The sequence below is a fragment of the Micromonospora sp. NPDC050795 genome (genome assembly GCF_044456785.1).
In the GTDB taxonomy this organism is placed as follows: Bacteria; Actinomycetota; Actinomycetes; order Mycobacteriales; family Micromonosporaceae; genus Micromonospora.
This window is the reverse complement of sequence record NZ_JBITGE010000002.1, coordinates 212,091-301,436: the sequence shown is the minus strand read 5'-3', so window position 1 is coordinate 301,436 and position 89,346 is coordinate 212,091. Positions and strand designations below refer to the sequence as shown.

The window sequence follows — 89,346 nt, the reverse complement described above, 5'->3', positions numbered from 1 at the left end:
ACCGCCGCGATCTGGCACAACCGGACCACCGGCCAGCCCGTGACGAGATCCCTGATCGCCTACGACCACTGAACCAACTTCGGACTTACTCGTCTAGAGGCCTTCCGCCAACCCGCGGCGATCTTGCGCTTTCGGTGGTTCGTATGCGTGGCATGCCCCAGTTGTCGGGACAGTAAGTGCAAGATCGCGGAGGCTGGGGCGCGACACTCAGTCGATGGGGACGTCGACCGCGGCGGCGGCGCGGGCGTGGCGGGCGCTGACCACTGTCATCGCCCATCCGGCCGCGGCGAAGCCGGCGGCCGCGGCGGTGGCGATGATCGCCAGCCGCCAGGCCGACTCGGTCAGGGCGGTGCCACCCAGGTGCCCGACCAGCGCGCCGTAGGTGGCCCAGCCCAGCGCGGCGACGGCCTCGTAGATGACGAACAGGCGGTACGGGTAGCGGCTGCGCCCGGCCGAGAAGCAGGCCGCCATCCGCCCGCCGGGCACGAACCGGCAGAGCAGGATGACCAGCGGCCCAGGTTGTCGCAGCCCCTGGGTGACTCGGCTGGCCACCCGGCGGGCGCGGCTCAGCTCGGCGTGCCGGGCTGGCCGCCGATCCGGTGCGCTGCGCCCCAGCAGGTAGCAGGCCAGGTCGCCCGCGAATACGCCGAGCGCGCCGACGGCGATGGTGACCGGCAGGCTGAGCCCGCCGTAGACGGTGAGCGCACCACTGGTGATCATGACGATCTGGGTGGGGATCACCGGTACGAAGGCGTCCGCGATCAGCAGCGCGAGCAGCACCAGGTACGCCCACGTCGGCGACGCGACGTCAGTCAGAAGTTCGGGCACGCCTGCCACCTCGCCGAATGCGGCCGATTGGGTGTCTTGAGCCTGACGTCGTGTCCGGCGTCACGGTGGACGGCCCCGGCCCGTCGTGACCGTCGACACGACTGAGCCACCCAGCTACAACGAGGCCGATCGGTGCCGGGTGACGGTTTCGGAGGCTGTCCCACCCGTTCGAGGCGGGCGGCAGAACGCCGTTCGTCGGCGTACCGTTGTCGGCGCGGCCACGCCCGTCGGGTCCCCCGTTCCTGACGATTCGGCCGCCAGGGCCGCCGGCGGGTCCCGCGCCGGCGGCCCACCCCTCCGCCGCGAAATCCGGGTGCATCCCCGATGGTCGCGCGGGTACGGTCGCCACATGCGCAGCGCGGTAGTGATGACCACGACGCCGGGAATCCCCGGCGCGCTGCTCTGACGTAACCACAGTCGACCAGGCCCCGGGGCGATCCGCCCCGAGGGCAGCGCGCCGAACGGAGCTCAGGTCGCCTCCGGGTCGTACCCGATCCAGGAGCCCGACATGATCGACCACCGTAGGCTCGGCCGTGAGCTGGACCTCTTCGTCTCCGACCCGCTGGCCGGCGCCGGCCTGCCGATCTGGCTGCCCGCCGGTGCCGCCGCCCGGCATGCCGTCGAGGAGTACGTCCGGGAGTTGGAGCGCCGCTCCGGCCACCAGCACGTCTACTCGCCGCCGCTGGGCAAGCGGGAACTCTTCGAACTCTCCGGCCATCTCGGCTACTTCGCCGACGACATGTTCCCGCCGATGCGGCTCAGCGCCGACGACGAGTTCGTGCTCCGGCCGGCGCTCTGCCCGCACCACGCGCTGGTCTTCCGGGCGCGGGGTCGTTCCTACCGGGAGTTGCCGTTGCGGATCGCGGAGCTGGGCGGGATGTACCGCTCGGAGCGCTCCGGTGTGCTCGGCGGGCTGTCCCGGGTACGGGCCATCTCGCTCAACGACGCGCACACCTTCTGCGCCCCTGAGCAGGTCGGCGCGGAGGTCGTCGAGATCCTCGGGCTGATCCGTGCCGCGCACGCCGCGCTCGGCGTCCGGCCGGCCGGGTTCCGGCTGTCGCTGCGCGGGCCGGGCGGGTAGTACGTCGGCGACGACGCCCAGTGGACCCGCGCCGAGGCGTTGCTTCGGGAGGCGCTGGCCGGGATGGAGTACGTCGAGGCACCCGGAGAGGCTGCCTTCTACGGTCCGAAGATCGACATCCAGATCGTCGACGCCGCCGGCCGGGAGTCGACCATCTCCACCGTCCAACTGGACTTCGACAAGCCGGAACGGTTCGACCTGTCGTACACCGACTCGGACGGCAGCCGGCGTCGCCCGGTGATGGTGCACCGCAGCCTGGTCGGCAGCATGGAGCGGCTGTTCGCGTACCTCATCGAGGTGCACGAGGGGGCCTTTCCCGCCTGGTACGCGCCCGTCCAGTTGGTGCTGCTGCCCGTCGACGACGGCCAGGCCGACGCGGCGGCCGACCTGGCCCGACGGGCTCGCGACGCCGGCCTGCGGGTCGAGGTCGACGCCGCCGGCTCGCTGGGCGCCCGGGTACGGGACGCGGCCCGCCGCCGCGTCCCGTACCTCGGAGTGCTGGGGGCCCGGGAGGTGGCCGACGGGCACCTCGCGCTGCGCCTGCGCGGCGGCCGGGCCCTGGCTCCGATGCCCGCCGACGCGGCTCTCGCCCTGATCGGCGGGCAGGTCGACGCCCGCGCGACCGACCTGCTGCCGTCGGACTGACACGCCCACCGATCGTCTCGCGCGCACGGCCGCCCGACCTCAGACCGATGCCGGTTGGGCGGCCGGTTCCTCGTCGACCACAGCGCCGGTGAACTGGGAGCGGTAGAGCCGGTGGTACGCGCCCTGGGCGGCGAGCAACTGCTCGTGGGTGCCCTGCTCGACGATCCGGCCGTCCTCCATCATCAGGATCAGGTCGGCGTCGCGGATGGTGGACAGCCGGTGCGCGATGACGAAGCTGGTCCGGTCCGAGCGCAGCGCGGCCATCGCCCGTTGCAGCAGCACCTCGGTACGGGTGTCCACCGAGCTGGTGGCCTCGTCGAGGATCAGCAGCGACGGCTCGGCGAGGAACGCCCGCGCGATGGTGATGAGCTGCTTCTCGCCGGCGCTGACGTTGCTGCCCTCCTCGTCGATGACGGTGTCGTAACCGTCGGGCAGGCTGCGCACGAACCGGTCCACGAAGGTGGCCCGGGCGGCGGCGAGGATCTCCTCCTCGGTGGCGTCCGGCCGCCCGTAGGCGATGTTGTCCCGGATGGTGCCGCCGAACAGCCAGGTGTCCTGGAGCACCATGCCGATCCGGCCGCGCAGGTCGTCACGGCGCATCGTGGTGATGTCCACCCCGTCGAGCGTGATCCGGCCCGCGTCCAGCTCGTAGAACCGCATCACCAGGTTGACCAGGGTGGTCTTGCCGGCGCCGGTCGGGCCGACGATGGCCACCGTGTGTCCGGGCTCGGCGACCAGCGAAAGGTCGTCGATCAGCGGCTTGTCCGGCTCGTAGCGGAACGAGACGTGCTCGAACTCGACCCGACCGTGCGGGTCGGTGACCCGGGCCGGCGCGACCGGGTCGGGGGTCTGCTCGTCCGCGTCGAGCACCGCGAAGACCCGCTCGGCCGACGCCACCCCGGACTGGAGCAGGTTGGCCATCGAGGCGAGCTGGGTGAGCGGCTGGGTGAACTGGCGGGAGTACTGGATGAACGCCTGCACGTCGCCGAGGCTCATCGTGCCGGAGGCGACCCGCAGCCCACCGACCACGGCGATCGCCACGTAGCTCAGGTTTCCGATGAACATCATCGACGGCATGATGATCCCGGAGATGAACTGCGCCCCGAAGCTGGCCCGGAACAACTCCTCGTTCTTCGCGTGGAACGCGGCCTCGACCTCCCGCTGCCGGCCGAAGACCTTCACCAGCTCATGGCCGGTGTACGCCTCCTCGATCTGGCCGTTCAACTCGCCGGTGTGCGTCCACTGGGCGATGAACTGCTTCTGCGAGCGCTTGGCGATGCGTTGGGTCACCAGCACCGACAACGGCACCGCGACCAGGGCCACCAGGGCCAGCACCGGCGAGATCCAGAACATCACGGCCAGCACGCCGACGACGGTCAGCAGCGAGGTGAGCAGCTGGCTGAGGGTCTGCTGGAGGCTGGTGGAGATGTTGTCGATGTCGTTGGTGACCCGGCTGAGCAGCTCACCGCGCGGCTGCCTGTCGAAGTAGGGCAGCGGCAGCCGGTTGAGCTTCTCTTCCACCTCGGCGCGCAGCCGCAGCACCGTGCGTTGGACCACCCCGTTGAGCAGCCAACCCTGCCACCAGGACAGCAGACTCGCCGCCAGGTAGAGCCCGAGCGCCAGCAGCAGCACCCGACTCAGTGCGTGGAAGTCGATGCCCACCCCGGGCACCACGTCCATCCTGGCCAGCATGTCGGCGAAGCTGTTGTTGCCACTGGCCCGGGCCGCCGCGACGGCCTGGTCGGCGGTGGTGCCGGCCGGCAGTTGCCGGCCGATCACCCCAGTGAAGATCAGGTCGGTGGCGTGGCCGAGGATCTTCGGTCCGGCTACGCTGAACCCGACGCTCACCACGGCCAACGTGATGATCGCGGCCAGGTGCAGTCGGTGCGAGCGCAGCCGGCCGAGCAACCGCCGGGCCGACGGGCCGAAGTTCATCGACTTCTCGGCGGGCATCCCGGCGCTCATCCATCCCGGCCCGCCGCCCGGACGGCCGGGTGGCAGCCGCTTCGGCGTCGGCGCGCCACCGCCGGTCCCCGGCGCGGTCTCATCCGGCGTCCGTCCGTCGCCGGCCGGCTTCTGACTGGGTACGGCCGCGGTGCGCGGCTCGTCGCGCTCGCTCATGCCGCCACCTCCGTCGTCTGCTGCGAGGCCACGATCTCGGCGTACGTCGGGCAGGTGTCCAACAACTCCGCATGTCGTCCCACTCCGACGACCCCTCCGTTCTCCAGGACGATGATCTGATCGGCGTCGATGATCGTGGAGACCCGCTGGGCGACGATCACCACCGCCGCCTGCGCGGTGACCGGCCGCAGGGCCGCTCGCAGCCGCGCGTCGGTGCCCAGGTCGAGCGCGGAGAACGAGTCGTCGAAGAGGTAGATCTCCGGTTGCCGGACCAGGGCGCGGGCGATGGCCAGGCGCTGCCGCTGCCCACCGGAGACGGTGGTGCCGCCCTGCGCGATCGGGGCGTCCAACCCGCCGGGCATCTGGGCCACGAAGTCCCGGGCCTGGGCGATCTCCAGCGCCGACCACAGCTCCTCGTCCGTGGCGTCCGGGTTGCCGTAGCGCAGGTTGCTGGCGACGGTTCCCGTGAACAGGTACGGCCGCTGCGGCACCAGGCCGATGCGTCGCCACAGCTCGTCCGGCGCCAACTCCCGCACGTCCACCCCGTCGACCAGCACCGCGCCGTCGGTGACGTCGACCAGGCGGGGGATCAGGGACAGCAGCGTCGTCTTGCCCGCGCCGGTGCTGCCGATGATCGCCGTGGTGGTGCCCGGGGTCGCCCGGAAGGAGATGTCGCGCAGCACCGGCTCCACCGCGCCCGGGTACTGGAAGCGCACCCCGCGCAGCTCCAACTCGGCTCGGCTGGGCAGCTCGGTGACCGGCACGGTGGCCGGTACCACCGAGGAGTCGGTGTCCAGCACCTCGACGATCCGCTCGGCGCAGACCGCTGCCCTCGGCACCATCATCAGCATGAAGGTGGCCATCATGACCGCCATCAGGATCTGCATCAGGTACTGGAGGAACGCGGTGAGCGCGCCGATCTGGATCGCGCCGGCGTCCACCCGCTGTGCGCCGAACCAGAGCACGGCCACGCTGGAGACGTTCAGCACCAGCATGACCACCGGGAAGATCAACGCCAGCAACCGGCCGGTACGCAGCGCGGTCGCGGTCAGGTCGGCGTTGGCGACGGCGAAGCGGTCCGTCTCGTACGGCTCCCGGACGAACGCACGGACCACCCGGATGCCGGTGATCTGCTCCCGCAGCACCCGGTTGACAGTGTCGATGCGGGTCTGCATCAGCCGGAAGCCCGGCACCATCCGACGGATGATCGCGCCGAGGGCGATGGCCAGCACCGGGACGCTGACCAGCATCAGCCAGGAGAGCCCCACGTCCTCACGCAACGCCATGAACACGCCGCCGACGCTCATGATCGGTGCGGCGACGAGCATCGTGCAGCTCATCAGCACGAGCATCTGCACCTGCTGCACGTCGTTGGTGTTGCGAGTGATCAGCGACGGTGCTCCGAACCGGGCCACCTCGCGGGCGGAGAAACGGTTGACGTGCCCGAACAGTTCGGCGCGTACGTCACGGCCGAAGCCCATCGCGACCCGGGCACCCAGGTAGACAGCCGCGATGGAGCAGACGATCTGGATCAGGCTGACCAGCAGCATCCAGCCACCGGTGCGCACGATGTAGTCGGTGTCGCCCCGGGCCACACCCTGGTCGATGATGTCCGCGTTGAGGCTGGGCAGGTAGAGCGAGGCCATGGTGCCCACGAACTGGAGCAGCACGACCGCCAGCAACGGTCTCTGATAGGTGCGCAGTTGGCCGCGCAGAAGTCGGATCAGCACGCCGGGTCCTTCGTTTCGGTAGGGCGTCCGGTCATCCGCGGGTCGTCTCCGCTGCCGATGACCTCAAGCAGGAACTCCCGGATCACCTGGGCCTTCGCCGGGTCGGCGTCGACCGAGGTGAGGGGCCGTCCGGAGTGCATGAGCGCGTCGAGCGCGGCCACCCGTTCCCGCCCGGCGGGGGTGATGGCGAGTCGGATGCTGCGTCGGTCGTTGTCGTCGCGCTGCCGCTCGACCAGACCGTCGCGCTCAAGCGTGTCGACGATGCCGGTCAGGGTCGCCGGGCGGACGAACCCCTTCTCGGCGACCGCCCGGTGCGGCAACTCGCCGTGTCGGGCGAGCGTCATCAGGGTGATCATGCCGGCCTGGGTGAGGCCGTGCTCCTCGGCGAGGTAGCGGTTCCACCGCTGCCCGACCAGGTGCCCGGCCACCACCAGCAGCCGGCCGAGCGGCACGTCCTGGAGGGTCACGAGTTCCACGACAAGCAGGTTAGCCCCCTGATAGTCAGGGGCCAAACGAAATTGCCGCAGCGGTGGCCACGAACACGATCTGTAGGACGGTGCGCTGTGCGAGCGGGGTAACTGGGCGGCCAGCGAGAGTCAGTTCGCGGCGGGCGGCCGAGACGTTGGCCGGGTACAGGGCGAGCATGAGCAGGCCGAGCCCGGCCGCCGCGACCCGGGCGGTCGCCGGCACCAGGAGGCCGACCGCGCCGACCAGTTCCAGCACGCCGGTCACGGTGACCAGCAGGTCCGGCCGGGGCAGTCGGGGCGGGACCATCGCGATCAGGTCGGCGCGGCGCTGGCCGGCGAAGTGCGCGACGGCGGTGAGCGTGAACATCACGGCCAGCCCGACGCGCAGCGCGGGATGCCAGCCGTCCAGTGCGGAGATGCCGACCAGGCCGGCGATTCGGGCCAGCGCGGTGCCGACGATCAAGGCGATCAGGGGTGCCATCGGAAACCTCCTCCGTGAAACTTGCCAGTGACAAGATTGCGCGCCAGGCGCTCATCTTGTCAATGGCAAGATAGGATTGGCGCATGACCGACAGCCGCGCCTACCACCACGGGGATCTGCGCCGCGCCCTGCTCGCTGCGGCGCTGGAGGCCGTCGGAGAGGTCGGCGCAGCCGCGCTGAGCCTGCGCGACCTGGCCCGGCGGGCCGGTGTCTCGCACGCCGCGCCCGCACACCACTTCGGCGACAAGGCGGGCCTGCTCACCGCGCTCGCCGCGCAGGGCTTCGACCTGCTGGCCCAGACGTTGACCGAGGCGGATGACGACCTGTTGGAGGCCGGCGTCGCGTACGTCGACTTCGCTGTCACGCACCGGGCGTACTTCGAGGTGATGTTCCGCCCGGAGCTCTACCGGGCCGACGACGCCGAGCTGATCGCGGCTCGGGGCCGGGCCGGCGCCGCGCTCCGCTCCGGGGTGGCGGCGCTGCCCAGCGGCGGCGCGCCCGCCGACACCGACCGGGACTCGCTCGCGGCCTGGTCGATCGCGCACGGCTTCGCCACCCTCTGGCTGGCCGGCGCGCTGCCCGACCGCGTGGGCGACAACCCCAGCGAGGCAGCCCGCGCCGTGCTGCGCCGCCCCTCAACCTGACGCCGAGGCCCACCCGCCCACCCCGCCCAACCCCGCCCACCCCCGCCTCACCCTCCCTTGCCGTTGATCATGAAGTTATTGCCACGACACGCCGATGTGGAGGGCAATAACTTCATGATCAACAAGGGTGGACAGTGGGGTGGGTTACCAGCTGGTGGGGAGGGGCATTCCTTCGGTGAAGCCGGCGGCGCTCTGCACGCCGACGATCGCCCGCTCGTGGAACTGGGTCAGGTCCCGTGCGCCGGCGTAGGTGAAGGCGCTGCGTACCCCCGCGATGATCTCGTCGATCAGGTCCTCGACACCGGGGCGGGTCGGGTCCAGGTGCATCCGGGCCGAGGAGATGCCCTCCTCGAACACCGCCTTGCGGGCCCGGTCGTACGGGCTGTCGTCGGCAGTTCGGGCGCTGACCGCCCGAGCCGAGGCCATTCCGAAGCTCTCCTTGTACCGCCGGCCGTCCGCGTCGGTGTAGAGGTCACCGGGGGACTCGTAGGTGCCGGCGAACCAGGAGCCGATCATCACGTTCGACGCGCCGGCGGCGAGCGCGAGCGCCACGTCCCGGGGGTGCCGCACCCCGCCGTCGGCCCACACGTGCCGGCCCAGTTGGCGGGCGGCGGCGGCGCAGTCGAGCACGGCGGAGAACTGCGGTCGACCCACGCCGGTCATCATCCGGGTGGTGCACATCGCCCCCGGGCCGACGCCGACCTTGATGATGTCCGCCCCGGCCTCCACCAGGTCGCGTACGCCCTCGGCGGTGACCACGTTGCCCGCCGCCACCGGCACCCCCGGGTCCAGCTTCCGGACCGCCTGAAGTGCGGAGATCATCCGTGCCTGATGGCCGTGCGCGGTGTCCACTACCAACGTGTCCACCCCCGCCTCGAGCAGCGCCGCCGCCTTGCCGGTCACGTCCCCGTTGATCCCGACGGCCGCCGCGATCCGCAGCCGGCCCCGGTCGTCCACGGCCGGTGTGTAGAGGGTGGCGCGCAACGCGCCCTGTCGGGTCAGCACCCCGACCAGCCGACCCTCGGCGTCCACCACCGGGGCGAGTCGGCGACGGCCCGCCGAGAGCAGATCGAAACCGGTACGAGGATCCGCGTCCGCCGGAACGGTGTGCAGCTCGGTGGACATCACGTGACGCAGTTGCGCGAAGCGGTCCACGCCAGTGGTGTCCGCCTCGGTGACCACACCCATCGGCCGGCCGTCGTCGTCGACGACGATCACCGCACCGTGCGAGCGCTTGGGCAGCAGGTGGATGGCATCGCCCACGGTCTCGGTCGGGCCCAGCGTGATGGGGGTGTCGTAGACCAGGTGGCGCTGCTTGACCCAGGCGACGACGTTGGCCACCACCTCGATCGGAATGTCCTGCGGGATCACCGTGATGGCGCCCCGCCGGGCGACCGTCTCGGCCATCCGCCGTCCGGCCACCGCTGTCATGTTCGACACCACCAACGGAATCGTGGTGCCGGTGCCGTCGCCGGTGGAGAGGTCGACGTCGAGTCGGGAGCCCAGGTCGGAGCGGGCCGGCGCCATGAAGACGTCGGTATAGGTCAGGTCGTGCGCGGGAGCCGCGCCGTGAAGGAACCGCACCCGACAATCATTCCCGCTCGCGGCCAGTTCCACCGCCGGTGGTCGCGGAAAACACTCGCATCGTCGTCAGTCCCGATCGCGGTGGCGCGGCGGTGCTCGCCGCAGGAGGGGCCACGGCGAGTCCGGGTATGAACCGGTCAGCCCAGCAGGAGTGCCACGGCGAGCCCGGCCATCACGACGGCGATGACCGCGTCCAGCACCCGCCAGGCGGCGGCGCGGGCGAGCAGCGGCGCGAGGCGCTGCGCGCCGACGCCGAGCGCGGTGAACCAGACCACACTGGCCAGAACGGCGCCGGCGCCGAAGACCCACCGGTGCGCGTGTTGCTGGGCCACGCTGCCGAGGAGCAGCACGGTGTCCAGGTAGACGTGCGGGTTCAGGTAGGTGAAGGCGGCACAGGCGAGCAGGGTCGCCCCCAACGTGGCCGGCGGCCGCTCGGTGGGCAGCAGGGCGCCGGGACGCAGGGCGCGGCGGGCGGCGAGCCCCGCGTAGCAGAGCAGGAAGGCGGCTCCGCCCCAGCGGATCGCCGTCAGCAGGCCCGGTCGGCCGGTCACCAGCGAACCGACCCCGGCCACCCCCGCCATGATCAGCAGCGCGTCCGAAGCGGCGCAGGTCAGCACCACGGGTACGACGTGCTCGCGTCGCAGGCCCTGACGCAGGACGAAGGCGTTCTGAGCGCCGATGGCGACGATGAGCGCGATGGAGACCGAGAAGCCGGCGACGGCGGAGGTGAGCACGGAGTCGACGCTAGGACCGTCGACGGCCACCAGTCCAACTAAAGATTCTCACGCAACTTAAGCTCAGCTGATGGACGGTCTCGACTCGGCGCAGCTTCGGACACTCGCGGCCGTGGTGGCGGAGGGCAGCTTCGACGCAGCGGCCAGGCTGCTGCACGTCACGCCGTCGGCGGTGAGCCAACGGATCAAGGCGCTGGAGGAGACCGTCGGCCAGGTGCTGGTCCGCCGTGCCCGTCCGTGCGTGGCAACTGACGCCGGCCGCCCGCTGCTGCGCCTGGCCGGCCAGCTCGCGCTGCTCGAACGGGAGGCCCTCGCAGATGCCCGCGGCCCGCTGGCCGGCGGTGGCCGGATCCGGGTCGCCGTGGTGGTCAACGCGGACTCCCTGGCCACCTGGTTCCCCGCCGCGCTGGCCCGGTTGCCGCAGCGCGCCGGGCTCTCGTTCGACCTGCGGCAGGACGATCAGGACCACACCGCCGAGCTGCTGCGCGACGGTTCGGTGACGGCGGCGGTCACCGCCCAGCGGGAAGCCGTGCAGGGCTGCCGGGTGCTGCGACTCGGGGCCGTGCGCTACCGCGCGTTGGCCACAGCGGAATTCGCGGCGTCGCACTTCCCCGGAGGATTCACCGCCGCCGCGCTGGCGAGCACCCCGTTGTTGGTCTTCGACCGGAAGGACCGGGTCCAACATCGCTTCATCCGGGCGGTGGTCGGTCGACCGCTCGACCCGCCGGTGAACTACGTACCGTCGGTGCCGGCCTTCAGCGAGGCGATCCGGCTCGGGTTGGGTTGGGGTCTGGTGCCGGAACAGATCGCCCAGGCCGACCTGACCGCGGGTCGCTGTGTCGACCTCGCGCCGGGCCGACACCTCGACGTTCCGCTGTACTGGCAGCACTGGCGGCTGGAGTCGGACGTGCTGAACGCCCTGACCGCCGCCGTCCGCGAGGTCGCTGCCGAAACCCTGCGCTGATCGTCCGCCGGACGGCTCAGGCGATGGTGCAGATGGGAGCACCGGCGGTGATCACGGCACCGACCTCGGCGCTGAGGCCGCTGACCGTACCCGCCTTGTGCGCGTGCAGCGGCTGCTCCATCTTCATCGCCTCCAGCACCACGACCAGGTCACCCTCGGCCACCGTGTCGCCGTCCGTCACCGCGATCTTGACGATGGTGCCCTGCATCGGCGAGGTGAGCGAGTCGCCGCCGACCGGGGCACCGGCCTTGGCACCGCCACCGCGCCGGGTCGGTTTGCGAGCGGCGGGTGCCGCGGTGGTCGTACTCCCGCCGAAGCCGGCGGGGAGGCTGACCTCGATGCGCTTGCCGCCCACCTCGACCACGACGGTGTCGCGCTCGGCCGGCGCCTCGGCGGTGCCGGCGGCGGCGGTGAACGGCGGCACCGTGTTGTGGAACTCGGTCTCGATCCACCGGGTGTGCACGGTGAAGGGCTCGGCGGTGAACGCCTCGTCCCGCACGACGAGCCGGTGGAACGGCAGCGCGGTGGCCATCCCGTCGAGGACCATCTCGTCCAGCGCGCGGCGGGCGCGCTCCAGCGCCTCGGTCCGCGTCTCACCGACGATGATCACCTTGGCGAGCAGTGAGTCGAAGTTGCCGCCGATTACGTCGCCGGCCGAGATGCCGGTGTCGACCCGCACACCGGGCCCGCTGGGCAGGCGCAGCGCGGTGACCGTGCCGGGGGCGGGCAGGAAGTTGCGGCCCGGGTCCTCGCCGTTGATCCGGAACTCGATCGCGTGCCCGCGCGGCGTCGGGTCCTCCGTGATCCGCAGCTTCTCGCCGTCGGCGATCCGGAACTGTTCGCGGACCAGGTCGATGCCGGCGGTCTCCTCGGTGACCGGGTGCTCGACCTGGAGTCGGGTGTTGACCTCCAGGAAGGAGATGGTGCCGTCCACGCCGACCAGGTATTCCACGGTGCCGGCGCCGTGGTAGCCGGCTTCGCGGCAGATCGCCTTGGCGCTCTCGTGGATCTGCGCGCGCTGGGCGTCGGTGAGGAACGGCGCGGGCGCCTCCTCGACGAGCTTCTGGTGACGCCGCTGCAACGAGCAGTCCCGGGTGCCCACCACGATCACGTTGCCGTGCTGGTCGGCGAGGACCTGCGCCTCGACGTGCCGGGGTTGGTCGAGGTACCGCTCGACGAAGCACTCGCCCCGACCGAACGCCGCGACCGCCTCCCGGGTGGCCGACTCGAACAGCTGCGGGATCTCCTCCATCGTGCGGGCGACCTTGAGGCCGCGCCCGCCACCACCGAAGGCGGCCTTGATGGCGACCGGCAGGCCGTGGTCGACGGCGAAGGCCATCACCTCGTCCGGGCTGGCCACCGGGTCCGGGGTGCCGGGGACCAGCGGTGCGCCGGCCCGCTGGGCGATGTGCCGGGCGGTGACCTTGTCGCCCAGGTCACGGATCGCCTGCGGGGTGGGGCCGATCCAGGTCAGCCCGGCGTCCGTGACGGCCTGGGCGAAGTCGGCGTTCTCACTGAGGAAGCCATAACCCGGGTGTACGGCGTCGGCGCCGGCCCGAGCGGCGACGTCGAGCAGCTTGTCGATGCGCAGGTAGGTCTCGGTCGCGCTGTCCCCGCCCAGCGCGTACGCCTCGTCCGCGAGGGTGGCGTGCAGGGCGTCGCGGTCGGAGTCCGCGTACACGGCAACGCTGCCCAGGCCGGCGTCGCGGCACGCGCGGATCACCCGGACGGCGATCTCGCCGCGGTTGGCGATGAGTACCTTGCGCACCTTCGTGGCTCCTCCCGGGCAGGTTACTGACGGGGAGTGTATCGGCCGCCCACGGCGACCCTAACGATCGCTCAGTGTGGGATGGCGCACTGCACCCGCCACGGTTTAGTCAAACTTGGCTATTACGCTTATCGGGTGTCTTCGACTCGGATGATGATTCTCGGTCTGGTGCGGTGGATGCAGCCCGTGCACGGCTATGACGTGCGCCGTGAGCTGCTGAGCTGGAGCGCCGACAAGTGGGCGAACGTGCAACCCGGATCGATCTATCACGCCCTGCGCAAGCTCACCGAGGAAGGGCTGCTCCGCGCCGTCGCGACCGAGCAGGTGGGCGCCCGTCCGGCGCGGACCACGTACGAGGTGACGGTCAAGGGGGAGGACGAGTTCGAGACGCTGCTGCGCAACTCGTGGTGGACCATCAGTGAGCCCGTCGACCCGTTCGTGGCCGCCTTCTCCTTCCTGCCTGCCATGCCGCGCGCCGAGGCGGCCGCCGCCCTGCGCAACCGGGCCAACCTGCTGCGCGCCGGCGTCGAGTCCATGCGCGCCTCGCTGGAGTCGGACTGGGTCCGCAACCGCAAGCCGGTGCACGTGGCCTGGATGTTCGAGCTGTGGTCGGCGCGCGCGGAGGCAGAGATGACCTGGTGCGAGCGGATCGCGGAGCGGATCGATTCCGGAGTGTCGTACCTGCCTGCTGAGCTGGACGAAGCGCAGGGTTGGACGGGGTGGAGGGACGGCCTGGAGTCGCTCGACCCCGACGCGAAATAATCAACGTTGACTAAAAAAGTTATATCGCGTTAGCCTACTGACGGCACAGCGGGGGATTGCGCCGTCCGGCGTCGACCCACTCGACGGCCGGCCCGACCGGCCCGAACGAGCAGGAGCAGAGATGATCGAGACCAGGGGGCTGCGGAAGTCGTTCCGCTCCCGCGCGGGTCGAGAGACGAAGACGGTGGACGCCGTGCGGGGCGTCGACCTTGACGTTGCCCAGGGTGAGATCTTCGGCTTCCTCGGCCCGAACGGCGCCGGCAAGACCACCACGCTGCGGATGCTCGCCACGCTGATCGAGCCGGACGGCGGCGAGGCCACCATCGCGGGCGCCGACCTGCGCAAGGACCCGGCCGAGGTGCGCCGCCGCATCGGGTACGTCCCGCAGGGCGGCAGCACCTGGGACGAGTCCACCGCCCGCGAAGAGCTGGTGCTGCACGCCCGGATGTACGGCATCAGCAAGGCCGATGCGCAGCGGCGCGCCGCCCGCGCCCTGGACGCCTTCCAGCTCACCGAGTACGCCGACCGCAAGTGCAAGACCTACTCCGGCGGCCAGCGTCGCCGGGTGGAGATCGCCCTCGGCATCATCCACGAGCCGAAGATCGTCTTCCTGGACGAGCCGACCACCGGCCTCGACCCGCAGAGCCGCGCACATATGTGGGACGAGATCCGCCGGCTCCGCGCCGACGGCATGACCGTCTTCATCACCACCCACTACCTGGACGAGGCCGACGCGCTCTGCGACCGGATCGCGATCATGGACAACGGCGAGGTGGTGGCCGAGGGCACCCCCGCCGAGCTCAAGCGGGAGATCTCAGGCGACGTGGTGCTGGTCGGTCTCGACCTGGCCGCCACCCCGCAGGCAGCCCAGACGCTCGACGGCGAGCCGTACGTCAACAAGCTGGAGACGGTCGACGAGGGCGGCCTGCGCCTCTACGTCGACGAGGGCGCCACCGCCATCCCGCAGGTGCTGCGCCGACTCGACCACGCCGGGCTGGAGCTGCGCTCGATCGAGCTGCACCGACCCAGCCTGGACGACGTCTTCCTCACCAAGACCGGCCGCTCGCTGCGCGAGTCCTGACCCCCGGAGACGACTCTCATGAAATTCGCCCGTGACACGTGGCTGATCTTCCAGCGCCAGATCCAACTCCTGCTACGCAACCCGGTCTGGGTCTTCGTCGGCGTGTTCCAGCCGGTCATGTACCTGCTGCTCTTCGCCCCGCTGCTCAAGCCCGCACTGAACGCGCCCACCCAGGCGGCCGCCTACAAGATCTTCGTACCGGGTCTGCTGGTGCTCCTGGCCATCTTCGGTGGCCTGTTCCAGGGCTTCGGCCTGATCGCCGAGCTGCGGGCCGGCGTCATCGAACGTTCCCGGGTCACCCCGATCAGCCGGCTCGCCCTGCTGCTCGGTCGCTCGCTGCGCGACGTGGTCTCGCTCCTGGTGCAGGCCGTCATCATCACGCTCCTGGCGCTCATCTTCGACCTTCGGGTGTTCCTCGGGGACCTGCTGCTGGCGTACCTGATGCTCGCCCTGATCGCCCTCATGACCTCGGCCGTCTCCTACGGCGTCGCCCTCAAGGTCAAGAGTGAGGACGCACTCGCCCCGCTGATGAACACCGTGGCGCAGCCGGTGCTGCTGCTCTCCGGCATCCTGCTGCCGCTGACCTTCGCGCCCGGCTGGTTGCAGGGCATCGCCAACTGGAACCCGTTCTCCTGGGCGGTCGACGGCACCCGGGCGCTGTTCGCCGGTGACCTGGGCAGCGACAAGGTTTGGCAGGGCCTCAGCATCACCGCTGTCCTCGCCGCGCTGGGCGTCTACTGGGCTGCCCGCCAGTTCGCCCGCAGCGTCCGCTGACGCTGATTGTTGACATTGGGGTGTCCCCTGGATGGGGACACCCCAATAGGCGTATTCGGCGGTTGTCGCGGGTCAGCGGACCCGGGCGAGGGTCAGGCCGTCCGCGATCGCCAGCATCACCGGGTCCACCCGTACGTCCGCGAGGACCTCGTCGTTGAACGCGGCGATGGCCCGGTCATTGGCATCCTGCGGGGCGATCACCCGCCCGCCACGCAGGACGTTGTCGACGGCGATCACCCCACCCGGCCGCATCCGGGGCACCAACTCGGCCCAGTAGATCGGGTAGCCAGTCTTGTCCGCGTCGATGAACGCGAAGTCCAGGTGCCGTTCGTGCGGCAACTCCCGTAGCCCTTCCGCGGCCGGGCCGATGCGCAGGTCGATCAGATCCTGCACGCCGGCCCGCGCCCAGTAGCGCCGGGCAATGCCGGTGAACTCCTCGGAGATGTCGAAGCAGGTCAGTTGCCCACCCTCGGGCAACCCGCGGGCGATCGCCAGAGACGAGAGCCCGGTGAACGTGCCGACCTCGACGGCCTGGCGCACGCCGAGCAGCCGGGTGAGGAACGTCAGGAACGCGGCCTGCTCCGGGGCCACCTGCATGGTGGCGTGCTCGGGCAGCACCGACCGGGTCTCCTCGGCCAGGTCACGGATGATCTCGTCCGGCGGGGAGCCGTGTGCGACCAGATAGGCGTGCAGCTCGTTGGTGAGCGGGATCGACTTGATGGTCATGACCGGACGTTACCGAGCGGCTCGACCATTTGGCCGCCCGGCGCGACAGTCGTCCACAGGTCGGTGATCCGCAGATCCAGTTCGGCGAGGAGCCGGCGCAGCAGCGGCATCGACAGTCCGACCACCGTCCCCGGGTCACCCTCGATCCGTTCCACGAACGGCCCACCCAGCCCGTCGATCGTGAACGCGCCGGCCACCGCCAGCGGCTCACCGGTGGCCACGTACGCGGCGATCTCGTCGTCACTGATGTCAGCGAAGTGGACCGTCGTCGACGCGACCGCCTCCGCGCGCCGGCCCGCAGTAACGTCGACCAGGCAGTGCCCGCTGTGGAGAACGCCGGTGCGTCCCCGCATCCGCAGCCACCGCCGGGTAGCGTCCGCGGCATCCGCCGGCTTGCCGAGGATTTCCCCGTCGAAGGCGAGCACCGAGTCGCAGCCGATCACCAACGTCCGCTGATCGGTGGCCGAATTGAGCCGGGTCAACACCGCCTGTGCCTTCAGGCGAGCCAACTCCAGGCACAACTCCTCGGCCCGCTCGGTCACCACCAGGGACTCGTCCACCCCACTGACCAGCACCTCCGGCTCGACGCCGGCAGCCTGGAGCAACTTACGACGGGCAGGGCTCGCCGATGCGAGCACGAGGCGGAGCGGCGAAGTCTCAGACACCACCCCGACGTTACCGCCCAACACCCAACCAAGGCCGACACCCCGCCGCCGCGTGGCCCGCGCCCTTGATCCACTCGACCTACAGGAAAACGCGCTATCCCGTCCCCCCGGACACCGCGACTTCCTGCAACCCGAGTGGATCACCGCTTCGCCGATCGTTCAGCGACTGATTCTGGGTGGCGGATCATCACCACGTCGACGCCGCCGCGCTATCACGGCCCACCCGACCCCGGCAGCCACGAGCACCCCGAGAGTGGCCAGCCCACGCGCGGTCGCGCTGTCGCTCTCCCCACCCGGCTGAGCGCCAGCCGTCGTGGTCGGGCCAGCACCGGCCGGCGCGCTCACCGATTCAAACCCAAGCGGCGGTACGTCTGCCGTCAGCGCCGCCACAAGATCGATCACTCCATAGCCGTACTCGTCGTCACGCCCAGGAGGGCCCTTGTCGACGGCGGTAGCCGTGAGCCGGTGCGCCACCTCTCGGGCCGGCAGGTACGGGTACTTGGATCTGATCAACGCAGCCGCGCCCGCAACGATCGCCGTCGCGTCAGAGGTGCCGGTGCCTTTGCGGTACTTGCCGTCGATGCTCGTGCTGTAGATGTCGACGGCGGGCGCAACCACGTCAATCTCCGGCCCAGTGACCGAGACGGCGGCTCGCTTACCGTCTCGATCGATTCCACCCACCGCGATGACCCCATCCTCTGACGCTGGATAACCAACCGCAGAATCCTGCGGGCGGTTGCCACTGGATGCCACCACGATCACACCCGCCGCGAGTGCTGCTTTTATTGATCGCCGCAGTGGGATGCCCGCGCCTCCCACCGAGGAAACGCTGATGACATCAGCTCCATTGAGGACCGCATAATCGATCCCGGCGGCCAAGTCTCCGGCTTGTCCTTCGCCGTCGACAGGGGTATCTCGAATGGGAAGTATTCGCGCGTCTGGAGCTATTCCCAGGGCTCCTGAGTTTTCTCCTCGCCCATGTGCAGCGATTAAGCCAGCCATCCCGGTGCCATGGCTGTTCTGATCGGATTGCCCGCTGCCATCTCCGCCGGCGATGATGTCAGTACCTCTTAGAAGGTTCCTTCGGAGGTCGGGATGCGGTTGCACTCCAGTATCTGGAACTGCGACAGTTACCCCTGCTCCTCGGGCGATGCGTTGCGCGTCGGAAGCATTAAGGTAGCTAAGATGCCATTGGTCCGATCTAATTCTGTTAACTTCGCCGCCGGTGGTCGCCGGCCCCTGAGCGGCCCGGGGGGTTCTCGGGCTCCCACCGCCGGGCTCGCCACTCGCGAATTGAGCGCCTGTTCCCGCCGAAGCATGCAACGCGGACAGTGTTGCCGAAAATATAGCCGACAGTATCCGCAGGGCTCGACGGTGGCGATTCATTAGCGGTTGAAGCCGATTGCAGGGCCAGGGTCAGGCGGGTTCTGCTCCTCTGGTGGGCGAACGACAGGGTTTACCCCTTGATCGACCTCCCAGGGATGGTCGGGATCCCAGGCTCGCCGATCTGCGTTCTGTCCCCTTTGGGCCTGGTGATTAGGTGGATAGATAGCGCCCAGGCCCGAAGCCGTAGCGCCGCCCCCCTGTCCGAGGGCTCCACCCATCGGCGGAAGTTGGTGCCGGCCAGGTAAACCCCGGCCTGCGGCTGGCCGGGAACCAGCTCCACCGGTAGGCGCGGTTCCAGCCCCCCCACCACCAATTACGCCGCCAATTGGGTTAACCTTTCGTGTTGGACTGGATGAGGATACGGGATGACCTAGCCCAAGGCCAGGTGCTCCGCCGATAATTCCAGTCGGTGGCATTGGCCGCGTCGGCTGTTGCGAGGATGGGACGTTGTTGCTATTTCCGCGAACCTGCAAATTGTCGACTGCTGGCTTGCCTGCAGAAGGCGGAGTTGGGGTCTGCGGTATCGGGCCAGGTGGGAGCGGTGTCGGCGTTCCCATGCCGGGGGACGGGATCGAAGGTCCACTTCCGGGAATTCCAGGTGTCGAAGGGGGTGGCGCAGTTGTGGGGCTGGTGCCGCCAAGTATCGGTCCTACCACGGGGGCGATCGAGGCAGGTTGCGAACCACTCGCCGGGCTAGGTAGAGGTGAAGACGGGACTGCGCCGACAGTCATGGGCAGAGGCAGGACTGGCGGAATTGTTGGCGCGGACTCATAGGCGTCCGAGTTTGACGGGTCTCGCCTCGATCGTGGAGGTGCCGCAGGTGGTTTTTGGAGGGTTGCCTGAGCTTGTTGGAGTTCGCCGCTCAGGTTGAACATCATGGATCGGGCCTGCACGTTCAGCCGTTCCAGCTCCCCATCAGCAACTGGCGGCTGGGTTGCCCGGTTGCCCATCACCGCTTTCGGGTCGGCGACCATCGACTCGTACGCCTGCTTCTGCTGGAGCTTGGTCGCGTACTCCTCGTAGATCTTGTGGAGTGCGGCGCGGGTGGTGCCGATGGCCTGGGTTGCGGCGGAGAGCGCTGTGTAGTTCGCGGCGGCGGCGTCGTGGGTGCGCTGCACCTTGTCGATGAGGTCGTCGAGTTCGGCGAGGTACGTGCGGGAGGCGGCGCTGGTTTCGGGGGGCCATGCCTCGGCGAGTCCGCGTCGGTACTGCTGGAGGCGGCCGAGGTGGGTTTGCGCCAGGTCGCAGACCTTGCGCCAGCCGGCGACCTGCTTCCAGTGGTTGGCGGTGTCGTGGTCCTGGAGGCAGGCCCACATGCTGTTGACGTCCATGAGGTGCCAGTCGGTGAGGCCGGAGGTGCGGCCGGTGCCCCGTTCGATCACGGCAGGACCACCGGCCCTTCGGCGTCGGGGCTGGTCGGGTCGGTGAGGGTTGGCGTCGGACCGCCGGGGAGGATGCTGGCCGGGTTGGCGAGGGCTCGTTGCACGTCGACCACTCGGGCGGCGGTGAAGGCGTCGCTGTCGGCGTAGTGGGTGGCGACCTGATCGGCGGCGGCGGCCAGGTGGCCGGTGGCGCCTCGGACGGCGTACACCATGTCGGCGGTGGCCTGCTGCGTCTCGTGGTGGGCGTGCAGGAAGGTGACCAGCTCGATGAAGGCGTCACACGGGTTGGGCAGCTTCGCGGACATGTCTTCGGCGATGTACGACAGGTGCGGCGCGTAGTTGCTCTCGACCTCGGCGGCGAGCCGGTCGGCGAACTCTCTGAGCTGGCTGATGTCGGCTTCGATGCCGCCGTAACCGCGTAGCCAGGGTGCTGGCCGGTCCTCTTCGGGGATCATGGATCCTCCCTACCCGTAACGGCACCGTTTCCCTGAGTGAGGTTAACGGCTCAACGCCACCGTGACAGCCCCCGTACGGCAGGTCTCGGAGTCAGCGGGGCAGGCCGGCGGAGCGCCACCCGCGGGAGCTGCCGGGTCGACCGCTGCGCGCCCAGGCGGACGTCGGCGCCGGGACGGGGGCGGCGGCCGGACGGGTTCGGACGATGATCGCCCCCACCAGAGCGGCCAACTCCTCGGCGGTGGGCACGCCGCGGACGACCCGGAACAGCGGCTCTTCGGCAGACATGCCGCCAGGGTACGCGGCGCGAAGTTACGCGAAGCGCACAGTGGCGTGCCGGCGGTGTGAGCGTCAGCGGGTCCGGGTACCGTCTCACCGATGTCGAACGCGCTTCCCCAACTCGTCGCTGACCGATACCGGCTCCTGTCGCCGCTCGGCCAGGGCGGCATGGGCAGGGTGTGGAAGGCGCGCGACGAGGTGCTGCACCGGGACGTCGCCATCAAGGAGTTGGTGCCGCCGCCTGGTCTCACCGACGAGGAACGCCGCGAGATGCGGGAGCGCTCGTTGCGGGAGGCGCGGGCCATCGCCCGGCTCAACCACGCCAATGTCGTCCGCATCTTCGACGTGCTGCGCACCGACGGCGATCCGTGGATCGTGATGGAGTACGTGGCGTCGAAGTCGTTGCAGGACACTCTCGCCGAGGACGGCCCCGTCTCGGTGGCCCGCACGGTGGAGATCGGTCTGGGCGTGCTGGGTGCGCTCAGCGCCGCGCACAAGGCGGGTGTCATGCACCGCGACGTGAAGCCCGGCAACGTGTTGCTCGGCGACGACGGTCGGGTGGTGCTGACCGATTTCGGTCTCGCCACCATCCCCGGTGACCCCAACGTGACCCGCACCGGCATGGTGCTCGGCTCGCCCGCGTACATCTCGCCGGAGCGGGCCCGGGACGGCACCGCCGGGCCGGAGGCCGACCTGTGGTCGCTGGGCGCGACGCTCTACGCGGCGGTCGAGGGCAAGTCGCCGTATGCCCGGCCGTCGGCGATCGGCACCCTGGCCGCGTTGGCCACCGAGCCGATTCCGCCGCCGAAGAACGCCGGTCCGCTCAAGGCCGTCCTCAACGGGCTGCTGCGTAAGGACCCGAACGAGCGGATCACCGCCGAGGTGGCGGAGCGGTTGCTGCGCCGCGCCGGGGGCAAGCGGTCGCGCGGCATCTCCCTGCTCGATGGCGTACGCCGGCCTGGGCCGAACGGTCCGCGCGAGCCGCGCCTGCCGGTGGTGCCGGCCCCGCGACCGGCCGAGAGTGTCGACCGCCCGGTGTCACCGCCGCCGGCCGCCGCCGCGACCACCTCCGCTGCCACCTCTGCCGCGGCGGCGACCCCCGCCGCCGATGCCACGCCGACGGCTGTCGTCTCCTCCGGTGCGACCGCCGACCCGACCGCGCTGGTGCCGTCCGAGTCGGCGGCGGCCCCGGCCGAGCCGACCGCCACGGTCGACCGACCGTCCGACGCCGACCAGTCCGACGCCGAGCCGACCGCGAAGGTCACGGCCGCGCCCGACACGAGCGGCGACGGTACGACGAACGTCGACGACGAGCCGACGGTTGTCGACGGTCCGCCGGTGGCTCCGGAGCAGCGCAAGCCGACCACCCCGACGGCGCTCATGCCGCCGGTGGGTCCGGCAGGCCGCGCGGCGGTGCCGCTCTCGGATGGCACGAAGCCGAACAACACCCGACGTAACCTGCTGATCGGGGCCGTGGTCGCCCTGCTGCTGATCGGTCTCGTGGTGGTCGTGCCGATGCTGACGAAGGACGACGACAAGACCCCGCAGGTCGGCCCGACCGGTGCCGCCCCGACCTCGGGGGCCGCGCCGACCTCCGCTGCGGCGCCTCCGCCGCCCACCAGCGGTGCGCCGAGCCCGTCCGCCTCTGCCACTCCCTCGGTCGACCCAAACGCGCTGCCGGCGGGCTGGAAGCTGCACGAGGGGCCGACCTTCTCCATCCCGCTCCCACCCGGCTGGAGCGGCCGTCAGACCAGCTCGGACACGGCCGTCTTCAACCAGTCCGGCGGGCCCGGCAAGATGCTGGTCCAGTGGACCCCCAGCCCGCTGAAGGACGCGGTCGCCGACTGGAAGGAAAAGGAACCGTACCGTCGGAATCTGGTCAGCAACTACCAGTTGGTGGGCAGCATCAAGGCCTGCGACTGGTATCGGACCTGCGCCGACTGGGAGTGGTTGGAGACCCGGAACAACACCCGCATCCACGTGCGCAACCGGGGCTTCGTGACCGCCAGCAACCGGGGCTACGCCATCCGGTGGGAGATCGCGGAGAAGGACTGGCAGGCCAACCTCGCCAACTTCGACCAGATCGTCAAGGGCTTCAAGCCCGACCGGGTCAACTGACCCGCGTCCACACTTGCACGAATCTCTCTCGCATGTTCTTGCGTCGTTCGGGGTATCTGATCTCCAACGACGGAGGGAGGTGCGACATGAGTTACCGATACAGGAACGCCCGGCCCCGGCTGGCACTGTGGATGCTCGTCGCACTCGGTGATGTGGCACTGCTGCTGATCAGCGTTGGGCTTCCGGTACTCGTCGCGCTGTTCGGCGTCGTCGCCATCGCCGTTGGTGCGGTGGGCGTCCGGCGGCTCAGCCGGCGGGACGCGGTCGTCCGCGAGGACGCTGCGGTGATGGTGCCGGCGATGAGCCGACGGCGGGCCTGAACCGTAACCGGTGGTGTGGCGGCAGCCGGACCGATTGTCGACCATGATGGTGATCGTCGATCCCGCTGCCGCCAACGGCCCGGTCAGGTGTTGTTGGCCAATGCGATCAGGCGGCTCCGGTCGCCGTTCCAGTAGTTGCGGTCCACGTTGCCGCTGATTCCGGAGACCGCGCCGGTGCTGGTGTACTGCCAGAAGCTCCACACCGAAGCCCCGGCCGGCAGGGCGCCGGGCGTGCTCGACCAGCGGGCCAGCCAGAGCGGGTGGTTCGCCCACGGGCCGGTCCAGCTGCCGGTGCACTGGTTCCACCAGCTGGTGGTGGTGTAGATGACCGCGTACCGGCCGGTGCGGGAGCGGTAGGTGTTCAGGAAGTCCTGCACCCAGTTGCGCATCCCGGTCGTGCTGAGCCCGTAGCAGTAGCCGCCGCTGTACGGGTTGGCCTCGATGTCCAGCGCGGCTGGGAGGGTCCGGCTGTCCGCGGACCAGGCGCCGCCGTTGGAGGCCAGGTAGTTGGCCTGGGTGGAGCCGGCGGAGATGTTCGGGCGGGCGAAGTGGTACGCCCCGCGGATCACCCCGGCGTTGTACGAGTTGACGTAGTTGGCGTTGAAGTTCGGGTCCTTGTAGCTGGTGCCCTCGGTCGCTTTGATGAAGGCGAACTCGACGCCGGCGTTGCGGACGCTGGTCCAGTTGATGCTGCCCTGGTAGCGGGACACGTCGACACCGGGTGTGGTGGCGGCGGCCGCCGGTCCGGCGGTCGCGACCAGGGCCGCCGCCGCGGTGGCGAGGACGGTGAGGCCGGCCGCGAGCGCGCGGCGCAGCGATGACGAGGTACGGGCCATGAGTGCCTCCAAGGACGTCGCTCTATCGACATCCATCTTTGGAGGTAAGTGCCCTAGATCGCAAGTGCGGCTGAACAAAAGCTTCATTGGCGGGGCGCGCAGGACCGCTGGACGAGGCGGAACGGATCAGCGCAGTGCGGCCGGGTCGAGCTGCCAGCGGAACGGCTCGACCACGGTCAGCGTCTCGCCGGGCTTGGCCACCTGGTCCTCGACGTAGTGCTCACCGTCGAGCCGGAACAGCCGGAGCGAGTGGCCGTCCCCGTCCTGCTCGACAAGCAGATACCAGGGGATTCTCGCGATGGCGTAGAGCTGCATCTTGAGCAGACGGTCAGCGGCCGCGTTGCCCGGCGAGACGACCTCCCCGACGAGAGACACCCGGTCGGAGTCGAGGCAAGTGCCGTCGTCGTCGGCATCGGTGACGACGAGATCCGGGATCACGACCCGGTCGACGCCGAGCCGGACGTTGATCGCGTCATAGACCAGGAAACCGCGAGGCTCTGCTGCTGCCTCGATGCTGTTCGCCAGCCGACGCGACACCCGCTGGTGCCGTCGGCTCGGGGCAGGGCTCACCAACAGGCTCCCGTCGAGCAGTTCGATCCGGTCAGGCGTCTCGCCCAGGGCGAAGTAGTCGGCTTCGGTCCACAGACCGACGTGCGGCTCCAGGGGGGCAGTGCTCACCGACGGTCACCTCCCGCTTCGCTCGCCACCCGATCAGTCTCACAGGATACGAGCCGGTGCCTCGGGAACGACACGGAACGCCGCCGGTAGGCTCGCGCCCCATGATGTCGATCGACGGACTGGGCGAGAAGTGGGACACGCTGTTCGGGGCGCAGCCGGACCCGCCCGCGCTGCTGGTGCTGATCACCGGGGCCGTCGCGCTGGTGGTGGTCTCCACCCGGCTGCCGTGGCGGATCGCCCGTAACGCCGTCACCATCGCGCACGAGGGCGGGCATGCCCTGGTCGCCCTGCTGACCGGCCGCAAGCTGCGCGGCATCCGACTGCACTCGGACACGTCCGGGTTGACGCTCTCCGCTGGCCGCCCCACCGGGCCGGGCATGATCCTCACCCTGCTCGCCGGGTACGTCGCACCGCCGCTGGTCGGGCTGGCCGGGGCCTGGCTGCTCGGTGGTAACCGGATCACCCTGCTGCTCTGGGTGGCCGTGGCGCTGCTGCTGGCCATGCTCGTCATGATCCGTAACGCCTTCGGTGTGGTGTCGCTGCTGGTCACCGGCGCACTGGTGTTCGCCGTCTCCTGGTACGCGACGCCGCAGGTTCAGGCCGCGTTCGCGTACGCCGGGGTGTGGTTCCTGCTGCTCGGTGGGGTGCGCCCGGTGGTCGAGCTGCAACGGCTGCGCTCGCGGGGCCGGATGCCCGCGTCCGACGCCGACCAGCTCGCCGGGCTCACCCCGTTCCCGCCGCTCTTCTGGGTGGGCGTCTTCGCCCTGGTCAACGTGGCGGCGCTGATCGCCGGAGCGCTCCTGCTCGCCGGTCCGTTCCTTCCCACGTCGCCCTAGCCGCCTCGCTCCGGTCGATCCGGGCAGAATGAGGCAATGCGATACCTGATCATCGGCGCGGGTGCGGTCGGCGGGACCATCGGCGTACGGCTGGCCCAGGCTGACCGGGACGTGACGGTCGTGGCCCGCGGTGCGCACCTGGAGGCGATCCGAGCGCGGGGCCTCACCCTGCGGCAGCCCGACGGTGAGGTCACCGCCCAGCTCGCGGCGGTGGACCGGCCCACCGACCAGCCGCTGCCGGCGGACACCGTGCTGATCCTCACCGTCAAGTCACAGGACACCGCCGACGCGTTGGCCGCCTGGGTGGACGCTTCGGTGGTCGGCGGTGGCACGGCGGGAGAACGTCTGCCGCTGGTGACCGCGCAGAACGGGGTGGCCAACGAGCGGGCAGCGCTGCGCCTCTTCGCCGACGTGCACCCGGTCTGCGTCTGGCTGCCGGCCACCCACCTGGACCCGGGTGTGGTGGTCGCCAACGGGTACCCGCATCCCGGGATGCTCCACATCGGGCGGTACCCCGGAGGCGCCGACGACACCGACCGGGCTGTCGCCGCCGACCTGTCCGCCGCCGGCTTCGTCGCACCGGTCCGCACCGACGTGCTGCGCTGGAAGTACGGCAAGCTGCTCAGCAACCTCGGTAACGGCCTGCAGGCGCTGCTGGGTCGGGACATCCCGAACGCGCTGGTCGAGCGGGTACGCGCCGAGGGCGTCGCCGCGCTCGCCGCCGCCGGCATCGCGCACACCTCCCCGGAGGAGGAGAAGGCCGAACGCGGCGACCTGGTCGGGCAGCGCCCGGTCGACGGCGAAGCCCGCTCCGGCGGCTCCACCTGGCAGAGCCTGGCCCGGGGCACCGGCTCGACCGAGGTCGACCACCTCAACGGTGAGATCGCGCTGCTCGGCCGGTTGCACGGGGTGCCGACGCCGGTCAACGCCGCGGTGCAGCGGGCCGTACGCCGGGCGGTCCGGGAGCGGATCGGGGCCGGCGCGTTCCCGCTCGACGAGCTGGAGAAGTCGATCGCCTGACCGGGCAACCAACGGCCCTTGCCGGTGCGTGTTCCCAGCGACCGACACGGGGAGGTAGCGGGTGCCGGACGTCGACGGGTTCGACGAGTTCTACCGGGGGAGTCGGCAACGACTCCTCGGGTTCGTCTACGCCCTCACCGGCGACCGGGGTGAGGCGCAGGACGCCGTGCAGGAGGCGTACGTCCGGGCGTGGCAGCGCTGGTCCACCATCAGCGGGTACGACGACCCGGAGGCGTGGGTGCGGGTGGTGGCCAGCCGGATCGCCGTCAGCCGGTGGCGCAGCCTGCGTAGCCGCGCCCGCGCCTACCTGCGACACGGTGCGATCGAGACCGTTCCCGGGCCGGGCACCGACACCGTCGCGGTGGTCGCCGCCCTGCGTCGACTGCCCGAGGAGCAACGCGTCGCCATCGCCCTGTACTACCTGGTGGGCATGCCGGTCGCCGAGGTGGCGCGGGAGACCGCGGCCCCGGTGGGCACCGTCAAGGCCCGTCTCTCCCGGGGGCGTACCGCGCTCGCCGGCCTGCTCGCCGTCTCTGACCTGGAGGAGGCTACCGATGCGTGACGACCTGACTTTCGTCGAACAGATCCAACGGGACCTGCAGGACGTGCGGTGGCTCGGCCCGGAGGAGATCCGCTTCCGGGCCCGCCGCCGCGGCCAGCGCAGGATCGTGGTGGCCACCGTCGTGCTGGCTCTCGCCGGGGTCTCCGCAGTGGCGGTCGCCGCCCCGAGGAAGTCTGCGCCGCCGGTCTCGCCGGCCGCCGCGCCCTCCGCCTCGCCGACCCGGCACGAGATCAGCACCGACGCCCTGTTGCAGCCGGCCGACCTGCCGCAGCAGGTCGACGTGCAGCTCAGCCAGTCGGGCCTGGGCGAGCCGGTCCTGCTGGACCACATGCTCGCCGCCTGCCGGACGGGTCAGGGGCGATCGAATGGCTGGCTGCATTCGATCCTGTCCCGTTCGCAGACCCTGGTGCCGAAGCGCGCTGCGGCAATCCTCACCCAGTCCGATGGTCTGGTCACGCAGGATCTCTACCGGCTGCCTCCGGACGCGGCCATCCAGCTTCTGGCCACCATGGACGACCTGGTCGCACCGTGTGCCGAATGGACCAGCGTCGGCGAATACAAGGTGCAGGGCGCAACAGGCACCGCGTCGGCGACGCACCGCTGGGCGGTGATCCAGCGGGACTTCGCCGGTGACGGGGCTGCGCTGCTGCGGCACACCGGTTCGCAGCCCGTCGACCAGAAGACGGGCAAGCCCATCGCCGCGCCACCTCGGCCGACCACCACCGCCGTGGTCCGGGTGGGCGACCTGATCACCGTGCTCACTCTGAGGGAGACGGGCATGGAGGTGGACCTGCCCCGATTGGCGGGGGTCGCCGCCCGCCGGATGTGCGTCGCCGCCAACCCAGCCTGCTGACCACTGTCGATCCGCGCAACCTCGGGGTTGTTGCCCGCCGCCCGGAGGCAGCACGTCCCCTGACGTTGCGCGGATCGACCAGCCTCAGAGCGGGATGTTGCCGTGCTTCTTGGGCGGCAGGGTTTCCCGCTTGGTGCGCAGGACGCGCAGCGCCCGGACGATCTGGGTGCGTGTCTCGTGCGGAGCGATCACCGAATCGATGTACCCACGCTCGGCGGCCACGTACGGGTTGGCCAGGGTGTCCTCGTACTCGGCGATCTTCTCGGCCCGGACGGCCGCCGGGTCCTCGGTCCCGGCCAGCTCCGAGCGGTAGAGGATGTTCACCGCGCCCTGCGCGCCCATCACCGCGATCTGCGCGGTCGGCCAGGCGAAGTTCAGGTCCGCGCCGAGGTGCTTGGAGCCCATCACGTCGTACGCCCCGCCGTACGCCTTGCGGGTGATCACGGTGACCTTGGGGACGGTCGCCTCGGCGTACGCGTAGATGAGCTTCGCGCCCCGGCGGATGATGCCGTCCCACTCCTGACCGGTGCCGGGCAGGAAGCCGGGCACGTCCACGAAGGTCAGCACCGGAATGTTGAACGCGTCGCAGGTGCGGACGAACCGGGCGGCCTTCTCCGAGGCGGCGATGTCCAGGGTGCCGGCGAAGTGCATCGGCTGATTGGCGACCACACCGACCGGTCGTCCCTCGACCCGGCCGTAGCCGACCACGATGTTCTGCGCGTAGAGCGGCTGGACCTCCAGGAACTCCCCGTCGTCGAGGACGTGCTCGATCACCGTGTGGATGTCGTACGGCTGGTTGGCCGAGTCCGGGATCAGGGTGTCCAACTCCCGGTCCTCGTCATTGACCTCAAGCGAAGCGGGGGCGTCGACCACGGCCGGCTCGTCGAGGTTGTTCGACGGCAGGTACGACAGCAGCGCCTTGACGTAGTCGACGGCGTCCTCCTCGTCACTGGCGAGGTAGTGCGCGTTGCCGCTGCGGGTGTTGTGCGTCCGCGCTCCGCCCAGCTCCTCCATGCCGACGTCCTCGCCCGTCACCGTCTTGATCACATCGGGGCCGGTGATGAACATGTGCGAGGTCTGGTCGACCATCACGGTGAAGTCGGTGACCGCCGGAGAGTAGACGGCGCCGCCGGCACAGGGCCCCATCACCAGTGAGATCTGCGGGATGACGCCGGAGGCCCGCACGTTGCGGAAGAAGATCTCGCCGTAGAGGCCGAGCGAGACGACACCCTCCTGGATGCGCGCGCCACCGGAGTCGTTGATGCCGACGACCGGGCAGCCGATCTTCATGGCCAGGTCCATCACCTTGACGATCTTCTCGCCGAAGACCTCACCGAGCGAGCCACCGAAGACCGTGAAGTCCTGCGCGAAGACGCACACCTGCCGGCCGTCCACCGTGCCGTAGCCGGTGACCACGCCGTCGCCGTACGGGCGGTTCCGCTCCAGCCCGAAGGCCGTGGACCGGTGCCGGGCCAGTTCGTCGAGTTCGACGAAGGAGCCCTCGTCGAGCAGCATCTCGATCCGCTCGCGGGCGGTCTTCTTGCCGCGCGCGTGTTGCTTCTCCACGGCTCGGGCCGACCCGGCGTGCACCGCCTCGTCGACCCGGCGCTCCAGGTCCGCCAGCTTGCCCGCGGTGCTGTGCATGTTGGTCCCGGTCTCGGTAGTCACCCAGGGAATATAACGATGGTTCAGGTGGGTGCCGCTGTGCAGTACGCCTCAGTGTCGACCGGAGCACCGCCGTAGGCTGGCGGAATGTCGGGCTCCCCGTACACCGATCTGGACCGGCCGCCGCTGTCGGCGGCCCGGCTGCGCCGCGCGTTGACAGCGCCGAACGGGCCGTGGGCCCGACTGGAGCTGCGTGCCGAGACCGGCTCCACCAACGCCGACGTGGCCGAGGCCGCGCGGGCCGACGAGCCCGAGGGCCTGGTCGTGGTCGCCGAGCGGCAGACCGCGGGGCGCGGCCGGCGCGGGCGGGTCTGGCAGTCGCCCGCGCGGGCCGGCATCGCGACGAGCGTCCTGCTGCGGCCCGGCGAGGCCGTCCCGGACCGCGGCTGGCTGCCGGCGACACCCACCGGGTACGGGTGGCTGCCGTTGCTGGCCGGCGTGGCGCTGGTGGAGGCGGTGGCCCGGCTGGCCGAGCTGGAAGCCACCCTCAAGTGGCCGAACGACCTGCTGATCGACGACGCGAAGTGCGCGGGCGTGCTGGCCGAGGCTGTGCCTGGGCGGGTGCCGGACCAACCGCCGGCGATCGTGCTGGGCATCGGGCTCAACGTGACGTTGCGCGCCGACGAGTTGCCGGTGAATCCGACCGGGCTGCCAGCCACCTCGCTCCAGTTGGCTGGCGCGGTGGCCACCGATCGGGATCCGCTGCTGCGGGCGCTGCTGCGGGCGGTGGCCGACTGGTACGACCGTTGGCGTTCGGCGGGCGGCGACGCCGTGGCCAGCGGCCTGCGCGACGCCTACCTGGCGGCCTGCGCGACGATCGGGCGTGAGGTACGCGTCCTGCTCCCCGACGGCGACTCCCTGACCGGCACCGCCACCGGAGTGGACCCGGACGGCCAACTGATGGTCACCACGTCGACCGGTGCTCGAACCCTGGCCGCCGGCGACGTCCTGCACCTCCGCTGAGGACCGGCAAGATCACGTAGAGCCGAGTGGGCCCGCGCGGCGGATGTTGTGGTGGGGCCTGGGGGGTTTACCGTCTGCGCGTCCAGAAAATCGCGTTGGAGGTTCCCGTGGCGTTTCCCGAAGACGTGCTCACCGAGGACGAGCACGTCGTGCTGCACCTGCACCCGCACTGGAAGGCGTTGATCCGGCCGATCGCGGTGCTGGTGCTGGCCATCGCCGCGGTGGTGGTCGGCGTGCTCCTGTTGCCCGAGAGTGGCGGCGGTTCGGTCGCGCTGGCCGTGATCGGGGCGATCGCCCTGGTCGCGGTGCTCTGGCTCGGCCTGTGGCCGTTCCTGGTCTGGCGCACCACCCACTACCTGTTCACGAACGAGCGAGTCCTGCTTCAGCAGGGTGTGCTCTCCCGGGACCGGCGGGACCTCCCGCTCGCCCGGGTCAACGACCACTCGATGAACCAGCGGTTCGTCGAGCGTCTGCTCGGCTGCGGGACGCTCACCATCGAGTCGGCTGGTGAGCGCGGCCAGTCGGTGCTCGCCGACGTGCCGGACGTCGGGAAGGTGCAGACCACGCTGTACGAGCTGGTCGAGGCACAGCACGACAAGCACTCGCTGGGCGATGGCGAGATGCGCGACATGCTCGCCGACATGCAGGACGGCAAGCCGCTGCGCGACACCACGACCTGATCCGGGCCGGTGGAGACCCGCCCCTGGCACACCGTCGGGGGCGGGTCAGTCGGGTGGGCCGCTGCTCTTCGTCGGGTCGGTCTGGGGCGACCCGACGGTGGACGGGTCTGCCGCGGTCGGGCCGCTGTCGGGCTGGTCAGCTCCGGGCCGGTCAGCGTCGGTCGGAGTGGCTTCGGCGGGGTCGGCCTCGACCGGTCGCATGCCGAACCAGCCACGGAAGCGGGTCCGCAGGACCTCCTGCTCGGGCCGGTCGTCCGGGCCGAGGCGCAGCATGGTGCCGGTGAGGCTGACGGTGCCGAGCCCGGGGCGGGCGGTCGACGGCCGGGCGCCCATCACGTCGACCCGGACCGCGAGCCGGTCACCGGCCCGCACCGGGGCGAGCCAACGCAGCTCCTCCAGGCCGGGGGAGGCGTCCGCGGCGGCCCGGGACAGCAGGTGGTCGACGTACGCACGCATGAACAGGCTGACCGTGTAGAAGCCGCTGGCGATCAGACCACCGTGTCGACTCGCCGCGGCCAGGTCGGGGTCGACGTGGTACCACTGCGGGTCGAAGCGGCGGGCGAAGGCGACCATCTCGTCGGCGTCCACGGTGACCACGCCGAGGTCGACGGTGAGCCCCGGGACGAGATCCTCGAAGAACAGCTCGGCGGGTCGCCCCGTGCCGGAGCGGGCGTCGGGTGTCGTCACCGGCGGGGCGCGCGACGGGTGCCGACGTGCAGCTCCGCGGCGAGTTCCGCATCCAGGTCGACGTCGGGGCTGACGCTCAGCCGCGGGAGCCGACCCTGAGTCGGTGCGCCGGCTGGCGGGTCGACGCGTTGCGCGGACTCCGCCTCCTCCAGCTCGGACACCGATTCCGCCAGCTCGGCGACCGGGTCCATCTCCGCCATGGTGTCCCACTCGTCGCGCGGAATGCTGTGCCAGGTGGAGTCGGGCTTCGCGGGCTCGTCCTCGGCCGGCGCGACGGGTTGAAAGACGAACGTGCGGTATGACCAGAACCGGAACAGCGTGGCCAGCAGGACGCCGACGGTCTTGGCCAGATTCAGTGCCAGCAGGCCGTGTACGCCGAGTCCGTACTTCGCCGCCGCCACAGCCCCCAGCTCAATGAGCAGGCCAGCGCCGTTGAATAGGAAGAAAAGCAGATATTCCCGGCGAAGCGCCGATTTCGGGCGATCACGGTACGTCCAGTGCCGATTCATGAGGTACGACGTGATGGTGGCGACGATCGTCGCGATCACTGTCGCCTTCAACTGACCATTGACGAAAACGGTCAGTGCAAGGGCATTGAACACCGCGTAATTGATGACGGTGTTGATGCCGCCGACGATGCCGAACTTGAGCGCCTCGTGGATGAACTTCTGCCAGCGCTCAGGCAGCAGGCGGACAAGACGCATGCGAAACACCTTAGGGCAGTCGGTGCGGCCGGCGATCACCGGCCGAACGAGGTGGGCGGCAGGTCACGCCCCGTGGTCACGGTCGGGATCCACCTGCGGAACGGTCGGGGTTCCCGCTTCGACGAAGACGAACCGCCGGTACGACCAGAATCGAAACAGCGTGGCGAATCCCGTACCGACGATGTAGCTGGCGAGATTGTCCGCCAGGCGCGTCTGGAACACGTCCGGCCAGATGGCCCCGAGCCCGTAGCGGCTGAGCGCGAGGCAGGCCACCGTGATGCCGAGACCGACCGCGTTGAAGAAGAAGAACAGCGCGTACTCGCGGGCCGCGTTGTTGCGCTGGCGGTGCCGCCACGTCCAGAACCGGTTGCCCACGAAGGCGACGGACGCCGCGATCACCGTGGAGATCGTCTTCGCCGTCAACTCTTCGACGCCGTGCCTGCTCGTCAGGTAGTTGAAGAGCGCGAAGTCCACGAGGAACGCGAAACCACCCACGGTGGCGAACTTGCCCATCTCGCGGATGAGGTGACCGAAGCGGTCGAGGAGTAAGCCGACGAGACCCCGTCGGGTCTGCCGGGGACCCGGTTGTTCCCCGGTCATCGTGGCGGCCACGGGGGGAGCCTACCGGCTGCCGGCCAGTCAGAGGGGTAGCAACGGCAAGCGGGCGTGGTCTCCCGGAGGGGCCGAGCGCCGTGTACGTAACCACTGCACAGAGCGTAGCCAATTGGGAGGACTGAGCCGCTGCGGAACGGGAATCACCGCATCGGTCGGCGGGGCAGGTCAACGGACCGACCGCAACAAGCGTCCGCCGGGGTGCACAACAAGATTTGCGTGAAACTGCGCGGGAAAGCGGGTATCAGCTCGTGATGCCGCAGCGAGGCCGTAGCTTGTGCAGTTCTTCACAACCTGTCCCACTGACTCGGAAGGCTGCCCGGTTTACGCTGAGGCCAATCCCAGGTTTCCACGAAGGCGACGCATCGCGCCGCTGAGTCTCGTGCATCCCATAGATCGGTCAGCGTCGACCACAAGGAGATGTGTCATGGTTGCTCCGGCTGTTGTGCGGGGTATCGATCAGGCCCCGACGTCCCATCCGAAACTGCTCGCCTGGGTCCGTGAGGTCGCGGAACTGACCACCCCCGACCGTGTCGTCTGGGTGGACGGGTCCGACGAGGAGTGGCGCCGCCTCACCGATGAGCTGGTCGAGGCCGGCACCCTGATCCGGCTCAACCCGGAGAAGAAGCCCAACTCGTTCTACGCGCGCACCGACCCGACGGACGTCGCCCGGGTCGAGGAACGCACCTACATCTGTTCCGTCGACGAGGCGGACGCCGGCCCCACCAACAACTGGATGGCGCCGGCCGAGATGAAGCGGACGATGACGGATCTGTACCGGGGCTCCATGCGCGGTCGCACCATGTACGTCATCCCGTTCGTCATGGGTCCGGTCGAGGCCGAGTCCCCGATGTTCGGCGTCGAGATCACCGACAGCCCGTACGTGGTCGCCTCGATGCGCATCATGACGCGGATGGGCACCCGGGTCCTGGAGGCCATGGGCGACGACGCGGACTTCGTGCACGCGCTGCACTCGATCGGCGCCCCGCTCGCCCCCGGCCAGCAGGATGTCGCCTGGCCGTGCAACGACACCAAGTACATCTCGCACTTCCCGGAGAGCCGGGAGATCTGGTCGTACGGCTCGGGTTACGGCGGCAACTCGCTGCTGGGCAAGAAGTGCTACTCGCTGCGGATCGCCAGCGTGATGGGCCGCGACGAGGGCTGGCTCGCCGAGCACATGCTGATCCTGAAGATCACCTCGCCGGAGGGCAAGGTCTACCACATCGCCGGCGCCTTCCCGTCCGCCTGCGGCAAGACCAACCTCGCCATGGTGGAGCCGACGATTCCCGGCTGGAAGGTCGAGACCATCGGCGACGACATCGCCTGGATGCGGTTCGGCCCGGACGGCCGCCTCTACGCCGTCAACCCCGAGTACGGCCTGTTCGGCGTCGCGCCCGGCACCGACTGGAAGACCAACGCCAACGCCATGCGCACGCTGGACCGGGGCAACTCCGTCTTCACCAACGTCGGCCTGACCGATGACGGCGACGTCTGGTGGGAGGGCATGGGCGAGCCGCCGGCACACCTGATCGACTGGAAGGGCAACGACTGGACGCCGGAGAGCGACAGCCTGTCCTCCCACGCGAACAGCCGGTTCTGCACCCCGATCACGCAGTGCCCGATCCTCGCCGACGAGTACTTCGACCCGAACGGCGTGCCGATCGACGCGATCCTCTTCGGTGGACGCCGCAAGGACACCGTCCCGCTGGTGACCGAGGCCCGCGACTGGGTGCACGGCGTCTACATGGGCGCCACGCTCTCCTCGGAGACCACCGCCGCCGCGTCCGGCGCCGTCGGCGTGGTCCGGCGGGACCCGATGGCGATGCTGCCGTTCATCGGCTACCACGCCGGGGACTACTTCCGGCACTGGATCGAGATGGGCAAGGGCGCCGACGGCGACGAGGCGAAGCTGCCGAAGATCTACTACGTCAACTGGTTCCGCAAGGACCCGGACGGCTCGTTCCTCTGGCCGGGCTTCGGGGAGAACTCCCGGGTGCTCAAGTGGGTCGTCGAGCGGATCGAGGGCACTGCCGACGCGGTCGAGACGCCGGTCGGCATGGTCCCCGCGCCGGACGCGCTGGACGTCGAGGGCCTGGACATGACCCCGGAGGATGTTCGGATCGCGCTGAAGGTCGACCCGGACGAGTGGCGTAACGAGCTGCCGATGATCACCGAGTGGTTCGAGAAGTTCGGTGACAAGCTGCCCGGCGTGCTCTGGGCCGAGTTGGACGCGCTGCGCGCCCGCCTGGACGCCGCACAACCGCAGCGGTAGGTGTGAACGAGGCCCTTCGCGGGCAACATCGGATTTCATGAGGACGGCCGCCGAGACACAGGTCCGGCGGCCGTCCGCCGTCCGGGTGCTCACCATCCTGCTGGCGACGACGGCGGCGGCCACCGTCGTGGTCGAGCTGCTCAACTGGTGGTACGCCCCGGAGCAGGGATTCGGGCTCGCCGTACGGACCGGCTGGGCCATGCTGCGCTCGTTCGGCTTCCTGCTGCTGATCGGGCACGTGCGACGGGGTCGTACGGCGGCCCGCCCGTTCGGGCTGATCCTCGCGGTCACCACGATCTTCGCGGTTGGCCGGCTCATCGTGCCCCGGCAGGGCGTGCCGCCGCTGCCCGGCCTGCTCGGCTTCGCCATTCTCACGGCGCTGTGCGTCGCGGTGGTCTGGCTGCTCTACCGCTCGTCGGCGTTGGCCGCGCACCTGGTCCGGCACCGTCCACGCCTCGTCATCGACTCCGACGGCATCTCCTGGCGGGAGACCCCGCCGCGCCGACCACAGGCCAGTGCCTGGTTGTTGACCAGCCGGGTGGCGGCCTTCACCTACAGCCCGCTGATGCTGGTGCCGGCACTGGTCGCCGGGGGTTCCATCCTGGATGGTCGACTGACCGCGGTGCCGGCCGTGCTGTTCTGGTTCGGTGCGGGCATCACGGCCAGCTACGCGGTGCTGTTCTGCACAGCGTTCCTGATGCGGGGCAAGGACTGGGCGCGTGGCCTGCTGGTCGTCGTCACTGTGGCCGTACTCGCCGTGGATCTGCCGCTGTGCTGGTGGCTGCTGGGCGTGGACGGCCTGATCCGCGACGGCGCCCCGCTGCTCGCCGCCGCCGGGCTGGTCCTCTACGGCCTGCGCCGTGCCGCCCGAACCCCCGACGCCGCCGGACCTGAACCCCGACCTTGACCGCGGCGGAGCCCCGCACCGACGCCGCCGGGTGCCGACCCGGCGGCAGACCGCGGCCCAGCACCTGCCCATCCCCTCGTCTGCTCCGCACCGTCCTTTGCTCTGCACCCCGATAGGCGACAGTCGCGGACGGTAACCGTCGCATCCGCGGGTGCAGAGCAAAGGCGGGGTGGGTGAGATTGGCCGGCCGGTGCGGGAGCGGTCAACGCGGGCGACCAGGGGGCAGGATGGCGGGTGGCGTCGGTCACAGTGTCGACGTCGGGGCGAGCTGCGGAGATGTCGCGGCGGCCGGCCGCAGGGCCGACCGGGTCGCCCGGCGGGAGCGGCCGCGACGCGGCGGACTGGGAGGAGGCTCGTGGTGGGCGACGAGTTCGACGTGGTGGTGGTGGGGGCGGGACCGGCCGGGGCGGCAGCCGCGCTGACGGCGCGCCGGGCCGGTGCCAGCGTGCTGCTGCTGGACCGGGCCGACTTTCCCCGGGACAAGGCGTGTGGTGACGGGATCGCCGCGCACTCGGTGGACGTGCTCGCCGAGCTAGGGGTGACCGAGGCGGTGGCCGGTTACGCGCCGCTGCCGGCGTTACGCATGGTCTCGCCGGGTGGCGGCGCGGTGGCTCGGGCGCTGCCCCGACCCGCGTACACAGTTCCCCGGGAGGTTTTCGACGCGCGGCTGGTGGCGGCCGCGGTGGCCGCCGGCGCGCAGCTGCGCCGGCACACGGTGCGCCAGGTCGAACCGCGCGCGGACCGGGTGGTGCTCGACGGGCAGGTGTCCGGCCGGGTGGTGATCGGCGCGGACGGCGCCGGCTCGGTGGTACGTCGGGCGCTCGGCCATCCGCAGAACCCCGACCGACACCTCGCGCTGGCCATCCGGGGGTACGCCCCGGCTCTGCCCGGCCCGTCCGAGCAGCTCATCGTCACCTCGAAGGCGCGGTGGCCGGCGTACGCCTGGTCGTTCCCGATCGGTGACGGACGGGCGAACGTCGGGTACGGGGAGGTGCTGCGCGGTGAGCCGTTGAGCCGCGGGTACCTGCTGGACCGGCTGGCCGCGCTGCTGCCCGGCACCGATCTGGCGACCGTGACCGCGTTGCGCGCGCATCACCTGCCCCTCTCCACCCACCGGCCGTCGCCGGGGCGTGGGCGCACCCTGCTGGCCGGGGACGCCCTGTCACTGATCAATCCGTTCACGGGGGAGGGGATCTTCTACGCGCTGCTCTCCGGCGCGCTCGCCGGGTCGGCGGCGGCCCGGTCGCCCGATGGCGCGGCTGCCCGCTACGCCGACGGGTTGCGTCGCCGCCTCGGCACCCACCTGCGGCACAGTTCGGTGGCGGCCTGGTTGGCCCGGCGACGTCGGGTGGTGGACGCGGCGGTCCGGGCCGCCCGTCGGGACGACCGGGTGTTCTACGACGTGGTCGAGTTGGGGCTGGGTGACGGACGCCTCACCGCTCGTACGCTCGCACTGATCGGCGCCGGTCTGGGCGGCGGGGATGGGGCTCCGAGGCAGTGAACTGGCGCAAGGGTCGCTACGCTGCTAGGTGATGACGCTGCGGAACCTTATCTACTCCGTGTACGAGCGCCGGCTCACGGCGAAGCTCGCGGGTAAGCCGGTGCCCCGGCACGTCGGGGTGATGTGCGACGGCAACCGCCGATGGGCGAAGGAGATGGGCTTCGTCGACCCGAACGACGGGCACCGGGTCGGCGCGGCGAAGATCAAGCATGTCCTCGGCTGGTGTGACCAGGCCGGCGTCGGGCACGTGACCCTCTACCTGCTGGCCACCGACAACCTGCGCCGTCCGGCCGCCGAGCTGGACCCGCTCCTCAAGATCATTGAGGATCTGGTGGTGGAGCTCTCCGAGGAGGGCAACCCCTGGCGACTGCGCATCGTCGGAGCGCTCGACCTGCTGCCAGCGCAGACTGCGGCGGCGCTCAAGGGCGCCGAGGAGCGCACCCGTGAGCGCACCGGCGGCGCGGAGGTCAACATCGCGGTGGGCTACGGCGGCCGCCGGGAGATCACCGACGCGGTCCGTTCGCTGCTGCTTGAGCACGCCGCCACCGGGGGCACGCTCGAGGAGTTGGCCGAGGTGCTGGACGTCGAGCACATCGCCGAGCACCTCTACACCCGAGGGCAGCCCGACCCGGACCTGGTCATCCGCACCAGCGGTGAGCAGCGGCTGTCCGGATTCATGCTCTGGCAGTCCGCGCACTCGGAGTTCTACTTCTGCGAGCTCAACTGGCCGGATTTCCGGCACATCGACTTTCTGCGGGCCCTGCGCTCGTACGCCACCAGGCAACGCCGCTACGGCGCCTGACCCGGCGGCGACGCCGTCGGCCGCCGCTGGGGTCAGGTCGGTTCAGGACAGGTGGGTCAGCGCCCGGGTGAGGAAGTCACCCAGGGCGGCCGGTGACTCGATGGTCAGGTCGGCGGCATTGGCCACCTCGTGGCCGGTCTCCGGGTTGGCCACCGCCACGCAGACGCCGAGGAAGTCCGGGTCGGCGGTGGCGCGAGCGCGCAGCGCGGCGAACGCCTTGATGTCGGAGACGTCGTCGCCGAAGTACCAGGCGCCGGTGGCACCCTTGATCGCCTCGCCGATCACCATGCCCTTGTCCCGGTCGACAGGTGGCTTGAGCTCCAGCACCATCCGCCCGGCCTGCGAGCGCAACCCCAGACGGTCGGCCTGCGCCTGCCCCCACTGCTGCACCGTCGCGCCGAGTTGCGGGGCGGTACGCCAGTGCAGCGCGACCGAGAGCCGCTTGTACTCCACGAGCGTGCCGGGTGGCAGTTCCGCCCGAGCCAGGTCGGCCAGCTCCGACATGGTCGGCACCCAGGGCAGCGCGGCCGGTTCGGTGACTGTCTCGCCGCCGGAATGGCTGTGCTCCAGCCCGTAGAGGCCGTAGAGGTCCACGCCAGCGAGCCCGCCGAGCTGATCCCGAAGGAACTCGACGGGTCGGGCGGAGACGATCGCGACACGCTGCACGACCGGGGCGAGCGCCTCGATCGCGGCCAACGCCTTGGGCGCCGGGCGTACCGCGGTCGGATCGTCGTCGACGGGCGCGAGCGTGCCGTCGAAGTCGAAGAAGAGCACGGTCCCGGCCGCCCGTCTGGCGGTTACCCGCCAGGCATGGTCGGCGTTCAACGGGGTCCTCGGCTGCTGATTGCCCAGATTCAACGGCGGCACGCGCGTCAGCGTACCCCGGCGATCCAGGCTCATTCCTGGCCGAGCGGACCCATTGAGCGGTAAGCGATCAGCGTTCGGCGGCTCCTCGTCCGCGCCGGCCGAACGGCACCACAGCGGCCTCCTGGCCGTGGCTCAACAGGTAACCCTCCACGAACCCGGTGTTGCGATCGCCGGTGTGGTTGTCGATCTCGTTGAGCCGTGCCACCAGGAACTCGGTGAGCGCGCTGATTCGGTTGTTCAGACGCTCGTGCAGCTCGGCGACGACGGCCAGGACGACCGCGGTGCCGGCGGTGATGAGCGCAAAGAGGTTGACGAGCAGCGGCAGCTGCCCGCCGTCGACCGCGAGGGTCACCGTGTTGCCGGTCGCCCACAGTGTCACCGACACCGTTGCGACCACGACTGCCAACCACTTCAGGGTCATGGACAGACCCCTCCTTCTGTCCCGCAGGGCTGGGTTCGGCCTTGTCCCGTCCCCCCGCCGATGACGAGCCCAAGCAGTACGAATAGGGACGCTAGCGTGCCCGTTCCAGCCCCGGAGGCAAACGAATGAACCTGACCAGGCGTTCTTTCGCTATCTGAGGAACTAGCCTGCCTGATTACCCCTTTTTCGGACATCGACCGGCAACGTTGGGCGGTATGCGAGGTATCTGATGGTTTCCCGGATGTGGAACTTCTCCGCGTCCGACACCTGCGGATCGACCAGACGGCGCAGCAGCGCCTCCACGTCGGGGTCCATCGGAGGGGCGGCCTGGCCGGTGCGGGGGCCGGCTGCGGCGCGGTCCCAGCCGAGGGCGGCGAAGGCCGCGGCAGGGTTCAACCCCAGGCCCTCGCAGAAGGCGACCACCCGTTCGGCCTCCGGGTCGCTGGCCCAGTCGCCCCGGACCCAGCGGTTGATGGTCTGCCGGGAGACGCCGGTGCGTCGGGACACCTCGGTGCCGCTCCAGGCTCGGGTCGCCCGCGCCTCGTCCAGGGCCCGCCTGACGAAGGTGGCGAAGGCGATCTTCCGCGCATTGGCCGTCTCGGTCACTCCGTGACGGTACGACCAGCCGGCTGCGGGTGCGCGCCCCGGCTCGCCACTGTCACGCGGACGTGACGAAGGGTTCGGACTTCCGGTAAACGAGTCAGTGCCACTGTTGAGGGGTGTCACGCGGGCAGAATAGATGAACGTAGTGGCAAACGTAAGCGGACGAAAAGCTGATACTGTCACGCCCATGGGACAATCTACGGTGTGTCACGTGCATGAGACGATTGGTGCTCACATGCGTCACGCCCCCGGTGCCAGGGGGTCGTGGTGACCGAGCTCGCCACCCGCGCCCAGGCCTTCGGGCTGATCGCCGAGGGGGTCGCCGCAGGGCTGACCGCCCCCTGGCGCCTCTACCTGGCCCGAGGCTGCCGCTACCTGTCGCTGAGCGTCGGTGATCGTGCCGAGTGGAACGCCTGGCGTACCCATCTCGGCTGCCCGGAGCTGAGCGTCCGGGTCTACGACGCCGGCGGCGAGATCCGTCGGTCCTCGATGGCCGAAGTCGTGCTGGACGGCTGCCGGATCAGCGTCGAGCTGGTCGAGGAGGTCAGCACCGACGACCTGGACCGGCTGCTCGTCGCCGACCCCACCACGATCGAGCCGGAGGAGCGATGACCTGGCGTCCCGGCTGGGCCGGTGCTGCCCGATGAGCCCGTTTCTCGCGGTGTTCCTCGTCCTGGTGCTCGGTGCCACCAGTTACGCGGCCGGTCGGCTGCACGGGCAGCTCAGCTACCGCATCGGCTACCGCTTCGGTTACCGGCAGGGCTACTTCGACGGTGACCGGGGCGCCTGGAACCGGCGTCGTCGGGACGCCCAGGCGGCGATCGCCTCGGCCCTGTCGGTCTCGCCGGCGGGCGTGGCCCGCACCGCCGGCGCTGTCGAACGCCCCGGCACCACGTACACCGGCTCGTCGTTCAGCGCGCCGGCCGCCCCGATCACCGGGCGGCACCCGACCGGCACGCTCGTCCGACGTACCGGTTGAGGTCGGTCGGCGGGGCTGCCCCGCCGACCGGCGCCACGAGCGCGGTGCGTCGTCCGCGGCGGACACGCACCGTCGGGGCCACGTCAGACCGGTGACGGTGGCCCCACCGGCCGGGATGCGCGCAGGGGGCATGCATCCCGGCCGGGTCCGCCGCGTGCGCGACAGTGCCTTTTCGACTGGTGCGGGCGCCGACGGAGCGCTGTTCACGAGCGCGTCTCGGGAGATCCACGTTCGGCCCCTAGCCGGAAGGGTCCGGCGGGGCTAGCGTCTAGGCATGGCACGGGGTTCTCCCGAGCCAGCCGGTCCGCCCGGATCTGCGACCTCGCGCATGGGGTTCCGCATCCGACCCCGTGTCCCCGGGCACCGGAGGAGGCGGAACACGGGTGGCGGGTGCCCATCCGTCGGAGCAGGCCTGTGACGACTCGCCGTACCATCGCCGGTGCCGACCAGACCCCGGCCGCGACTGCCACGCCCCGCCGAGCCACCAGGAGCCGCCGTTCGGCGGCCGCCGCGCCGGCCGACCCCAAGGAGCCACGACCAGCCGGCCAGGCCTTTGTCCTGGACACGTCGGTGCTGCTCTCCGATCCGGCGGCGTTCCACCGGTTCGCGGAGCACGAAGTGGTGCTGCCTCTGGTGGTCATCACCGAGTTGGAGGGAAAGCGGCACCATCCGGAGCTGGGCTGGTTCGCCCGGCAGTCGCTGCGGATGCTCGACGACCTGCGGGTCCGGCACGGCCGACTCGATCGCCCGGTGCCCGCCAACGACGTCGGCGGCACCCTGCGGGTGGAGCTCAACCACACCGACGACGGTGTTCTGCCGCCCGGTTTCCGCAACGAGAGCAATGACGCCCGGATCCTCTCCGTCGCGCTCAACCTCGCCGCCGAAGGGCGGGAGGTGACCCTGGTCAGCAAGGACATGCCGTTGCGGGTCAAGGCGGCCTCGGTGGGACTGCGCGCCGACGAGTACCGCCACGGCCAGGCCAGCGACCCGACCTGGACCGGCATGTCGGAGATGGAGTTGAGCGAGGAGCAGATCGGCCAGTTGTACGCCGGCGAGACGCTCGACCTCGACGAGGCGGCCGGGTTGCCCTGCCACACCGGCCTGGTGCTGCACTCGGGGCGTGGCTCCGCGCTCGGTCGGGTGCTGCCGGACAAGTCGGTACGTCTGGTCCGGGGCGACCGGGAGGCGTTCGGGCTGCACGGCCGCTCGGCCGAGCAACGAGTCGCCCTCGACCTGCTCCTGGACGAGTCGATCGGGATCGTCTCACTGGGTGGCCGGGCCGGCACCGGCAAGTCCGCGCTGGCGCTCTGCGCCGGGCTGGAGGCGGTGATGGAGCGCCGCCGCCACAAGAAGGTGATCGTGTTCCGCCCGCTCTACGCCGTCGGTGGCCAGGAGTTGGGCTACCTGCCGGGCTCGGAGTCGGAGAAGATGTCGCCGTGGGCCCAGGCGGTCTTCGACACGCTCGGCGCGGTGGTGCACGAGAACGTGCTGGAGGAGGTCACCTCGCGGGGCATCCTCGAGGTGCTGCCGCTGACCCACATCCGCGGGCGCAGCCTGCACGACGCCTACGTGATCGTGGACGAGGCCCAGTCGCTGGAGCGCGGGGTGCTGCTGACCGTGCTGTCCCGGATCGGGCAGGGCTCCCGGGTGGTGCTCACCCACGACGTGGCCCAGCGGGACAATCTGCGGGTCGGCCGGCACGACGGGGTGACGGCCGTCATCGAAGCGCTCAAGGGTCATCCGCTCTTCGCGCACGTCACCCTCAGCCGTTCGGAGCGATCTCCGATCGCGGCAATGGTCACGGACCTCTTGGAGGACATCCCGATCTGACGGGTGATATGCGGGCTTTTGTCCGCATTTTCGGTGTGGCGCAGATCACAAAGTGCCTGGTCGGTTTCCCATCAGCCTCACTGTGCGCAATCGTGTCTCACGAGCGTCCACGCACCATCGGAATCGTTGGTGATCGTTCGTCCCGAGACGGACGACATCGGCCAAGGTCGGTGCGTCGGCGCGACCGGCAACCGGTCGGGGCGCTCGTGGTACGGCTGACGGCCCACCTGTGGTCTGCGCCGCGCCGCGTCCTTGCTCCCGACGAAGGGACCACTTCGTGAGTCGGCTGTGGAGCCGGTTGGGCGCCCGTACGGCTGCTGTCGCGCTGCTCTCCGTGGGCGTTGCCGGTGGCTTCTACCTGGGCGAAGACCGGGAAACCCAGCAACAGGGTCTGACCGAGCAGGTCAGTCTCGAGGTCGACCGGGCCGACCTCGCGTACCAGCGCGAGCGGCAGGCCGCCCACCAGGTGCAGTTCTCCAAGCAGCGGGCCGCCGAGTACCAGGCCAAGCTGCGGGCGAAGCAGGCCGCCAAGGAAGCCGCCGAGCGGGCCCGCAGGGCCGAGGCCGCCGCGGCGTCCCGTAAGCGCGAGCGCGCAGCCGCCAACGCACCCGCCAAGCCGTACGACGGGCCGATCCCGGCGTCCTGCGCGGAATACAGCGGCAACCGCAAGGTCGGCTGTGCCCTGATGATCGACAAGGGCTTCGGCATCGCGGAGTTCCCCTGTCTGGAGAAGCTCTGGACCAAGGAGAGCGGCTGGAACCACAAGGCCGCCAACTCGTCCTCCGGCGCGTACGGCATCCCGCAGTCGTTGCCGGGCAGCAAGATGGGCTCAGTCGCGTCCGACTGGCGCACCAACCCGGCCACCCAGATCATCTGGGGGCTGGGCTACATCAAGGGCCGGTACAAGACGCCCTGCGGCGCCTGGACCTACTTCCAGAACAACAACCACTACTGACGGCTCTCGACGGCGGGGCGGGTGGCTCTTCACCCGCCCCGCCGTCGCGCGTACTCGGACGGGACGTGAGTGGCGGTCGGCCGCTTTTGCTGATAGCAGTTGTGGAGTGACCCTGCACCCGTCAAGCGGCGACCCGTTCCGGTTCGGCACCGAGGCGTTCTACGCCTCGCTCGGCCGGGCGTTCGTCGCCATGTGCGCGGTGGTGCCGTTCCTCTTTCTCATCGAGGCCGTCGACCAGGGGCTCGCGTTCGGCCTGGACGCCACCGCCGGCATCATCCCGCAGCGCATCGAAGGGCTGGACGGGGTCTTCTTCTCCCCGTTCCTGCACCACGGCTTCGACCACCTCTACAGCAACAGCATCCCGCTGATCCTGCTGGGCACCTTCGTCCTCGCCGCCGGCGCCCGCCGGTTCCTGTGGTCGACACTGGTCATCATCCTGGTCAGCGGCCTCGGCGTGTGGTTCACCGGCTCACCCAACTCGGTGGTGGTCGGCGCCAGCGGTGTCATCTTCGGTTACCTCGGCATCCTGCTCACCCGGGGCATCGTCGAGCGCAGCTGGTGGAACTTCGCGGTCTTCCTCCTGGTCGGTCTGCTCTACGGCTGGCAACTGGTCGGCATCCTCCCCACCGACGAGCGGATCTCCTGGCAGGGGCACCTGTTCGGCCTGCTCGGCGGGGTGGTGGCGGCGATCCTGTTCCGTCGGCGGCGACCCGCGTTGGGCGGCCCGGACTACTCGGGCTCCACGCTCAGCCTGCCCTGACGCGATTCTCCGGCGCGCCTCTGGGACATGCTTGCCGGACTGTCGCCGCCCGCTTACGGTCGAGATCAGCAAGCGTTGATCCGTGAGCGGAAAGCGACGGTACGCCATGCGCGAGGTCGATGTCGCCGTGATCGGGGCCGGTCCGGCCGGCCTCTTCGCCGCCTACTACGCCGGGTTCCGGGGGCTGTCGGTGGCGGTGATCGACGCGTTGCCCGAGCCGGGCGGCCAGGTCACCGCCATGTACCCGGAGAAGCTGATCCTCGACGTCGCCGGCTTCCCCGCGGTCAAGGGCCGCGACCTGGTGGCCAACCTGGTGGCCCAGGCGGCACCGTTCGGTCCGCAGTACCTGCTCGGCACCCGGGCGGAGAAGCTCGCGTACGCCGACGGCCGTCCGGTGCTCGGCCTGGCCGGTGGCGAGCAGCTCGCGTGCGGCGCGGTCGTGGTCACCGGAGGGCTCGGCAGCTTCAGCCCTCGGCCGTTGCCGTGCGCCGACGGCGCCCCCGGCTCGGGGATCCTCTACTTCGTGACCGAGCCGACCGAGCTGACCGATCGGGACGTGCTGATCGTCGGTGGCGGCGACTCCGCGTTCGACTGGGCGCTGGCGCTGCAACCGTTGGCCCGGTCGGTGACCCTGGTGCACCGCCGGGAGAAGTTCCGGGCCCACGCCTCGACTGTCGCCCGGGTGCTCTCCCTGCCGGTGCGGGTGGTGGTCAACGCCGAGGTCACCAGGCTGCTCGGGGACGGCGCGGTGACCGGTGCCGAGGTGACGGTGCGCGGTGGCGCGACCGAGACGCTGCCGGTGGACGTCGTGGTGGCCGCCCTCGGCTTCACCGCCGACCTGGGCCCGCTCGCCGAGTGGGGGCTAGGGCTGGACCGTCGCCAAATCCTGGTCGACAGCGCGATGGCCACCAACCTGCCCCGGGTCTTCGCGGCGGGCGACATCACCGAATATCCGGGGAAGGTCCGGCTGATCGCCACCGGCTTCGGTGAGGCGGCGACGGCTGTCAACAACGCGGCGGTGGCCATCGACCCGAGCGCACACCTGTTCCCGGGGCACTCCTCCGACGCCGGCTGAGCGTCGGTATCGGACCCAGACCGACCCGAGTCCGGATCGAGACTGGTCGACCGGATCCTGAGACGATGACGGGCTCCGAGACACCGCGGGACGGCGCGCCCACCACGCTGTCCTGGCTCTGCCACCCCGCAACCCTGGTCGCGCTGGTCCTGCTGCTGGTCAACGACCATGTGCTGAAGGTGGCCGTCCCCGGCCCGGTGACCGGCAAACTGAGCGACGTCGCCGGCTTGGTGCTGGCACCACCGCTTGTCGCGGTGCTGCTGACTCTCCTGGTGCCACGGCTGCCGTCCCAGGCCGCCGCGCTGGCCGGCCTGGTCGCGGTGGGTGCCGGGTTCGCGGTCGTCAAATCCAGTGGGTACGCCGCCGAACTCGCCTCTTCGGCCTGGACCGTGCTGGCCGGGCCGTCGCTGGTCCGGGCCGACTGGACCGACCTGCTCACCCTGCCGGCGCTCTGGCTTTCCTGGTGGAGTTGGAAGCGGTCACGTCGCCGCCAGGTGCGCCGACGCACCGCCCGGCTGGTCCGGTTGCTGGTGGTGCTGCCACCGGCGGTGCTGGCAGTGGCAGCGACCAGTGCGATCTACTACCCGTACGCGGTGGGCACCGCGATGCTCGACGGCCAACCGGCGATCTCGGTCGGCAGCGGTTACAGCGAGTCGGACTGGCCGACCAGCCCGTCGGACGGGCAATGGGCGGTCAGCGATGACGGCGCGACCACCTGGCGGGCCGCCAGCGATGACGAGAAACAGCGGCTGTCCCGCCAGGAGACCGGGCAGCAGCAGGCGTGCGCTCCAGATGAGCCCCGGCGTTGCTACCGGGTCGTCACCGGGCACCTGCGGGTCGAGGAGAGTGCCGACGCCGGTGCGACCTGGCGGGTGGCCTGGGAGGTGCCCGACGAGCAGCGGGAGGAGTTGGCCCGCCGGTCGCCGAACCCGGGCGATGTCCAGCGCCACTTCGCCTCCCGCGACCTGGTCGTCTACCCCCATGCCAGGGGCGGTCACGAGGTGTTGGTCGCCAACGGCCGGGACGGGTTTCTGCGCCGCCCGCCCGACGGTGCGTGGCAGCGCGACGGGTTCCTCTTCGAGGAGGGGCAGAGCGCCATGTCGTGGAACGATCCGCCCCAACTGGGCGGTGGCGGGCCCGGTGACCGCGGGACCGACCTGCTGCTCGCCGTCGCGCTGGCGCTGACTCTCGGCTGCGCCGTCGCCGCGCTCGCCGGTCACCTGGCTATCCGCCGTGGTGGAGGCCCGGCCTGGTGGGGGATCGCTGGCAGCGGGGCACTGCTGGTGGCGGGCATCGTGCTGGCCTCGGCCTGGGAGCGTGACGACGACACAATGGCGTTCATGGCCGTGCCGTTCGTGCTGGCGGTGGGCGCCCTCACCGCGGTGACCATGATCGTTCGAGCCTCCTACCAGGGTGCTCTGCGTCAGTGGATCAGGTGGGTGATCACCGGGTTCCTGCTCACCGCGTTCCTGGCCGTGCTGCCGCTCGTCGGTTGGCTGTACGGCACCCCGTCGCGGACCCGGTTCGCGGTGGCGATCGCCCTGCTGGCCACGGTGCCGGGCGTGCTGCTGGCCACCCGGATCGCGGGGCTTGTCGACCCGGCCCGCGCGTTCGAGCGCCGGTACCCGCCGCGCCCGCACTACGCGCCCTATCCGCCGCACGGGCCCTATCCGCCTGCGCCCTACCCCGCGCGCCAGCCGACGGTGCCTGATCCGCCCTACCCGCCGCAGTGATCCTCCGGCGGGCGGCCGGTCAGCGGCGGGGGGCGGGCGGCGCCAGCGCGGCGATCAGCACCGCCACCATTGTCAGCGCGGCCCCGAGCAGGGTGTTCACACCCGGGTGCGAGGCCGCTGTGGGGAGGATCAGGTCCAGCAGGACCGCGCCCACGATCTGCCCGGCGATGGTGGCCAGGCCGAGCAGCAGCACACCCGTGAAGCGCACGATCGCCGCGGCGATCGCGATGAACACGATGCCGATCGGGCCGCCCAGGTAGAGCCACGGCTCGGACGGCAGCTCACCGCCGGGCAAGCCGCGTACGGCGATGTCGATCGCGAACGCGACGAGCAGGGTGGCGGTGCCGACGGCGAAGTTCACGAGCGTGGCGGTCAGCGCACTGTCGGCCGCCGCCCGAACCCGACCGTTGACGGCCTGCTGCCAGGCGATACCCACCCCGGCGAGCAGTGGGAGCAGGGCCAGCGCCAGCGCGCCCAGGTCGCCAAGACGGTCGCCGACCGCCAGGCCGACCGCCAGCACGGTGAGCACCGCTCCGGCCAGCCGCTGCCGGGTGACCGGCTGCCGGCCGGTCGGCCCGATCCCGGCCCGGTCCACGGCGAGGCTGCTGCCGGTCTGGCCGGCGACCACCGCCACGGTGAAGACCGCCACGCCCAACGTGCCGATGGTGAGGCCCTGGGTGGCCACCAGGAAGGCCCCGCACATCCCGCCGAGGCACTGCCAGGGCCGCAGCGCGCCGGTCCGCAGGGCCCGCCGCGTCGCGACCAGCCCTCGCCGACCACCGGGGGTCGCGGGCACCAGCACCAGCAGCACCAGCAGACCGATACCGAACGACACGACCGCGGCGGCGAAACCGTCGTCGAGGCGTACCCCCAACTCGCCGTTGATGCGCGACTGCACCGCCACGGCGACCCCGGACGCCGACGCCAGCGCGACGCCGGTGATCCGGCGGGCGGCCGACAGGGTCTGCGGGGTCGCCGTGTCGGCGGCTGTCACTCCTGCTCGGCCAGCGGGCGACCGTCGAAGTCGACGGCGGAGTAGAGCGCCAACTTCTCCAACCGGTGGTACGAGTCGATCACCCGGATGGTGCCGCTCTTCGAGCGCATCACGATCGACTGGGTGTACGCGCCGCCCGCCCGGTAACGCACCCCGCGCAGCAGGTCGCCCGAGGTGACCCCGGTCGCCACGAAGAAGCAGTTGTCGCCGGTGACCAGATCATCGGTGGCCAGCACCCGGTCCAGGTCGTGCCCGGCGGCGATCGCCTTCTCCCGCTCCTGCTCGTCGCGTGGCCACAGCTTGGCCTGCATCGCACCGCCCATGCACTTCAGCGCGCAGGCGGAGATGATGCCCTCCGGGGTGCCGCCGATGCCCATCAGGACGTCGACGTCCGACTCGCCCCGGGCAGCCGCGATCGTGCCCGCGATGTCGCCGTCGGAGATGAACCGGATCCCCGCCCCGGTCCGGCGGATATCCGTGACCAGGTCGTCGTGACGGCTCCGGTCCAGCACACAGACGGTCACCTCGGAGACGTCGGTGCCCTTGACCTTGGCGATCCGGCGCAGGTTCTCCGCGACACCGGCGTTGATGTCGATCACGTCGGCGTACGCGGGCCCGACGGCGAGCTTCTCCATGTAGAACACGGCGCTGGGGTCGAACATCGCACCGCGCTCGGAGACGGCGAGCACCGCCACCGCGTTCGGCATGCCCTTGCTCATCAGGGTGGTGCCGTCCACCGGGTCGACGGCGACGTCCACCTCCGGGCCTGTGCCGTCGCCGACGTGTTCGCCGTTGAAGAGCATCGGGGCGTTGTCCTTCTCGCCCTCGCCGATCACCACCACACCGCGCATCTGGATCGAGTTGATCAGCTTGCGCATCGCGTCGACCGCGGCCCCGTCGCCGCCCTCCTTGTCGCCCCGACCAACCCAACGGCCGGCGGCCATCGCCGCGGCCTCGGTGACCCGGACCAGGTCGAGGGCAAGGTTTCGGTCGAGATCCTGTGGGATCCGCGTCCTGGTGTTCGTCATGACGGCTACTCCTCCTCGCGACGGTGCGGGGACGACCGGCGACGGGGAGGCCCCCACTGCCGGCTTTGTCGCTGATCCTCACACGATGGCCGACCGGGCGGCGGCGCGGGGCGGTGATGGCCTGGATACCGCCGGTCGGGCGGCTGCGAAGATATCGGGGTGGAACCCGCACAGCCTGCCGACCGCGTACCCGCCGACAGCACGCCGCCCGACGGTCAGCCGCCGGCCGACGTCCCCGCCGGCCGCAGTGGTGAGCCCGCCGCGACCGACCCGACCCCACCGCCGCCGGCGGTGTCCGGCAGGTCCGAGCGGTCGCCGAAGGACATGGCGATCTCGCTGCTGGTGCTGCTCGTCCCGATCGCGCTGCTCCTGGCGTTCTACCGGGGATTCCTCGGCGGCGACCAGGCAACCACCGTCGATCCTGCGCCCGCCATCGAGCAGGCACGTTCGGCGAACGTCTTCCCGGTGAGCCAGCCGCAGGGGCTCGGTGCCGACTGGAAGACGGTCAGCGCCCGCTACCAGACCGTCGAGGGTGGTGCGAACCTGCGACTCGGCTACCTCACGCCGGAGGGGCGGGGCGTCCAACTGCTGCAGAGCAGCGTCCCGGCGGACCGTCTGCTCCCCGCCGAGCTGACCAGTCAGGGCCAGCCGCAGGGTCCCACCGAGCTGGCCGGGCGCTCCTGGCAGCTCTACACGGCCCGGGGGAATCAGCAGGCGCTGGTCCTGCTGGAGCCGACCCGCACGGTGATCGTCGTCGGCGACGCCCGGGACAACGAGCTCCGCGAACTGGCCGGCTCGCTGCGCTGACCGGACCCGGTGGAATGGCCCCGTCGACGCTGAATCTGGGCAACAGGCCCGAAGGGTGATTGTCCGACGCGTCGACAGGGAAGAAGGAGGGAATGATCCGGGCGCGTTGCTCGGCCCGGGTCGCGCGACGCAGCCGACGGTGCTGCTGCGTCGCCGGAGTTTCCGGCGCCGTCCAGGTCGTCGGGTGACCCCCTTGGGAGACACGTATGACTGTTCGACGACTCAGCGCCGGCCTGGTAGCCGCCGCTCTGATCACGCCCGCACTGGCCGCCTGCGCCAGCGGAACCGGCACCGCCGGATCGACGCCGTCCCCGACGGTGAGCGCGTCCGGGACGGCGAGCCCGTCCGGTGCTCCGGTCGCGGGCGACGCCAAGCAGGCCCTGCTCGACTCCACCAAGGAGATCAGCAACGGGAACTTCCGCTTCACCCTGGCCGGCGCCGGCTCGACGGCGGAGGGGCTCGTGCACCAGCCGAGCCAGAGCGCGGCGATGAAGATCGCGATCGGTGGCCCCTCGTCCGACCTGGCGATGAAGCTCGACGTGATCCACTTCAAGCCGGACAGCTGGGTCAAGCTGGAGCTGAGCGGCCCCACCGCCAACAGCCTGCCCGCCATCAAGCAGCTCAATCTCGGCAAGTACCAGCACCTCGACCAGACCCGGATCAAGGGCAACCGCAGCCTCGGCTTCGACTTCGAGAAGGTCGACCCGGCCGGCAGCGCGGTGCTCACCCAGGGCATCACCGAGGTCCGCAGCACCGGCACCGGCGCGTACGCCGGCACCATCGACGTCAGCAAGGCCGCCGAGGCGGGCTCGTTGAACGCCGCCACGATCGCCGCGCTGGGCACCCAGGCGAAGACCGTCCCGTTCACCGCGAAGGTCGACCCGCAGGGCCGGCTCAGCGAGCTGGTGCTGCAGTTGCCGGCCGCCGGGCAGACCACCGCCCAGGAGATCAAGATGACGTACTCCGACTACGGTGCCGCCACCGCCGCGCAGAAGCCGCCGGCGGACCAGGTCGTCGAGGCGCCGGCCGAGCTGTACAGCCTGTTCAACTGACGTGCCGAGGTGGGGCGGCTCCGGCCGCCCCACCGGCGGTCGGTCAGGAAGCGGGCTCCTGCCGGGCGGCGTCGATCCGCGCCCGCGCACCATCCAGCCAGCGTTGACAGATCACCGCCAGCGCCTCGCCGCGTTCCCAGAGGGCCAGCGACTCCTCCAGGGACGTGCCGCCGGCCTCCAGCCGCTCCACCACCGAGGCCAGCTCGGCGCGGGCCTGCTCGTAACTGAGCCGCTCGTCCGGCCCGGCCTTCGTGTCATCAGTCATCGCGTTCATCTCAGCACATCACTCCCCGACCCGCCGCGTCGCCACTCAGCCATCGACAGTGGCGGCCAGCTCGCCGTCGGCCAGTCGTACCCGCAGTGGGTCGCCCTTGCCGACCTCCGCCGCCGCGCGGACCACGTGGCCGTCCGCGCGCTGCACGATCGCGTACCCCCGGTCGAGGGTGGCGGCGGGGGAGAGGGCGCGTAGCCGCGCGAGGGTGTGCCGCAGGTCGTCCTCGGCGGCCCCGAGCCGGTGTTCCAGGCAGCGGCCGGCCCGCTGACGCAACGCGGTCAGCTCGGTCGCCCGGTGCTCCACCATCACCTGGGGTCGGGCCAGCACCGGTCGGGAACGCAGCCCGTCCAGCCGGTGCGTCTCCCGGTCGACCAGGTTGCGCACCGCCCGTTCGAGGCGGTGCCGGGCCTGACCGATGAGGCGTACCTCCTCGGAGAGGTCGGGGACGACCCGCTTCGCCGCGTCCGTCGGGGTGGACGCGCGGACGTCGGCGACGTAGTCGATCAAGGGCGCGTCCGTCTCGTGGCCGATCGCGCTGACCACCGGCGTACGACAGCCGAACACCGCGCGACAGAGCGCCTCGTCGGAGAAGGGCAGCAGGTCCTCGATGCCGCCGCCACCCCGGGCGATGATGATCACGTCGATGCTCGGGTCGGCGTCCAGCACCTTGAGCGCGTCAACGATCTGAGGCACCGCGGACGGGCCCTGCACGGCCACGTTGACCGTCCGGAACTCCACGGCCGGCCAGCGCCGCCGGGCATTTGTCAGCACGTCCCGCTCGGCCGCCGACGCGCGACCGGTGATGAGCCCGATCCGGCCGGGCAGGAACGGCAGTCGACGCTTGCGGGCGCGGTCGAAGAGCCCTTCGGCGGCGAGCAGCTTCTTGAGCTTCTCCAGTCGGGCCAGCAGCTCCCCGAGCCCCACCTGACGAATCTCGTCGGCCCGCAGGCTCAGCGTGCCCCGGGCGGCGTAGAACTCGGGCTTGGCGTGCAGCACCACCCGTGCGCCCTCGCGTAGCTCCGGCGCGCCGGAGTCCAGGACGTCCCGGTTGGTGGTGACGGTCAGGCTCAGGTCGGCCGATGGGTCACGCAGGGTGAGGAAGACCGTGCTGGCCCCGGGGCGGCGGCTGATCTGCGCCACCTGCCCGTCCACCCACACCCAGCCCAGCTTGGCGATCCAGGCCCCCACCTTCTGGCTGACCACCCGTACCGGCCAAGGCTCCTCAGCGCTGCTCGCCCCGCCGCCCCCGCCGCCCCCGCCGCTTCCCACCCGCCCGCCCTCGCTCACCCGCCCACCCTCGCTCACCCGCCCACCCTACGGACCGTTCCCACCTGGCCCGTCGATCATGAAGTTATTGCCCTCCGTGCCGGCGTGTCGCAGCAATAACTTCATGATAAACGCAGAAAGGGGTGGGGCGCGGGCCGGTGGCGGGTGGAGGGGTGGCACGTACGATGGGGTGGTGACTGAGGCTCAGGCGACTCACCGGACCGGCAAGCGCGTGCTCCTGGCCAAGCCCCGCGGCTACTGCGCGGGTGTCGACCGCGCCGTGCAGACCGTGGAGGAGGCGCTGAAGCTCTACGGCGCCCCGATCTACGTGCGCAAGCAGATCGTGCACAACAAGCACGTGGTGCAGACCCTGGAGGCCCAGGGCGCCATCTTCGTCGAGGAGAACGAGGAGGTGCCGGAGGGCGCCACCGTCATCTTCTCCGCGCACGGTGTGGCGCCAGAGGTCTACGAGCAGGCCAAGGCGCGTTCGCTGAAGGCGATCGACGCGACCTGCCCGCTGGTCACCAAGGTGCACCACGAGGCGCGGCGCTTCGCGGCCGAGGACTACGACATCCTGCTCATCGGCCACGAGGGGCACGAAGAGGTCATCGGCACCGCCGGTGAGGCCCCCGCGCACATCCAGCTGGTGGACGGCCCGGACGGCGCCGACAAGATCACCGTACGTGATCCGGAGAAGGTGGTCTGGCTCTCCCAGACCACGCTCTCGGTCGACGAGACGCTGGAGACGGTGGCCCGCCTCAAGCAGCGGCTGCCGCTGTTGCAGTCCCCGCCCAGCGACGACATCTGCTACGCCACCTCCAACCGGCAGCACGTGATCAAGGAGATCGCCGCCGACTGTGACGTGGTGATCGTGGTCGGCTCGACGAACTCCTCCAACTCGGTCCGCCTGGTCGAGGTCGCCCTGGACGCCGGCGCCCGCGCCGGTCACCTGGTCGACTTCGCGCACGAGATCGACGACGCCTGGCTGGAGGGGGCCACCACGGTTGGCCTGACCTCGGGCGCGAGCGTCCCGGACGACCTGGTCCAGGAGGTGCTGGTCCACCTCGCCGCCCGCGGCTTCGCCGACGTCGAGGAGATCACCACCGCCAACGAGCGGCTCACGTTCTCGCTTCCGCAGGAGCTCAGGCGGGACATGAAGGCCGCCGCGGCGCGCGGCTGAAGCACGGGAACGAACTCGGGTCGGCGTACGTCAGATTCGACATGAGGACTCTTCGGCTCGCCGTCCCCGCGCTGGCCGTCTGCGTGGCGCTGAGCGCCTGCGGCGGCCAGGGTGTCGGGGGCGGCACACCCACCCCCACACCGACGGGAGTACAGCCGGTGACCAGCCAGCCCACGCCCGACCCGACGCCCTCGCCGGAGACCGGCACCCGGAGCGTGCCGCCCGGACTGAAAACTCCGAAACCGGGCGGCCCGAGCACGCCGCCGGGCGTCGGGGCCACCACCCTGAGCGGCACCGTGCAGGGCGGTGTGGAGCCCGGCTGCGTGCTGCTCGATGGTTACCTGCTGCTCGGCGGCCCGCGTGAGGTGCTGACAGCGGGCGCCCGGGTCGAGGTCACCGGTCGGGTGGAGCCCGGCATGATGACCACCTGCCAGCAGGGCACCCCGTTCGTCGTGACGGCAGCCCACCGGTCCTGACCCTTTCCACCCCTGACATGCGGGAGCCCGCCCCCGAACGTGGGGACGGGCTCCTGCCGGTGTTACGAGCGGATCAGTTCACCGCACCGATGGACACGTTGCCGCGACCCACGATCGCACCCTCACTGGTGACGATCGCCAGTTCACCGGAGAGCTGACGCCCGTCGGCCGGGACGGCCACCGCGGTCACCGTGCCGGTGATGGTGGCCGACTCGCCGTGCATCAGCGGCACCGCGACGGCCGGAGCGGTGATCGTGCCCAGCGACGCGGACGCGAACGCGTCGTAGTAGTCGTAGGCGGTGCTGGTCCCCGGCCCGTCGACCCCGTACGGCTCCACCACGACGCGGTAGGTGCCGGCGGCCGGGTTGGTCAGCGTGACCGCCTCCTCCGAGTCGCCGTCCGCGGCCCGGCCGACCTCGGTGGTCCCCCGGTAGACGAACAGGTCCAGGTCGGCACCCGCGTTGGCGGGGTTGCCGATCCGGGCGGTGAACGTCGACGTACCCGCCGGGATCTCGACGGTCCACTCCTGGTTGGGACCGCCCTCGGTGATGGTCGGACGCTCGGTCCGCACACCGGTCAGCGCGCCGCTGCGGCCGCTGACCGAGACCGGACCGAAGGCGTTGGTGACCTTCCAGCTCACCGGGGTCGGCTCGCCGGCCTCGACACTGGGCAGCTCGACCAGCGCCGGCTCGACCGTCAGGCCCTGCACCCGCGCCTGGAGCTTGAACGGGTTGTTCAGCGCCGGGGACGTCCGCCGCGCCTCCACCTCGATCTCCCAGACCCCGGGAAGCGGGTTCTGGTAGTCACGCTCCTGCGGCTTGCAGACGTTGACGTCGGAGAAGTTGGTGTAGCAGACGGTGCTGGTGGTGGCCTCCACCGGCACACCCAACGGGTTGATCGCGATGAACCGGGTCTGCGAATCGGTGGCGATCCCGGAGAGGTTCACCTGGAGTGCCTTGGCGCCCTCCGGCACCGTGACGAAGTACGACGTGAAGCCGTTGCGGTCGACCGAGCCCTCGTTCGCGTACGAGAAGGTGGGCTTCTTCACGTCGTTCGAGGCCACCACCACTGTGGACACCTCGAAGTCGACGACGTTGGTGGCCGGGTCGTCGATCCGCACGATCGCGCCGTGCGCGCCCTCGGTGGCCGGCTTCGCGGTGACGTTGATGGTGACGGCCTTGTTGAGCGGCAACACGACGGTCTTCGGCGCCTTGAAGGTGCCGTTGTTGCCCTGGAGCGTGATGGTGTGCTTGATGGTGCCGGCCGGGCCGCTGGTGCGGGTGAGCTTGACCGGGTACGTCTTGCTCTGGCCGACCTTGTGGCCGCCCTCGGACGAGGTGCAGCGGTTGTAGACGCCGGTGCCCCGGCCCGGGTTCGGCACGAACTTCACGCCGTTCCAGATGGTCAGCTGCTCCGCCAGGGGGCTGCAGACCGGCGCGTCGGAGACGTACGACCGGGTTTCGACGCCCTGGCGCAGCAACTGCCAGGCGCCCGGAACGTTGACCATGCCGTAGCCCTGCGCGTACGTCGGTACGTCCGCGATCGGCTTCGCGGAGCTGAACAGCGCCCGCCGCAGTGCCGCCGGGCTGACGCCCCGGTCGGTGGCCTTGGCCGCCGAGAGCAGCAACGCGCCGGCGCCGGCGGTCTGCGGAGAAGCCATCGAGGTGCCGTTCAGCATCGCGTAGCCCGGGGGCAGCGCGTAACCGGCCTCGGGGACCGCGGCTCCGAGCTGCCAGGTCGGTGCGGTGGAGATGGCCGAGCCGGGGGCGGCGATGTTCGGCTTGAAGCCGCCGTCCTCGCGCGGGCCACGGGAGGAGAAGTTGAACAGGGCGTTCTTCTTCTTCACGACCGAGCCGTAGTTGGCCAGCCAGGTGTCCTTGCTGATGTTGGCGGCAACGCTGATCACGTTGCTGGCCACCGACGGGTCGCCGACGGTGTTGAGACCCGGGCCGGAGTTACCGGCCGAGATGACCAACTGCACGCCGTACGTCTCGATCAGTTCGTTGTAGAGGTTCGTCCGCGCGTTGTTGCCGTCGTTCAGGCCCGGAAGGCCACCGATCGACATGTTGACGATGTCGACGCCACGGTTGGCCACCAGGTCGATCATGCCGGTGGTGAGGGCAGCCGCGCTGCAGCCGCCGCCCCAGGAACAGGCGCGGGCGGAGACCAGCTTGGCGCCGGGCGCGGCGCCGTCGAAGGCTCCGTTGCCGAGCATGTCGTTGGCGGCGGTGATGCCGGCGACGTGGGTGCCGTGGGTGCTCTCGACGATGCCGATGTTGACGTAGTCGTAGGTGCCCGGCAGGCCGATCGGCGTGGTGTTGACGTTCTTGCGGAACTCGACGACGAAGGGCTGCCGCTCGGCGACCGGGGTCGCCGGGTTGTCGGTACCGAAGTAGCCGATGTCGTACTTCTCCTTGTACGGCCGCATGACCGGGTCGTCGGTGAAGTTGAGGTTCTGGTTGGAGTCCACCCGGATGTTGTTGGTGGCCGGGTCGAAGAGCACACCCCAGGTGTCGGTCGTGTCGCCGTCGCGGTTGACGTCACCTCGGGCGTCGCTCGCTGCGGTGACCGACTCGCTGAACAGGTTGAACCGGTACGTGCCGGCCGGTGCCGTCCAGGTGCCGCCGGCGATGGTGAACGACGGGCCGGTGACCTCGGCCTGCATCCGCCGCCACGAGCCGTCCTCCAGCGGATCGGTCGCGGTGACCCAGTCGACGATCTTGCGCTCGCCGGTGGTCGTCTGCTGCAACGCCGGGTGGGCCAGGTCCACACCGGAGTCCATGATGCCGATCGTGACGCCCCGGCCGTCCCACTCGGGGTGGGCCGCGGTGAACGCCACCGCGCCGGTCTCGTTCGTCGGCATGTAGGGGTTGTCGGCCGGGGTGGTCTCTCCCGGCGCCGCGACGGCGGCCTGCCGCGCGCCGGCGGTGCCGGTGGCGGTGCTCTCCGGTGCCGGGTCCGGCAGTTGGATGACCTCGTCCAGGTCGACCGCCGAGACGCCGGGCAGCCGCGCGGCCTTGAGGACCCGGTCGGTCGGAACCTTGGCCAGCACGAAGCCGACCCTGTCCTGCCGCTGGCTGACAGTGCCGCCGAGCTTGGTGAGGCTGTCGGCGACGTCGCCCGCCTCACCCTTCTCGGTGGCGACGATCAACGTGACGGTCGGAGCCTTCTTGGCGCGGGCCTCACTGAGCAGTTTGGCGTCGTGGGCGCCCAGCGTCTCGGCGGCGGTGGCCGGGGAAGCGTCCGGTGTGGTGGCGGGAGCGGCGGCCGCGGTGGCGGCACCACCCAACGTCGTCATGGCGCTCGCCGCCAGGACCGACGCGAAGAGCGCGGCTGAGGTGCGCCGGCTCACATTTCGGAGTCTGCTCACGTTCTCTTTACCTCCAGAGAACAGGGCCCTTCATGCAAGGGCGCTCGGGTGAGCAGAATCTTTCGTGGTAGCGGCGAGCACTGTCACTACTGGTCAGTCCCTTGTGACCAGTTCGTGACATGCGGGTATACGCACTGTCACATGATTGGCGAGCGGTTCGAGACCTCGTCGTCGGCCGGATCGGCCAGCTCTGGTGCCTGCGGTTGCCGGGGTGTCAACTCGACCTGGGCCGGGGTGGCCAACTCGTCGTCCGAGACGCCCAACTCGGCGAGCTTGCGGGCGCTGACCAGCACCCGGGCCTCCAGCGAGCCGACCGCCCGGTTGTAGGCGGTCACCGCACCAGCCAGCGAGGACCCGAGCTTGCCCACGTGGTCGCCCAGGGTGGAGAGCCGGCCGTACAGCTCCCGGGCGAGGGTGTGCACGGCGAGCGCGTTGCGGGCCAGTGCCTCCTGCCGCCAGGAGTAGGCCACTGTGCGGAGCAGCGCGACCAGTGTGGCCGGCGTGGCGAGCACCACGTTGCGGGTGAAGGCGTGCTCCAGCAGCGACGGGTCTCGCTGGAGCGCGACGTCGAGGAACGGATCGGCCGGGACGAACAGCACCACGAACTCGGGTGAGTTGTCGAACGCCGACCAGTACGACTTGGCGGCCAGGGCGTCGACGTGCCCCCGCAGGTGCCGCGCGTGCGCGTCGAGGTGGGTGTCCCGGCCGCGCTCGTCGCGGGCCTCCATGGCTGTCAGGTACGCGTCGAACGGGGCCTTGGCGTCCACCACCACCGAGCGACCGCCGTGCAGGCGCACCACCAGATCCGGTCGGACGACCTGCTGGTCGGTGGCGGCGGTGACCTGCTCGGAGAAGTCGCAGTGCTCCAGCATCCCGGCAGCCTCGACGATCCGGCGCAACTGGTGCTCGCCCCAGCGGCCCCGCACCTGCGGTGCGCGCAGCGCCGCCACCAACTGCTTGGTCTCGGTACGCAGCTCGCCGGAGACCGCGTTCATCGAGCGGACCTGCTCACGCAGCTCGGCGTACGCGTCGACGCGGTCGTGCTCCAGCTCGGCCACCCGCTGCTCGTAGCGGCGCAGAGTGTCGTGCAGCGGCGCGACCGCCCGGGCCACCGCCTCCTGGGACTGTGCGGTGGCCTCGTAGCTCAGCGCCCGCATGGACTGCTCCAGCCGACCCTCGCCCTCCCGGGTGGCGGCCAGGGTGGCGTCCAGCCGGGCGATGTCGGCGGCCGACCGGGACCGGGCCGCGAGCCAGCCCACCGCCCCGCCGGTGCCGAGGCACACGATCACCAGGAGCAGCGTCGAGACGTCCATCACCGGAGCTTGCCAGACGGATACGACGTGCGACCCGGGGGTACGTTCGATGACATGGAACTTGTGCTCTGTCTCGCCGTTGTGCTGGTCGGCGCGCTGGGCGCCGCCGCGCTCGTCCGCGCTCAGGCCGGTGCCCGTCGGCGCACCGAGCTCGGCGACGCCCGCGCGGAGGCGCAGCGGTGGTACGAGCGCCTCGGCGGCCAGTTGATGAACCTGCACGGCGACGACCCGGCGGTACGCCAGGCGCTTGCCGACGCCGGTGAGCGGTACAACGCGGCGGGCTCCCAGCTGGAACAGGCGTCCACGCCGCACCAGTTCGGGCTGGCCCGGGAGACCGCGCTGGAGGGTCTGGCGTACATCCGGGCGGCACGCACGGCGCTGGGCATCGATCCGGGCCCCGAGGTGCCGACCCTGGCCGCCGCCCGCGGCGTGGGGCAGCTCACCAAGGAGCGTGAGGTCGATGTGCAGGGGCAGACCTTCCGGGCCGGGCCGCAACCCGGCCGGGAAACGCCCTACTACTACCCGGGTGGGCGTTATCAGGGTCGACCGGTGCCCGCCGGCTGGTATTCGACGCCCTGGTGGAAGACGGCGCTGGGTGCCGGCGCCGGCGTGCTCGGCGGCATCCTGATCGCCGACGCGCTCTTCTCGCCCGCCTTCGCCGACCCCGGGTACGGCTACGACGCCGGCTACCAGGAGGGCTTCGGTGACGGCGTCGACCAGGGGGGCGACGGCGGCGACCAGGGCGGGGACTTCGGCGGCGGCGACCAGGGCGGCGACTCCGGCGGCGGCGACTACGCCGGTGGGGACTTCGGTGGCGGCGACTTCGGTGGTGGTGGCTTCGGCGGTGGCGACTTCGGGGGCGGGGACTTCGGCGGCGGCGACTTCTGACGGTCGTTCAGACCCATTGAAACGGGCCCCGGTCGCAACGACCGGGGCCCGTTCTCCGTACCTCTTGATCAGCCGGTGTTGCGCATCCCGGCCGCGATGCCGTTCACAGTGGTGAGCAGAGCGCGTTCGAGGGCGGTGCCGTCGCTCGGCGCGCGTCGGCCGCCCGGTGCGGTGGCGACCGCCCGCCCGGCGGCACCCGACTCCCGGTACTGCCGCAGCAGCGCCACCTGGAGATGGTGCAGCGGCTCCAGGTAGGTGTCGCGGACGGCCAGGGTGCGCTGGAGCACCGGCGAGTTCTCCAACAGGGCCGGTGAGGCGGTCACCGCCAGCACCTCCCGCTTGGTCAGCTCGTACTCCTGCTCGATCTGCTCGAAGATCGGGTGCAGCTTCTTCGGCACCAGCGTCTCGACGTACCGGCGGGCGATGCTCAGGTCGGTCTTGGTCAACATCATCTCGACGTTCGACAGGAACGTGCGGAAGAAGTGCCAGTTGCGGTGCATCTCGGCCAGCACGTCCGCCAGACCTGCCTCGCGGGCGGCGGCCAGCCCGGAGCCGACGCCGAACCAGCCCGGCACGATCTGCCGGGTCTGCGTCCAGCCGAACACCCACGGGATGGCCCGCAACCCGGACAGCCCGGCACCGGTGTTCGGGCGCTTCGCCGGCCGGGAGCCGATGTTCAGCGCGCCGAGCAGCTCGGTCGGGGTGGACGCCCAGAAGTACGCGGGCAGGTCCGGGTCCTCGACGAGCGACCGGTAGGACCGGAACGCCGACTCGGAGACCACGTCCATCGTCGCGTCCCAGCGCTCCAACATCTCAGCGGGCTGCCGGGGTGCGGTGTGCAGCAGGGTCGCCTGGAGCACAGCGGCAAGGGTGAGCTCCAGGTTCTCCCGGGCCAGCGAGGGCAGGGTGTACTTGTCGGAGATCACCTCGCCCTGCTCGGTCACCTTGATGGCGCCGTCCATGGTGCCGTACGGCTGCGCCAGGATCGCCTCGTGCGTCGGCCCGCCGCCGCGCCCGACAGTGCCGCCCCGGCCGTGGAAGAGCCGCAGGTGCACACCGTGCCGGGCGGCCACGTCGCGCAGCGCGCGCTGAGCCCGGTGGATCGACCACTGGCTGGTGGTGATGCCGGCTTCCTTGTTCGAGTCGGAGTAGCCGAGCATGACCTCCTGCACGTCACCCCGGGCGCTCACCAGCGCCCGGTACGCGGGCAGCGACAGCAACTCGTCGAGGAGTTCGCCGCCGGAGTTCAGCTCGGCCGGGGTCTCCAGGAGCGGCACGAACCCGACCCGGGCCCGCCCGCTGTGCACGTCCACCAGGCCGGCCTCGCGGGCCAGCACCACCGCGGCCAGCACGTCGTCGACACCCAGGGTCATCGAGATGATGTACGACTCGATCACCTCGGTGCCGAACCGGTCCTGTGCCTCCCGGATGGTGCTGAACACGTCGAACGTCTTGCGGGCCGGCTCGGACAGCGACGTGTCCAGTGTCGACAACGGGCGGCGACCGGTCAGCTCGTCGGCGAGCAGCTTGGTGCGTTCCAGCCGGGTCAGCGCCGGGTAGTCGGAGACCTCGCCGACCGCCTCGTAGAGCTGCGCGAGCACCGCGTGGTGCGCCTCGGCGTGTTCCCGGACGTCCATGGTCGCCAGGTGCAGGCCGAACGCGGAGACCGTACGGATGGTGGAGGCCAGCCGGCCGACCGCGGTGAGCTGCCCGGAGTTGCGGGCCAGCGAGGCGCGCAGCAGGTCCAGGTCGGCGATCAGCTCGGCGGAGCCCCGGTAGTCCCGGCCCGGTACGTGTGCGGTGCCCTGGCGCAACCTCAGCCGGGTGTTGGCGAGCTTCGCCTTCACGCAGCGTGCCTTGAGCCGGTACGGCTCCTCCGCGTTGACCCGGCGGAAGCGCTGTGCCACCTCGGGCAGCGCGTCCAGGTCGGCGGCGAGGCTGGCGGAGAGGTCCAGGGAGACCCCGCGCAGTCGGCGGGACACCGAGACCTCGTTGATCAGGTGGTCCATCGCCTTCTCGGTGGCCGCGATGCCGTGCTCGTGCTGAATGGTCAGCACCTCGCGGGTGACCGCCGGGGTGACGAACGGGTTGCCGTCGCGGTCGCCGCCGATCCAGGTGCCGAAGCTCAGCGGCCGGGCCGTCGGTGAGGTCTCCACACCGAGCGTGCGCAACGTGTCGGCCAGGTCGTCGAGCACCTGCGGGGCGGCCTCGGCGTACAGGTCGCGCAGGTAGTAGATGGCGTTGCGGGCCTCGTCGGTCGGGTCCGGCCGGTCGAGCCGCAGCTCGTCGGTCTGCCACATCAGGTCCAACAACTCGGCCAGCCGGCGGTTGGCCGGGCCCTCGTCGCTGGCGCCGTAGAGGATCGCGTTGGCGGTCTCGGTGTCCAACTCGTCGGCGATCGCCCGCAACTTGGACAGGATCGAGCGACGAGCCGCCTCGGTCGGGTGCGCGGTGAAGACCGGTCGCACCGCCAGCCGGCGAGCCGCGTTCGCGATCTCCTCGGCCGGCACCCCGCGCTCGGCGATCATCTTGGCGGCCTGGTCCAGCCAACCGCCCTGCACCGCGCGGCGGCGGCGCAGGTCCCGTGCCCGGTGCACCTGCTCGGTGATGTTGGCCAGGTGGAAGTAGGTGGAGAAGGCGCGAGCCAACTTGGTGCCGGTGGTCACGTCGAGCCCGCCGAGGCGCTGAGCGGCCGCCGGGGCGTCGGAGCGGACCTGGGCGCGGATCTCCTCGACGAGGTCGAGCAGCGGGCGACCCTCCTGGCGGGCCAGGGTCTGGCCGAGCAGGGTGCCGAGTCGGCGAATGTCGGCGCGCAGTGCGGCGTCCGGGCCGTCGTGGTCGTGCTGGTCGGTCACGATGCGCTCCCTTACGTGGATACGAAGGACAGCGCTGTCCGACTTACTGGATGGTATCCGCGCGCGGCGGATGTCTGGAGGGCCCCCTGGTGATCCACTGCCCTGGGAAGGGTGTTTTCCGGGGTGATCTCAACCACCGTCGCGGTCCGGCGAGGGGCCCGAGCGGGTCGTTGCAGGGCCGGAGGGGACGGCGCGGCGGCCCCGGACCAGGCTCGCGCTGACGAGTCCGAGCCCTCCGAGCACCGCCCAGATCCCGAGGGCGGAAGCCGGCCAGCCGGCCGACCGCCAGTCGAAGTACACAGCGGCCTTGGTCAGGTCGTTGGCGAGCCCGGGGATGTTCCAGCGGTGCATGCCGCGCAGCACCCCGGGCAGGAACTCGGGCGCGTAGATGCCACCGGAGCCCGGGTTGCCGAGCACCACCAACAGCAGGATGACCAGCGCGGTGCCCGCGACGCCGAGCCAGCCCTGAATGGCGCTGGCGAACATGGCGGCGGCGAAGACGGCCAGCGCGCCGATGGCGGCGATCGTCGGTACGTCGCCGTGCCAGATGTCCAGAACAGGTCCGACCACCACCGCGCCGGCGATGCCGAGCAGCACGCTGTAGACCGCCAGGGCGGCGATGCGCAGTCCGGCTCGTCGCGCCGTACGGGGGGTGGTGCCGGCGGATATCCCGAGCACCGTCGAGGCGAGATAGCCGCCGAGGACGTACCCGACGTTCAGGTAGAAGGGCACCACCCCGCGCGGGTCGGTCGGGGTGACCGGCACCTTGTCGACGATCTGGAGCGGGGTGCCGGTGCGGGTGGTGGCGGTGCCGAGGACCTCCTTGATCGCGCTGGTGGCGGAGGGGCCGGAGGCGCTCGCCACGGTGAGGAGCAGGCCGTTGTCGGGTCCGGTGCTGAGTACGGCGTACACCGCGCGGCTGAGCAGTGCGTGCTCGGCGGCGGACGGGTCGTCGTACCCGATGGGTTTGAGGATGGTGGTCTGGCCGCGCACGGCCTCGAGCGTCGCCTGGGCGCGTTGGTCGCCGGAGACGACGCCGATCGGCAGGTCGCGGGGTGTGGGCTGGTGCAACGCGCCGACGTAGGCCGCGATGAACGCCGTGGCCAGTACGAGGGTGCCGAGGAGCAGGCCGATGCTGCGCGGCGCCCAGTCGCGAGCTGTGCGGTGCGGTTCCTTGTCCACGTTGTTAGCCTATGGTCCGTTTTGTGGACCGCAGGGTGGAACCACCTCGTCGCCCCGGCGGCCCGGTGGCGACCGCCGCTGGCCGTGCGGCAGGCGTCGCGGGTGGCGGTAGGGGTGGCGGGCGGTGTCAGGCGTCGCGCGCGGTGTCAGGGGTTGACGACGGCGAAGGCGCGGACCGGGAAGGTGCCCATGCCGGCCACCATCGGCGGGGCCGCGCTGAACCGGAACCCGGTGGGCGGCAACGCGTCCAGGCCGGTCAGGTGCTCCACGATCGGGATGCCGGCGGCGAGCAGCGCGCTGTGCGCGGGGCGTACGCCGGCGGCCGTCGGGCTCATGTCGTCGATGTTGATCGAGTCGATGCCGACCAGGGCCGCCCCCGCGTCGACAAGCGCCTGGGCGGCGTCGCCGGTCAGGTACGGCGCTTGGGGAGCGCCGTACCGTTCGGTGCCGAAGTGCGCGTCCCAGCCGGTGTGCAGCAACACCGCCCGGCCGCTCACCTCGTACGGGGCCAGCATCAGCCGGTCCACCGCGCGGATGCCGGCCGGCACCCGGACCACCACCCCCGGCAGGTCGGCGAGACGGTCCAGCGACACAGCGGTCAGGTCGTCCCGGCCGGCCCAACGGTGGGCGGGAGTGTCAAGGTACGTGCCGGTGTTGGCAATCATCTCGATCCGGGCCACGTGGAACTCGGTGCCCGGGGCGTACCGCTCGCGGGATGCCGCGAAGGTCAGCCAGTCGGTGATCCGGGGGCCCGGCCAGCCCGGCAGGGTGGTCATCCCGTCCCGGATCACGTGGCTCAGCTCGACCAGTCGGCGTTCGGCTCCGGATCCGTCGACCGCGACACCCCGGCCGCCCTTGTGCGGCTCCTCGATGATCGTCTTGGCGCTGATCCGGACGTCGGCGACCATCAGCAGCCCGAGGTGCCGGACGAACAACGCCGCCAGGTCGTCGTCGGTGATCTCCGGACCGGGAATGTCCAGCCGGAACCCCTCGGTACGCAGCCCGCCGCCGTTGGCGAAGCTCACCTCCGCGTCGAACTGTGCCCGCCACTGCTCACCCATCCCGAAACCCGACCACGCCATCCGGCGACCGTCAAGATCCGCGAGACACAACGGCAGGCCGCCGGGTGCGCGGCCCGGCGGGATCCCCGGGGCCGGGTCTCCGGCGGGGCGGGATCCGCGAGCCGGTCCGGCCAGGTCCGTGAAGGCCAGGCCAGGCCGGTCCGGCCGGGTCCGTGAGGATTCGCTCAATTGCAGGGAAAGTGCTGCCTCGGTGCGCTGCGACCCCGCAAGTTCCCCGAAGTTGAGCGGATCTTGTCGCGAAGAAGCCCGGCTCGGGCCAAGATCGCGCAATATCCAGGATGTAGTGGTCTCGGCGCGTCGCTGATGCCACTACATCCTGGTTCGAGCACGATCTTGGCGCGGGGCGCGGGGCGCGGGGCGCGGGGCGCGGGGCGCGGGGCGCGGGGCGCGGGGCGCGGGGCGCGGGGCGCGCGGCGACGCGCCGTAGTGGCGTCGGACCTCGGCGGAAGGGGGTGGCTGTCGGTCGACGGAGCTAGGCTTGTTGTCGCGCCCCCCCCGTCCGGCTGGACGAGGGGCCGCCGTCGTGTGCGTCGACTCCCCGGGAAGGATTTCCCTTGCTCACCGGTCTGTTCACCGCCGCCCTGGCCGACCCCGGGCTGGCCCGGGCGCGTGACCTGGCGCGCTCCGGTGCCGCCCAGGTCGACGGCCTCGACATCACCGCTCCGGCGGCACTGCGCCCGTTCGCCGTCGCGGCGGTCGCCGCGGACAACGACGGTGCCGGGCGACCGGTGCTGGCGGTGACCGCCACCACCCGGGAGGCCGACGACCTGGCCGCCGCGCTGGGCGGGTTGCTGCCGGCCGAGCAGGTGGTCGTCTTCCCGTCCTGGGAGACGCTGCCGCACGAGCGGCTGTCCCCCCGCTCCGACACGGTCGGCCGGCGGCTGGCAGTGCTGCGCCGGCTGGCGCACCCGGAGGCGACCGACGCGCACGGCGGCACCGGGCCACTGCGAGTGGTCGTGGCCCCGGTCCGCTCGCTGCTCCAGCCGCAGCTGAAGGGGCTCGGCGATCTGGAGCCGGTGCAGCTCGCCGCCGGCGAGGAGGCGGACCTGGAAGAGGTCGCCCGCCGGCTGATCGACATGGCGTACGCCCGGGTCGACCTGGTCACCAAGCGCGGCGAGTTCGCGGTGCGCGGCGGCATCCTCGATGTCTTCCCGCCCACCGACGAGCACCCGTCCCGGGTCGAGTTCTGGGGCGACGAGGTGGAGGAGATCCGCACCTTCGCCGTCGCCGACCAGCGGACCATCGAGCAGGTACCGCTGCTCTGGGCACCGCCCTGCCGCGAGCTGCTGCTCACCCCGGCCGTCCGCGACCGGGCCGCCGCGCTCGCCGAGCAGCACCCCGAGCTGGCCGAGATCCTCGACAAGCTGGCCGAGGGCATTCCGGTGGAGGGGATGGAGTCGCTGGCCCCGGTGCTGGTCGGCCCCGACTCGCTGGAGCTGCTGCTGGACGCCATGCCGGCCGGCACCCACGTCCTGCTCTGCGACCCGGAGCGGATCCGCACGCGGGCGCACGACCTGGTGCGTACATCGGAGGAGTTCCTGCAGGCCAGCTGGGCCGCCGCCGCGGTCGGCGGCCAAGCCCCGGTGGACGTCGGCGCCGCCGCCTTCCGCACCCTCGGCGAGGTACGCGCGGCCGCGGGCAAGCTCGGCCAGCCGTGGTGGACGCTGTCCCCGTTCGGATTGGTGGAGGGGGAGACCGCCGAGACGCGGCAGCCCTGGGAGGACGCGCCCGAGGAGGCTGCCGTCACCCCGGACGACGCCATCGCGGTGACCCTCGCCGCCCAACCGGCGCCGCTCTATCACGGCGAGACCTCGCGGGTGGTGGAGGACCTCAAGCGCTGGGCCGGCGAGGGTTGGTCGATCGCGCTGGTCTTCGAGGGGCACGGTCCCGCCCAGCGGGCGGTGGAGGTGCTGCGCGACGCCGGCCTGGGTGCCCGGTTGACCGAAGAGGTGCCGACCGCTCCCGTCCCCGGCGAGCTGGTGGTCACCTGTGGTGCGCTGAGCAGCGGGTTCGTCGACGAGGCGTCCCGCTTCGTGCTGCTCACCGGCAATGACGTGACCGGCGGTCGGGGCACCTCGACGCGGGACATGCGCAAGATGCCGAGCCGGCGGCGCAACACCATCGACCCGCTGGAGTTGAAGACCGGCGACCACGTGGTGCACGAGCAGCACGGCATCGGCCGCTACGTCGAGCTGGTGCAGCGCACCGTCAACGGCGCCAGCCGGGAATACCTCGCCATCGAGTACGCGGCCAGCAAGCGGGGCCAGCCCGGCGACCGGTTGTTCGTCCCGACCGATCAGCTCGACCAGCTCTCCCGCTACGTGGGCGGCGAGCAGCCGACCCTGCACAAGATGGGCGGCTCGGACTGGCAGAAGTCCAAGGCCCGGGCCCGCAAGGCGGTCCGGGAGATCGCCGCGCAGCTCATCCAGCTCTACGCCGCGCGTAAGGCGTCCAAGGGGCACTCGTTCGGTCCGGACACCCCGTGGCAGCGGGAGCTGGAGGACGCCTTCCCCTGGCAGGAGACGCCGGACCAGCTCGCCGCGATCGACGAGGTCAAGCGGGACATGGAGCAGACCGTCCCGATGGACCGGCTGATCTGCGGTGATGTCGGCTACGGCAAGACCGAGATCGCGGTCCGGGCGGCGTTCAAGGCGGTGCAGGACGGCAAGCAGGTGGCGGTGCTGGTGCCGACCACACTGCTGGTTCAGCAGCACTACAACACGTTCGCCGAGCGGATGAGCCAGTTCCCGGTCCAGATCCGGCAGCTGTCCCGGTTCCAGACGGCGAAGGAGACCGAGCGCACGATGGAGATGGTCGCCGACGGCACCGTCGACATCGTCATCGGTACGCACCGGCTGTTGCAGACGGCGACCCGCTTCAAGCAGCTGGGTCTGGTGATCGTCGACGAGGAGCAACGCTTCGGTGTCGAGCACAAGGAGCACCTGAAGACGCTGCGCGCGTCGGTCGACGTGCTCAGCATGTCGGCCACCCCGATTCCGCGCACCCTGGAGATGGCGATCACGGGCATCCGGGAGATGTCCACCATCGCCACCCCGCCGGAGGAGCGGCACCCGGTGCTCACCTTCGTCGGCGCGCAGGACGACCGGCAGGTGGCCGCGTCGATCCACCGTGAGCTGCTCCGCGACGGGCAGGTCTTCTACCTGCACAACCGGGTCGAGTCGATCGACCGGGCGGCACGGCGGCTGCGGGAGCTGGTGCCCGAGGCGCGGGTCGCGGTGGCACACGGCCAGATGGGCGAGGACGCCCTGGAGAAGGTCATGGTCGGCTTCTGGGAGAAGGAGTTCGACGTCCTGGTCTGCACCACGATCGTGGAGTCGGGCATCGACATCCCGAACGCCAACACGCTGATCGTGGAGCGGGCCGACCTGCTCGGCCTGGCCCAGCTGCACCAGATCAGGGGCCGGGTCGGCCGGGGCCGGGAGCGGGCGTACGCCTACTTCCTCTACCCGCCGGAGAAGCCGCTCACCGAGCACGCCCACGAGCGGTTGGCGACCATCGCCCAGCACACCGAGTTGGGCGCCGGCATGTACGTGGCGATGAAGGACCTGGAGATCCGGGGCGCCGGCAACCTGCTCGGTGGCGAGCAGTCCGGGCACATCGAGGGCGTCGGCTTCGACCTGTACGTGCGGATGGTCGGCGAGGCGGTCTCCGCGTTCAAGGGTGAGCGGCCGGAGGAGGAGACCGACGTCAAGATCGACCTGCCGGTCGACGCGCACCTGCCACACGACTATGTGAGCGTGGAGCGGCTGCGCCTGGAGATGTACCGCAAGCTCGCCGAGGCGCGCGACGAGGAGCGGCTGGGCGAGGTGATCGCCGAGATGACCGACCGGTACGGCGAGCCACCGGCCCCGGTGCAGAACCTCGTGGAGGTGGCCCGGTTCCGTCTGCTGGCCCGCCGCTACGGCCTGACCGACGTGTCCATGCAGGGCAAGCACGTACGGTTCGGCCCGCTGCCCCTACCGGACTCGAAGCAGTTGCGGCTCAAGCGCTACCACCCGGATGCCGTCTACAAGCAGGCCACCGACCAGGTCAGCGTGCCCCGACCGACCACCCGTCGGATCGGTGGCGAGCCGCTGCGTGACCAGGCGCTGCTCCAGTGGTGCGCGCAACTGCTCTCCGATGTGCTCGGTGCTCCCGCCCCACTCGCCGTCGCCGCGAGCGCCTGAGCCGGCGGCGGGCTTTCGACCAGGGGCGGTCAGCGCGTCGACGCCGTCCCTGGTCGTGGGGTGGGCGAAGGTGGGGGGTGTCACAACCCGGGGTGACGGCGTGAGAGAGTGACGGCTATGCGTGCTCGCCGTCTTGCCGCCGTCGCCACTGTGGCGCTCGGCCTCGTCGCCCTCTCCGGTTGCCGTGCTGAGCCTGGTATCGCCGCTTACATCGGTGACCAGCGCATCACCGACGTTCAGGTTTCCACCGCGATGAAGGACCTGCGGACGAAGAACCCGGCGCCGGAGTCGTCCGCCAGTGGGCAGCCCGGGGCGTCGCAACCGACCCTGCCCAAGGTGGCCGACGTGGTTCGGACCATGGTGCTGACCAAGGTGTGCGAGAAGCTCTCCGCCGAGAAGAACTACCAGCCGCGCGGCCAGGTGGCGGCCGACCAGGCCGCCCAGCAGCTCGGTCTCGACCCGGAGACCGGGCACGTGCGGGAGGTGGCGAAGCTCTTCACCTGCCTGTCCGGGTTGCCGGCCGAGTCGGTCGAGCCGACCAAGGAGGAGATCGCCGACGTGATCGCCGCCGGTCGTGCGGCCGGCAAGATCCCTGCTGAGGTGACCGATGAGGCCGCCGCTCAGCAGCTCGACGGCGAGCAGCTGCGCGGCGCGCTGGCGACCAAGAGGATCCTGGCCGAGGCGGCCGGTCGTTACGACGTCACTGTCAGCCCCCGGTACCGTCCGCTCGAGTTCCCGCTGCTCAGCTTCGCCGGTGACGCACCCGCGGTGAGCGTGCCGTTGGGTGAGCCGGGCTCCGACGCGGTCACCGACATTTCCACCCCGGAGGGGCCGACCGGGGCGCCGGAGGCCGAGGGCACGGCCAGCTGAGCATGACGGCACGGATCGTCCTCCTGGTCACCTCACCCCGGTTGCCCGCTGGCCTGCTGACGGCTGCGGCCTGGGACGTCGTACGCCAGCACCCGGTGTTGGCCGGCGCGGACAGCGAGTTGACCACGGCCGTTCGCCAGGCGGGCGCCGAGGTCACAGTGGTGGACGGCCCGGCGACGCAGCCATTGCTGGACGCGGTGGCGACGCACGGCACTGTGGTGTGGCTGGCCGGTCCGGCGGGTGACGAGGCGTTGGCCCGGGAGTTGGGTCTGCGGCTGGCCCGGCAGCCGGGGTTGGCCGAGATGGAGTTGATGTACGGCTCGTGGGATCCGCCGGGTGCCCGGCTGCTCGACGCGGTGGCCGTGCTGGATCGACTGGCCTCTCCGGGTGGTGACCCGTGGAAGCGGGCGCAGACGCACCGCAGCCTCGCCGGTTACCTGCTGGAGGAGAGCTACGAGGCGTACGACGCGATCAGCGTCGACGACACCGACGCGCTGCGCGAGGAGTTGGGCGACGTGTTGTTGCAGGTGGTGCTGCACGCACGGCTCGCCGAGGAGTTGCCCGAGGACGAGCGGTGGACCATCGACGACGTGGCCGGTGGCCTGGTCGACAAGATGATCCGGCGTAATCCGCACGTCTTCGCCGGTGCCGAGGCGGGCACCCTGGAGGAGATCACCGAGAACTGGGAGCGGATCAAGCGCGCGGAGAAGGCGCGGCACTCGGTGTTGGACGGCGTGGCCCTGAGTCAGCCCGCGTTGGCCCTGGCCGCCCAGATCCTGAAGCGCGCCGCCCGCAGGGGCATCGAGGTCCCACCGCCGTTGGCAGACACCCAGGTGGACGCCGAAGCAAGGTTGGGCGCAAGCCTGCTGGCCACGGTCGCCGCCGCCCGAGAGGCGGGCATCGATCCGGAAGCGGCCCTCCGCCGCGCCACCCTGGCCTACGCAGAGGCCATCCGAACCGCCGAAAGCCCACCAGCCGAAACCCCCACCCCCGAGCCCTCTGACCCGCGTTGATCGTGAAGTTGTTGCCACGACACGCCGAGGTTCACGGCAATAACTTCATGATCGACGTAACAGGTGGCGGAGGGTGGTCCGGTCGGTAGGGTGGTGCGGTGGAAGCGTTCGGGGTGCTGGCTGAGCGGGTTGTCGAGGCGTTACTGGAGTCGCGGCCGGGGGTTGCCACCGCCGCGGGTGACCACCGCTTCGACGACCGGCTGCCGGATCTGTCCGCCGACGGGTTGGCCGCCGACCGGGCGATGCTCTCCGATGCGGCCAACGCACTGTCCGAACTGGACCCAGACTCGCTCGACGTCGACGAACAGGTCGACCACGCCCTGCTCACCTCATTCGTGGACCGGGAGCTGTTCGAGCTGACCGAGATCCGCTCGCACGAGTGGGATCCGCTGCGGCACAACCCCGGCCCGCTGCTGCACCCGCTGCTGGCCCACCCGTACGCCCCCGCTGACGTGCGGCTGACCCACCTTGCCGGCCGGCTCGCCGCCGTACCGGACGCCCTCGCCACCGCCCGCGCGACGCTGCGCGACATGCCGCGGATCCACGCGGAGACGGCGGTCGGGCAGTTCACCGGCACGGCCGCCCTGATCCGCGACGAACTGCCGGCGCTGCTCGCCCAGGCGCCGAGCCACCTCGACCGGGTCGAGCCGGCGGCCACCGCCGCGATCGCCGCGCTGGACGAGTTCGTCGCCTGGCTGCGCGTCGGCCTGGCCGCCGATGCCGGCCCCGGCCGAGACCCACGGCTGGGCCGGCGTCGCTGGGAGGCCCGGCTCTGGCACACCCTCGACACCGAGCTGGGCGCCGCCGAGATCCAGCGTCGCGCGTGGGCCAACCTGGACCGGGTCACCGCGGAGATCCGCGAGGCGGCCGTCGAACTGGTCGGCGGACCGGCCGACGACGCGACGGTACGTCGGGCGTTGGACCTGCTCGCCGCCGAGCACCCGAACGACGCGACGATCGTCGAGCTGGCCGGGGTGACCCTGGACGAGGCGACCGACTTCGTCCGCGCACACGACCTGGTCACAGTGGTCGACGACCGGTGCGTCATCCAGGAGATGCCGGAGTTCGCCAGGGGGGTCGCGGTGGCGTACTGCGACGCGCCCGGCCCGCTGGAGACCGCCGTCGTGCCGACCTTCTACTGCATCGCGCCCACCCCGTCGGACTGGCCCGCGCAGCGGGTCGAGTCGTTCTACCGCGAATACAACGACCACATGATCCGCAACCTGACGGTGCACGAGGCGATGCCGGGGCACTTCCTCCAGCTCGCCCACGCCCGCCGCTACGTCGGTGGCACCCGGGTTCGCGCGCTGGCCGAGTCCGGCCCGTTCATCGAGGGCTGGGCGGTCTACGCCGAGGAGATGATGACAGGGCTCGGCTTTGGCGGTCTGCCGGTGCGGTTGCAGCAGCTCAAGATGCAACTGCGGATGACCATCAACGCGTTGCTCGACCAGTTGGTGCACGCCGAGGACCTGCCCGAGGCCGAGGCGATGGCGTTGATGACCGGGCGTGGCTTCCAGGAGGAGGGGGAGGCGGCCGGCAAGTGGCGGCGCGCCCAATTGACCTCCACCCAGCTCTCCACCTACTTCGTCGGGTACAGCGAGGTGGCCGAGATCGCCGCCGCCCGCCCGGACGGGGTGTCGGTCCGCGACTGGCACGACGCGATGCTCGCCCACGACTGCCCGCCCCCACGCCACCTGCGCACCCTGCTCGGTCTCTGAGAAGAAACGCCGGGCCGCGCGGGTTTCAGCGCCGCCCGGCGGTCACCGTCGCGTCGATCAACCAGCGCGAGATGGAGTACGCGGGCGGCAGTTGCGCCGGCAGCGCATCCAGGCCGAACCACTGAGCCCCGGTCAGCTCCCGCCCGTCGACCACCGGTTCGGCCTGCGGTTCGGCGGCACGGGCGGTGAAGCCGGCGAGCAGCACCCCCGGGCTGGAGATCGCCCACGGTTGGCTGCCGAAGTAGGCCAGCCGGTCGACGGGCAACCCGACCTCCTCACCGACCTCCCGGCGCACCGCCGCCTCAAGTGTCTCGCCGGCCTCGACGAAGCCGGCCACCAGCGCCCACAGGCCGGGCGGGCCGGTCGCGTGCCGGACCAGCAGCAGCTCGTCAGCGTGCCCGGGCGGCCCGGGCCGGGTGATCGCCACCAGTACGGCGGCGGAGAGCTGCATCGGCACGTACAGGCCGCAGTCGGGGCACTGTCGGGCGGTCTCGCCGGGTCGGTCGGTCAGCTCCGCTCGGCAGGCGCCGCACCACCGGTGGGTACGCCGCCAGGTCAGCACCGCCAGCGCCCGGCCGGCGAGCGTGGCGAGCGGCTCCGGCACCTCGGCGGCGAGTGACGCCCAGCCGCGCGCCCTGCCGGGAAGGTCGGTGGCGGTGGTGGTGGTCAGGTCAGTGCCCCAGGCGGGCACTCCGTCGAACGTGCCCAGCGGCACCCAGTCGGTGTCGGCGGGCAGGTCGGCGACCCGCAGTGGGTGGCCGTCGACGCCGGTCAGCAGCTTCGCGCCGGTCACGGGCAGGGCCAGGTCGCCGGGGCCGGGAGGCCGGCTCGGATCGGCTCCGGGCAGGAACCCGCCGGTCGGCGCGACTGTCGCGGGCCCGACCGGTGGATCGGTCACGAGCCGCCGGGGCGGCGGTCGACGACATCGGCGCCGGTGGGTGGTTCGAACGCGCCCTCGTCGACGGCTGCGGAGTAGTTGCTCATCGCCAGCTCCATCGGCTTGCCGTCGACCGGTCCGGTGAAGCTGCCGAGCACGCCCTCGGTGGTCACGCAGGCGGTGAAGTCGCCGGACGACGAGCTCTGCACCGCGACGCAGGCGGCGTGGTGCCCGGCGACTGTGGTGTCACTCTGCTTGATGACCGCCTGTGGGTCGAGCGCGGCGGCGGTGAGCAGCCCGACCACCACCGGCGGCGTGACGAGGCCCTGCTGGTTGGCCTCGCCGAACAACGTCACCGTGGGCTTGCTGCCGGGGGTGGGCGGGGTGACCAGCGTGCACTGCGGGCGGGCGCCGGTCGTCGTGCACCGGGTGATGGCCTCCGGGGTGACGGTGAGCTGCCCTCCCGGATAGGTGTACGTGGATCGTGCCGGGTCCTGCGCCTGCACGATGGCGGCGCGTTGGCCACCGGGCAACTGGTAGTCGGCCGAGTAGGTCAACTCCAGTGCCCGATCGAGCCGGGCGGCGAGGTCGTTGACGAGTTCCGAGCGGCCCATGGCGACTCCGGCGTCCTCGAATGTCTGACAGCCGGTGACCGTGAGCGACGCGATGACCGACACGGCGAGCATGCGGAGGGTGGTCGAGGCGGCGGGCATGGCGACCAGCCTGGTGGATTCGGTCCGCGCAGCGCAAACCCGTTGCCGGTTGACGCCCGGAAATCCGGGAATGTCCGTCAGTGCGGGGCGACTCGGGTGCGCGGGCGACGCCGTGCCGTTTCCCGTGGCCCGATACGCTGCGTTCAACACCTGCCTCAGCCGCACCGTCGCGGCCCACCCACGGACCGGATCACAACAACGAGGAGCGACTCAGTGGCAACCATCGAGGGAATCGTCGCCCGGGAGATTCTCGACTCGCGGGGCAACCCCACGGTCGAGGTCGAGGTCGGCCTGGACGACGGCACGGTGGCTCGCGCCGCGGTGCCCTCCGGCGCCTCCACCGGCGCGTTCGAGGCGATCGAGCTGCGCGACGGTGACGCCGACCGCTACCAGGGCAAGGGCGTGGAGAAGGCGGTCTCCAACGTCGAAGACAAGATCGTCGACCAGATCATCGGGTACGAGGCCAGCGAGCAGCGGCTCATCGACCAGAAGATGCTCGACATCGACGGCACCGACAGCAAGTCGGAGCTGGGCGCGAACGCCATCCTCGGGGTCTCCCTGGCGGTGGCGAAGGCCGCTGCCGGCAGCGCCGAGCTGAGCCTCTTCCGCTACCTGGGCGGCCCGAACGCGCACCTCCTGCCGGTGCCGATGATGAACATCCTCAACGGTGGCGCGCACGCCGACTCGAACGTCGACATCCAGGAATTCATGATCGCGCCGATCGGCGCGCCCACCTTCCGGGAGGCGCTGCGCTCGGGCGCGGAGGTCTACCACGCGCTGAAGTCGGTGCTGAAGAAGAAGGGCCTGTCGACGGGCCTCGGTGACGAGGGTGGCTTCGCGCCGAACCTGCCGACCAACGCGGCGGCTCTGGACCTGATCGCCGAGGCGGTCGAGAAGGCCGGCTACCGGCTCGGCACCGACATCGTGTTCGCGCTCGACGTGGCGGCCACGGAATTCTTCGACAACGGCACCTACACCTTCGAGGGTGCCGCGAAGTCCGCCGAGGACATGAGCACCTATTACACCAAGCTGGCCGACGAGTACCCGATCGTGTCGATCGAGGACCCGCTGGCCGAGGACGACTGGAGCGGCTGGCAGACGCTGACCGCTTCGATCGGCGACCGGGTGCAGATCGTCGGTGACGACCTGTTCGTCACCAACCCGCAGCGCATCGCCCGGGGCATCGCGGAGAAATCCGCGAACGCCGTCCTCGTCAAGGTCAACCAGATCGGCTCGCTGACCGAGACCCTGGACGCGGTGGACCTGGCCCACCGGGCCGGCTTCAAGTGCATGATGAGCCACCGCTCCGGCGAGACCGAGGACACCACCATCGCCGACCTGGCGGTGGCCACCGGCTGCGGCCAGATCAAGACCGGCGCCCCGGCCCGCTCGGACCGTGTCGCCAAGTACAACCAGCTGCTCCGGATCGAGGAGGAGCTGGCCGACGCGGCGCGCTACGCCGGCGCTGGCGCGTTCCCGCGCTACCGTTCGGCCTGAGACGCACGAAGCCTCGGGGGAGGGGTGTGACGATGCAGCAGCGCCGCACACCGGGTGGTCAGCGTCCCGCCCGCCGGCCGGGTCAGTCCGGTCGGCCGGGCGGTGGGCGTGCCACGCGGGGATCGGTCCGGGAGGCCGGCGTACGCGCCGAGCCGCGCGCCGCCGGTCGCGCGCCGGGTGCTGCCCGTGGCGCCGAAGGGGTGCGCTCCGCGAATCGTCCCGCCGCCGCTCGGCGTACCGCTGCCGCTGGTTCGGTGAAGCGGCTCGCCGCACCCCACCCCCGTCGCTTCACCGGCCGGGCCACAGTGCTGTTCGCGGTTCTGATCGCGCTCGCTCTGGCCTACACCTATCCGGTCCGGGTCTACCTGGACCAGCAGGCCGACATCGAGCGGATGGAGGCGGCCCAGGCGGTGCAGGAGCGCGAGATCGCCAAGCTCGCCGCCGAGGCGGCCAACTGGAAAGACGACGAGTACATCAAGACGCAGGCTCGGGAGCGGTTCTTCATGGGCGAGCCGGGCGAGAAGATAATGGTGGTCCTGCACGACCCGGAGGGCGCGGCCCGGGACGCCGGGAAGTCGGCCGGTTCGGCCCCGCCGGCCGGGCCGGTGACCTGGTACGACACGCTCTGGTCGAGCGTGCGGGCGGCGGACAGCCAGCAGCCGGGCCAGTGATCCACCGACCAGCACACCAGGAGAGATGGGCACCGTGACTGTCGTACCACCGTCGGAGCCGGCTGCGGATTCCGTTCCCCTGCCGCAGCGCGAGCCGGCCACCGACGCCGACCTGGCCGCGGTGGCCGCGCAGCTCGGCCGGACGCCCCGGGGCACCCGCGCGGTGGCCCATCGGTGCCCGTGTGGCCTTCCCGACGTGGTGGAGACGACCCCCCGCCTCGCTGACGGCACCCCGTTCCCGACGCTGTACTACCTGACCTGCCCCCGGGCCACCGCAGCGTGCAGCCGACTGGAGTCGGCGGGGCTGATGAAGGAGATGGCGGACCGGCTGACGACGGATCCGGAGTTGGCCGCCCACTACCGTGCGGCGCACGAGGACTACCTCACCCGCCGGGAGGCGATCGGCGAGGTGCCGGAGATCGCCGGCATCTCGGCCGGTGGGATGCCGGGTCGGGTGAAGTGTCTGCACGTGCACCTGGGTCACGCGTTGGGCGCCGGCCCCGGGGTGAACCCGTTCGGCGACGAGACGTTGGAGCTGGTCGAGCCCTGGTGGTCGGCCGGGCCGTGCGTGGACGTCCCGGCGGCGGAATGAGCACGCAGGCCGCGGATCAGATCACCGTACGGCGGGCCCGCACCGGGGACGTGCGGGGCATCCGACGACTCGTCGACACCTACACCGACGACCGGCGGCTGCTGAGCAAGGCCACCGTCACCCTCTTCGAGGACGTGCAGGAGTTCCGGGTCGCGGTCCGGGCCGAGGACGACGTGGTGGTGGGCTGCGGCGCGCTGCACGTCATGTGGGAGGACCTGGCCGAGATCCGCACGGTGGCGGTCGACCCTTCCTGTCGGGGCCGGCGCATCGGTCACCGGCTGGTCGGTGAGCTGATCGACGCGGCCCGCGAGCTGGGCGTGGCGCGGATCTTCGTGCTCACCTTCGAGACCCGGTTCTTCGGCTCGTTCGGTTTCCGCGAGATCGACGGCGCTCCGGTGCCGCAACCGGTCTACGAGCAGTTGCTGCGCTCGTACGACGAGGGTGTCGCGGAGTTCCTGGACCTGGAGCGGGTCAAGCCGAACACGCTGGGCAACACCCGGATGCTGCTGCGCCTGTAGGTCAGGCTTTGCGGGGGTGGGCGGCGAAGAACTCCCACATCAGGTCGGTGGCGGACAGCCCCGCGGAGGACGCGGCGAGTTGGCCCGATGTCGCTCCCGGCCAACTGTGACCCATGTCGGCGATCGTGTAGACGCTGACCTCGCTGCCGTCCGCGCAGCCCGCCACCGTGTGCGTGACCCCCGGCACCCCGGACGCCTTCAGGTTCGGCCGGCAGTTGAGCCTCTGCTGCCAGGTCTGCACGCCGGCCTGGAAGGTCGAGGCGTAGCGGTCCTGGCCGCCGATGAAGGTGATCACAGAGACCGGGCTCTTCGGCACGTAACTGTCGGCGGTGGTCAAGTTTCCGCTGTATCCACCGCTGACCACCCCGATCGCGGCGAACGTGCCGGTGCTCTCCACCGCCGCCCGGAAGCTCATGTCGCCGCCGTTCGAGATGCCGGTGAGGAACACCCGGTTCGGGTCCGCGTGCCAGGTCCGCACCAGATGGTCGGTGAGGGCCTTGAGGAAGCCGACGTCGTCCTCGCTTCCGCAGCAGATCAGCGCGTTGAAGCCGCCGCCCCGCCCGTCGGGGTAGGCGACCAGCACGTTGTCAGTGTCGGCTCTGGCCTCCAGGCCCGCCAACTCCCGCATCGACGATCCAAGGCCGGGATAGAAGTGCAGCGCGATGACCAGCGCGGAGGGTCTGCCCGGGTCGTACCCCGGTGGCGCGTGCAGCAGGTAGGTGCGGTCGAGCCCGTTGTGCCGCAGGGTGAGCTGGTGGTCACCGGCCGCCGGTCGCTCGCTCGACGCGGACGGTGAGGCTGGTGGGGCCGACGAGGGTTGCCCCCGCTCACCACAAGCTGCGGCGACGATCATCAGGCAGAGCCCCGTTAACACCGCAAGTGCTCGCCGCACGCCGGCCACCCCCCGTCGACCTCGCGGTCCACACTGGAGATCGTTCAGCCGCGGATCAACCCTTTCGGTCCTGGCCGAAGGCAGGCAGGCTGTTGCCATGCTTCGACTCCGGCTCGGGTCGGCCGACCTGTGCCGGGTGCGGTTCGCCGATCGGCTGCATCCGGTCGGGATCGCGCTGCTGGCTGGTCAGTGGCTGCGCGATCCCACGGTCGCGGCGATGGCGCCGACCCTGGCCGAGCGGGTGGCGGCGGCCGAGGGCACAGCTGCCGCTCAAGCTGCCACCGCGGTCCTGCGGCATCTGCTGCCCGATAGGGGACGTCTACCGGACTTCGTCACTCCCTTCGACGGCCTGGAGTCGGTCGAGGCCGGGCTGGAGGCGATCCGGGCCACCCCGGCGCGGCGGGTCCGCGCCGAGGTCACCCTCGCGTACGCGGACACGTCGGCCAGCCCGCTGCGGCGGCGGTTCGCGGCGGCCGACCCGGAGGTGCTGGACCTGTTCGGCGGGGCCGTGCGGACCTGGTTCGACGCGGTGCTCGAACCGCACTGGGCCGAGCTGGTGTCCGCGTACCGTCAGCAGGTGACATTCGCCAGCCAGCGGCTGGCGCAGCATGGCCTGGCCAGCCTCTTCGCCGGTCTGCACCCGGGGATCCGGTGGCGGGAGCCGGTGCTGGAGGTACGGACGTGGTGGGACGGCGATCTTCCCGGCACCGGCCACGGGATCATCCTGCTGCCCTCACCGTTGGCCGGGCCGCGGCCCCGGGTGCTCGTCGAGCAGGGTTACCCGATCCTGCTCGTCTACCCGGTGGTCATGCCCGCGCGCGGGGCTCCCGCCGACGACGATGCCCTCGGTCGACTGCTCGGCGTCACCCGGGCGCTGGTGCTGCGCCGACTGGCGACCGACGGGGGGTTGACCACCACCGTGTTGTCCCGAGCGGTCGGGATCAGTCTCTCCTCGGCCTCGGAGCACGCCCGTGCGCTGCGGACCGCCGGTCTGGTGACCAGCGAGCGGGAGGGCGGGGCCGTCCGACACCACCTGACCTCGCTCGGTCTGGAGTTGTTGCGGGGCCCGTCGGGCGACCTGGGCGAGTCGTGGCCCACAGCCAACCAAGCCGCCGGGTGGCCGCCCGTCCTGCCGTAAGGTTGCTGCCGTGACGACGCGTGTGGCGGCCATCGACTGCGGGACCAACTCGATCCGACTGCTGGTCGCCGACCTGCCCGACGCTGCGGCCGGGCCGCAGGCACCGCTGGTCGACCTGACCCGGCGGATGGAGATCGTCCGGTTGGGGCAGGGCGTGGACCGCACCGGTCGACTTGCGCCGGAGGCGATCGAGCGGACCAGGGTGGCGTTGGCGTCGTACGCCGCGGACATCGAGAAGCTGGGCGCGCAGCGGGTGCGGATGTGTGCCACCTCGGCCTCCCGCGACGCCGCCAACGCCGCCGACTTCACCGAGATGGTGCGGGCCACTCTCGGTGTCGCGCCCGAGGTGGTCAGCGGCGACGAGGAGGCCCGGCTGTCGTTCACCGGCGCGGTGCGCGGGCTGCCTGCCGATGCCGAGGAGCCGTTCCTGGTCGTCGACATCGGCGGTGGTTCCACCGAGTTCGTTGTCGGTGACCGGGCCGCCGGGGTGCGGTCGGCGATCTCGGTGGACATCGGCTGCGTCCGGATGACCGAGCGGCACCTGTCCGGTGACCCGCCGACGCCGGAGCAGGTCGCGGCAGCGCAGGCCGACATCGCCGCGGTGGTGGACCGGGCGCTCGCCGTGGTGCCCGGTCGCGAGGCGGCCACCCTGGTCGGTCTCGCCGGGTCGGTCACCACTGTCGTCGCGCTCGCGCAGGGCCTGCGGGAGTACGACCCGGAGCGCATCCACCACGCCCGGGTGTCGTACGAGGAGGTCGCCCGGGTGACCGCGGAGCTGCTGGGTCAGACCCGTGCGCAGCGGTTGGCGAACCCGGTGATGCACCCCGGCCGCGCCGACGTGATCGGCGCCGGTGCGCTCGTGCTTCGCGTGATCATGGAGCGGGCCGGGATGCCGTCGGTGGTCGCCTCGGAGCACGACATCCTGGACGGCATCGCCTGGAGCCTCCAGCCGACCACGCGTTAACGGCTTGATCGACTCGCCTTCATTGAAACGCGGTGTCCGAGCGTCTCGGATGGCCCGCACTTCCTGAAAACCGAGTCGATCATTATTGCGCGGGCCTCGCGCCCCGGCCGGCGTGTCGGGGCGAATTCGTTGACGCTACTGCGCATTGCGCACTACTGTGCAATGCGTGGACACCACACAGTTGTTGAAGGGCGTGCTTGATCTGGCCGTCCTGGCCGTGCTCCGGGAGGAGGACGGTTACGGCTACGACATCCTGCGCCGGCTGCGCGAGGCCGGCCTGGAGGAGGTCGGTGACGCCTCGGTCTACGGGACACTGCGCCGCCTCTTCGCCGCCGGCCTGCTCACCACCTACGTCGTGCCGAGCGAATCCGGCCCGCACCGCAAGTACTACTCACTCAACGCGGCGGGGCGTGACCAGCTGACCCGCTCCGGCAAGCTCTGGCGCTCGTTCGCCACCACAATGGACACCTTGCTCGACGATCGGGGGTTGGCGGCATGACCGTCGCGGAGCAGGAGATCACCGACTACGTGACGCGGGTCCGGGCCGCTCTGGCCGACCTGCCGTCCGGCCAACGCGACGAGCTGACCGAGGATCTCGCCGACCACCTCACCGAGGTCGCCGCCGAGTCCGAGGGCACCCTGGTCGAGCGGTTGGGCGAGCCCGAGACGTACGCCGCCGAGCTGCGCGCCGCGGCCGGCGCGGCACCGGGCAGCGGGCGCAACCTCGACCAGCGGGTGGCGAGCGCGATGGCCCGGGTCCGCGGCCGGCTGCGCACCGTTGACACCCGGCTCGGCCCACCTCTGGGGTACGAGACGGCCAGCGACTTCCTCCGACTGTTGCGCCCGGCCTGGTGGGTGTTGCGCGGCTACCTGGCGGCGATGCTGGTCACCGTGATCACCACCGGTGGCGACTTCGGGCTCCTGCCGAGGTTCGGCGGTGAGCTGCTGGCTGGCCTGATCATGCTGATCGGCTTCGTGCTCGGCTCCATCTGGATCGGTCGTAGTTCGGCCCAGCTGACCCGCTGGCCGCGCTCGGCCGTGCGGGTCGCCAGCATGGTGCTGGTGGTCTTCGCGTTCACCGCGCTGATCCAGGCCGAGGACCGGATGCGTTACGGCGACTACGGTTACGACCCGACCGCTGTCGACAGCCAGTACGACCGGGTCCGGGACGTCTTCGTCTACGACAGCGAGGGCCGACTGGTGGAGAACGCCCGGCTCTTCGACCAGAACGGCAATCCGATCCGGCTCGGCTACCCGGACTGCCTGGAAGACGCCTACATGAAACAGCCGCTGCGGGCGTACCCGTACTGTCCGGAGCAGGCGCCCTTCGTGCCACGTGCGCCGGGCGCGCCTCTCCCGGCGCTGTCACCGACAACCACCCCGGACCCGAGCGGCACGGTGGACCCGACCAGCCCACCGGAGCCGAGCGGCACGGCCGGGCAGACCGGGCCACCGCTGCCGACCGGTACGGCCACCGGCGTGCCGTCGAGCGGAACGCCAACCCCCACCCCGACGAGCTGAACCACGGTGTGAACTGGATCATGTGGGTGATGCTGGGAAATGGCTGAACGGACGAGGCGAGCGGGACGGCACCGGAAATCAATGATCGTTACGGTGTCGTCTGCTCATCAACCCCTCGGAAGGAACCCCCGTGCCAGAGCAGGTCGCACCGCCCCCCGCGCCCGACGCCGCAAACCCTGAGCCGGCCGTCGAGACGCCGCAAGCGGCCGCGCCGCAGCCTGCCGTGCCCCAGCAGCGGTCGGTCGAGCCGGAGCCGGCCGCCGCGACGCCTGTAGCCGCCGAGGCGCCGCAAGCCGCCGAGGCGTCCCAAGCCGCCGAGACGCCGCAGCCGGCCGGGACGCCCCAGACCGTCGCGACGCCGCAAGAGGCCGGCACGCCGGCGACCGGGACGCCGCAAGCCGCCGAGACCCAGGCGGCCGAGACGTCGCAGGCGACCGAGCCGAAGGCGGAGAAGTCCGGTGCGAAGAAGGTCCTCGGCATCGTCGGTGCGATCCTCGCCGTCGTCGTCATCGCCGGCCTGAAGTTCGGTGTCGCCTCAGCGATCGGCAACTTCTTCAACAAGGACGCGACGGCGGACGCCAAGACCGGCGACTGTATCGCCGAGCTGCCCGAGGTCACCGGCACCGAGCAGGAGGAGGTCGACGGCGCCAAGGTCGTGGCGTGCACCTCCACCGACGCGGCGTACAACGTGGTCGGTCGGGTGGACGGCCAGAGCGAGGCGCAGGCGAAGGCCGACACCGCCTGCACCCAGTTCTTCAAGGAGGGCCAGGAGGGTTACATCTTCTCCAGCATCGAGCCGGGCAAGACGGGCTACGTGCTCTGCCTGACCAAGAAGGTCTGACCACAGCGGTAGCTGGACATCGACGGCGGCGGGAGCAGACCCCGCCGCCGTCGGCGTACCCGGGGTCACCGGGGTGCGAACAGGAGGTGAATGCCACTGTTCCGGCGTCTTCCCGAGGGCCGCGTGGCGTGGCAGGCTACCGGCACGTAGGACCACTGGGCGACCAGCCAACGATGACTGACCGCTAGGAGGACGGCCCATGGGCGAAATGGTGAGCTACCGCAGCAACGGGGGCGCGAGCGAGGGGTATCTCGCGATACCCGCCAGCGGCACGGCCAGCCCCGCCGTCATCGTCATTCAGGAATGGTGGGGTCTGGTTCCACACATCCGGTCGGTGGCGGACCGGTTCGCCGAGGCCGGTTTCGTCGCCCTCGCCCCGGACTTCTACCACGGTGAGGCGACCAGCGAGCCGGACGAGGCGCAGCGGCTCCTGCTGGCGATGCGGATGGACGAGGCGGCGAAGGACATCGCCGGAGCGGCCGACTATCTCGCCGGGCGGCCCGAGGTCACCGGTAAGGTCGGTGCCGTGGGCTTCTGCGCTGGTGGCAGCCTGGCCCTCTGGTCGGCGACCATCTCCGAGCGGATCGTCGCGACCGCCGGTTTCTATCCCGTGCTGCCGTGGGAGTCGATGCGTCCCGACTGGGCCGACTACGCCGGCAAGGCGGCTGTCATCCACTGCTCCGAAGAAGACGGCACCTCGGCCGCCGAGGGCGTGCAGACCGCCCGGCGGGCCATCGAGGAGGCCGGCGGCGACTGCCACCTTTACGACTACCCGGGCACCTCGCACGCCTTCTTCAACGATGACCGGCCGGAGGCGTTCGACCAGCGCGCCGCTGCCAGCGCCTGGGCCCGCACCCTGGAACTCTTCCGGGCCAAGCTTGGCTGAGACGCGTACCCAGGCACAGGTGGTCGCCCGCGCAGCGCGGGCGACCGACCTGGCCGACCTCGACGCGGCGGTGAGCGACTGCTTCGCCTGCCCGCGGCTGGTGCAGTGGCGGGAGGAGGTCGCCCGCACCCGCCGGGCCGCCTTCCGCGACCAGGAGTACTGGGGTCGACCGGTGCCGGGCTTCGGCACCGGTGACGCCCGGATCGCCATTCTCGGGTTGGCGCCCGCGGCGCACGGTGGCAACCGCACCGGCCGGATCTTCACCGGTGACCGCTCGGGTGACGTGCTGTTCGCCGCGCTGCACCGGGCCGGGCTGGCCAACCAGCCGACCAGCGTCGCCGCCGACGACGGGCTCACGGTGCGCGACCTGCGGATCTTCGCGGCCGTCCGGTGTGCGCCTCCGGACAACAAGCCGACCCCGCTGGAACGGGACACCTGCGCGCCCTGGCTGCACCGCGAGGTCACCTTGATCCGGCCCACGCTGCGGGTCGTGGTCGCGCTGGGCGCGTTCGCCTGGGCCGCGTGGTGGCCGGTGCTGCGTGCGGTGTACGGGCAGCGCCCGCCCAGCCCGCGACCGGCGTTCGGTCATGGGGCACACTGGTCCGGCACGAACGCCCCGGACTTGCTCGGCTGCTACCACGTCAGTCAGCAGAACACCTTCACCGGGCGGTTGACACCAGAGATGTTGGACGATGTCTTCGGCCAGGCCAAACAGCTGGCCGGAGTGGACTGAGGCGACGCGTGGGGTGGTGGCGATGACAGACGGAACACGCCCGCCCACACCGGGACCGTCCGCCGAGCCGGGTGTGCTGCGGCCGGTGCTCGGCCTGCTGCGCCGGTGGTGGCCGGTCGGTGCGGTCGCGGTCCTGCTCGCCGGTGCCGCGCTGGCGTCCGCCCACTCGTCGATCGGTGCCAGTCGCATCCCGCCGGTCGCGGACAACGTGCCGTGGGTTCCCGAGTACCCGACGGTCGAGCCGTCGCCGTCCATCCCGATCGAGCCCCGCGACGCCGGCGAGGCCACCCAGGCGCACATCCCGCAGTGGGTCGGCACCGTGGCTGTGGTCCTGCTCGGTCTGGCCATCCTCGCCGCGCTCGGCTACCTCAGCTGGGTCCTGATCCGGGGAGCGCTGCGCCGCACCACCCGGGCACTACCCGCGCAGCGGGCCCGCCGTACCGCCGAGGGCACCGCCCGTGAGGTGGTCGCCGCCCTCGACGCCGGCCTGGTGGAGCTCGACGACCGGGACACCGACCCCCGGGTGGCGGTGATCGCCTGCTGGGTGCGCCTGGAGGAGACCGCCGCCGCGGCCGGTGTGCCGAGGCTCGCCGGGGACACCCCCACCGACCTGGTCAGCCGACTGTTGCAGGGTGACCCGGCGGCGGGCGTGCCGGCTATCGCCAGCACCGACGTGCTGGCCGAGTTCGCGCACGTCTACCGGGAGGCCCGCTACGCCACCCACCCGGTCGGCGAACGCACCCGGGACCAGGCCCGCGCCGCGCTCGGCCGGCTGCGCGGAGAGCTCACCGCGGCGGTGACCTCATGAGCAGCACCAGCATCGACGATCTGCTCGCGTTCGAGGAGGAGGCCGCGCCGGCCGGTCCGCAGGCGCGCCCGTCCCGATGGCGTCCGGTGCTGCGCTCGCTCGCGTGGGCCGCCGCGTTGGTCGCGGTCCTGCTGGTCGGCCTTCGCGCGGTGGGCCTCCAGGTCTCGCTTCCCGTACTGATCGCCGGGGTGCTCGCCGTGCTGGCGGTCCGCCGGGTCACCGCCCTGCTCGCGCCGCCACCTCCGCCGCCGCCGGCTCGCCGGGCCGGCGCGGGCGAGGAGGACGGCAGCTACAACTGGGACGCCCGGGACGCGCTCCGTGGCGCCATCAACCAGTGGGAACGGCCCCTGGACTGGTCGTCGAACCGAACCGAACGTTTCACCGAGGTGGTCCTGCCCCGGATCGGTGAACTGGCCGACGAGCGGATGCGGCTGAAACACGGCGTCACCCGTGAGTCGGATCCCGCCCGCGCCCGCGTCCTGCTGGGTGACCGCCTGTGGACGTTCCTGGAGACCCCGCCTCGCCGCACCCCGTCGCCGCGCGATCTCGCGGTGATCGTCGCCGAACTGGAGAGCATCTGATGAACGACGTGGACCGGAGCATTGCCCCCGCCGAGGTCGGGCACCTGGCTCGGGCGGTCCTGGACGCGGTCGGCACTGTCGTGGTCGGCAAGCGGGACGCGTTGGAGCTGGTCCTCGCCGGCATCCTCGCGGGCGGGCACGTGCTCCTGGAGGACCTGCCAGGGCTCGGTAAGACACTCACCGCCCGCTCGTTCGCCCAGGCCCTCGGGTTGGACTTCCGTCGGTTGCAGTTCACTCCCGACCTGCTCCCCGCCGACGTCACCGGCTCCTTCCTGTACGACCAGCGCAACGGTGACTTCACCTTCCGGGCCGGCCCGGTCTTCACCAACCTGCTCCTCGCCGACGAGATCAACCGGACGCCGCCGAAGACCCAGTCCGCGCTGCTGGAGGCGATGCAGGAGAAGCAGGTGTCGGTCGAGGGTGTGACCTACAAGCTCGACGAGCCGTTCCACGTGCTGGCCACTGCCAACCCCATCGAGTACGAGGGCACCTACCCGCTGCCGGAGGCGCAGCTGGACCGGTTCCTGCTGCGGGTCTCGTTCGGTTACCCGCAGCACGAAGAGGAGTGGGAGGTGCTGCGCCGTCGGATGAGCCGTCGCCGGGAGGAGGCGGACATCAAGGCGGTGGTCGACGCGGCGACGCTGCGGGCCATGCAGGCCGCACTGGAGGACGTGGTCGTGGAGGATTCCATCGGCCGTTACATCGTGTCGCTCACCGCGGCCACCCGGGAGCACCCGTCGGTGCTGGTCGGCGCCTCCCCTCGCGGTTCGCTGGCGCTGCTGCTGCTGGCCCGGGTCCGCGCGGTGTTCGGAGGACGGGACTACGTGGTGCCGGAGGACGTCAAGTCGGTGGCGGCCCCCGCCCTGGCTCACCGGATCACCCTGCGTCCGGAGATGTGGTTGCGCCGGGTCGACCCGGCGTTCGTGGTGGGCGAGGTGCTGGAGGCGACTCCCGCCCCGGCCAGCGGCGCGCTGCCCAGCTACGCCGCCGGCGGGCCCCGGCACTGATGACCGGACCGACAGTGCCGACGGCCACCGAGGCGGAACCGGCTGCCGGCTGGGCGCCCACCCCGGCGCTCGGCCGCGCGGTGCTGCTCGCCGGCCTGCTGCTGGTGGCCGGGGTGCTGCTGGGCCGGGTGGACCTCATCGTGCTCGCCGCCCCGTTCGCGTTGGGCACCGCGTACGCGCTGCGTCGACGACCCACCGCACTGCCGCAGGTGTGGATCACCCAGGGTGACGGTGGGCCGCTGGTCGAGGGCGGTGACGTGGCTGCGGCGGTGAGCGTCGGCAACCCGGACACCGTCGACTACGACCTGGTGGTGACGCGTACCCGGGTGTCGCAGTGGCTGCGGATCGACCGGGCCGGCTTCGCCCGCGACGAGACCGCCGACGACGGGGAGCCGAGCGCCACCCCGGGAACCGGTGCGACGGCGCCGGGCGACGGCAGGCGCCGATCCGTCGCGGACCGACCGTTCGTGACGTCGGTGCCGAGTGGCGCGGCGGTGGACCTGGAGCTGGCCGGCAAGGCCCTGCGCTGGGGCCGGCACCCGGTCGGCCCCGCCGGTGCGCGGGTCGCCACGGCCGGGGGTCTGCTGGTCTCCCGGGCGGTGATCACCGAGCCGGTACGGGTGCGGGTGTACCCCCGTACCGAGCCGTTCGAGGCGGTCGAGGCGATGCCCCGCGCCGCGGGCCTGGTCGGGGCGCACCACTCTCGCCGACCGGGAGAGGGCGGTGAACTCGCCGGCGTACGCGTCTTCGCTCCCGGTGACCGGCTTCGCCGGGTCGACTGGCGGGTCTCCTTGCGGGCCCGGCAACTGCACGTGGCCGCCACTCTCTCCGACCGGGACGCGGAGGTGGTGGTGCTGCTCGACGTGCTCGCCGAGGCGGGCCGCTCCGGTGGGGCTGACGGTGCCGCCTCGGTGTTGGACACCACGGTTCGGGCCACCGCCGCGATCGCCGAGCACTACCTGCACCGTGGTGACCGGGTCTCGCTGCTGGAGTACGGGCCGTCCGCCCGCCGGCTCCGGCCGGCCGCCGGGCGGCGGCAGTACCTGACCGTCCTGGAGTGGTTGCTCGATGTCCGGGTCCACGCGTCCGCACACGAACCGTACGACCAGGTCTTCGGCCCGCAGTTGCTCTCGTCGGACGCGTTGGTGGTGGTGCTCACCCCACTGCTGGACGAACGGTCGGCGCAGATGCTCGCCCGGTTGGCCCGTGGTGGGCGGTTCGTGGTGGCGGTCGACACGTTGCCGACCGACCTGGCGTCGCCGAAGGACCGGGGTTGGGCCGAGGTGGCGTACCGGCTGTGGCGCCTGGACCGGGAGACCATGATCGGGCAGCTCCGGGAGCATGGCGTACCGGTGGTGCGCTGGGCCGGTGCCGGCAGCCTGGACCAGGTGTTGCGGGACGTGGCCCGGTTGGCGACGGCCCCAAGGGTGGGTGGCCGGTGAGCGCGAGGAGTGAGCTTGCGAGCCCCGCAGTCGCGAACGGAAGGCGGGTGCGGTGAGCGCGAGGAGTGAGCTTGCGAGCCCCGCAGTCGCGAGCGGAAGGCGGGTGCGGTGAGCGCTCTGGTGGAGCGGGTTCGGGCGGCGCAGTACGCCGTCGCTCGCGTCAGCGTGGCTCCGCTGCTGGTCCGGGTGGGGATCTTCGTCATCGTGTTTGCCGGGTTTGCTCTGGCGTTCCCCGCGGAGGTGCTTTCCGGCCGGTCGATCTTCTTCCTGGCGGTGGCCGCCCTGTTGCCCGCGTTCGGGCCGCGCAAGGTCTGGA

At 71.1% G+C, this 89,346-nt stretch carries 83 protein-coding genes and 1 pseudogene (1 of these 84 cut by a window edge); 50 read left to right on the top strand and 34 right to left on the bottom strand.

Annotated features, from left to right (window positions below; all coding sequences use genetic code 11):
• Positions 1–207: 207 nt before the first annotated feature.
• Positions 208–828 (bottom strand): DedA family protein, encoded by a 621-nt coding sequence (locus ACIBEF_RS03625; RefSeq protein ID WP_396790837.1) that lies wholly within the window; start codon positions 826–828, stop codon positions 208–210.
• Between the two features lie 508 nt (positions 829–1,336).
• On the opposite strand from ACIBEF_RS03625, the pseudogene thrS reads away from it, so the two are divergent.
• Positions 1,337–2,554 (top strand): annotated as a pseudogene (gene thrS, locus ACIBEF_RS03620) (threonine--tRNA ligase).
• Positions 2,555–2,593: 39 nt separating this feature from the next.
• Here thrS and ACIBEF_RS03615 read toward each other — a convergent pair.
• From ACIBEF_RS03615 to ACIBEF_RS03600, 4 genes are read right to left on the bottom strand one after another with little or no spacing between them, the layout of a single operon-like run.
• Entirely contained in the window at positions 2,594–4,675 is a 2,082-nt protein-coding gene (locus ACIBEF_RS03615; protein ID WP_396790835.1) for an ABC transporter ATP-binding protein, read from the bottom strand.
• Positions 4,672–6,405, bottom strand: a complete 1,734-nt coding sequence (locus ACIBEF_RS03610; protein ID WP_357197944.1) for an ABC transporter ATP-binding protein — start codon at positions 6,403–6,405, stop codon at positions 4,672–4,674. Before ACIBEF_RS03610 ends, ACIBEF_RS03615 begins: the two co-directional genes overlap by 4 nt.
• A complete protein-coding gene (locus ACIBEF_RS03605; protein WP_355009471.1) occupies positions 6,399–6,881 on the bottom strand; it encodes a MarR family transcriptional regulator in 483 nt (160 codons plus the stop codon). Before ACIBEF_RS03605 ends, ACIBEF_RS03610 begins: the two co-directional genes overlap by 7 nt.
• Positions 6,882–6,906: 25 nt before the next feature.
• Positions 6,907–7,353: a DoxX family membrane protein gene (locus tag ACIBEF_RS03600; protein WP_396790832.1), complete on the bottom strand. Its 447-nt coding sequence runs from the start codon at positions 7,351–7,353 to the stop codon at positions 6,907–6,909.
• Positions 7,354–7,436: 83 nt separating this feature from the next.
• Between ACIBEF_RS03600 and ACIBEF_RS03595 the strand changes: the two genes are divergently transcribed.
• Complete coding sequence (locus ACIBEF_RS03595) at positions 7,437–7,997, top strand: TetR/AcrR family transcriptional regulator (RefSeq protein ID WP_396790830.1); 561 nt, start codon at positions 7,437–7,439, stop codon at positions 7,995–7,997.
• Positions 7,998–8,141: 144 nt separating this feature from the next.
• Here the strand turns inward: ACIBEF_RS03595 and ACIBEF_RS03590 are convergent, their stop codons facing one another.
• Together ACIBEF_RS03590 and ACIBEF_RS03585 are read right to left on the bottom strand one after the other, a co-directional pair.
• On the bottom strand, positions 8,142–9,581 hold the full coding sequence (locus tag ACIBEF_RS03590; RefSeq protein WP_357262706.1) for a GuaB1 family IMP dehydrogenase-related protein: 1,440 nt from the start codon (positions 9,579–9,581) through the stop codon (positions 8,142–8,144).
• Positions 9,582–9,718: 137 nt separating this feature from the next.
• Positions 9,719–10,315 carry a LysE/ArgO family amino acid transporter gene (locus ACIBEF_RS03585; protein ID WP_396790828.1) on the bottom strand — a complete coding sequence of 199 codons (597 nt, stop codon included), beginning with the start codon at positions 10,313–10,315 and terminating at the stop codon, positions 9,719–9,721.
• Positions 10,316–10,385: 70 nt separating this feature from the next.
• Here ACIBEF_RS03585 and ACIBEF_RS03580 point away from each other — a divergent pair, with 70 nt between their 5' ends.
• Entirely contained in the window at positions 10,386–11,279 is an 894-nt protein-coding gene (locus ACIBEF_RS03580) for a LysR family transcriptional regulator ArgP (protein ID WP_396790826.1), read from the top strand.
• A gap of 16 nt (positions 11,280–11,295) precedes the next feature.
• Here ACIBEF_RS03580 and ACIBEF_RS03575 read toward each other — a convergent pair whose 3' ends face one another.
• Complete coding sequence (locus tag ACIBEF_RS03575) at positions 11,296–13,047, bottom strand: acetyl/propionyl/methylcrotonyl-CoA carboxylase subunit alpha (RefSeq protein WP_396790824.1); 1,752 nt, start codon at positions 13,045–13,047, stop codon at positions 11,296–11,298.
• Positions 13,048–13,197: 150 nt separating this feature from the next.
• On the opposite strand from ACIBEF_RS03575, the gene ACIBEF_RS03570 reads away from it, so the two are divergent.
• From ACIBEF_RS03570 to ACIBEF_RS03560, 3 genes are all read left to right on the top strand, one after another.
• Positions 13,198–13,809, top strand: coding sequence for a PadR family transcriptional regulator (locus tag ACIBEF_RS03570; RefSeq protein ID WP_396790859.1), 612 nt, complete (start codon positions 13,198–13,200; stop codon positions 13,807–13,809).
• A gap of 121 nt (positions 13,810–13,930) precedes the next feature.
• The gene (locus ACIBEF_RS03565) at positions 13,931–14,890 is read left to right on the top strand and encodes an ATP-binding cassette domain-containing protein (protein ID WP_396790822.1); all 960 of its coding nucleotides are present in this window, start codon (positions 13,931–13,933) and stop codon (positions 14,888–14,890) included.
• A gap of 18 nt (positions 14,891–14,908) precedes the next feature.
• The gene (locus ACIBEF_RS03560; RefSeq protein ID WP_357197966.1) at positions 14,909–15,664 is read left to right on the top strand and encodes an ABC transporter permease; all 756 of its coding nucleotides are present in this window, start codon (positions 14,909–14,911) and stop codon (positions 15,662–15,664) included.
• Between the two features lie 72 nt (positions 15,665–15,736).
• Here ACIBEF_RS03560 and ACIBEF_RS03555 read toward each other — a convergent pair whose 3' ends face one another.
• The 5 genes from ACIBEF_RS03555 to ACIBEF_RS03535 all read right to left on the bottom strand — a co-directional run bounded on the left by ACIBEF_RS03555 (position 15,737) and on the right by ACIBEF_RS03535 (position 20,564).
• A complete protein-coding gene (locus tag ACIBEF_RS03555; protein ID WP_396790819.1) occupies positions 15,737–16,390 on the bottom strand; it encodes an O-methyltransferase in 654 nt (217 codons plus the stop codon).
• Positions 16,387–17,055 (bottom strand): Maf family protein, encoded by a 669-nt coding sequence (locus ACIBEF_RS03550; protein WP_396790817.1) that lies wholly within the window; start codon positions 17,053–17,055, stop codon positions 16,387–16,389. Before ACIBEF_RS03550 ends, ACIBEF_RS03555 begins: the two co-directional genes overlap by 4 nt.
• A 159-nt stretch (positions 17,056–17,214) precedes the next feature.
• Entirely contained in the window at positions 17,215–18,261 is a 1,047-nt protein-coding gene (locus ACIBEF_RS03545; protein WP_396790857.1) for a S8 family serine peptidase, read from the bottom strand.
• A gap of 1,558 nt (positions 18,262–19,819) precedes the next feature.
• Positions 19,820–20,278 carry a hypothetical protein gene (locus tag ACIBEF_RS03540; RefSeq protein ID WP_396790815.1) on the bottom strand — a complete coding sequence of 153 codons (459 nt, stop codon included), beginning with the start codon at positions 20,276–20,278 and terminating at the stop codon, positions 19,820–19,822.
• A gap of 91 nt (positions 20,279–20,369) precedes the next feature.
• Positions 20,370–20,564 (bottom strand): acyl-CoA carboxylase subunit epsilon, encoded by a 195-nt coding sequence (locus ACIBEF_RS03535; protein WP_396790813.1) that lies wholly within the window; start codon positions 20,562–20,564, stop codon positions 20,370–20,372.
• Between the two features lie 90 nt (positions 20,565–20,654).
• Here ACIBEF_RS03535 and ACIBEF_RS03530 point away from each other — a divergent pair, with 90 nt between their 5' ends.
• On the top strand, positions 20,655–22,673 hold the full coding sequence (locus ACIBEF_RS03530; protein WP_396790811.1) for a serine/threonine-protein kinase: 2,019 nt from the start codon (positions 20,655–20,657) through the stop codon (positions 22,671–22,673).
• An 86-nt stretch (positions 22,674–22,759) separates the two neighbouring features.
• On the top strand, positions 22,760–22,993 hold the full coding sequence (locus ACIBEF_RS03525) for a hypothetical protein (protein ID WP_396790809.1): 234 nt from the start codon (positions 22,760–22,762) through the stop codon (positions 22,991–22,993).
• 83 nt (positions 22,994–23,076) lie between these two features.
• Here ACIBEF_RS03525 and ACIBEF_RS03520 read toward each other — a convergent pair whose 3' ends face one another.
• Positions 23,077–23,829, bottom strand: a complete 753-nt coding sequence (locus ACIBEF_RS03520) for a GH25 family lysozyme (protein ID WP_396790807.1) — start codon at positions 23,827–23,829, stop codon at positions 23,077–23,079.
• A gap of 126 nt (positions 23,830–23,955) precedes the next feature.
• Positions 23,956–24,507, bottom strand: coding sequence for a Uma2 family endonuclease (locus tag ACIBEF_RS03515; RefSeq protein ID WP_396790805.1), 552 nt, complete (start codon positions 24,505–24,507; stop codon positions 23,956–23,958).
• A gap of 101 nt (positions 24,508–24,608) precedes the next feature.
• Between ACIBEF_RS03515 and ACIBEF_RS03510 the strand changes: the two genes are divergently transcribed.
• The 4 genes from ACIBEF_RS03510 to ACIBEF_RS03495 all read left to right on the top strand — a co-directional run bounded on the left by ACIBEF_RS03510 (position 24,609) and on the right by ACIBEF_RS03495 (position 27,778).
• A complete protein-coding gene (locus ACIBEF_RS03510; RefSeq protein WP_396790803.1) occupies positions 24,609–25,343 on the top strand; it encodes a M50 family metallopeptidase in 735 nt (244 codons plus the stop codon).
• Between the two features lie 36 nt (positions 25,344–25,379).
• Positions 25,380–26,363 carry a ketopantoate reductase family protein gene (locus ACIBEF_RS03505; RefSeq protein ID WP_396790802.1) on the top strand — a complete coding sequence of 328 codons (984 nt, stop codon included), beginning with the start codon at positions 25,380–25,382 and terminating at the stop codon, positions 26,361–26,363.
• A 61-nt stretch (positions 26,364–26,424) separates the two neighbouring features.
• Positions 26,425–26,925 carry a SigE family RNA polymerase sigma factor gene (locus ACIBEF_RS03500; protein WP_396790800.1) on the top strand — a complete coding sequence of 167 codons (501 nt, stop codon included), beginning with the start codon at positions 26,425–26,427 and terminating at the stop codon, positions 26,923–26,925.
• Positions 26,918–27,778 carry a hypothetical protein gene (locus ACIBEF_RS03495; protein WP_396790798.1) on the top strand — a complete coding sequence of 287 codons (861 nt, stop codon included), beginning with the start codon at positions 26,918–26,920 and terminating at the stop codon, positions 27,776–27,778. Before ACIBEF_RS03500 ends, ACIBEF_RS03495 begins: the two co-directional genes overlap by 8 nt.
• Before the next feature lie 84 nt (positions 27,779–27,862).
• Here ACIBEF_RS03495 and ACIBEF_RS03490 read toward each other — a convergent pair whose 3' ends face one another.
• Complete coding sequence (locus ACIBEF_RS03490) at positions 27,863–29,446, bottom strand: acyl-CoA carboxylase subunit beta (RefSeq protein WP_396790797.1); 1,584 nt, start codon at positions 29,444–29,446, stop codon at positions 27,863–27,865.
• Between the two features lie 84 nt (positions 29,447–29,530).
• Between ACIBEF_RS03490 and ACIBEF_RS03485 the strand changes: the two genes are divergently transcribed.
• The gene (locus tag ACIBEF_RS03485) at positions 29,531–30,406 is read left to right on the top strand and encodes a biotin--[acetyl-CoA-carboxylase] ligase (protein WP_396790795.1); all 876 of its coding nucleotides are present in this window, start codon (positions 29,531–29,533) and stop codon (positions 30,404–30,406) included.
• Between the two features lie 107 nt (positions 30,407–30,513).
• Positions 30,514–31,086, top strand: a complete 573-nt coding sequence (locus ACIBEF_RS03480; RefSeq protein ID WP_357198008.1) for a PH domain-containing protein — start codon at positions 30,514–30,516, stop codon at positions 31,084–31,086.
• 45 nt (positions 31,087–31,131) lie between these two features.
• On the opposite strand, the gene ACIBEF_RS03475 is transcribed toward ACIBEF_RS03480, so the two are convergent.
• The 3 genes from ACIBEF_RS03475 to ACIBEF_RS03465 all read right to left on the bottom strand — a co-directional run bounded on the left by ACIBEF_RS03475 (position 31,132) and on the right by ACIBEF_RS03465 (position 33,077).
• Positions 31,132–31,773 (bottom strand): MaoC/PaaZ C-terminal domain-containing protein, encoded by a 642-nt coding sequence (locus ACIBEF_RS03475; protein ID WP_396790792.1) that lies wholly within the window; start codon positions 31,771–31,773, stop codon positions 31,132–31,134.
• A complete protein-coding gene (locus tag ACIBEF_RS03470) occupies positions 31,770–32,477 on the bottom strand; it encodes a GtrA family protein (protein WP_396790791.1) in 708 nt (235 codons plus the stop codon). Before ACIBEF_RS03470 ends, ACIBEF_RS03475 begins: the two co-directional genes overlap by 4 nt.
• A 63-nt stretch (positions 32,478–32,540) precedes the next feature.
• The gene (locus ACIBEF_RS03465) at positions 32,541–33,077 is read right to left on the bottom strand and encodes a GtrA family protein (RefSeq protein ID WP_396790855.1); all 537 of its coding nucleotides are present in this window, start codon (positions 33,075–33,077) and stop codon (positions 32,541–32,543) included.
• Between the two features lie 439 nt (positions 33,078–33,516).
• Here ACIBEF_RS03465 and ACIBEF_RS03460 point away from each other — a divergent pair, with 439 nt between their 5' ends.
• The 4 genes from ACIBEF_RS03460 to ACIBEF_RS03445 all read left to right on the top strand — a co-directional run bounded on the left by ACIBEF_RS03460 (position 33,517) and on the right by ACIBEF_RS03445 (position 38,571).
• Positions 33,517–35,361, top strand: coding sequence for a phosphoenolpyruvate carboxykinase (GTP) (locus ACIBEF_RS03460; protein WP_396790789.1), 1,845 nt, complete (start codon positions 33,517–33,519; stop codon positions 35,359–35,361).
• 37 nt (positions 35,362–35,398) lie between these two features.
• Positions 35,399–36,268, top strand: a complete 870-nt coding sequence (locus tag ACIBEF_RS03455) for a hypothetical protein (protein ID WP_396790788.1) — start codon at positions 35,399–35,401, stop codon at positions 36,266–36,268.
• 358 nt (positions 36,269–36,626) lie between these two features.
• Positions 36,627–37,769: a geranylgeranyl reductase family protein gene (locus tag ACIBEF_RS03450; RefSeq protein ID WP_396790787.1), complete on the top strand. Its 1,143-nt coding sequence runs from the start codon at positions 36,627–36,629 to the stop codon at positions 37,767–37,769.
• Between the two features lie 31 nt (positions 37,770–37,800).
• Complete coding sequence (locus tag ACIBEF_RS03445) at positions 37,801–38,571, top strand: isoprenyl transferase (RefSeq protein ID WP_396790785.1); 771 nt, start codon at positions 37,801–37,803, stop codon at positions 38,569–38,571.
• A 42-nt stretch (positions 38,572–38,613) separates the two neighbouring features.
• Here the strand turns inward: ACIBEF_RS03445 and otsB are convergent, their stop codons facing one another.
• The 3 genes from otsB to ACIBEF_RS03430 all read right to left on the bottom strand — a co-directional run bounded on the left by otsB (position 38,614) and on the right by ACIBEF_RS03430 (position 40,465).
• Positions 38,614–39,438, bottom strand: coding sequence for a trehalose-phosphatase (otsB, locus tag ACIBEF_RS03440; RefSeq protein ID WP_396790783.1), 825 nt, complete (start codon positions 39,436–39,438; stop codon positions 38,614–38,616).
• Between the two features lie 67 nt (positions 39,439–39,505).
• Complete coding sequence (locus tag ACIBEF_RS03435) at positions 39,506–39,859, bottom strand: hypothetical protein (protein ID WP_210784414.1); 354 nt, start codon at positions 39,857–39,859, stop codon at positions 39,506–39,508.
• A 162-nt stretch (positions 39,860–40,021) separates the two neighbouring features.
• Positions 40,022–40,465 carry an XRE family transcriptional regulator gene (locus ACIBEF_RS03430; RefSeq protein WP_091394342.1) on the bottom strand — a complete coding sequence of 148 codons (444 nt, stop codon included), beginning with the start codon at positions 40,463–40,465 and terminating at the stop codon, positions 40,022–40,024.
• A 264-nt stretch (positions 40,466–40,729) separates the two neighbouring features.
• On the opposite strand from ACIBEF_RS03430, the gene ACIBEF_RS03425 reads away from it, so the two are divergent.
• The 7 genes from ACIBEF_RS03425 (at position 40,730) to ACIBEF_RS03395 (ending at position 47,794) form a co-directional block, all read left to right on the top strand.
• The gene (locus ACIBEF_RS03425) at positions 40,730–41,074 is read left to right on the top strand and encodes a hypothetical protein (RefSeq protein WP_110562608.1); all 345 of its coding nucleotides are present in this window, start codon (positions 40,730–40,732) and stop codon (positions 41,072–41,074) included.
• Positions 41,075–41,105: 31 nt separating this feature from the next.
• A complete protein-coding gene (locus ACIBEF_RS03420) occupies positions 41,106–41,441 on the top strand; it encodes a hypothetical protein (RefSeq protein ID WP_396790781.1) in 336 nt (111 codons plus the stop codon).
• A gap of 414 nt (positions 41,442–41,855) precedes the next feature.
• A complete protein-coding gene (locus ACIBEF_RS03415; RefSeq protein ID WP_357202766.1) occupies positions 41,856–43,271 on the top strand; it encodes a PhoH family protein in 1,416 nt (471 codons plus the stop codon).
• A gap of 277 nt (positions 43,272–43,548) precedes the next feature.
• On the top strand, positions 43,549–44,226 hold the full coding sequence (locus ACIBEF_RS03410) for a lytic transglycosylase domain-containing protein (RefSeq protein WP_396790778.1): 678 nt from the start codon (positions 43,549–43,551) through the stop codon (positions 44,224–44,226).
• A 106-nt stretch (positions 44,227–44,332) separates the two neighbouring features.
• Positions 44,333–44,986: a rhomboid family intramembrane serine protease gene (locus tag ACIBEF_RS03405; RefSeq protein WP_355009440.1), complete on the top strand. Its 654-nt coding sequence runs from the start codon at positions 44,333–44,335 to the stop codon at positions 44,984–44,986.
• A gap of 106 nt (positions 44,987–45,092) precedes the next feature.
• Positions 45,093–46,061 (top strand): NAD(P)/FAD-dependent oxidoreductase, encoded by a 969-nt coding sequence (locus ACIBEF_RS03400; protein ID WP_396790853.1) that lies wholly within the window; start codon positions 45,093–45,095, stop codon positions 46,059–46,061.
• Positions 46,062–46,126: 65 nt separating this feature from the next.
• The gene (locus ACIBEF_RS03395) at positions 46,127–47,794 is read left to right on the top strand and encodes a hypothetical protein (protein WP_396790776.1); all 1,668 of its coding nucleotides are present in this window, start codon (positions 46,127–46,129) and stop codon (positions 47,792–47,794) included.
• A 19-nt stretch (positions 47,795–47,813) separates the two neighbouring features.
• On the opposite strand, the gene ACIBEF_RS03390 is transcribed toward ACIBEF_RS03395, so the two are convergent.
• Both ACIBEF_RS03390 and glpX read right to left on the bottom strand, forming a co-directional pair.
• A complete protein-coding gene (locus ACIBEF_RS03390) occupies positions 47,814–48,788 on the bottom strand; it encodes a DMT family transporter (RefSeq protein ID WP_396790774.1) in 975 nt (324 codons plus the stop codon).
• Positions 48,785–49,816: a class II fructose-bisphosphatase gene (gene glpX, locus ACIBEF_RS03385; RefSeq protein WP_357202751.1), complete on the bottom strand. Its 1,032-nt coding sequence runs from the start codon at positions 49,814–49,816 to the stop codon at positions 48,785–48,787. The genes ACIBEF_RS03390 and glpX overlap by 4 nt, the downstream gene beginning before the upstream one ends.
• Positions 49,817–49,975: 159 nt before the next feature.
• Between glpX and ACIBEF_RS03380 the strand changes: the two genes are divergently transcribed.
• On the top strand, positions 49,976–50,623 hold the full coding sequence (locus ACIBEF_RS03380; RefSeq protein WP_396790773.1) for a DUF4245 domain-containing protein: 648 nt from the start codon (positions 49,976–49,978) through the stop codon (positions 50,621–50,623).
• A 206-nt stretch (positions 50,624–50,829) separates the two neighbouring features.
• The gene (locus ACIBEF_RS03375; protein ID WP_396790771.1) at positions 50,830–51,675 is read left to right on the top strand and encodes a hypothetical protein; all 846 of its coding nucleotides are present in this window, start codon (positions 50,830–50,832) and stop codon (positions 51,673–51,675) included.
• A gap of 43 nt (positions 51,676–51,718) precedes the next feature.
• On the opposite strand, the gene ACIBEF_RS03370 is transcribed toward ACIBEF_RS03375, so the two are convergent.
• Both ACIBEF_RS03370 and xseA read right to left on the bottom strand, forming a co-directional pair.
• Complete coding sequence (locus ACIBEF_RS03370) at positions 51,719–51,940, bottom strand: exodeoxyribonuclease VII small subunit (protein ID WP_030328827.1); 222 nt, start codon at positions 51,938–51,940, stop codon at positions 51,719–51,721.
• Positions 51,941–51,985: 45 nt separating this feature from the next.
• Positions 51,986–53,218: an exodeoxyribonuclease VII large subunit gene (gene xseA, locus ACIBEF_RS03365; protein WP_396790851.1), complete on the bottom strand. Its 1,233-nt coding sequence runs from the start codon at positions 53,216–53,218 to the stop codon at positions 51,986–51,988.
• 190 nt (positions 53,219–53,408) lie between these two features.
• On the opposite strand from xseA, the gene ACIBEF_RS03360 reads away from it, so the two are divergent.
• Both ACIBEF_RS03360 and ACIBEF_RS03355 read left to right on the top strand, forming a co-directional pair.
• A complete protein-coding gene (locus tag ACIBEF_RS03360) occupies positions 53,409–54,395 on the top strand; it encodes a 4-hydroxy-3-methylbut-2-enyl diphosphate reductase (protein ID WP_357202744.1) in 987 nt (328 codons plus the stop codon).
• A gap of 41 nt (positions 54,396–54,436) precedes the next feature.
• Positions 54,437–54,871, top strand: a complete 435-nt coding sequence (locus tag ACIBEF_RS03355; protein WP_396790769.1) for a hypothetical protein — start codon at positions 54,437–54,439, stop codon at positions 54,869–54,871.
• A gap of 73 nt (positions 54,872–54,944) precedes the next feature.
• Here ACIBEF_RS03355 and ACIBEF_RS03350 read toward each other — a convergent pair whose 3' ends face one another.
• Both ACIBEF_RS03350 and ACIBEF_RS03345 read right to left on the bottom strand, forming a co-directional pair.
• On the bottom strand, positions 54,945–58,241 hold the full coding sequence (locus ACIBEF_RS03350) for a S8 family serine peptidase (protein ID WP_396790767.1): 3,297 nt from the start codon (positions 58,239–58,241) through the stop codon (positions 54,945–54,947).
• Between the two features lie 137 nt (positions 58,242–58,378).
• The gene (locus ACIBEF_RS03345; RefSeq protein ID WP_396790765.1) at positions 58,379–59,554 is read right to left on the bottom strand and encodes a DNA recombination protein RmuC; all 1,176 of its coding nucleotides are present in this window, start codon (positions 59,552–59,554) and stop codon (positions 58,379–58,381) included.
• 54 nt (positions 59,555–59,608) lie between these two features.
• Between ACIBEF_RS03345 and ACIBEF_RS03340 the strand changes: the two genes are divergently transcribed.
• On the top strand, positions 59,609–60,442 hold the full coding sequence (locus ACIBEF_RS03340) for a hypothetical protein (protein WP_396790764.1): 834 nt from the start codon (positions 59,609–59,611) through the stop codon (positions 60,440–60,442).
• Positions 60,443–60,510: 68 nt separating this feature from the next.
• On the opposite strand, the gene ppc is transcribed toward ACIBEF_RS03340, so the two are convergent.
• The 3 genes from ppc to ACIBEF_RS03325 all read right to left on the bottom strand — a co-directional run bounded on the left by ppc (position 60,511) and on the right by ACIBEF_RS03325 (position 65,561).
• The gene (gene ppc / locus ACIBEF_RS03335; protein ID WP_396790762.1) at positions 60,511–63,297 is read right to left on the bottom strand and encodes a phosphoenolpyruvate carboxylase; all 2,787 of its coding nucleotides are present in this window, start codon (positions 63,295–63,297) and stop codon (positions 60,511–60,513) included.
• 129 nt (positions 63,298–63,426) lie between these two features.
• The gene (locus tag ACIBEF_RS03330; protein WP_396790760.1) at positions 63,427–64,479 is read right to left on the bottom strand and encodes a hypothetical protein; all 1,053 of its coding nucleotides are present in this window, start codon (positions 64,477–64,479) and stop codon (positions 63,427–63,429) included.
• A gap of 146 nt (positions 64,480–64,625) precedes the next feature.
• On the bottom strand, positions 64,626–65,561 hold the full coding sequence (locus tag ACIBEF_RS03325) for a cyclase family protein (RefSeq protein WP_396790758.1): 936 nt from the start codon (positions 65,559–65,561) through the stop codon (positions 64,626–64,628).
• Between the two features lie 554 nt (positions 65,562–66,115).
• On the opposite strand from ACIBEF_RS03325, the gene mfd reads away from it, so the two are divergent.
• The 4 genes from mfd to ACIBEF_RS03305 all read left to right on the top strand — a co-directional run bounded on the left by mfd (position 66,116) and on the right by ACIBEF_RS03305 (position 73,349).
• A complete protein-coding gene (mfd, locus tag ACIBEF_RS03320) occupies positions 66,116–69,748 on the top strand; it encodes a transcription-repair coupling factor (RefSeq protein WP_396790757.1) in 3,633 nt (1,210 codons plus the stop codon).
• Positions 69,749–69,865: 117 nt separating this feature from the next.
• Positions 69,866–70,618: a hypothetical protein gene (locus tag ACIBEF_RS03315; RefSeq protein ID WP_396790755.1), complete on the top strand. Its 753-nt coding sequence runs from the start codon at positions 69,866–69,868 to the stop codon at positions 70,616–70,618.
• 2 nt (positions 70,619–70,620) lie between these two features.
• On the top strand, positions 70,621–71,631 hold the full coding sequence (locus ACIBEF_RS03310; protein WP_396790753.1) for a nucleoside triphosphate pyrophosphohydrolase: 1,011 nt from the start codon (positions 70,621–70,623) through the stop codon (positions 71,629–71,631).
• A 98-nt stretch (positions 71,632–71,729) separates the two neighbouring features.
• Positions 71,730–73,349: a DUF885 domain-containing protein gene (locus tag ACIBEF_RS03305; protein WP_396790751.1), complete on the top strand. Its 1,620-nt coding sequence runs from the start codon at positions 71,730–71,732 to the stop codon at positions 73,347–73,349.
• A 25-nt stretch (positions 73,350–73,374) separates the two neighbouring features.
• Here ACIBEF_RS03305 and nudC read toward each other — a convergent pair whose 3' ends face one another.
• Positions 73,375–74,247, bottom strand: coding sequence for an NAD(+) diphosphatase (gene nudC / locus ACIBEF_RS03300; protein WP_396790749.1), 873 nt, complete (start codon positions 74,245–74,247; stop codon positions 73,375–73,377).
• Positions 74,244–74,939 (bottom strand): hypothetical protein, encoded by a 696-nt coding sequence (locus ACIBEF_RS03295; RefSeq protein WP_396790747.1) that lies wholly within the window; start codon positions 74,937–74,939, stop codon positions 74,244–74,246. Before ACIBEF_RS03295 ends, nudC begins: the two co-directional genes overlap by 4 nt.
• Positions 74,940–75,152: 213 nt before the next feature.
• Between ACIBEF_RS03295 and eno the strand changes: the two genes are divergently transcribed.
• From eno to ACIBEF_RS03275, 4 genes are read left to right on the top strand one after another with little or no spacing between them, the layout of a single operon-like run.
• Positions 75,153–76,436, top strand: a complete 1,284-nt coding sequence (gene eno / locus ACIBEF_RS03290; protein ID WP_269681111.1) for a phosphopyruvate hydratase — start codon at positions 75,153–75,155, stop codon at positions 76,434–76,436.
• A gap of 32 nt (positions 76,437–76,468) precedes the next feature.
• Positions 76,469–77,107: a septum formation initiator family protein gene (locus ACIBEF_RS03285; protein ID WP_396790745.1), complete on the top strand. Its 639-nt coding sequence runs from the start codon at positions 76,469–76,471 to the stop codon at positions 77,105–77,107.
• Between the two features lie 34 nt (positions 77,108–77,141).
• Positions 77,142–77,699 carry a DUF501 domain-containing protein gene (locus ACIBEF_RS03280; protein WP_396790743.1) on the top strand — a complete coding sequence of 186 codons (558 nt, stop codon included), beginning with the start codon at positions 77,142–77,144 and terminating at the stop codon, positions 77,697–77,699.
• The gene (locus ACIBEF_RS03275; RefSeq protein ID WP_124861649.1) at positions 77,696–78,217 is read left to right on the top strand and encodes an amino-acid N-acetyltransferase; all 522 of its coding nucleotides are present in this window, start codon (positions 77,696–77,698) and stop codon (positions 78,215–78,217) included. Before ACIBEF_RS03280 ends, ACIBEF_RS03275 begins: the two co-directional genes overlap by 4 nt.
• Position 78,218: 1 nt before the next feature.
• On the opposite strand, the gene ACIBEF_RS03270 is transcribed toward ACIBEF_RS03275, so the two are convergent.
• Positions 78,219–79,109: an alpha/beta hydrolase family esterase gene (locus ACIBEF_RS03270; RefSeq protein WP_396790741.1), complete on the bottom strand. Its 891-nt coding sequence runs from the start codon at positions 79,107–79,109 to the stop codon at positions 78,219–78,221.
• Positions 79,110–79,206: 97 nt separating this feature from the next.
• On the opposite strand from ACIBEF_RS03270, the gene ACIBEF_RS03265 reads away from it, so the two are divergent.
• The 12 genes from ACIBEF_RS03265 to ACIBEF_RS03210 form a co-directional block, all read left to right on the top strand.
• The gene (locus ACIBEF_RS03265; RefSeq protein ID WP_396790739.1) at positions 79,207–80,247 is read left to right on the top strand and encodes an ArsR/SmtB family transcription factor; all 1,041 of its coding nucleotides are present in this window, start codon (positions 79,207–79,209) and stop codon (positions 80,245–80,247) included.
• A 22-nt stretch (positions 80,248–80,269) separates the two neighbouring features.
• On the top strand, positions 80,270–81,211 hold the full coding sequence (locus ACIBEF_RS03260) for an exopolyphosphatase (RefSeq protein ID WP_396790849.1): 942 nt from the start codon (positions 80,270–80,272) through the stop codon (positions 81,209–81,211).
• Between the two features lie 166 nt (positions 81,212–81,377).
• On the top strand, positions 81,378–81,710 hold the full coding sequence (locus ACIBEF_RS03255; RefSeq protein WP_088986312.1) for a PadR family transcriptional regulator: 333 nt from the start codon (positions 81,378–81,380) through the stop codon (positions 81,708–81,710).
• Positions 81,707–82,732, top strand: a complete 1,026-nt coding sequence (locus ACIBEF_RS03250; protein ID WP_396790737.1) for an HAAS signaling domain-containing protein — start codon at positions 81,707–81,709, stop codon at positions 82,730–82,732. Before ACIBEF_RS03255 ends, ACIBEF_RS03250 begins: the two co-directional genes overlap by 4 nt.
• Positions 82,733–82,862: 130 nt before the next feature.
• Entirely contained in the window at positions 82,863–83,573 is a 711-nt protein-coding gene (locus ACIBEF_RS03245; protein ID WP_396790735.1) for a hypothetical protein, read from the top strand.
• 199 nt (positions 83,574–83,772) lie between these two features.
• Complete coding sequence (locus ACIBEF_RS03240; RefSeq protein ID WP_396790733.1) at positions 83,773–84,459, top strand: dienelactone hydrolase family protein; 687 nt, start codon at positions 83,773–83,775, stop codon at positions 84,457–84,459.
• A gap of 19 nt (positions 84,460–84,478) precedes the next feature.
• The gene (locus ACIBEF_RS03235) at positions 84,479–85,192 is read left to right on the top strand and encodes a uracil-DNA glycosylase (protein WP_396790731.1); all 714 of its coding nucleotides are present in this window, start codon (positions 84,479–84,481) and stop codon (positions 85,190–85,192) included.
• A gap of 22 nt (positions 85,193–85,214) precedes the next feature.
• Positions 85,215–86,000, top strand: a complete 786-nt coding sequence (locus tag ACIBEF_RS03230; RefSeq protein ID WP_396790729.1) for a DUF4129 domain-containing protein — start codon at positions 85,215–85,217, stop codon at positions 85,998–86,000.
• Positions 85,997–86,581 carry a hypothetical protein gene (locus tag ACIBEF_RS03225; RefSeq protein ID WP_396790727.1) on the top strand — a complete coding sequence of 195 codons (585 nt, stop codon included), beginning with the start codon at positions 85,997–85,999 and terminating at the stop codon, positions 86,579–86,581. Before ACIBEF_RS03230 ends, ACIBEF_RS03225 begins: the two co-directional genes overlap by 4 nt.
• Positions 86,581–87,588 (top strand): MoxR family ATPase, encoded by a 1,008-nt coding sequence (locus ACIBEF_RS03220; protein ID WP_091394243.1) that lies wholly within the window; start codon positions 86,581–86,583, stop codon positions 87,586–87,588. Before ACIBEF_RS03225 ends, ACIBEF_RS03220 begins: the two co-directional genes overlap by 1 nt.
• Positions 87,588–89,030: a DUF58 domain-containing protein gene (locus ACIBEF_RS03215; RefSeq protein ID WP_396790725.1), complete on the top strand. Its 1,443-nt coding sequence runs from the start codon at positions 87,588–87,590 to the stop codon at positions 89,028–89,030. The genes ACIBEF_RS03220 and ACIBEF_RS03215 overlap by 1 nt, the downstream gene beginning before the upstream one ends.
• Before the next feature lie 108 nt (positions 89,031–89,138).
• A protein-coding gene (locus ACIBEF_RS03210) for a hypothetical protein (protein WP_396790723.1) crosses the window boundary here: on the top strand, positions 89,139–89,346 show its beginning. 353 nt of this gene lie beyond the right edge of the window; only the first 208 of its 561 coding nucleotides appear in the window; it begins with the start codon at positions 89,139–89,141; its stop codon lies off the right edge, out of view.

Coding starts and splice junctions, on each gene's coding strand:
- ACIBEF_RS03615 (WP_396790835.1), bottom strand. CDS start 4,675: ATGAGCGAGCGCGACGAGCCGCGCACCGCGGCCGTACCCAGTCAGAAG.
- ACIBEF_RS03600 (WP_396790832.1), bottom strand. CDS start 7,353: ATGGCACCCCTGATCGCCTTGATCGTCGGCACCGCGCTGGCCCGAATC.
- ACIBEF_RS03595 (WP_396790830.1), top strand. CDS start 7,437: ATGACCGACAGCCGCGCCTACCACCACGGGGATCTGCGCCGCGCCCTG.
- ACIBEF_RS03580 (WP_396790826.1), top strand. CDS start 10,386: ATGGACGGTCTCGACTCGGCGCAGCTTCGGACACTCGCGGCCGTGGTG.
- ACIBEF_RS03570 (WP_396790859.1), top strand. CDS start 13,198: ATGATGATTCTCGGTCTGGTGCGGTGGATGCAGCCCGTGCACGGCTAT.
- ACIBEF_RS03565 (WP_396790822.1), top strand. CDS start 13,931: ATGATCGAGACCAGGGGGCTGCGGAAGTCGTTCCGCTCCCGCGCGGGT.
- ACIBEF_RS03560 (WP_357197966.1), top strand. CDS start 14,909: ATGAAATTCGCCCGTGACACGTGGCTGATCTTCCAGCGCCAGATCCAA.
- ACIBEF_RS03555 (WP_396790819.1), bottom strand. CDS start 16,390: ATGACCATCAAGTCGATCCCGCTCACCAACGAGCTGCACGCCTATCTG.
- ACIBEF_RS03540 (WP_396790815.1), bottom strand. CDS start 20,278: ATGATCCCCGAAGAGGACCGGCCAGCACCCTGGCTACGCGGTTACGGC.
- ACIBEF_RS03535 (WP_396790813.1), bottom strand. CDS start 20,564: ATGTCTGCCGAAGAGCCGCTGTTCCGGGTCGTCCGCGGCGTGCCCACC.
- ACIBEF_RS03530 (WP_396790811.1), top strand. CDS start 20,655: ATGTCGAACGCGCTTCCCCAACTCGTCGCTGACCGATACCGGCTCCTG.
- ACIBEF_RS03525 (WP_396790809.1), top strand. CDS start 22,760: ATGAGTTACCGATACAGGAACGCCCGGCCCCGGCTGGCACTGTGGATG.
- ACIBEF_RS03520 (WP_396790807.1), bottom strand. CDS start 23,829: ATGGCCCGTACCTCGTCATCGCTGCGCCGCGCGCTCGCGGCCGGCCTC.
- ACIBEF_RS03510 (WP_396790803.1), top strand. CDS start 24,609: ATGATGTCGATCGACGGACTGGGCGAGAAGTGGGACACGCTGTTCGGG.
- ACIBEF_RS03505 (WP_396790802.1), top strand. CDS start 25,380: ATGCGATACCTGATCATCGGCGCGGGTGCGGTCGGCGGGACCATCGGC.
- ACIBEF_RS03495 (WP_396790798.1), top strand. CDS start 26,918: ATGCGTGACGACCTGACTTTCGTCGAACAGATCCAACGGGACCTGCAG.
- ACIBEF_RS03485 (WP_396790795.1), top strand. CDS start 29,531: ATGTCGGGCTCCCCGTACACCGATCTGGACCGGCCGCCGCTGTCGGCG.
- ACIBEF_RS03470 (WP_396790791.1), bottom strand. CDS start 32,477: ATGCGTCTTGTCCGCCTGCTGCCTGAGCGCTGGCAGAAGTTCATCCAC.
- ACIBEF_RS03465 (WP_396790855.1), bottom strand. CDS start 33,077: ATGACCGGGGAACAACCGGGTCCCCGGCAGACCCGACGGGGTCTCGTC.
- ACIBEF_RS03460 (WP_396790789.1), top strand. CDS start 33,517: ATGGTTGCTCCGGCTGTTGTGCGGGGTATCGATCAGGCCCCGACGTCC.
- ACIBEF_RS03455 (WP_396790788.1), top strand. CDS start 35,399: ATGAGGACGGCCGCCGAGACACAGGTCCGGCGGCCGTCCGCCGTCCGG.
- ACIBEF_RS03445 (WP_396790785.1), top strand. CDS start 37,801: ATGACGCTGCGGAACCTTATCTACTCCGTGTACGAGCGCCGGCTCACG.
- ACIBEF_RS03435 (WP_210784414.1), bottom strand. CDS start 39,859: ATGACCCTGAAGTGGTTGGCAGTCGTGGTCGCAACGGTGTCGGTGACA.
- ACIBEF_RS03420 (WP_396790781.1), top strand. CDS start 41,106: ATGAGCCCGTTTCTCGCGGTGTTCCTCGTCCTGGTGCTCGGTGCCACC.
- ACIBEF_RS03400 (WP_396790853.1), top strand. CDS start 45,093: ATGCGCGAGGTCGATGTCGCCGTGATCGGGGCCGGTCCGGCCGGCCTC.
- ACIBEF_RS03395 (WP_396790776.1), top strand. CDS start 46,127: ATGACGGGCTCCGAGACACCGCGGGACGGCGCGCCCACCACGCTGTCC.
- glpX (WP_357202751.1), bottom strand. CDS start 49,816: ATGACGAACACCAGGACGCGGATCCCACAGGATCTCGACCGAAACCTT.
- ACIBEF_RS03375 (WP_396790771.1), top strand. CDS start 50,830: ATGACTGTTCGACGACTCAGCGCCGGCCTGGTAGCCGCCGCTCTGATC.
- ACIBEF_RS03370 (WP_030328827.1), bottom strand. CDS start 51,940: ATGACTGATGACACGAAGGCCGGGCCGGACGAGCGGCTCAGTTACGAG.
- ACIBEF_RS03355 (WP_396790769.1), top strand. CDS start 54,437: ATGAGGACTCTTCGGCTCGCCGTCCCCGCGCTGGCCGTCTGCGTGGCG.
- ACIBEF_RS03345 (WP_396790765.1), bottom strand. CDS start 59,554: ATGGACGTCTCGACGCTGCTCCTGGTGATCGTGTGCCTCGGCACCGGC.
- ACIBEF_RS03340 (WP_396790764.1), top strand. CDS start 59,609: ATGGAACTTGTGCTCTGTCTCGCCGTTGTGCTGGTCGGCGCGCTGGGC.
- ACIBEF_RS03325 (WP_396790758.1), bottom strand. CDS start 65,561: ATGGCGTGGTCGGGTTTCGGGATGGGTGAGCAGTGGCGGGCACAGTTC.
- ACIBEF_RS03315 (WP_396790755.1), top strand. CDS start 69,866: ATGCGTGCTCGCCGTCTTGCCGCCGTCGCCACTGTGGCGCTCGGCCTC.
- ACIBEF_RS03310 (WP_396790753.1), top strand. CDS start 70,621: ATGACGGCACGGATCGTCCTCCTGGTCACCTCACCCCGGTTGCCCGCT.
- ACIBEF_RS03295 (WP_396790747.1), bottom strand. CDS start 74,939: ATGCCCGCCGCCTCGACCACCCTCCGCATGCTCGCCGTGTCGGTCATC.
- ACIBEF_RS03285 (WP_396790745.1), top strand. CDS start 76,469: ATGCAGCAGCGCCGCACACCGGGTGGTCAGCGTCCCGCCCGCCGGCCG.
- ACIBEF_RS03275 (WP_124861649.1), top strand. CDS start 77,696: ATGAGCACGCAGGCCGCGGATCAGATCACCGTACGGCGGGCCCGCACC.
- ACIBEF_RS03265 (WP_396790739.1), top strand. CDS start 79,207: ATGCTTCGACTCCGGCTCGGGTCGGCCGACCTGTGCCGGGTGCGGTTC.
- ACIBEF_RS03250 (WP_396790737.1), top strand. CDS start 81,707: ATGACCGTCGCGGAGCAGGAGATCACCGACTACGTGACGCGGGTCCGG.
- ACIBEF_RS03240 (WP_396790733.1), top strand. CDS start 83,773: ATGGGCGAAATGGTGAGCTACCGCAGCAACGGGGGCGCGAGCGAGGGG.
- ACIBEF_RS03230 (WP_396790729.1), top strand. CDS start 85,215: ATGACAGACGGAACACGCCCGCCCACACCGGGACCGTCCGCCGAGCCG.
- ACIBEF_RS03225 (WP_396790727.1), top strand. CDS start 85,997: ATGAGCAGCACCAGCATCGACGATCTGCTCGCGTTCGAGGAGGAGGCC.
- ACIBEF_RS03220 (WP_091394243.1), top strand. CDS start 86,581: ATGAACGACGTGGACCGGAGCATTGCCCCCGCCGAGGTCGGGCACCTG.
- ACIBEF_RS03215 (WP_396790725.1), top strand. CDS start 87,588: ATGACCGGACCGACAGTGCCGACGGCCACCGAGGCGGAACCGGCTGCC.